This window comes from Enterobacter sp. S-33 (assembly GCF_028735835.1).
GTDB lineage: Bacteria > Pseudomonadota > Gammaproteobacteria > Enterobacterales > Enterobacteriaceae > Enterobacter > Enterobacter vonholyi.
Genome location: NZ_CP117838.1, coordinates 2287223 through 2402565 on the forward strand (window position 1 = coordinate 2287223; position 115343 = coordinate 2402565).

The 115343-nt window shown below is 57.9% G+C and carries 98 protein-coding genes and 3 pseudogenes (2 of these 101 running past the window's edge); 53 read left to right on the plus strand and 48 right to left on the minus strand.

Annotated elements, in window-relative coordinates:
* A protein-coding gene (locus PUP35_RS10815) for a DUF969 domain-containing protein (protein WP_274243187.1) crosses the window boundary here: on the minus strand, positions 1–385 show its 5' portion. Its footprint begins 338 nt before the window's first position; 385 of the gene's 723 nt are visible here — the first part of the coding sequence; it begins with the start codon at positions 383–385; its stop codon lies off the left edge, out of view.
* Positions 386–585: 200 nt separating this feature from the next.
* On the opposite strand from PUP35_RS10815, the gene PUP35_RS10820 reads away from it, so the two are divergent.
* Positions 586–1131, plus strand: coding sequence for a winged helix DNA-binding protein (locus PUP35_RS10820; RefSeq protein ID WP_024908533.1), 546 nt, complete (start codon positions 586–588; stop codon positions 1129–1131).
* On the opposite strand, the gene glgX is transcribed toward PUP35_RS10820, so the two are convergent.
* Genes glgX through treZ form a run of 3 tightly spaced genes read right to left on the minus strand, consistent with a single transcriptional unit; the run spans position 1132 to position 7475 of the window.
* Positions 1132–3207 carry a glycogen debranching protein GlgX gene (gene glgX, locus PUP35_RS10825; protein WP_271367887.1) on the minus strand — a complete coding sequence of 692 codons (2076 nt, stop codon included), beginning with the start codon at positions 3205–3207 and terminating at the stop codon, positions 1132–1134. It abuts the gene before it with no gap.
* Between the two features lie 15 nt (positions 3208–3222).
* Positions 3223–5691, minus strand: a complete 2469-nt coding sequence (gene treY, locus PUP35_RS10830; protein WP_274243191.1) for a malto-oligosyltrehalose synthase — start codon at positions 5689–5691, stop codon at positions 3223–3225.
* Positions 5688–7475 carry a malto-oligosyltrehalose trehalohydrolase gene (gene treZ / locus PUP35_RS10835; RefSeq protein ID WP_271367889.1) on the minus strand — a complete coding sequence of 596 codons (1788 nt, stop codon included), beginning with the start codon at positions 7473–7475 and terminating at the stop codon, positions 5688–5690. The genes treY and treZ overlap by 4 nt, the downstream gene beginning before the upstream one ends.
* A 132-nt stretch (positions 7476–7607) precedes the next feature.
* Between treZ and PUP35_RS10840 the strand changes: the two genes are divergently transcribed.
* From PUP35_RS10840 to PUP35_RS10865, 6 genes are all read left to right on the plus strand, one after another.
* Positions 7608–8135 carry a GNAT family N-acetyltransferase gene (locus PUP35_RS10840; RefSeq protein ID WP_111963574.1) on the plus strand — a complete coding sequence of 176 codons (528 nt, stop codon included), beginning with the start codon at positions 7608–7610 and terminating at the stop codon, positions 8133–8135.
* A 184-nt stretch (positions 8136–8319) separates the two neighbouring features.
* Entirely contained in the window at positions 8320–10368 is a 2049-nt protein-coding gene (locus PUP35_RS10845) for a lipase family protein (RefSeq protein ID WP_274243194.1), read from the plus strand.
* The gene (locus PUP35_RS10850; RefSeq protein ID WP_274243195.1) at positions 10352–11134 is read left to right on the plus strand and encodes a hypothetical protein; all 783 of its coding nucleotides are present in this window, start codon (positions 10352–10354) and stop codon (positions 11132–11134) included. The genes PUP35_RS10845 and PUP35_RS10850 overlap by 17 nt, the downstream gene beginning before the upstream one ends.
* A gap of 214 nt (positions 11135–11348) precedes the next feature.
* Positions 11349–12107, plus strand: coding sequence for a 5'-nucleotidase, lipoprotein e(P4) family (locus tag PUP35_RS10855; RefSeq protein WP_274243198.1), 759 nt, complete (start codon positions 11349–11351; stop codon positions 12105–12107).
* A 141-nt stretch (positions 12108–12248) separates the two neighbouring features.
* Positions 12249–13235, plus strand: a complete 987-nt coding sequence (locus PUP35_RS10860; protein WP_274243200.1) for an MBL fold metallo-hydrolase — start codon at positions 12249–12251, stop codon at positions 13233–13235.
* A 1-nt stretch (position 13236) separates the two neighbouring features.
* Positions 13237–14148 carry a LysR family transcriptional regulator gene (locus PUP35_RS10865; RefSeq protein WP_274243202.1) on the plus strand — a complete coding sequence of 304 codons (912 nt, stop codon included), beginning with the start codon at positions 13237–13239 and terminating at the stop codon, positions 14146–14148.
* On the opposite strand, the gene PUP35_RS10870 is transcribed toward PUP35_RS10865, so the two are convergent.
* Positions 14139–15023 carry a LysR substrate-binding domain-containing protein gene (locus tag PUP35_RS10870; RefSeq protein WP_274243204.1) on the minus strand — a complete coding sequence of 295 codons (885 nt, stop codon included), beginning with the start codon at positions 15021–15023 and terminating at the stop codon, positions 14139–14141. The genes PUP35_RS10865 and PUP35_RS10870 overlap by 10 nt on opposite strands.
* 113 nt (positions 15024–15136) lie before the next feature.
* Here PUP35_RS10870 and PUP35_RS10875 point away from each other — a divergent pair, with 113 nt between their 5' ends.
* On the plus strand, positions 15137–16627 hold the full coding sequence (locus PUP35_RS10875) for a UbiD family decarboxylase (protein ID WP_271367894.1): 1491 nt from the start codon (positions 15137–15139) through the stop codon (positions 16625–16627).
* Positions 16628–16652: 25 nt separating this feature from the next.
* On the opposite strand, the gene PUP35_RS10880 is transcribed toward PUP35_RS10875, so the two are convergent.
* Genes PUP35_RS10880 through opgC form a run of 5 tightly spaced genes read right to left on the minus strand, consistent with a single transcriptional unit; the run spans position 16653 to position 20759 of the window.
* Positions 16653–17078, minus strand: coding sequence for an ATP-binding protein (locus PUP35_RS10880; protein ID WP_274243206.1), 426 nt, complete (start codon positions 17076–17078; stop codon positions 16653–16655).
* Entirely contained in the window at positions 17079–17417 is a 339-nt protein-coding gene (locus PUP35_RS10885; protein ID WP_023292380.1) for an STAS domain-containing protein, read from the minus strand.
* Positions 17407–18621, minus strand: coding sequence for a PP2C family protein-serine/threonine phosphatase (locus tag PUP35_RS10890; RefSeq protein WP_274243207.1), 1215 nt, complete (start codon positions 18619–18621; stop codon positions 17407–17409). Before PUP35_RS10890 ends, PUP35_RS10885 begins: the two co-directional genes overlap by 11 nt.
* Before the next feature lie 9 nt (positions 18622–18630).
* A complete protein-coding gene (locus PUP35_RS10895; protein ID WP_115876070.1) occupies positions 18631–19530 on the minus strand; it encodes a hypothetical protein in 900 nt (299 codons plus the stop codon).
* 11 nt (positions 19531–19541) lie between these two features.
* Entirely contained in the window at positions 19542–20759 is a 1218-nt protein-coding gene (gene opgC, locus PUP35_RS10900) for an OpgC domain-containing protein (RefSeq protein ID WP_136194891.1), read from the minus strand.
* Positions 20760–21039: 280 nt separating this feature from the next.
* On the opposite strand from opgC, the gene PUP35_RS10905 reads away from it, so the two are divergent.
* From PUP35_RS10905 to PUP35_RS10945, 9 genes are all read left to right on the plus strand, one after another.
* Complete coding sequence (locus PUP35_RS10905) at positions 21040–22857, plus strand: glycosyltransferase family 2 protein (protein WP_133294448.1); 1818 nt, start codon at positions 21040–21042, stop codon at positions 22855–22857.
* Entirely contained in the window at positions 22854–24173 is a 1320-nt protein-coding gene (locus PUP35_RS10910; RefSeq protein ID WP_274239400.1) for a DUF3131 domain-containing protein, read from the plus strand. Before PUP35_RS10905 ends, PUP35_RS10910 begins: the two co-directional genes overlap by 4 nt.
* Positions 24170–25717, plus strand: coding sequence for a DUF3131 domain-containing protein (locus PUP35_RS10915; protein ID WP_274239402.1), 1548 nt, complete (start codon positions 24170–24172; stop codon positions 25715–25717). The genes PUP35_RS10910 and PUP35_RS10915 overlap by 4 nt, the downstream gene beginning before the upstream one ends.
* Positions 25702–27096: a DUF3131 domain-containing protein gene (locus PUP35_RS10920; protein WP_274239404.1), complete on the plus strand. Its 1395-nt coding sequence runs from the start codon at positions 25702–25704 to the stop codon at positions 27094–27096. The genes PUP35_RS10915 and PUP35_RS10920 overlap by 16 nt, the downstream gene beginning before the upstream one ends.
* The gene (locus PUP35_RS10925) at positions 27093–27518 is read left to right on the plus strand and encodes a globin (protein ID WP_127730963.1); all 426 of its coding nucleotides are present in this window, start codon (positions 27093–27095) and stop codon (positions 27516–27518) included. Before PUP35_RS10920 ends, PUP35_RS10925 begins: the two co-directional genes overlap by 4 nt.
* Before the next feature lie 10 nt (positions 27519–27528).
* Positions 27529–30195 carry a hybrid sensor histidine kinase/response regulator gene (locus PUP35_RS10930; RefSeq protein ID WP_248174250.1) on the plus strand — a complete coding sequence of 889 codons (2667 nt, stop codon included), beginning with the start codon at positions 27529–27531 and terminating at the stop codon, positions 30193–30195.
* Entirely contained in the window at positions 30192–32366 is a 2175-nt protein-coding gene (locus PUP35_RS10935) for a glycoside hydrolase family 2 protein (RefSeq protein WP_274239410.1), read from the plus strand. The genes PUP35_RS10930 and PUP35_RS10935 overlap by 4 nt, the downstream gene beginning before the upstream one ends.
* Before the next feature lie 94 nt (positions 32367–32460).
* Positions 32461–32748, plus strand: coding sequence for a VF530 family DNA-binding protein (locus tag PUP35_RS10940; RefSeq protein ID WP_111963589.1), 288 nt, complete (start codon positions 32461–32463; stop codon positions 32746–32748).
* A gap of 7 nt (positions 32749–32755) precedes the next feature.
* The gene (locus PUP35_RS10945; protein ID WP_274239413.1) at positions 32756–34048 is read left to right on the plus strand and encodes a glycoside hydrolase family 10 protein; all 1293 of its coding nucleotides are present in this window, start codon (positions 32756–32758) and stop codon (positions 34046–34048) included.
* A 39-nt stretch (positions 34049–34087) separates the two neighbouring features.
* On the opposite strand, the gene dsbG is transcribed toward PUP35_RS10945, so the two are convergent.
* From dsbG to PUP35_RS11020, 15 genes are all read right to left on the minus strand, one after another.
* Positions 34088–34846, minus strand: coding sequence for a thiol:disulfide interchange protein DsbG (gene dsbG, locus PUP35_RS10950; RefSeq protein WP_274239414.1), 759 nt, complete (start codon positions 34844–34846; stop codon positions 34088–34090).
* Between the two features lie 41 nt (positions 34847–34887).
* Positions 34888–35499 carry a DsbA family protein gene (locus PUP35_RS10955; RefSeq protein WP_115875118.1) on the minus strand — a complete coding sequence of 204 codons (612 nt, stop codon included), beginning with the start codon at positions 35497–35499 and terminating at the stop codon, positions 34888–34890.
* A gap of 7 nt (positions 35500–35506) precedes the next feature.
* Positions 35507–37531 (minus strand): protein-disulfide reductase DsbD family protein, encoded by a 2025-nt coding sequence (locus PUP35_RS10960; RefSeq protein ID WP_274239415.1) that lies wholly within the window; start codon positions 37529–37531, stop codon positions 35507–35509.
* Positions 37532–37579: 48 nt separating this feature from the next.
* Positions 37580–37948 (minus strand): hypothetical protein, encoded by a 369-nt coding sequence (locus PUP35_RS10965; RefSeq protein WP_133294457.1) that lies wholly within the window; start codon positions 37946–37948, stop codon positions 37580–37582.
* An 87-nt stretch (positions 37949–38035) separates the two neighbouring features.
* On the minus strand, positions 38036–38596 hold the full coding sequence (locus PUP35_RS10970; protein WP_115875122.1) for an RNA polymerase sigma factor: 561 nt from the start codon (positions 38594–38596) through the stop codon (positions 38036–38038).
* A gap of 5 nt (positions 38597–38601) precedes the next feature.
* Positions 38602–39021 carry a hypothetical protein gene (locus PUP35_RS10975; RefSeq protein ID WP_274239419.1) on the minus strand — a complete coding sequence of 140 codons (420 nt, stop codon included), beginning with the start codon at positions 39019–39021 and terminating at the stop codon, positions 38602–38604.
* 149 nt (positions 39022–39170) lie between these two features.
* Positions 39171–39683, minus strand: a complete 513-nt coding sequence (locus PUP35_RS10980; RefSeq protein WP_274239421.1) for an AAA family ATPase — start codon at positions 39681–39683, stop codon at positions 39171–39173.
* Positions 39684–39801: 118 nt separating this feature from the next.
* Entirely contained in the window at positions 39802–41352 is a 1551-nt protein-coding gene (locus PUP35_RS10985) for a methyl-accepting chemotaxis protein (RefSeq protein ID WP_271367919.1), read from the minus strand.
* An 89-nt stretch (positions 41353–41441) separates the two neighbouring features.
* Positions 41442–42458 carry a LacI family DNA-binding transcriptional regulator gene (locus PUP35_RS10990; protein ID WP_136194898.1) on the minus strand — a complete coding sequence of 339 codons (1017 nt, stop codon included), beginning with the start codon at positions 42456–42458 and terminating at the stop codon, positions 41442–41444.
* Between the two features lie 28 nt (positions 42459–42486).
* Positions 42487–43893 (minus strand): sucrose-6-phosphate hydrolase, encoded by a 1407-nt coding sequence (locus PUP35_RS10995; RefSeq protein WP_274239427.1) that lies wholly within the window; start codon positions 43891–43893, stop codon positions 42487–42489.
* The gene (locus tag PUP35_RS11000) at positions 43893–45263 is read right to left on the minus strand and encodes a sucrose-specific PTS transporter subunit IIBC (RefSeq protein ID WP_023619263.1); all 1371 of its coding nucleotides are present in this window, start codon (positions 45261–45263) and stop codon (positions 43893–43895) included. Before PUP35_RS11000 ends, PUP35_RS10995 begins: the two co-directional genes overlap by 1 nt.
* Positions 45264–45329: 66 nt before the next feature.
* Positions 45330–46847 (minus strand): carbohydrate porin, encoded by a 1518-nt coding sequence (locus tag PUP35_RS11005; protein ID WP_274239431.1) that lies wholly within the window; start codon positions 46845–46847, stop codon positions 45330–45332.
* A gap of 173 nt (positions 46848–47020) precedes the next feature.
* Complete coding sequence (locus PUP35_RS11010) at positions 47021–47911, minus strand: aminoimidazole riboside kinase (RefSeq protein ID WP_111963601.1); 891 nt, start codon at positions 47909–47911, stop codon at positions 47021–47023.
* An 88-nt stretch (positions 47912–47999) separates the two neighbouring features.
* Positions 48000–49211 carry a diguanylate phosphodiesterase gene (locus PUP35_RS11015; protein ID WP_274239433.1) on the minus strand — a complete coding sequence of 404 codons (1212 nt, stop codon included), beginning with the start codon at positions 49209–49211 and terminating at the stop codon, positions 48000–48002.
* Positions 49212–49305: 94 nt separating this feature from the next.
* Positions 49306–50787, minus strand: a complete 1482-nt coding sequence (locus tag PUP35_RS11020) for an alpha/beta hydrolase (protein WP_274239434.1) — start codon at positions 50785–50787, stop codon at positions 49306–49308.
* Between the two features lie 266 nt (positions 50788–51053).
* On the opposite strand from PUP35_RS11020, the gene PUP35_RS11025 reads away from it, so the two are divergent.
* Genes PUP35_RS11025 through PUP35_RS11055 form a run of 7 tightly spaced genes read left to right on the plus strand, consistent with a single transcriptional unit; the run spans position 51054 to position 57887 of the window.
* Positions 51054–51908 (plus strand): MurR/RpiR family transcriptional regulator, encoded by an 855-nt coding sequence (locus PUP35_RS11025; RefSeq protein ID WP_115875140.1) that lies wholly within the window; start codon positions 51054–51056, stop codon positions 51906–51908.
* A 12-nt stretch (positions 51909–51920) separates the two neighbouring features.
* Positions 51921–52496: a D-alanyl-D-alanine dipeptidase gene (gene ddpX, locus PUP35_RS11030; RefSeq protein ID WP_274239435.1), complete on the plus strand. Its 576-nt coding sequence runs from the start codon at positions 51921–51923 to the stop codon at positions 52494–52496.
* A 15-nt stretch (positions 52497–52511) separates the two neighbouring features.
* On the plus strand, positions 52512–54044 hold the full coding sequence (locus tag PUP35_RS11035; RefSeq protein ID WP_274239436.1) for an ABC transporter substrate-binding protein: 1533 nt from the start codon (positions 52512–52514) through the stop codon (positions 54042–54044).
* A gap of 22 nt (positions 54045–54066) precedes the next feature.
* Complete coding sequence (locus tag PUP35_RS11040) at positions 54067–55089, plus strand: ABC transporter permease (RefSeq protein WP_111963607.1); 1023 nt, start codon at positions 54067–54069, stop codon at positions 55087–55089.
* Positions 55086–55979, plus strand: a complete 894-nt coding sequence (gene ddpC / locus PUP35_RS11045) for a D,D-dipeptide ABC transporter permease (RefSeq protein ID WP_274239439.1) — start codon at positions 55086–55088, stop codon at positions 55977–55979. Before PUP35_RS11040 ends, ddpC begins: the two co-directional genes overlap by 4 nt.
* Positions 55979–56965 (plus strand): ABC transporter ATP-binding protein, encoded by a 987-nt coding sequence (locus tag PUP35_RS11050; RefSeq protein ID WP_274239441.1) that lies wholly within the window; start codon positions 55979–55981, stop codon positions 56963–56965. The genes ddpC and PUP35_RS11050 overlap by 1 nt, the downstream gene beginning before the upstream one ends.
* Positions 56958–57887 (plus strand): oligopeptide/dipeptide ABC transporter ATP-binding protein, encoded by a 930-nt coding sequence (locus tag PUP35_RS11055; RefSeq protein WP_127730993.1) that lies wholly within the window; start codon positions 56958–56960, stop codon positions 57885–57887. Before PUP35_RS11050 ends, PUP35_RS11055 begins: the two co-directional genes overlap by 8 nt.
* Here PUP35_RS11055 and PUP35_RS11060 read toward each other — a convergent pair.
* Positions 57884–58632, minus strand: a pseudogene (locus PUP35_RS11060) (SDR family NAD(P)-dependent oxidoreductase). The gene PUP35_RS11055 and the pseudogene PUP35_RS11060 overlap by 4 nt on opposite strands.
* Positions 58633–58746: 114 nt before the next feature.
* On the opposite strand from PUP35_RS11060, the pseudogene PUP35_RS11065 reads away from it, so the two are divergent.
* Positions 58747–59652, plus strand: a pseudogene (locus tag PUP35_RS11065) (LysR substrate-binding domain-containing protein).
* A gap of 23 nt (positions 59653–59675) precedes the next feature.
* Here PUP35_RS11065 and PUP35_RS11070 read toward each other — a convergent pair.
* Complete coding sequence (locus tag PUP35_RS11070; RefSeq protein WP_023311893.1) at positions 59676–60104, minus strand: OsmC family protein; 429 nt, start codon at positions 60102–60104, stop codon at positions 59676–59678.
* 115 nt (positions 60105–60219) lie between these two features.
* Here PUP35_RS11070 and PUP35_RS11075 point away from each other — a divergent pair, with 115 nt between their 5' ends.
* A complete protein-coding gene (locus PUP35_RS11075; RefSeq protein WP_274239442.1) occupies positions 60220–61179 on the plus strand; it encodes a hypothetical protein in 960 nt (319 codons plus the stop codon).
* Between the two features lie 19 nt (positions 61180–61198).
* On the opposite strand, the gene PUP35_RS11080 is transcribed toward PUP35_RS11075, so the two are convergent.
* The gene (locus PUP35_RS11080; protein WP_274239443.1) at positions 61199–62074 is read right to left on the minus strand and encodes a LysR family transcriptional regulator; all 876 of its coding nucleotides are present in this window, start codon (positions 62072–62074) and stop codon (positions 61199–61201) included.
* 110 nt (positions 62075–62184) lie between these two features.
* On the opposite strand from PUP35_RS11080, the gene PUP35_RS11085 reads away from it, so the two are divergent.
* The 12 genes from PUP35_RS11085 (at position 62185) to PUP35_RS11140 (ending at position 76160) form a co-directional block, all read left to right on the plus strand.
* Positions 62185–63036 (plus strand): Vmh family MBL fold metallo-hydrolase, encoded by an 852-nt coding sequence (locus PUP35_RS11085; RefSeq protein WP_249576002.1) that lies wholly within the window; start codon positions 62185–62187, stop codon positions 63034–63036.
* Positions 63037–63268: 232 nt separating this feature from the next.
* Positions 63269–63484, plus strand: coding sequence for a biofilm-dependent modulation protein (gene bdm / locus PUP35_RS11090; protein WP_013096534.1), 216 nt, complete (start codon positions 63269–63271; stop codon positions 63482–63484).
* 95 nt (positions 63485–63579) lie between these two features.
* Positions 63580–63717, plus strand: a complete 138-nt coding sequence (gene sra, locus PUP35_RS11095; RefSeq protein ID WP_008501714.1) for a stationary-phase-induced ribosome-associated protein — start codon at positions 63580–63582, stop codon at positions 63715–63717.
* Positions 63718–63893: 176 nt separating this feature from the next.
* Positions 63894–65591 carry an NAD-dependent malic enzyme gene (locus PUP35_RS11100; protein ID WP_023335794.1) on the plus strand — a complete coding sequence of 566 codons (1698 nt, stop codon included), beginning with the start codon at positions 63894–63896 and terminating at the stop codon, positions 65589–65591.
* 382 nt (positions 65592–65973) lie between these two features.
* Positions 65974–67686 carry an ABC-F family ATP-binding cassette domain-containing protein gene (locus PUP35_RS11105; protein WP_274239444.1) on the plus strand — a complete coding sequence of 571 codons (1713 nt, stop codon included), beginning with the start codon at positions 65974–65976 and terminating at the stop codon, positions 67684–67686.
* A gap of 198 nt (positions 67687–67884) precedes the next feature.
* Complete coding sequence (adhP, locus tag PUP35_RS11110) at positions 67885–68895, plus strand: alcohol dehydrogenase AdhP (RefSeq protein WP_115875167.1); 1011 nt, start codon at positions 67885–67887, stop codon at positions 68893–68895.
* Positions 68896–69045: 150 nt separating this feature from the next.
* Positions 69046–70665: a TIGR04028 family ABC transporter substrate-binding protein gene (locus tag PUP35_RS11115; RefSeq protein WP_274239445.1), complete on the plus strand. Its 1620-nt coding sequence runs from the start codon at positions 69046–69048 to the stop codon at positions 70663–70665.
* Between the two features lie 10 nt (positions 70666–70675).
* Positions 70676–71620 carry an ABC transporter permease gene (locus PUP35_RS11120; RefSeq protein WP_274239446.1) on the plus strand — a complete coding sequence of 315 codons (945 nt, stop codon included), beginning with the start codon at positions 70676–70678 and terminating at the stop codon, positions 71618–71620.
* Positions 71617–72468 (plus strand): ABC transporter permease, encoded by an 852-nt coding sequence (locus tag PUP35_RS11125; RefSeq protein ID WP_115875177.1) that lies wholly within the window; start codon positions 71617–71619, stop codon positions 72466–72468. The genes PUP35_RS11120 and PUP35_RS11125 overlap by 4 nt, the downstream gene beginning before the upstream one ends.
* Complete coding sequence (locus PUP35_RS11130) at positions 72465–74072, plus strand: dipeptide ABC transporter ATP-binding protein (RefSeq protein WP_274239447.1); 1608 nt, start codon at positions 72465–72467, stop codon at positions 74070–74072. The genes PUP35_RS11125 and PUP35_RS11130 overlap by 4 nt, the downstream gene beginning before the upstream one ends.
* Positions 74069–75058: a putative FMN-dependent luciferase-like monooxygenase gene (locus PUP35_RS11135; RefSeq protein WP_274239448.1), complete on the plus strand. Its 990-nt coding sequence runs from the start codon at positions 74069–74071 to the stop codon at positions 75056–75058. Before PUP35_RS11130 ends, PUP35_RS11135 begins: the two co-directional genes overlap by 4 nt.
* Positions 75059–75068: 10 nt before the next feature.
* A complete protein-coding gene (locus PUP35_RS11140; protein ID WP_274239449.1) occupies positions 75069–76160 on the plus strand; it encodes an alkylhydroperoxidase domain protein in 1092 nt (363 codons plus the stop codon).
* Between the two features lie 6 nt (positions 76161–76166).
* On the opposite strand, the gene araJ is transcribed toward PUP35_RS11140, so the two are convergent.
* Together araJ and PUP35_RS11150 are read right to left on the minus strand one after the other, a co-directional pair.
* Positions 76167–77342, minus strand: coding sequence for an MFS transporter AraJ (gene araJ / locus PUP35_RS11145; protein ID WP_274239450.1), 1176 nt, complete (start codon positions 77340–77342; stop codon positions 76167–76169).
* 187 nt (positions 77343–77529) lie between these two features.
* Entirely contained in the window at positions 77530–78036 is a 507-nt protein-coding gene (locus tag PUP35_RS11150) for a YbjP/YqhG family protein (RefSeq protein ID WP_274239451.1), read from the minus strand.
* Positions 78037–78374: 338 nt separating this feature from the next.
* On the opposite strand from PUP35_RS11150, the gene ppk2 reads away from it, so the two are divergent.
* Positions 78375–79193 (plus strand): polyphosphate kinase 2, encoded by an 819-nt coding sequence (gene ppk2 / locus PUP35_RS11155; protein ID WP_111963626.1) that lies wholly within the window; start codon positions 78375–78377, stop codon positions 79191–79193.
* 59 nt (positions 79194–79252) lie between these two features.
* Here ppk2 and fdnI read toward each other — a convergent pair whose 3' ends face one another.
* From fdnI to fdnG, 3 genes are read right to left on the minus strand one after another with little or no spacing between them, the layout of a single operon-like run.
* The gene (gene fdnI / locus PUP35_RS11160) at positions 79253–79909 is read right to left on the minus strand and encodes a formate dehydrogenase-N subunit gamma (protein ID WP_032647378.1); all 657 of its coding nucleotides are present in this window, start codon (positions 79907–79909) and stop codon (positions 79253–79255) included.
* Complete coding sequence (gene fdxH / locus PUP35_RS11165) at positions 79902–80786, minus strand: formate dehydrogenase subunit beta (RefSeq protein ID WP_274239452.1); 885 nt, start codon at positions 80784–80786, stop codon at positions 79902–79904. The genes fdnI and fdxH overlap by 8 nt, the downstream gene beginning before the upstream one ends.
* Before the next feature lie 11 nt (positions 80787–80797).
* Positions 80798–83845, minus strand: a complete 3048-nt coding sequence (fdnG, locus tag PUP35_RS11170) for a formate dehydrogenase-N subunit alpha (protein ID WP_274239453.1) — start codon at positions 83843–83845, stop codon at positions 80798–80800.
* A gap of 221 nt (positions 83846–84066) precedes the next feature.
* Here fdnG and yddG point away from each other — a divergent pair, with 221 nt between their 5' ends.
* A complete protein-coding gene (gene yddG / locus PUP35_RS11175; protein WP_111963630.1) occupies positions 84067–84945 on the plus strand; it encodes an aromatic amino acid DMT transporter YddG in 879 nt (292 codons plus the stop codon).
* A gap of 631 nt (positions 84946–85576) precedes the next feature.
* Positions 85577–86686 carry a porin OmpC gene (locus tag PUP35_RS11180; RefSeq protein WP_115875197.1) on the plus strand — a complete coding sequence of 370 codons (1110 nt, stop codon included), beginning with the start codon at positions 85577–85579 and terminating at the stop codon, positions 86684–86686.
* A 54-nt stretch (positions 86687–86740) separates the two neighbouring features.
* Here PUP35_RS11180 and PUP35_RS11185 read toward each other — a convergent pair whose 3' ends face one another.
* Positions 86741–87685 carry a LysR substrate-binding domain-containing protein gene (locus PUP35_RS11185; protein WP_111963631.1) on the minus strand — a complete coding sequence of 315 codons (945 nt, stop codon included), beginning with the start codon at positions 87683–87685 and terminating at the stop codon, positions 86741–86743.
* Positions 87686–87855: 170 nt separating this feature from the next.
* Between PUP35_RS11185 and PUP35_RS11190 the strand changes: the two genes are divergently transcribed.
* From PUP35_RS11190 to PUP35_RS11220, 7 genes are read left to right on the plus strand one after another with little or no spacing between them, the layout of a single operon-like run.
* The gene (locus PUP35_RS11190) at positions 87856–88806 is read left to right on the plus strand and encodes a branched-chain amino acid ABC transporter permease (protein WP_274239454.1); all 951 of its coding nucleotides are present in this window, start codon (positions 87856–87858) and stop codon (positions 88804–88806) included.
* 8 nt (positions 88807–88814) lie between these two features.
* Positions 88815–89921 carry a branched-chain amino acid ABC transporter permease gene (locus PUP35_RS11195; protein ID WP_115875203.1) on the plus strand — a complete coding sequence of 369 codons (1107 nt, stop codon included), beginning with the start codon at positions 88815–88817 and terminating at the stop codon, positions 89919–89921.
* Positions 89918–90685 carry an ABC transporter ATP-binding protein gene (locus PUP35_RS11200; RefSeq protein ID WP_274239455.1) on the plus strand — a complete coding sequence of 256 codons (768 nt, stop codon included), beginning with the start codon at positions 89918–89920 and terminating at the stop codon, positions 90683–90685. Before PUP35_RS11195 ends, PUP35_RS11200 begins: the two co-directional genes overlap by 4 nt.
* Positions 90678–91397, plus strand: coding sequence for an ABC transporter ATP-binding protein (locus PUP35_RS11205; RefSeq protein ID WP_274239456.1), 720 nt, complete (start codon positions 90678–90680; stop codon positions 91395–91397). Before PUP35_RS11200 ends, PUP35_RS11205 begins: the two co-directional genes overlap by 8 nt.
* Positions 91398–91425: 28 nt before the next feature.
* The gene (locus tag PUP35_RS11210; protein ID WP_274239457.1) at positions 91426–92583 is read left to right on the plus strand and encodes a branched-chain amino acid ABC transporter substrate-binding protein; all 1158 of its coding nucleotides are present in this window, start codon (positions 91426–91428) and stop codon (positions 92581–92583) included.
* Positions 92584–92600: 17 nt separating this feature from the next.
* The gene (locus PUP35_RS11215) at positions 92601–93083 is read left to right on the plus strand and encodes an L-2-amino-thiazoline-4-carboxylic acid hydrolase (protein ID WP_133294496.1); all 483 of its coding nucleotides are present in this window, start codon (positions 92601–92603) and stop codon (positions 93081–93083) included.
* Complete coding sequence (locus PUP35_RS11220; protein ID WP_274239458.1) at positions 93080–94306, plus strand: Zn-dependent hydrolase; 1227 nt, start codon at positions 93080–93082, stop codon at positions 94304–94306. Before PUP35_RS11215 ends, PUP35_RS11220 begins: the two co-directional genes overlap by 4 nt.
* Positions 94307–94322: 16 nt before the next feature.
* Here the strand turns inward: PUP35_RS11220 and PUP35_RS11225 are convergent, their stop codons facing one another.
* Both PUP35_RS11225 and PUP35_RS11230 read right to left on the minus strand, forming a co-directional pair.
* Entirely contained in the window at positions 94323–96206 is a 1884-nt protein-coding gene (locus PUP35_RS11225) for a potassium transporter Kup (protein ID WP_274239459.1), read from the minus strand.
* Between the two features lie 89 nt (positions 96207–96295).
* Positions 96296–97783: an MFS transporter gene (locus PUP35_RS11230; protein WP_274239460.1), complete on the minus strand. Its 1488-nt coding sequence runs from the start codon at positions 97781–97783 to the stop codon at positions 96296–96298.
* A gap of 116 nt (positions 97784–97899) precedes the next feature.
* Between PUP35_RS11230 and PUP35_RS11235 the strand changes: the two genes are divergently transcribed.
* Positions 97900–98493 carry a TetR family transcriptional regulator gene (locus tag PUP35_RS11235; RefSeq protein ID WP_115875218.1) on the plus strand — a complete coding sequence of 198 codons (594 nt, stop codon included), beginning with the start codon at positions 97900–97902 and terminating at the stop codon, positions 98491–98493.
* A 34-nt stretch (positions 98494–98527) separates the two neighbouring features.
* On the opposite strand, the gene nhoA is transcribed toward PUP35_RS11235, so the two are convergent.
* The gene (nhoA, locus tag PUP35_RS11240) at positions 98528–99373 is read right to left on the minus strand and encodes an N-hydroxyarylamine O-acetyltransferase (RefSeq protein ID WP_274239461.1); all 846 of its coding nucleotides are present in this window, start codon (positions 99371–99373) and stop codon (positions 98528–98530) included.
* Between the two features lie 108 nt (positions 99374–99481).
* Between nhoA and PUP35_RS11245 the strand changes: the two genes are divergently transcribed.
* Positions 99482–100054: a flavin reductase family protein gene (locus tag PUP35_RS11245; protein WP_127731045.1), complete on the plus strand. Its 573-nt coding sequence runs from the start codon at positions 99482–99484 to the stop codon at positions 100052–100054.
* A gap of 35 nt (positions 100055–100089) precedes the next feature.
* On the opposite strand, the gene fusA is transcribed toward PUP35_RS11245, so the two are convergent.
* Positions 100090–102189, minus strand: a complete 2100-nt coding sequence (gene fusA, locus PUP35_RS11250; RefSeq protein WP_127731047.1) for an elongation factor G — start codon at positions 102187–102189, stop codon at positions 100090–100092.
* 160 nt (positions 102190–102349) lie between these two features.
* Between fusA and PUP35_RS11255 the strand changes: the two genes are divergently transcribed.
* Positions 102350–102649, plus strand: coding sequence for an ArsR/SmtB family transcription factor (locus PUP35_RS11255; RefSeq protein WP_149366980.1), 300 nt, complete (start codon positions 102350–102352; stop codon positions 102647–102649).
* Here PUP35_RS11255 and PUP35_RS11260 read toward each other — a convergent pair.
* Together PUP35_RS11260 and PUP35_RS11265 are read right to left on the minus strand one after the other, a co-directional pair.
* The gene (locus tag PUP35_RS11260; RefSeq protein ID WP_274239462.1) at positions 102642–103283 is read right to left on the minus strand and encodes a helix-turn-helix domain-containing protein; all 642 of its coding nucleotides are present in this window, start codon (positions 103281–103283) and stop codon (positions 102642–102644) included. The two genes, PUP35_RS11255 and PUP35_RS11260, sit on opposite strands and share 8 nt — an antisense overlap.
* A 121-nt stretch (positions 103284–103404) precedes the next feature.
* On the minus strand, positions 103405–104736 hold the full coding sequence (locus PUP35_RS11265; RefSeq protein WP_271367978.1) for a 2-hydroxycarboxylate transporter family protein: 1332 nt from the start codon (positions 104734–104736) through the stop codon (positions 103405–103407).
* Between the two features lie 406 nt (positions 104737–105142).
* On the opposite strand from PUP35_RS11265, the gene PUP35_RS11270 reads away from it, so the two are divergent.
* Together PUP35_RS11270 and PUP35_RS11275 are read left to right on the plus strand one after the other, a co-directional pair.
* Positions 105143–106090: an AEC family transporter gene (locus PUP35_RS11270; RefSeq protein WP_115875230.1), complete on the plus strand. Its 948-nt coding sequence runs from the start codon at positions 105143–105145 to the stop codon at positions 106088–106090.
* A gap of 32 nt (positions 106091–106122) precedes the next feature.
* Positions 106123–107808: an NAD-dependent malic enzyme gene (locus tag PUP35_RS11275; protein WP_274239463.1), complete on the plus strand. Its 1686-nt coding sequence runs from the start codon at positions 106123–106125 to the stop codon at positions 107806–107808.
* Between the two features lie 44 nt (positions 107809–107852).
* On the opposite strand, the gene PUP35_RS11280 is transcribed toward PUP35_RS11275, so the two are convergent.
* The 8 genes and pseudogenes from PUP35_RS11280 to PUP35_RS11315 form a co-directional block, all read right to left on the minus strand.
* Positions 107853–108854, minus strand: coding sequence for a Kdo(2)-lipid IV(A) acyltransferase (locus PUP35_RS11280; protein ID WP_274239464.1), 1002 nt, complete (start codon positions 108852–108854; stop codon positions 107853–107855).
* 191 nt (positions 108855–109045) lie between these two features.
* On the minus strand, positions 109046–109276 hold the full coding sequence (pptA, locus tag PUP35_RS11285; protein WP_023335848.1) for a tautomerase PptA: 231 nt from the start codon (positions 109274–109276) through the stop codon (positions 109046–109048).
* Between the two features lie 37 nt (positions 109277–109313).
* On the minus strand, positions 109314–109931 hold the full coding sequence (locus tag PUP35_RS11290) for a glutathione S-transferase family protein (RefSeq protein ID WP_274239465.1): 618 nt from the start codon (positions 109929–109931) through the stop codon (positions 109314–109316).
* A 42-nt stretch (positions 109932–109973) separates the two neighbouring features.
* Positions 109974–110861, minus strand: coding sequence for an ABC transporter substrate-binding protein (locus PUP35_RS11295; RefSeq protein WP_115875239.1), 888 nt, complete (start codon positions 110859–110861; stop codon positions 109974–109976).
* Between the two features lie 9 nt (positions 110862–110870).
* Positions 110871–111644, minus strand: a complete 774-nt coding sequence (locus PUP35_RS11300) for an amino acid ABC transporter ATP-binding protein (RefSeq protein WP_271367984.1) — start codon at positions 111642–111644, stop codon at positions 110871–110873.
* Entirely contained in the window at positions 111628–112554 is a 927-nt protein-coding gene (locus PUP35_RS11305) for an amino acid ABC transporter permease (protein WP_133294512.1), read from the minus strand. The genes PUP35_RS11300 and PUP35_RS11305 overlap by 17 nt, the downstream gene beginning before the upstream one ends.
* Before the next feature lie 9 nt (positions 112555–112563).
* Positions 112564–113073: a GNAT family N-acetyltransferase gene (locus PUP35_RS11310; RefSeq protein WP_032656866.1), complete on the minus strand. Its 510-nt coding sequence runs from the start codon at positions 113071–113073 to the stop codon at positions 112564–112566.
* Between the two features lie 9 nt (positions 113074–113082).
* Positions 113083–115343: pseudogene (locus tag PUP35_RS11315) on the minus strand (NtaA/DmoA family FMN-dependent monooxygenase); it runs 3 nt beyond the window's last position.

Here is a 115343-nt window from a genome sequence, read left to right on the forward strand (position 1 = left end):
CCAGCAGCGGGCGCACAGTCTGGGCATGACCTCCCAGCGACATCAGGCCCAGCGCGGCGGTGCCTTCCCGCGCGACAAAATAGAGCATCAGAATACGCGCCGAGGTGGCGCTGGCGATCTTCGCCACCCAGGCCTGGGCGCGCTCTTTTAGCCCGTAATATTCCAGCAGACCAATCACCGGCAGGATCAGGATGAAGGTGGCCAGCGATCGGCTATTGACGAACTTCTCGCCAAAGGTCTCCAGCAGCATGCCGAAATCCATGCCGACCAGCAGACCCGTCGCCAGCCCCGCCACCACGACCACCAGCAGCGGGTTGAAGCGCAGTGCAAAACCAATAACCACGATCGGTATCCCGATCAGCGGCAGCAGCGTAGTACCGTCCATAACGTTTACCCTATCGAAAGTGAGCGTTGCGCGCCGACGGCTATTTTTTTAATTTGCGGCGAGCGATGTTGTGTTTTGTTGGCAGGCTTCGCAAAACCTGCGCTAAAAAGCTATATCTGAACCTCAAAAACATGTAAACAAATTATCAATAAAATGTTCTTATTTTATCGATGAGTTTACATTTCTGGCTAAGGAACGTTATGACCTCAGAAAAGAGTGCTTCACCCGATCGCGACGATATCAACGATGGCCGGATCGTCTCTTCCCGCCATCTGGTATCCGAGCGCTGCGCGGAGTTATCAGAGCTGGAATATGCGCTGATCATGACCAGCAACGCGTTTAACAAATGGATGGTGCGCTGCATGACGGCTGCCGGCGAGCCCGATATGGGCGCCTTTGACGTTTCGCTGCTGCATCACGTGAACCACCGCGACCGCAAGAAAAAGCTGGCCGATATCTGCTTCGTCCTCAACGTGGAAGATACCCACGTGGTGACCTATGCCCTGAAAAAACTGGTCAAAGCAGGCTACGTGACGAGCGAGAAAGCGGGCAAAGAGCTCTTTTTCTCTACCACCGAGGAAGGGAAAGCGCTGTGCATGAAATACCGGGACGTGCGGGAAGCGTGCCTGATTGCGATCCACGCGGAGAGCGGCATTGCCGGGAAGTCGATTGGCGAGACCGCGCAGCTGTTACGCACGATCTCCTCCCTGTATGACACCGCCGCAAGGGCGGCGGCTTCACTGTAATTAAGGACGCCGGAACAGCGTAATGCTCCGTCCGGCCAGCGCGTACTCAACGGTTTCGGTGATCGCTGTCCCGTTGGCAGCGTCATCCGCCGTAGACAGCTCCAGCACCCATCCCCCTTCGCCAAACTGCGGGATCTGGAACGGCACGGTGCCTTCAAACGGATTGAACAGCATCAGCACGTCGTGCCAGATGCCGTCCTCCTGCTGAAGATCCGGCCTGCTGATGGAGACCCCGAGCGTCGAGCCTTCATCCCACTGCTCGGCCTGCTGTGGGCCACCCCCGGCATTGAACCAGCGGATCTCCAGCCCGTCGCGCCAGCTTTCACGGCGCAGCAGCGGCTGTTGCGCGCGAAGGGCAATGAGACGACGGGTAAACTCGCGCAGCGCAGCGTCGTTTTCGGAGAGCCCCTTCCAGTCGATCCACGAGATCTCACTGTCCTGACAGTAGCCGTTGTTGTTCCCCTTCTGCGTACGGCCAAACTCGTCCCCCGCCAGCAGCATCGGCGTGCCGTGGGAGAACAGCAGCGTGGTCAGGAAATTACGTTTCTGCCGCTCCCGGGTAGCAATGATATCCGGGTTCTCGGTTGGCCCTTCCTCGCCGTAGTTGTATGAGCGGTTATCGTTATGCCCGTCGTTATTGTTCTCACCGTTGTCGGCGTTGTGCTTTTCGTTGTAAGACACCAGGTCATTCAGCGTAAAGCCGTCATGGGCGGTGATAAAGTTGACGCTGGCCCACGGACGACGTCCGCGCAGATCGTACAGATCGCCGGAACCGAGCAGGCGCGCGGCAAAGTCCGTGGAGACGTTGTCCCCTTTCCAGTACTCGCGAACGGTGTCGCGGTATTTGTCGTTCCACTCCCCCCAGCCCGGCGGGAAACCGCCGACCTGATACCCGCCGGGGCCGATATCCCAGGGTTCACCAATCAGCTTCAGTCGGGATAACACCGGATCCTGAGTCACGGCGTCGAAGAAACCGCCGCGCGGGTCAAACCCTTCGGGCTCGCGGCCCAGGATCGTCCCGAGGTCGAAGCGAAAACCGTCGATGTGCATCGATTCCGCCCAGTAGCGCAGGGAATCCATCACCATCTGCAGCACGCGCGGGTGCGAGGTGTTGACCGTGTTTCCCGTCCCGGTGTCGTTGATGTAGTACCGGTGCTGGTCCGGGAGCGTGCGGTAATAGCTGTAGTTATCAATCCCCTTAAACGAGAGCGTCGGTCCAAGCTCGTTCCCTTCCGCCGTGTGGTTGTACACCACGTCCAGAATGACCTCGATGCCCGCGTCATGATAGGCGCGCACCATATCGCGAAAGCCCTGGATCCCCGCCGGGCCGTAGTAGCGTGACGCAGGGGCAAAAAAGCCCAGCGTGTTATAGCCCCAGAAGTTCTTCAGGCCGCGGTCGAGCAGGTGCTGATCGTCCGGAAACCAGTGAACCGGCAGCAGCTCCACCGAGGTAATGCCGAGGCTTTTGATATAGTCGACCGAGGCTTTGTGCCCCATCCCCTCAAACGTGCCCCGCAGCTCGGGCGGAATGGCCGGGTTCATCTGGGTAAACCCTTTCACGTGGCTCTCATAGACAACGGTATGCGGCCAGGGCACGTTCGGCCGGCTGTTGTCCTGCCAGTCAAAGGCGTTCGGGTCGATGACCCTGCATTTCGGCGTAAACGGCGCGCTGTCGCGCGTATCAAAACTGAGGTCCAGTTCATCATGCCCCAGCTCATAGCCGAAATGGGCGTCGTTCCAGTCGATATCGCCAACCATTTCGCGGGCGTAAGGGTCGATAAGCAGCTTATGCGGGTTGAAGCGATGACCATTTTCCGGGTCGTAGGGGCCGTAGACGCGATAGCCGTACAGCGCACCCGGCTTCAGATCGGGCACATAGCCGTGCCAGACCTCATGGGTATACTCCGGCAGCTCCAGCCGGGCGATTTCCGTTTTCCCGGACGGGTCAAACAGACAGAGCTCCACCCGTTCAGCGTGAGCGGAGAACAGCGCGAAGTTGACCCCTTTCCCGTCATAATTCGCACCCAACTGCTGGCCATGACCGGCCCGAATTTCAAACGTAGTATCCTTTGCCATTTTCGTTCTCCACGATTATTCGCAGGTAAGCAGAACCAGTACACATCCCTTTTCTGACGTTAAATCCAGCGTCTCTTGCAGAATGCGGCTCTCACCGCTGAACAGATCCCGATAGCGTTTCCCCGTCAGCTCCTCGGGTATCGCCACCGTGGTATTGACCCACAGCTGATGATTATCGGTGACATCAAAAACCAGACGCGGCACGGCAACAATCAGCGCCTCGTCGTCCTTAACGCGCGCGTAGACAATCAGGTTATCTTCGCGCTCGCCGCTGACCTTAAGCGGCAGCCAGTCGCCGTAGCGGAAAAGCGCGTCGTAGTGCGGTCGAAGCCGCAGCAGCGTGGCGGTAACAAACTGCTTCACCCTGCCGTCCCGCCAGCATGCCGGGTTGTCAAACACCCCGGCATCCGCCGCGCTGAGGCTCTGCACCAGGGCCGGAAAGTCCGGCTCCCGTCGGTTATCCGGGTCAACGAGGCTAAAGTTAAGCGCCTCGCTGCCCTGATAGATATCCGGCACGCCGGGCGCCGTCAGCTTGATCACCGTCTGGCTGAGGCTGTTCATTAACCCGGCGCGGATAAAGGGCTGCATCGCCTCGCTGAAATCATGCAGGAACGGGCTGTTGTCCGGCGAAAGCAGGTGCCGCGCGTAGCTCAACACCACGCTCTCATAGCTCTCGTTGCTGTCGATCCAGTCGGTGCGCTGTTTCGCCTCGCGCAGCGCTTTTTCGAGGAAGCCGAGGAAGCGTTCTTGCAGTGATTTCAGCCCGTCGGCGTCGTCCGGTGACAGCGTGGCGGGCCAGACGCCTGCCAGCGCCTGGTAGATCATCCACGTATCGGCGGCGTTCGGCGCGGTACCGTCATTGAGAAAACGCACCTGGGTCTGGTTCATCTGCCGCCAGCGGGCAAGGTTGTCGCCCCACCGCTCCGGGGCTTCCGTCAGGGGGTAAAGGCGTGCGCGGGCATCCTCCCCGCGCTTGGTATCGTGCGTGGAGGTGCCCAGCAGCGCGTCGGGCTGACGGGCCAGACGAATGCGCATTTCCTGGTGGAAGCGGGATAATGAAAACGCGCGCGGCGTCGGGTCGGCGCCCACTTCGTTGAGCGCAAGCTCGAGGTTGTGGCGAAAGAAGAGCGTGTCTTCAACGGACTTCGCCATCAGCGGCCCGGTAAGCTGCTGGAAGCGGGTCCTGAAAAGCGCGGCGCTCTCGCGGCAATCTTCCGGCAGATCGCCGGTAAGAATGCGCACGATCAGGCTGAGCGCCGCTTCCGACGTCTCCACGCTGGCGACCACGCGGTTAAGCAGCGCCACGTCCGGCGGGGTTAATCCTTCCCGGGTGCCGTAGGTGCGGTAGACCGGAAACGCAATAAGCAGTTCGCGCAGCGCGTGACGGATTTCCTCGCGCGGCAGCGCAACCTCATTGCGACGGGCCAGATCCTCAGCAATGTTTAGCAGCGTGGTGAATTCACCCTCAAAATTGCGATCGGCCATCAGGCCTTTGGCATCGCGCAGTTCCGCATGGCGATCGACCGTGATGCCCAGCGTCTCGTCGTGGATTTTCTCCAGACGCCCCAGGCTACTGTCGTCAACCAGCACTTCCGCCAGCGAGGCGATAAACTCGTAGCCGGTGGTGCCGGATACCGGCCAGTCAGCGGGGAGCTGTTCCCCTTTGGCGAGAATTTTTTCGACCGTGATGTAGCAGTCGGGCCCGGCCGCCTGCCGCAGGCGCTGCAGATAGCCCAGCGGATCCGCCAGACCGTCGACATGGTCAATGCGCAGACCATCCACCACGCCCGCGTGGACCAGCTCAAGGATCAGCCGGTGCGTATCGTCGAAGACTACGTCATCTTCAACCCGAACGCCGACCAGCCCGGTTATCTCAAAGAAGCGCCGCCATGAGAGCTGCTTCGGCGCCTCCCGCCAGGACATCAGCCGCCAGCTTTGCGCGTTGTGCAGTTCGGCAATGCTCTTCTCCTCGCTGTAGGTACCCGGGTTGAGCGGATACTCGGCGTCGTAGTAGACCAGCGCGGCCTTTTTCGTGACAGTGTCACGTTTTAGGGTGATAGCTCCCTTCTCCAGCTCCGCCTCAAAGGTATCGCCAAGAAACGGCAGCGTAAGCGGTCGTGACCCGTCGATATCAAAATAGCGAAAATAGCGGCTTTGCTGGCCGTATTCAATCACGTCCCGCCACCAGAGGTTTTCCAGCGAGGTGGACATATGGTTCGGGACAATGTCCAGAATCAGCCCCATGCCGGCCTGCTTAAGCGCCGCGGCCATGCGGTCAAAGCCTTCTCGTCCGCCAATCGCGGGGTCGATTTCATTCGGGTTGGTCACGTCATAGCCGTGGGTAGACCCCGTCGTGGCAGTGAATACGGGCGACGCGTAAAGGTGGCTGATGCCGAGGTCCTTCATATACGGCACCAGCGCCACAACGCGGTCGAAGGTCATGCCGTTACGGAACTGAATTCGGTACGTGGCGGAAGGGATCATAACGGTGCTTCTCCATCAGCAAAGCGAACGACAATACCGTTCGGCGGTAAAACGTCAGTGACTTCCGGCCAAGCAAAGCGCGTCTCACCCGCGAGATCGGGCAGCGCGACGGGCTTAAAGCCGATATTAAGCGCCAGCGAGAGCGTCCCCGACGGGAAGCGCCAGCACACCGCCACCATGCCGGGCGCGGTCTTGAGCACATGGCCCTCAACGGCGCCACCCGGATGCAGAAGCGGAACGATATAGCGATGGCGCAGCGTCAACAGATGGCGCGTATAGCGCAGCCACGTTTTGCCCTCGTCGGTGGCGATTTTGTGCCAGTCGAGCTTTGAGCGGATAAACGTATTCACGTCGTTCGGGTCCGGGACGGTTTCATCGTGCCCGGCATGGCCCGTAAACTCTTTCGCGCGCCCTTCCCGCACAGCTTTTGCCAGATCGCCGTGAAAGTCGGTGAAGAACAGGAACGGATGCGTTTCCCCAAACTCCTCGCCCATAAACAGCAGCGGGATATGAGGGGAAAGCAGCAGCGCGGCAAGCAGCACCCGCGTCTTGTCGGCACCCGCGAGGGAGATAAGCCGCTCGCCCTGGGCGCGATTGCCTGTCTGATCGTGGTTTTGAATAAAATCGACGAAGAACTGCGGCGGCTGCGTGCGGCACTCCACACCGCGAGATTCTCCGGTTTGCAGAGACACCTCGCCCTGGTAGACAAATCCTTCCGCCAGCGCCCGGGCGAACTTTTTCTCCGGCTCAAAGGCAAAATCCTGGTAATACGCGTGGGTCTCGCCGGTGGCAAACACGTGGGCAGCGTTGTGAAAATCATCGTTCCACTCGCCGGTAAACAGCGGCGCGTTGCCCTGTTCATCGCGCGGATGCAGGAAAATCACGTTGCGGCTGTCTTCCGTGGTCAGGTGAACGTGACGGTGCGGAATGGCCTCGCGGATCCGGGCGGCAATCTCCTCGAGAACATGGGTGTCCGAGCCGTCTTTAATCTGGTCGATGGCATCAAAGCGCAGGCCGTCCAGACGGTATTCCGTCAGCCAGTAGAGCGGCGCGTCGGTGATGTACTGCCTGACCGGCTCGCGCTCGTAGGCGATGCCGTTGCCCCACGGCGTCATCCGCTGTGCATCGAAAAACGCGGGCGACAGCAGAGGCAGATAGTTTCCTTCGGGCCCAAAGTGGTTGAGCACGATATCCAGCACCACGGAAAGCCCCAGCCCGTGCGCGGCGTCGATAAACGCGTGGAAATCCTCCGGCGTGCCGTACGCTGAGTGTGGGGCATACAGCAGCACGCCGTCATATCCCCAGCCGCGGGAACCGCCAAACTGGGAGACGGGCATCACTTCAAGCTGGGTAATCCCGAGTTCTGCCAGATACGGCAGCTTGTCGATGGCCGCCCGGAAGGTGCCCTCCGGGGTAAAGGTGCCGATGTGCAGTTCGTAAATGACCGTCTCTTCCCACGGACGCCCTGCCCAGTCGCGGTTGACCGGCTGGTAACGTCGGGGATCGATCACCACCGAGGGGCCGTTAACGTCGCCCTTTTGCGCCCGCGAGGCGGGATCGGGCACCGCCATGCCGTCCTGAAGAACAAACTGATATTCTGCACCGTGCGTGACGCCGGGGACGTCTGCCTGGAACCAGCCGCCGCCTGTTGCCGTCATCGGCACGTCGGTGGCGGCAAGACGTAGCGTAAGTTCTTTCTGTCCTTCTGCCCAGACGCGAAAACGTACAACGTCATCGGAAATAAACTCAGCACCCCACTGCTTTTGAAATGTCCTGAATTCCATTCATTGTCCTCGAATGACCCACATTTTACGCGGAACGAAGTACAAGCTTAGTTCAGGATTAAAAGTGCGTGAGCTCAGCGGATTTAACCGCTTCGTCTATTCTTTATGAAATAACTCACTAACGGGAATACTATGCAGATTCGAAAAGGATTAAATACGGACCTCGTCCGTCTTGAATGTTGTGACTTTTCTTTCACCATTAGCCACATTGCGCGAGAGCCCTTTATCCATTGTGATTTGCATATCGAAGCCGTCGCCGAGCCCTGGATAAAAACCTACGAACTCGACATTCAAACGCTTGAAAACCATTGCGTTAATCCGGACGCCATATTTCTTGTGGCGGAAACGGACGACGGTGAATTAGCCGGATTTATTACCGCGTCAATCGGCTGGAATAAGTTTATCTCGGTGGATTACATAGCCGTGGATCGCACGAAACGCAGAACCGGCGCCGCGCAAAAATTGATGGCCGCCGCGCACGTGTGGGCCCGCAGCGTAAACGCGCCGGGATTACGGCTTGAAACACAAAATGTGAACGTCTCTGCCTGTCTGTTTTACCGTAACTACGGATTTACCCTGGGCGGATACGACCGTTATCTCTACAACGCTTTACCAGAAAAGGACGAGGTTGCCCTGTTCTGGTATTACATGCTGGTCTAGCGGAAACGATGCTGAAAAATACGGTATCTGTTTATTTTGAGGGTAAACGCAGCCAATCAATACGTTAAATTGTCCCTCCTTACAAAATCTTACGTTTATGGGCTCAGTCAGGATGCGGCGTAGAATACCTTCTGGTGTATGATTGCCCGAAATTAAACCATGCAATAAAAAGGGATTTAAATGCATGATGGATGCGAAAGACAATACAACAGCGACCTGCCTGAGTCACAAAATGAAGTACAAAGAGGTTGCCTGCGGTAAGCAGCGGATGCACTGGCTGGAACTGCAATTTGTGGATGAGAACAACCACCCGGTTTCCGGTCTGAAGGTACGGCTGGAATACCATCCTCTGGCAACGGCGGCGGAACTGGCGCTGTGGGCGCGTGGAGGCCACACCCGGTTCGATCCAACACCGCCGCCGAATCCACCTGCCGGTGTCACCGACAGTCAGGGACTGGTGCGGTTTGATGACCTGTACTGGGTAGCAGTCGATGTGAAAACAGACGGCCAGCAGCTGGCCGACGAGATGGAACTGCGCACTCTGGGTATCAGCCGCAACCCAAACAGCCAGCCGGTGAGTTATAATATTTTCCGGCCTGAAACGCGCGATCCGAAATGGCGTTCAGACGTGCAGATTAGCGCGGAGCAGCACGGCTATGACCACCATTATGTGGTCATCGGTGAGTTGTGTGACAGGATGCCCGATATCCATGAATGGACGGATAAAGAGCCGCCCCGGTTTCACTTTCCGCATGGAACATTGCTGAAAGGCACGGAAATCCCCCGGGAGACGCTGGAGAAACGGCATGTGATTGAAATATGCCCGTTTCGGGCATGGTCACTGGTGCTGCATGACACAAAAGACTATTCGCTGGCAAATGGCTATAACCTCGGCGTGATGGCTGATATGGCCTATGCGAAAGGCGGTAATACGTTGATTAAGCCGTTTTTCCTGGAAAAGTGCCTGGATTTATCCACGACGCCGAGATATGAAGAGTTTCCGTCATTTCCTTGCACGCTGGTTGTTGATGTACCGTTCCGTGAGCGGTACATCACTGCTGAATTTCTGGACTCATCCCGTTTAAGTGACAAAGCTCCCACCCGCTTACTGCTCGACAGTACCCAGCTTTTTTACGTGGAAAATGCGGCCCATGTGATCGTGGCATGGCGGGGAACGCTGGAGGTACCGGACTGGCTCACCGACGGCTGGTTCTCACCGCAACCGTGCACGGCCGAGCTGACTAAGGCCGGTCGTATCCACGGCGGCTTTCTTGAGGCATACCAGCTGGCGAAGGAGCGGTTTAGAGATCAATTTAAAGAAATTAAAAGAATAACTGATGTCGGAAAAAAACTGTTTATCGCCGGACACAGTCTGGGAGGGGCACTGGGGCTGACCTATGCGGCGGAGATGAAGGGATTTTCGCCAATACTCTACACCTACGGGATGCCCCGGACCTTTACCGCTGATGCTGTGGGTAACCTGTATCAGATCATCCACTACCGTCATGTCAACGACAGCGACACCATCCCCAGCGTGCCATTTGATGCCAATCTGGATAACTGGCTGTACGGTAAGTTTGGCTCTCTCGGTGCCACGCTGGGCTTTTTCTGGACACTGACGGCCGAGCTGCCGGCGCAGATGGCAGGGGCCTATGTCGGTGAGCATTACTGGCATCACGGCAGTCCGGTGGTCTTCTTCCGCGCCACACAGACCCGCACCTGGCTGGAATGTAAAACGATGAACAACCATACTTGCCGCCGCCTCAGCTCCAGCGATATGCACAAAGTTAAGCTGTTCCTTGTCCCGTCTCTGTCTGAGGCTGAAAACTCGGAGGCAAAAGACGCACAGGAGGCGTTTGTACGCGAATTCCCGGCCGCAGATATTCAGAAAGTTTTTCCCCGTAACACCAATCCGAATTTTGACCATATGACCAGTCCGGGCCAGCACTCAATGGCGAGTGAGTATCTTCCATTCCTGAACAACCAGCTTCTGGAATCGGCATGGCCGGAACTGAAGCTGAGCCGGAAAGAGTACCGGGAGGATTTCCGGCAGCAAATGGTGGATTACGGGGCAAGCAGCCCACCGGAAGAGCTGAAGCGAAACCGGATGTTCCTGGCTCTTCAGGATATGGTGGGCAGTTCGCTGACGATTACCCGGAAACTACCGGGCGGTGAAAATGCCCTGACCCGTTTTAAATCAGTTGCGGAGGAAGAAGTTGAATCGACACGCTAAATCACTGGCAGGACTGTTGCCACTTCTGACACTGTTGCCCCTGAGCGGCTGCGCCAGTCACCCGGACTATACTCTTGACCCCCCAGCCAGTTCTGAATGGGTAACGGTAGCGGTGAAACTGCCGGCTGAGACGGAGTTATTGCCGCTGGATGCGCTTTATCGGTCTGAGACATGCCGACGGAAAATATACGATCCCACGACGGAATTACATGACAGTACGGAAAGGGGACTGTACCCCATACAGGTGGATCTCAATCCAGCCAATGGTGATGGTTTTCGCCAGATCCGTATTGCGCTTGATGGCGGTACAAAGTGTCGCTGGACGCTTAGCGGTATCAGGGTTGGAATACAGTTAGCCAAAAATTCTGCGTTAGCTGAAGGGAAAGATATTACACCTGCAAACTATGTATTTGATTTTGATGAGGAGGGGTACAGCAATGCGTTTGGGAAAGGAAAACCAACCCCTGTAAGTGGTGATCTATTTTTTAAAACTGAATTTTTCCCAATGGAATATGTATATCGCTCAATTAAAGAAATCGATATAGACCTTTTTGCTGGGGATGAAAAATACAATAAATGGAATAGATATTATAAAATTACAAATAGTAGAGTCATAAAGATTGAGCCCATTTTATATTTGAATAAGGTCGTAAAGCTTCAAGCATCAAGTTCATCTCGCGGAAAAATTCTTGCAACATATCCGGATGGTAGTTCTGAGAACATCAGTGGCAGAGTTCCCGATTATGAGAAGTTACTTCGAATGTAACGATAATGAATCTATCAAAAAAGATCTTATTAGAATCCTTTTTAAATTATTTCACTCCGAATCTGCTCATTATTTCAAATATTGCATTGTGCAACTTCGCTTACATTCAATTATGCTGGTCTAGCGGAAACACATTGCCACATCGCGGTCATATTTCTGTCACTGAATTTCATTACGCTTTCGGGATTTTAACCAGGGTGTTGAGGAAAAAAGCGTGAATTCAATGGCTAAGGCATTACTGCTGGCATTACCGGTTTTGAGTGCAGCGGCAACCGCGACGGCTGCCGGGCGCGACCTGTGCGAACCGAAAGCGTACGAAATGGCGCTGCGCTATCAGCAGAAATCGGCAGAGATTATGGCCCTTCAGCTGCAAACCTATCGGTTTGCCACCGAGCGTTTCAACGAAAAGTTAAAGGATCTGAAAACGCCCGAAAACTACGCCGTGGTGATGGACCTCGACGAAACGGTGCTGGATAACACCCCTCTGCTGGTGCGCGACGCGGAGCAGTGTCACGACTATACGAAATGGGACACCTGGAGCGACTGGGAGAAACAGGGAAAACCCGGCTTAATTCCGGGGGCGAAAGCGTTTCTTGACCACGTGAATCAAAGCAAAGTCCGCATCTACTACGTTTCGGATCGTATGCAGGAAAACAAAGCCGACACGCTGAAGACGTTAAATGCTCTCGGCCTGCCGCAGGTGTCTGACGAAAGCGTGCTGCTGGATACGGTCAGCAAGGAAGAGCGCCGCCAGAGCATCCTCAAAAAGCAGCAGATCGTGATGCTGTTCGGCGACAGCCTGCCGGACTTCGCCGTGCAGTTTAAAAACAAAAAGCCGAGCGAGCAGCAGCGTGAGCTGGTTGAAGCCAGCGCCGAACATTTCGGCAACGACTGGATTGTGCTGCCTAATGCCGCTTATGGCTCATGGTCCAAAGCCACGCCGGACAGCTGGAACGTACCGCTGAAAAAATAATGTCTACGGGCCGGGAAAGCTATCGCGCGCCTTCCCGGCCCTTCGGTTTCCTATCCATCCCGTTTATAGGTCCTATCATTTCTGGGCAGGTTCTTATAATTTTACGGAGCAGTAAGATGAGCACTTTCAAAGGAGACTCGTATGCTTACCGTGAAAAAACTTGCTCTTTCCACGCTGATTTCCAGTTCACTGCTTTTTTACCCTGCGCTCCAGGCCTCGGCAGAGACGCCGCAGCACGTCGTTAAACAACCTGCGGGCGGTTACAGCGTGCAGGTCGGCGACGTTCTGGTCACCTCGTTTACCGACGGGACCGTCGCGCAGGATCTGCACAAGCTGCTGCGCCGGACAACGCCGCAAAACATTGATGCGCTGCTCGCGAAAAACTTTCAGACCAACCCGGCTGAGGTCTCCATCAACGCGTTCCTGATTGCGATACCCGGACATAAAATCCTGGTGGATACCGGCTCGGGCCAGCTCTTTGGCCCTGATACCGGCGGACGTCTGGTTGAGAGCCTCGCCACCCAGGGGGTTAAACCCGAGGACATTACTGAAGTCCTGCTGACCCACGCCCACTCCGATCATGCCGGTGGTCTGGTGAAGGATGGCAAGGTGGTGTTCAACAACGCGCGCGTTTTCGTTGGCAAACCGGATATCGACTTTTTCTTTAACGACGACAATCAGAAGAAAACCGGCTACGGCAAGAACTACTTTGACGTCGCGCAGAAGACCTTAAAACCCTATCTGGATGCGGGAAAAGTGGTGCCGTTTAGCGGCACATCGGAGATTCTACCGGGGCTGACCGGCACGGTTCATCCCGGACACACGCCGGGCTCAGCCTTCTACACGCTGACGAGCAAAGGCGAGAAGATCACCTTTGTCGGTGACATCATTCATGCAGCGGCGGTTCAGTTCCCGCAGCCTGACGTGACCATCACCTACGATGAAGATGAGAACAAAGCGGCAAGCGTTCGTGAGCATGCGTTCGCTGACTTTGTGAAAAACAAGGACCTGGTTGCCGCCCCGCACCTGCCTTTCCCGGGCATCGGCTATGTGACGAAAGGCGAGAAAGGCGGCTATGCCTGGGTCCCTGTGACCTATACCAACCGTGACGCCAGCAGCGCGAAATAAGATGACGCCCATCTCTGATATGGACATAGACCTGATCCTGACCCTGGACGCCCTGCTTCAGGACAGGAATATCACCCATGCGGCCGCGCGGCTGGGCATCAGCCAGCCCGCGCTGTCCGCCCGTCTGGCGCGTCTGCGCACGCTGTTTGGCGAACCGCTGTTTATTCCCTCCCCGCATGGACGCGGGGTATTGCCCACGCCGCGAGCGGAAGCGCTCAGGCCGCAGGTGGCAAGCGTGCTGCGCGGCATCAGCGCGATGTTTGCGCCCACCGCGTTTGATGCGCAAACCAGCAGCCGGACCTTTGTAATCGCGCTGCATGAGAATCCGGCGCTGATGCTCGGCACCGGGCTGCTTAACCAGATTAGAACCGATGCCCCCGGTATCCGCCTGCGCTTCGCCCTGCCGGAGATAGCTGACCTGCCGCAGCAGCTGGAGAACGGCGATGTGGATCTCTACATCGGCGTAAGCGCGGGCGCCCATGACGGATGGGTGAGGCGCAAACTCCTTAACGACACGTTTGCCACCGCCCAGCGAAAAGGCCATCCGCGCGGAACGGGTGCGTTAGATCTGGAGATCTACTGCGCGCTTTCCCATCTGGTGGTGTCGTCGGCGGGCGATCCGTTTACCGGATTTGTCGACCAAACCCTCGCCGGGCTGGGCTATCAGCGACACGTTGCCATGTCCACCCAGAGCTACGCTATGGCGCCTGCGCTGGTTGCCGGTACCGACCTGGTGTGCACCCTGCCGGAACGGATGCTGAAGCAGTTCGCCAGCACGCTGGATCTCTTTGCACCACCTCTGCCGCTCCAGCCGATTACCATCAACATGTACTGGCATCCGAAAAACAGCCAGGATCCGGCGAATGCCTGGCTGCGCGAACAGCTGCTGCGGGCCGCCGGACGTCAGGTGTGATCGAGCGTTGCCAGAAACTTTTTAAGCACTTCTGAGCGAATAATCCGGTGGCAAACCAGGGTGAGTTCACTCTCCCGCAGCCGGTCGAGGATGTCCACGTAGACGACATTCTCGACGCTCACCGCCTTTGCCGACGCGGGGAGCAGCGCCAGCCCAAACCCCGCCGAAACCAGGCTTATCACCGTGGGCACGTCGGTCGCATTCTGCACTACGTCCGGCTGAAAGCCCGCTCCGCTGCAGGCATCATAGAAGTACTGCTCCAGCCCCATTCCCTCCGGATCGCGCAGGGAGATCCATTTTTCGCCTTTCACCGACGAAAGCGTCAGCGCGGCGGATCCGGCCAGCGGATGCTGACGATACAGCGCCAGCACCGTTTTCTCCGAGGCAAACGGGCGGCTTTGCAGATCGTCCGGCAGCGACGGCAGCGGCGCGCGGATGATGGCCACATCCAGCTGGTTGCTCTGCACGGCGGCGTAGAGCGTCTGCACGTTTCCCGTCATCAGGGACATGGTAACGGCCGGCCAGCGGCTGTGCATCTGGCGAAGCGCGGCGGGCAGCCTGCCGTCAAACATCGCGCTCGACACGCACCCGAGGTTTAACACGCCCTGCTCGCCCCGTGCCGTTTGTCTGGCGTCCAGCACCGCCTGTTCGGTCAGCGAGATGGCGAGCCTGGCCTTTACCAGAAACGCTTCGCCCGCGGGCGTCAGGGTTAAGCGGCGGTTCGCCCGGCTGAAAAGCGTGACGCCTAAACGTTCTTCCAGCGCCTTTATCTGCTGGCTCAGCGCCGGCTGCGCCATGTTCAGACGCTCGGCGGCCCGGTGCATGTGGAGCTCTTCGGCCACGACGATGAAGTGGCGCATCTGACGAAACTGCACGAGACGTCTCCCTGTATTGATATAGATTTACTTATCAATTTAACAGTAATGATGCAATTGATGCTATTGGTCATTGCCATAAAAATGGAGGGATTCAACCGAGGGAGGAAAATATGGAACACAAGATTAACGATCTCCGCAGCGCCATCGCCTTACTGCAGCGCCACGACGGGCAGTATATTGAAACCGATCGTCCGGTCGACCCCAACGCCGAACTGGCGGGCGTCTATCGCCATATCGGCGCAGGCGGCACGGTCAAACGCCCAACCCGCACGGGCCCGGCGATGATGTTCAACAGCATTAAGGGCTTTCCGCACTCCCGCATCCTGGTGGGCATGCATGCCAGCCGCGAGCGCGCGGCGCTGCTGTTAGGCTGCGAGCCTTCTGAACTGGCAAAGCACGTCGGCCAGGCGGTGAAAAAGCCGGTTGCGCCGGTTGTCGTTCCGGCCGCGCAGGCTCCCTGTCAGGAGCAGGTCTTCTATGCTGACGATCCTGACTTCGATCTGCGCAAGCTGCTTCCGGCCCCGACCAACACGCCGATTGATGCGGGTCCGTTCTTCTGTCTGGGACTGGTGCTGGCAAGCGATCCGGAAGACAGCTCGCTGACGGATGTCACCATTCACCGCCTCTGCGTGCAGGAGCGCGACGAGCTTTCCATGTTCCTTGCCGCCGGGCGCCACATCGAAGTGTTCCGCAAAAAGGCGGAAGATGCCGGAAAACCACTGCCGGTGACGATCAACATGGGTCTCGACCCCGCCATCTATATCGGCGCGTGCTTTGAGGCCCCTACCACGCCGTTTGGCTACAACGAGCTGGGCGTCGCCGGGGCGCTGCGCCAGCAGCCGGTCGAGCTGGTGCAGGGCGTGGCGGTCAAAGAGAAAGCCATCGCGCGGGCGGAAATCATCATCGAAGGTGAACTGCTGCCGGGCGTGCGCGTGAGAGAGGATCAGCACACCAACACCGGCCACGCGATGCCGGAGTTCCCGGGCTACTGCGGCGAGGCGAACCCCTCCCTGCCGGTGATTAAAGTGAAAGCCGTGACCATGCGAAACCACGCCATCCTGCAAACGCTGGTGGGACCGGGGGAAGAACATACCACGCTGGCCGGACTGCCGACGGAGGCCAGCATCCGTAATGCCGTTGAAGAGGCAATTCCCGGATTCCTGCAAAACGTCTATGCGCATACCGCGGGCGGCGGCAAGTTCCTCGGGATACTGCAGGTGAAAAAACGCCAGCCGTCAGACGAAGGACGTCAGGGCCAGGCGGCGCTTATCGCCCTGGCCACCTATTCGGAGCTGAAAAACATTATTCTGGTCGACGAAGACGTGGATATTTTCGACAGCGACGATATCCTGTGGGCGATGACGACGCGCATGCAGGGCGATGTAAGCATCACCAATATTCCGGGGATCCGCGGCCACCAGCTGGATCCGTCCCAGTCGCCGGATTACAGCACCTCGATTCGCGGAAACGGCATCTCCTGCAAGACGATCTTCGACTGCACGGTGCCGTGGGCGCTGAAGGATCGCTTCGAGCGCGCGCCGTTTATGGAGGTGGATCCGCGTCCGTGGGCGCCGGAGCTGTTTGCTGGCAACGCGAAATAAAAACACCACGCGTATGGCCCGCGGGTCATACGCTAATTTTCTTTTCAAGCGTGGCGATGTTTTCACCCGTCACGCGTTCCACAGTGAAACGATCGACGCTCAGCAAAATGAGCATCAGCCCCCTGCCGCTCTCCAGCAGCGGCGAGATTTCACAAAAACGGTCTCGCCTGGCGGCCTCAAGCCGCTCCAGCGGGAACGCGTCACCCGCGTCGGTAAAAACAATGTAGACATCGCTGTCGCGGATGTCGAACCGTACGCTGAATGCGCGCGAGGCATCCTCATGCAGCGCGTGGCGGATGATATTCGTCGCCACCTCACAGACGGCGAGATCGAGCGCGAAACGCCACTCATCATCTACGGGAAGCGCCCTCAGCCGCACTCCCAGCCAGCCGGCCAGCGGCGTCAGGGAACCGAGCACCGCCGGAAATTCTGCCTGCACCGGCGTCTGCATCTACTGCCCCAGCTGCGCAAGCGCGCTGCTTTTATCCGGATAGATACGGAATATGCGATCCATGCGGGTCAGGGTGAACATATTCATTATCCCGGGGTTCAGGGAGCACAGCGCCATGTCGCCTTTCCCGTTCATCAGCTTAAACAACGACACCAGCATTCCCAGCCCGCTGCTGTCGATGAAATCCACTTTGCTGAAGTCGACAATCAAGGCCTTGCGATCGTCGCCAATTTCTTCCGTGACGGACGCTTTAAACGTCGCGGCAACGGAGGCATCCAGCCGCCGGACCGCGGGCGTGAGAATGTTGGCGTGCGGTAGTCGTTCGGTGTTAATAATCATTCTGTTCTCCCTGACGCTCGATCACGAGCAGTGAAACGTCATCGGTTAAGGCGGTCGGTTCATCACGATTTGCGTTGCGCCAGCCGGTCAGGTGGTCACCGAACCGCGGCAGGAGCTGGTCAACCGGAAGTCGGGCATGGTCATGAAGCCAGCGTTCGAGACGCTGCGGGCCAAACTGCTCGCCGCTAACGTTCTCACACTCCGTAATACCGTCACTGAATAAGCATAAGCGATCCCCCGAATTGAGGGTAAACGCGACGTCCTCCCAGCTGAGGTCAGGCATCAGCCCCACCGGCGGGCCGCCGTTGCCCACGGACGTGACGGCGCTGTTTGCGTTCACAATGACGGGAGTTGGATGCCCGGCCTGACACAACAAACCCTTCCCACTATCTGGATCAATCACGCCGTAAATGATGGTGAAATAGCTGGTGATGTCGCTCTCTTCACTGCAAAAGCGGCTGTTCAGGATCCCGATCACCTCCGCAGGCGACTGAATGCCGCCCCGATCGGTAAACAAAAAACGGTCTACCACCCGGCCATGTAAGAACTGACGCGCCACCGCGAGGGACATCATCGCGGCCCCCACGCCGTGACCGGACACATCCACGCAATAGAACCCAATGTGAGAATCGAGTGGAAAAATATTGAACACATCGCCTGAGACCCACGCAGACGGCATGAAAAGCCAGTCGGAAAAGTAGTTCCCAAAACGTAAGCGGTGCGAAGGCAGCACCGAGTGCTGAACGCGCGCCGCGAGTTCAAGATCCTGTTCAATCTGATGCAACGCTTCACTCAGGCGCTTGTTGTGCGCCGCGAGGGTCGCCTCCAGGGTCAAAATACGGACCCCGGCGTGGAGCCGCGCCCGCAGTTCATCCTGCTCGACCGGCTTGCTTAAAAAGTCGTCCGCCCCGGCATCAAAGCCCTGCGTTAAATCCCCTGCATTCTCGCGGGCCGTCAAAAGAATGAGATATACATAGTGGCCAAACTGACGGTTGCGGATGGTCTGACACAGCGTGAGTCCGTCCATTTCCGGCATGTCCCAGTCGCTTATCACCATGCTGATCGGCTGGCTGGACAGTATTTCCAGCGCGGCGACGCCATTTTCCGCCTCGCTCACGATATACCCCCACTGGGTGAGCATTCGGGAGAGTAACCGACGATAAATCAGCGAATCTTCAACGATTAACACGTGCAGCGCCGACATACATCCCTCCTAAAGCGGTAAGAACCAGATGAGGCTCACGGTCCCTTCCCTGAATTTTGCATTCCCGTTACCGTGCCCCGGATAGCGCGTTCCCGCATAGTTCGCGTACTGGATGGAGAACGAACCCGGCGTATAGCCGGCATAACCGAAGCTGTAGCTGTAATCGCCGTTCCAGGGCTGCTGCTGGCTGCTGTCCGGGAACCAGAATGCCGTCGCGCGAACGAAGAAATGTTGTTTGAAGGTGTAGCCGCAGCCGCCGAGCATGACGTTTTTATTTTTGCGAATGTCATCGCTGCTGAGATCGTAGTAGCGCGGCACCCAGCTGTACCCGACCTGGCAAATGATGGAATCCCCTTTATTAATCAGGAGCGTGTTTTCGACCGGTTTCGGTAGCGAAAACTTGTAGGCCAGCGTAAAGGCGCCCTGTTCGAAATAGGTGTGTCGTCGGCTACCCGACGTCCAGAAGTGGTTATCGCCGTAGTTGCTGTAAACCAGACTGACGGTGTTGGCGTGCCAGTCATCGTAGCCGAAGCTGTAGCGAAAATCGGCGGTGTAGCGGCTGGTGTCTCTGACCGGCAGTCGGGACGTAATGTTGGCAAACCAGAAGCTGTAGGGGGAATACTGAAGGCTGAGATTTAGCGTCTGGTTAAACTTTTTCTTTTCCGTGGCGGTGTCTGAACTGTTCGGAATGCTCATCCACTGCTCTTTCAGTCCCGAGCTAAAGCTCAGCGCACCTGAGAATTTCTTGTCGTTACCCGAGAACAGGCGCCCCCAGCGGCTGGTAAAGACGCCTGCCTGAACGGGTTCGCCGTTCTTATCGCGCAGGGATTCATTTTCACTGCTTTGCGCCGCCTCCGCGGCGGGTATCGCGGCGAGCAGCACGCCCGCCAGAAGCCATTTTTCGCGCATAACCGCCATCCTTAGTTAGGTATCCAGCGTGCGCCGACGTCGTATTTTGCCATCAGCCACAAAATACCCAGTGCCGCCGCATGCACTAACGTGTTCTCTATCCAGGCATGACGCCATAAGTCGAAGGTGATGAACTGGCTCACCAGCAGCACCACGTACACATGCAAAATAAAGGTATAAAGCGAGTGCTGGCCGAGCGGGATCAGGAACCATCCCAGCAGGCGATTGAGCGGCGTCCAGCAATACGTCAGCACCAGGTAGACGGTGACCATCAGGGCGATATCGTTTAACACCCTTACCGGGCCCAGCCCGTTCTTCGCCGCCCAGGTGTGATAAAACGAATTGAAGCTGTCAGGCGGGATGACGTGCATCAGCAGCGCGGGCGGCATAAACGGGTTGGTATGGTTCTGGGCGACAAATCCCAGCACCAGCGACACCATGACCAGCGCCACTACCACCCCTTTCCCCGGCGGCGTCCGGGCGAAAGAGAGCAGTTCGGCTTTATACCAGCCGCTGGCCATGCCCAGCACAAAGATGAACTGCCAGGCGAGCAGCGGGAAGGCAAATTCGAATTCCGACGGCGTCAGCCGAAGCGGCCAGCGCTGCCACAGGCCGTACACCAGCAGCGACAGCCCCAGCAGCCACCAGACCTTTCCTTTCTGCAGCATCCCCAAAAATAGCGGGCTGAGTAGCAGCAAAAAGATATACAGCCCCAGAATTTGCGTCTGATGAGGGCCAATCTGCAAATAGAGGATAATGTTGAACCAGGTCTCTTTAATTTGCGGTGTAACAGGATAAAGCGACCAGCTTTCACCCGAAAAACGGTCGGTAAAATGGGTGACCTCGAAAACGTTAATATGCGGGATATAGGCCAGGAGAATAAAGGACACTATGATAATGATATTTACACGATATATTTTCCACGCCCTGAGATAAAGCCCCCAGGAAACCGTGAGCAAAACCACTTTTTGCAAACGCGCGCGGTTCAGCATGCCCAGCATAAACCCCGAGAGAATAACAAAACCTTCTGCACCGGTTGTTAACCCAAAACGCTCCCAGGAGAATATATTAAATACCGACATCACCTCCGTATGCGCCACGACCATCATGACGAGGGCAATGCCGCGCATAAAGTCGATTCTCAGGTCCCTGGCACCTGCAACGGCATACCTCCACGCTGTTGATTTAGCGTCATCTTCTTGCGCTACCGACGGCGCAACATGGCTCATAGGGTGTCCTTTGCCTGAAAACGAAAATTAAGGTCTAAATAAAGTAGATAGCCTAAAGGAATAGTAACCGCAATTTATCGTCAGCAGATGAAAGATATTAAGCAGAATTTAAGCTGAATTAACCACCGCTAAATATTAATAAAAACGTGGCTGGACACTTTTATTCGGCGTTCTACACTTATCTTAAATCTTGTTTAATCGCTATTTTCTTTCGCTTTTGGGCAACTGTCTGCGCAGCAGAATGGGTCTGCATTTTCACGGAATCAGGAACGCCGGAACTATGGATTTTTATTTTTCCCGTTTTGAACATCGTCGTCCTCCGGAACCGTTAACAACACCGCGCTGGGTAATGATGACCTGGCAGGTGTTGGCGGTCGCGGCGCTTATTCTGGGTGCCAATTATATTTACTGGCGCTGGACCGCCTCCCTGAATACTGACGCATTATGGTATGCCATTCCGCTGGTCCTCGCCGAAACCCTGGCGTGGATTGGCACCGTGCTGTTTACCATCAATTTGTGGAAAGAACAGGATCCTCCTCAAAGTCCGCCGCCCGGCGAAATTAACGAATGTCTGTCGCCTGAGGAGGCCGTTGAGCCCCGTCCCGTAAAGGTGGATCTGTTCATTGCCACCTACTCGGAAGACACCGAGCTGGTCAGGCTGTCCATTCGCGATGCCCTGAAGATGGCGTACCCGTTCCCGATTGACTACCGCATCCACGTGCTTGATGACGGCCGCCGCCCGGAGATGAAAGCCGTTTGTGAAGAGGAAGGCGTTAACTATATCACTCGCCAGACCAACATCGGCTTTAAGGCCGGCAACCTGCGCAACGGCCTTGAGCAAACCGACGGCGATTTCATTGTTATCTGCGACGCCGATACCCGGGTATTTCCCACCCTGCTCAGCCATACGCTGGGCTATTTTCGCGATCCGGACGTGGCCTGGGTACAGACGCCGCAGTGGTTCTTCGATCTTCCGGAAGGAGAAAACCTGTCGCGCTGGGGCCAGCGAAAAGCCGGAAAAGTGGGCTACGGTCTGGGCTGGCTGATTCAAAAGTGTGTTGGCCCGGTCACGATAGGCCGCGACCCGTTTTTTAACGATCCGCGCATGTTCTATGACGTGATCCTGCGGCGGCGCAACTGGGCGAACGCGGCTTTTTGCTGTGGCGCGGCGTCCATTCACCGTCGCGAGGCGGTCATGCAGGCCGCGCTGAGAAGCTACGTCTGGTCCGTCGAAGAGGAGATCCATCGTCACACGCGCGATATTCGCGATGAGGAGACCCGGGACGCGCTGCAGAATGCAATGCGTCCGCACGTGGCGTTTGACACCGAGCTTACCCCCTACAAATTCCACGTCTCGGAAGATATTTACACCTCGGTGCTGCTGCACGGTGACGCCGCACGACGCTGGCGCTCGGTTATGCATCCGCGGGTTGAGTCGAAGATGCTCTCTCCGCAGGATATGCTCACCTGGATGATCCAGCGCTTTAAGTACGCCGCCGGCTCGCTGGATATTTTGTTTCATGACAACATCTTCAGCCGTCGCCGCTTCAGGCTCTCTCTGCCCCAGACGCTGATGTATGCCACCACCTTCTGGTCATACATGGCCTGCGTATGGAACACGGTGTTTTTGATTTCACCCATTATCTATCTGTTCACCGGCATTCCGCCGGTGTCCGCCTGGTCGACGCCGTTCTATCTGCATTTTCTGCCGTTTTTTATTTTCTCCGAGCTGGCCTTTATGTTCGGCACCTGGGGGATCTCGGCCTGGGACGGCAGGGCCTCATACCTCTCCTTCTTTTCCATGAACCTGCGCGCGCTCAATACGGTGCTGCGGGGCGAACAGATCAAATTTCACGTCACGCCAAAAGAGCGGCAGACGGGCCGTTTTCTCTACCTGGTGAAGCCGCAAATTGCCATCGTGGTGCTGACCCTCGCAGGGCTTATCTGGGGCGGTATCCAGGTGGCGCGTGGACAGGTGGATGACCCCTCCGGCTATGTCATCAATATTTTCTGGGGAGGGGTGAACATCGCCGCTATGCTGCCGCTGATTTTCGCAGCCATGTGGACGCCCGCTGAAGAGGACGAGGTCACCCAATGAGGATACGTGATGCCCTGCTGCCCGCGCGCAGCTACCTCACCATTTTGCTCGGCTTCCTGATCGGCTTTGCCATTGTGGTCTGGGTGGAGAAACAGATGCCCACGCGCGTGGAAAGCAGCGGCGGCATCGCGCTCAGTAAAGACTTTCCGCCGCTGCCCACAAAACGGGCGCTGACCTATGACGAAGCCATCTGGGCTCGGGTCGCCTGGCAATACTACGTGAATAATACCCAGCCAAACGGGCTGGCGAACGCCAGCGACGGTGAACCCTGGCTGAGCCTCTGGAGCGTGGGAAGCTACCTGTTTGCGACCGCTGCCGCAGAGCAGCTCAATATTATTTCCGCCGATGAGTTTGACGAGAGAGTCAGCACCGCCGTGTTCACGCTGGGGCAACTGCCGCTCAATGACAAAGGTCTCCCCGCCGCCTATTACCATGCGGACACGCTCAAGATTCTGGGCAAGCCTGACGCCTCCGCAATCGGTCTGAGCCGGCTGCTGACGGCATTACAGACCCTGCTATGGCGCTATCCCCAGCACGCGGCGGCTATCCACGATCTGTTTAGCCTCTGGAACACCGGCGCTCTGATTGAAAATAGCGCTCAAAGTCAGGCAGCCGTGCCGCTCCACCACTGGACGCTCACCGATGACGAACAGCGGGACAGTTTTGGTTACCGTCTCTACGCCAGCCATACGCTGCGCCTGATTGACAGCGCGGCAGGACTCGCGGTGACCAACCCGCCTGAAGGGCAAAAGATGATCGATCTGGATGGCGTAATGGTGCCCGATGAAGGGCTACGCACGCCCTGGGGCAAGCAAACTTCGCTGATCAGTCTCCCCTACCTGTTAACCGGTCTTGAGCTGGGCTTTGATGCGCAGAGCGCTGAAATTGCGTGGAGGATTATGCAGATCCAGCTGCGGCGCCACGGCCTGCGCGCGCCAAAACCGCCGATCAGCACGGATTATGCCGAACCCGCGCCGGATTACGTTAACGATCTGCCGGACAGGCAGCCGGTACAGGCGCGTAACCTGCGCGACGAGGTGCCGGAGAAAGTGGCGATTACCTCCACCCGCACCGCGTTTGCCTGGTATGCCCTGTTCCGCAACAGCTGGAGCGAAGCGTTGCGCCAGCAGGTTCTGCCGCTTCAGGTGCCGGGTAAAGGCTGGCAGCGCGGGTTAAATCTCAACAACAGCGTCAATGGCGTCGTAGACGCCGATACCAACGCCATTGTGCTGGAAAGTCTGTCTTACATCGCGCATGGCCAGATGCTCTGTCTGGCCTGCCTCTACACTTCCCCCTCAGCAGGAGCAACGCCATGAAGCCACGATCCCCGATCCTTTTCCACCTGCTCACGGGAATAACGATCTGCTGGCTGGCGCTATCGACCGTGCGTGCGGACACCGAGCTCCCTGCATCAGGTTACTCCCCGCGCAGCGGCGAGCTGACCGCCCGAGAGATGACCATAGCCAAAAACGCCTGGCAGTATTTCGTCTCCAACTATCAGTCCACGACGGGCCTGGTGAATGCGGTCAACAAATATCCCTCCACCACCATGTGGGACAGCGCCTCCTATCTGGCCGCCCTGACGGCGGCGCGCGAGCTCGGGATCGTTGATAAAGCGGAATTTGACCGCCGGATGCTGAAATTCCTCGCCACGTTAAACACCCTGGTACTGTTCCGCAACGAACTCCCCAACAAGGCCTATAACACCATCAGCGGCCAGAAGGTGGACTACACCAACAAGCCCGGCGAAATTGGCTTCTCGGCGCTGGATATCGGGCGAATGCTGGTCTGGCTGAAAATCATCAAGGAGCGTTACCCGGAATACGGCAACAGCATTGATAACGTGGTGCTCGGCTGGGATTTCAGCCACGCGATCGACCCCTGCGGCACGCTGTACGGGGCCTATCTGGAGAACGGCCAGCCGAAGTACGTTCAGGAAGGTCGACTGGGCTATGAAGAGTACGGCGCGGCCGGTTTCCAGCTGTGGGGGTTTAATACCTGCAAAGCCAGCCGTCCGCAGCCTTACGAGCTGGCCGAAATCTACTGCGTGCTGGTCCCGTACGATACGCGCGACCCGCGCAACACGTCACAGCATAACTACGTGGTGACGGAATCCTACCTGCTCTACGGGCTGGAGTTCGGCTTTGATAAACCGACCGACCGGGATAACGCCCCGCGCGACTACTCCCTGACGTGGATGAAAAACTTTGCCGACCGCGTTTATCAGGCTCAGGAGAACCGCTATACCATTACCGGCGTCCTCACCGCGCGCTCCGAGCACCAGCTCGATAAGGCCCCTTACTTCGTCTATGACACCGTCTTCAGCGACGGGTACAACTGGAACACCATTACCGATAAGGGACAGTTCGTCCCTAACGCTGCCGCGATTTCGCTGAAGGCGGCGCTGGGCATGTGGGTGCTGTGGAACTCACCTTATACCGACCGCCTGCTGAATACCATTGAGAATGCCAACGAAGAGGGAAAAGGCTACTACGAAGGGCTGTATGAAAACGGTGACGGCCCGATCAAAGAGTTCACCGCGAACAACAACGGCATCATGCTGGAGGCCCTGTTGTTCAAAAAAGAGGGAAAACTGCTGGCCTTCAACACCGACAATCCGAAGAGCAAGGATTTTGCCCCGTCCCTGTGGGATCAAAAGCTGCTCGATCAGTTTGAAGAGAACAACGCGCTGCGCAGCCGTCCGTTCCTGACCAGCACACCAGCCGTAAAAAGCTGGTGCGACCGGACCGGCGTCACGCAACGCACCAAACCCGCCTGCCAGGCCTGTCAGTGCGCGTCATGCAGCGTGGACGAGCCCGTTAAACTGCCTCCGGTGACTGCGCAATGCTTAAAACCTTAGCCAGAGGGCTTGCGGGATTACTCCTTGCAGGCGCGATCGTCTTTGCGCTGTTTGCCCATCAGGGCGCAGGCTGGCGCTGGCTCATCAGTGGCGGCTGGCACTCGAGCGCGCGTATTGCCGCCCTGACGCCGGAAGAGCAGACGTGGGCGGCGATCGCCTGGCGCTATTTCGTCAATAATACCCAGCCGCAAACCGGGCTGGTCAACGGCAGCGACAAACAGCCCCGCGTCACGCTCTGGCAAATGGGCGACACGCTTATCGCCCTGCTGGCGGCAAAAGAGCTGGGGCTGATTGACGACGCCGAATATGACGCTCGCCTGACGCGGCTGATGGGCACCCTCAACCGCCTGATGCTGACCGAGGCCCGGACGCCGGGTCGACTCTATTCCAGCCAGACGGCGACGCCGATCGACTTTAGCGGCAAGCCCGTTAAAAATGGCTGGTCCGCGCGCGACATGGCGCGTCTGATGCTCGCCCTGCGCCTCACCGCAGAGCGGGAACCGCAGTACAGCGAATACCTGGATAAAATCATCCTGCGCTGGAATTTCTGTCCGGTCATCGATCGTGAAGGCGAACTGTGGTCATCTTCCCTGCAAAACGGCCAGCCGGTGGTGCGCGAGGAGCTGCGCCTGGGCGAGAGCGAATATGCCGCAACGGCGTTTCGGCTGTGGGGGTTTTCCCCGGAGAAAGCGTTTACGCCCCCGGCGCACCACGTCATCATCGCCCAGCGGCGTCTGGCCGTCGATGCCCGGGATCCGCGCACCACGTGGCAACCCTCCCTGATCGCCACCCTTCCCTATATGCTGCCGGGCCTGGAGTTTGGCTGGGAGCCCGAAGGCGTTGCGGCCGATCGGCAAAAGCACCTGCGCAAGCAGGCCGAAAACGTCTGGCTGAGCCAGAAGAGCCGCTGGGAGACCGATAAGATCCTGACGGCCAGAGCAGATTTCTCGCTTCCGCAGGCGCCCTGGCATATCCAGGATACGGTCTGGGGAAACGGCTATGCCTGGAACTCTGTCGGTGACGATGGCCGGGACTACACCCGTTTCGCGCAGGTATCGACCAAGGCGGTCTTTGCCCTGTGGGCCCTGTGGGACACCCCTTACACCGACGTGCTGATGGCGGTGACAAAGCATCTTAACGATCCGCAAAAAGGCTGGTACGAAGGCCGCCAGGAAGCCACGGGCGATACTAACGCTGCGCTCACCCTTTCCACCAATGCCACGGTGCTGGAAGCCCTGTTCTTTAAGCACAACGCGGGCCCCCTGTTTGACGCCCGCCGGGCCAAAAAAGAGAGCTACTTTACGCGCCGTGTGGCAGATGACTATACGCCCGTCGGGCACTGTCTACCGGGCGAAAACGCCGTAAGGAGGACGCCGTGAAATTTTACCGCGATCTGTTTGAATCCAGCCTGAACCGCGTCTTTCCGGATAATGACAAAACGGCGTTTTTCCAGACGTTCTATGACGCCTTCGTTCATATGTCGCCCGAGACGGAGCAGCATTTTTCTCGCCTGCCGGATAGCGAGGGTCAGCAGACCCTGTTTAAGAGTTTCTTCGCCATGCTTGCGGTGGACGGCGCGTTAATCGTGCCTGATTTTCTCGAGCGCCTGGCGCGGGAGCAAGGCGACGACGGTCTCCACCTCCCCCCGCGTTTTTTCGCCCTGTGGCGCGAAGCCATGTTGAACACGGTGAGCCTGCGCGATCCGCAGTGCGACGATGAAATCCTGACGGCCTGGGCCATGGCGATCGCGCCCGGGCTGGAATACCTGCGCCGACAGGCAGAACTTCACTACCGCGCGTAGGAGGATCACGATGAGCGCATTCACGTACGATCTTAACGCGCTGCCGGCGGCCGTCATGATTTATGACCGCGAGGAACGCCTGCAGGCCTGGAATCACAACGTGGCCCTGTTTTATCCGGTCATCACCCCGTGGCTGAAGGCGGGCACAACGCTGGAGTCGCTGGCGGAACGCTTTATCGACGCCGTTTACAACGTCGACCCTGGCCTGCGTCAGACGCTGCGCGAGTCGATCGTGCGCAACTGTCGGCAGGATAAACACTGCGAAGTGCGGCAGGCGGGCCAGCGGCGCATCTTCGTCCAGCACCAGCGCCTTGCGGACGGCGGCATTGTCAGCCTGCACAGCGATATTACCGAGCTGGATGAAGCGCAGCGGGCGCGGCACCAGCTGCATGACGATTTTCTGCTGACGGCGGAATCCATCCATATCGGGATCTGGGACTGGCAGGTTTCCGGCGACACGCTCCAGGTCAACGATACCCTGCTTGCCATGCTGGGCCAGTCGCGCACCCAGTGGCGATATCCGGTGCGTTTTTTACTTAACCAGGTTCACGAGGACGATCGCGCAGCGCTGCGCAAGGCTCTACAGGCTTCGAAGCAGGATCATCGCCCGGTCTTTGAATGTGAAATTCGCGTGCATCACCCTACCGAAGGACTGCGCTGGATGCTGCTCTCCGGCCAGGTGGTCACGCTCTCTATTGAGGGAAACGCCGAGCGCGTGATTGGCACGCTGCAGGATATTACGCGCCGCAAGGAGGCTGAAATTCAGGCGTTCGCCTCGGCCATTGAGGCACAAAAAGCCAACGAGGCAAAAAGCGCGTTCCTGGCGAATATGAGCCATGAAATTCGCACGCCAATGAACGGCATTATTGGCATGACCCAACTGTGCCTGGATACGGCGCTCAGCGCCGATCAGCGCGATTACCTGACGCTGGTGATGAGTTCTGCCCAGTCTTTGCTGCACATCATCAACGATATTCTCGACTTTTCCCGAATCGAAGCCGGCAAAGTGGAGCTGGAGGCGGAGCCCGTCCCGGTCCGCCCCTTTATTCAGTCGCTTATTCGCCCGCACATGCCGGGGGCCAGCGAAAAAGGCATCGAGCTGCTGGTCGATATTGCGCCCGACGTCCCCGACGTGCTGCTGGTCGACGGCGCGCGACTGCGCCAGGTCCTGACCAATCTGCTGGGCAACGCGCTGAAATTTACCCATAAGGGAGAAGTGATCCTCATTGTTGAACCCGGCGATAGCGCGGAACACTGGCGTTTTCGCGTGCGCGACAGCGGCATTGGCATACCTTCAGATAAGCAGAAAGCCATTTTTGAAGCCTTCAGCCAGGCGGATAACTCAACCACCCGACGCTATGGCGGTACGGGGCTCGGGCTAACCATCTCTGCGCGACTGGTCGCGGCGATGGGCGGCGAATTAACGGTGTCCAGCGAGCCGGGGAAAGGCAGCGAATTTTCCTTCGCGCTGCCGCTTGCAACCCAGGCGCCTGGCCCGGAGGAACGCCGGCATAGCCATAGCTTTAACGGGGAGCCCGTGCTGGTGGTTGATGATAACGCGACCAACCTGCGGCTATTGGCCGCCATGCTTAGCCAGATGGGGCTGAAACCCACCTGCGTCAACAACGCCAGCGAGGCCATCAACCGGGTTAAAGCGGGAACAGCATGGCCGCTGATCCTGCTGGACGCGCAGATGCCGGATATGGACGGCGTGTCGCTAGCCCTCGAACTTTCGGTGCTGCCGCAGGTTGCTGAGAGCCACATCATCATGCTGAGCTCCATGAGCCGACATTTTGATATCAATATGCTGAAGCGGATCGGTATCCAGAACTACCTGCATAAACCTATCGCCCAGAATGAATTGCATCAGGCGATTGCCGCGGCGTTTGAACGTGCGCCGAAGACGGTGAGTGAAAGCGCGCCCGCGCCCACCGTCGCGCCGGACACTGCGGGGCTCAGGGTCCTGCTTGCGGAAGATAATCTGGTCAACCAGAAGGTCGCCGCGCGCCTGCTCGAGCGGCTCGGCCACATCTGTCAGATCGTCGATAATGGCGTCGCGCTGCTGGAACGCTGGCGCGCGGGCGTGTGGGACGTTTTGCTGATCGATCTTCAGATGCCAGAGATGGACGGTGAGACCGCCATTCGCCTGCTGCGTGAAGAAGAACGCGCCCGGCCCGGACCGGCTCAGCCCACCGTCGCCATGACGGCACACGCCATGCAGGGGGATAAAGAGCGCTGTCTTCAGATGGGTTTCGACGGCTACATTGCCAAACCCATCAGCCAGGAGCGTCTCGCTGAAGAGATTGCTCGCGTGCTCCCGCGCCACGATGCCCCTTCCGACTTCCCGGATGAAGCACGCCTGCTGAAGCAGTGTGCTGACGACCCTGCTCTGGTTCAGGAGCTGCTGGCCCTGTTTGGCGAAGGGCTGGAGGAGGCCATGAAGACCATCACCCTGGCTATCGACAGCGACGATCGTGACGCGCTGCGCCGCGCGGCCCACAAGCTACGGGGAGAAGCCGTCACCCTGGACTTCAGCACGCTCGCACAGCAGCTACAGGTGCTGGAGAGCGAGGCGCACACGCTGGAGGGGCAACAGCTTACGACGCTAAACCAGCAGCTTCAGAAGGAATCGCTGCGCCTGATGGCGTGGCTCAACGCGCGCGGGGTAAACGCATGATTGCTCGCAACTGCGCGCTGCTCGTTGCCCTGTTGACCACCCACACGGTGGCGAACTCTGCGCCGGTCAGCTGGTCTCTTGCTGGAGAATGGCAGGTTCAGGACGCCAATAATAGCGCGCATCCTGCCGCATCAGGCTGGCGCCCGCTTCAGGTCCCCGCCAACTGGTACAGCGCCGGGTACGATCATCAGGGCGCGCTGTGGTACAAGCACGCCTTTTCCCTGCCCGTGCAGCCGCCCGACGTAATGAGCACCCTGGTTTTTGACGGCGTCGATTACCTGGCCGAGGTCACCCTGAACGGCCAGCCGCTCGGCCAGCATGAGGGCTATTTTCAGCGCTTTTCGCTGGATGCCAGCCAGGCGTTACAACGTCACAACCGACTGGTGGTCAGGGTGGACAGCCCTTACGAAGATCCCAATAAGGTCTGGCCGCTGCATAAAACGCTCATGAAAGGGATCCTTAACCAGCATGACACGCGTCCCGGCGGGGCCTGGTCGCCGCAAGGACAGGACGCCAACTCGGGCGGCATCTGGGCACCGGTGAGGCTGCATCTTAGCCGGGGCGCCACACTTGATGAGACCATCCTGCGACCAGACTGGTCACAGGGGCTGACGCACCCCGCGCTGAAAGCAGATATTCGCTATCGCGCGCTCGGTCAGGGCCCGGCGACCGTCCGTCTCACCGCCACGCCCGCCAATTTCAGCGGCAAGCGCTTCCAGGCTGATTTTCCGGTTACCCTCGAAAGCGGCGCCCATTCCGTGCAGCTGACGCTGCCCATGCCGAAGGCAAAGCTGTGGTGGCCCGTCGGTACCGGAAAACCGCACCTGTATACCATTCGCGTGGCATTACGCGATGAAAACGGCCTGATGGATACGGCGGTCACCCGCACCGGGCTGCGCAAGATCGTCGAGCAGCCCGACAATAAGGGCTGGCTCATTAACGACAAACGCCTTTTCATTAAGGGCAGCAATTACATCGGCTCCCCCTGGCTCAGCACCATGACGCGAGAAAAATACCGTCGCGATCTTCGTCTGGTGGAAGCCATGAACGCCAACGCCATACGCGTGCACGGACACGTTGCTGGGCGCGCGCTGTATGACGTGGCCGATGAGATGGGGATGATGATCTGGCAGGATGTTCCGCTGCAGTGGGGCTACAACAACAGTGCGGCTTTCACGGAAAATGCGGTTCGACAGACGCGGGAGATGATCGAACAGTTCGGTAACTCCCCCGCCATTATCGTCTGGGGCGGGCATAACGAACCGCCGTGGAACTCGCCCTGGATGGAAAAACGCTTCCCGGACTGGAATAAAAATCTCAACCGCGAACTCACGCAAAAGGTAGCGGATACGCTTGCCGAAGATACCTCCCGCATCGTGCACCGCTTCTCCGCCGTTGAGGAGCATTACTGGGCGGGCTGGTACTTTGGTACCGTACGCGACCTGCTTGCTCCGGCTAAAACGGGGATCATCACCGAGTTCGGCGCGCAGGCGCTTCCCCGCCTGTCAACGCTAAAAACCATCATCCCGGCGGCGTCGCTCTGGCCAAAAACGACCGCCGCTGACGATCCCGGCTGGACCGTCTGGAAATACCATAATTTTCAGCCCTTCCAGACCTTTAAGTTTGCCGGTATTCCGCGCGGGAAGAACATTCAGGCGATGATTCGCAATACTCAGGCGTACCAGTCTCAGCTGGTGGCCACGGCGGCAGAGAGCTACCGTCGACAACGCTACCAGCCGGTGACGGCCCTGTTCCACTTCATGTTTGTAGAAACCTGGCCCTCCATCAACTGGGGCGTGGTGGACTACCTGCGTAAGCCTAAAGCCGGGTTTTACGCCTTAAAACGCGCCTACCAGCCTGTTCTGCCGTCCATTGAACCGGTGACGGCGCAGTGGCAATCCGGGGCGGCGGGGAGCGTGCGTCTGTGGGCCATCAACGACACCTGGAAACCGTGCCGCGAATGCCGTCTGACCTGGCGCATCACCCAGCGCGACAAGGTGCTGGCAAAAGGCACGACGGCGATGACGATCGCAGCAGATTCGGGAACGATGGTTAAAACGCTTACGGCCACGCCCGTGGGCCAGGACGACGTGTCGATTCGGTTTACGATTGAAAACAGCTCGGGAAAAATTATCGGTGAAAATCAGCGCACGGAGTCCGTTATAAGGTGAGCGAGGGGAAAAGGAAAATTGCCGCTTCCCCTGCTTTCTTGTACCCTTTCAGCGTTTATCCCAATCACTTAAAAATCGAGACATCCGGACGCCTATGACTGCACATATTTCCAAAGATCCTTTGCATGGCGTAACGCTGGAGATGATGGTCAACGCCCTGGTGGCGAAATATGGCTGGAGCGAATTGGGCGACCGAATCAAAATTAACTGTTTCAGAAAAGACCCCAGCGTTAAATCGAGCCTGAAATTTCTGCGCCGTACCCCGTGGGCGCGCGCGGAGGTCGAAGCCCTGTATCTGGACTCTCTCGATGATGAGGGAAATACAGAGCAGGCGGCGCCCGCATTTAATCCCTGGGCCAACAGCAGGATTATCAAGAGCTAATACGCAAATGACGCGACACGTAAAACGGATTGGTGCGCTGGCTGCCTGCGCACTTTTACTTGTAAGCTGCTCCTCAAAACCACCCAAATCACTGGTTACCCCTCTCCCCACCGTCAGCAAACCGACGCCGCAGGCAAACCAGCCGATGCGCGGGATCTGGCTGGCGACCGTCTCGCGTCTCGACTGGCCGCCGGTGGCCTCGGTGAATGGCCGCAGCGCGGACCAGCGCATCGCGATGCAAAAGCAGGCGCTGATTGCAAAACTCGACAACCTTAAGCAGCTCGGCATCAACACGGTATTTTTCCAGGTGAAGCCGGACAGCACGGCGCTCTGGTCATCCAAAATTTTACCGTGGTCAGATATGCTGACCGGCAACATCGGTGAGTATCCGGGATACGATCCGCTGCAGTTTATGCTTGATGAAGCGCACAGGCGCGGCATGAAGGTCCATGCCTGGTTTAACCCCTATCGCGTATCGACCAACACCAAGCCGTCCACCATCGCCGCCCTTAACCGGACCGCCTATCAGACCCCGTCCAGCGTTTATGTCCAGCACCCGGAATGGGTCCGCATCTCGGGCGACCGCTTTGTGCTCGACCCGGGCATTCCGGAGGTGCGCGACTGGATAACCAAAGTGGTCACCGAAGTGGTGGCGAACTACCCGGTAGACGGCGTGCAGTTTGATGATTACTTCTATGCCGAATCGCCCGGCTCCGCGCTGAATGATTCGCAGACCTGGCGGCAGTACGGCCAGGGGTTTGCCTCGAAAGCCAACTGGCGAAGACACAATACGCAGCAGCTGATCGTCCAGGTCTCCCGCGCGATCAAGCAGACAAAGCCCAACGTGGAGTTTGGCGTCAGCCCGGCGGGCGTGTGGCGTAACCGCTCCTTTGACCCGGCAGGCTCCGACACCCGCGGCGCTGCGGCCTATGATGAATCCTACGCCGATACGCGTCAGTGGGTGCAGCAGGGCCTGCTGGACTATATTGCCCCGCAGATATACTGGCCCTTCGCCCGTGATGCGGCGCGCTATGACGTGCTGACCAGATGGTGGGCCGACGTCGTCAAGCCGACCCACACGCGCCTGTATATCGGCATTGCGTTCTACAAGGTTGGCGAGCCGTCGAGAAACGAGCCGGACTGGACGGTTCAGGGCGGCGTGCCGGAGCTGAAAAAGCAGCTCGATCTCAACGATTCGCTGCCCAACGTCAACGGCACCATCCTGTTCCGTGAAGATTACCTGAACCAGCCGCAGACCCAGCAGGCAGTAAATTACCTCCGTGGACGCTGGGGTAGCTAAGTAACGATCAGGCAGAAACGCCCGTTTCTGCCTGTTTTTTTACGGCTTCGGCCCGAACATCGCCTCGAGCTGCTGCGCATCCGGCATCCCCACCACCTGCTGCAGCTCTTTTTCCGCATTCAGATAGTAAATGGCCGGCGTGGCGTTTGCGCCCAGGCTGTCCATCAGCGCCTGATGTTTTTGCAGGATCGCTACCGTTTCGCGGGAAGCGTCCCCTTCAGGCTTGGGCAATTTTTTCCCACCGGAAAGCTCGTATTCGCGCCAGGCCGAAACCGGATCTTTCGCATTCAGAATCGCTGAGGCGTTACGTCCGCTGTTGGGGTTGAGAAACGCCACCAGCAGCGTGTTAAGCTGAACCTTGCCGGCCTTCACCCACGGCTGCGCTTCGGACCAGAACTGCTTGCAGTACGGACAGAACGGATCGGCAAAGACAAAGACCTTACGCGGGGCACTATCCGCCCCTTCCTTCAGGGGATGCGCCGCGCTGAGGTTCTTCCACATCTCGCGTCCCATTGGGGCGTAGATCTCTTTCTGGAAGTAGCCCTCGCTGAGGTTCTTCCCTTTGTCATCATAAAGATAACCTGAGATCACGTGCTTGCCGTCCGGCGTGAGAAAGAGCGTCACGCCCATATCCTGATACTGCCCGAGCCAGGCTGGCGCACCGCCGGGAGCATCCAGCTTCTTGATGATTTTGATCTGCTGCTGCTCGCTGAACTGCTTCACCACATCCGGTATGGCTTCAGCCGCCTGTACCAGCCCTGACGTCGCCAGCGCCGAAAGTAACAGTAATTTTTTCATTTCCCTCTCCGGTTTATCGGGGGCATTTTGCCCCCTTCAGGTTAGCGGTTTTTCAGTGCTTCACTGACCATTTCGTCGAATTGTTCGAACGGCACCCAGCCGGGAAGCAGCCCCTCGCCGATAAGCGTGGCGGGCGTGCCCTGGATCCCCATTTTTTCCGCCACAATGAGGCTGCGCCTGATCGTCAGAAAACTCTCCTCGTCCGGCGTCGTCACGCTCACGCCCGCCCGCTTTTGCGCCTCCTGAATGCTGGCGTCATCGTGGTACCCCTTTTTCGCCATCAGGGTGTGGTTCAGCTTCATAAACTGCTCAGGATGCGCACGCCAGACGGTTAGCGCGTCTCGTGCGGCGGTCAGCGAACTTTCCGAACGGAAAGGTAAAAACTTAAAGACCACCGCCACGTCCGGATGTTTTTCGACAATCTTCTCCAGGTACGGATCGAATTTTTTACAGTACGGGCAGTTGTAGTCGGTAAACACCACCAGGGTGAGCTTTGGGTTTTTCGCGCCGATGCGCGGGGAGTTTGGATCGTTAAACAGGAAATCAGCGATCGTCTTCTGCGCGCGCTGCTCCTGGTCCGGCGTCAGCGGCTGCGCGGCAAATACCTGAACCGGGGCCAGCAGGAGCAGCAGCGTAATAAGGAATTTTTTCATGACACAGTTAGCCTTTTGCGTTGTTCAGGGTGGTGACCAGGGTGCGCTTGTCCAGCAGCGGCGAGAGGATCTCGCCATCAGGCAGGCCGGGGCCATAGACCGCGTTAAACGGAATGGCGTAGCGGTTTCGCTTCGCCAGAAAATCCGCGATAAACGCGGACGGCTGGCTCCAGTCCCCGCGCAGGGCCACCACGTCCGGCTGGCGCAGCGCGGCAATCACGTCCGGCTGGCTGAGTACGCGGTGCTCGTTAACTTTGCACGTCACGCACCAGTCCGCGGAAATATCCACAAACACCCGTTTCCCCTGCGCCAGCGCGTTCTCGATACCCTCTTCGCTGAGCGGCTGCCACGGTATAGTCTGCGCAACGTTTTGTGCCGGAGCGTCAGGCGGCGCGTTAAGCAGACCGCGCACCTGATACCCGCCGAACGCCGACAGCGCGATGACCACCAGCCAGAACAGCGGCGAAGATTTTTGCCCCTTTAGCGCAAACAGCACCAGCGCGACGGCAGTCAGCCCCAGCATCACGATCTGGCTGACCTCCTCGCCCAGATGCACGCTCAACAGCGTCGCCAGCCAGAGGCTGGAGACCAGCATCATCAAGCCGAGGATGACCCTGAGCGTGTTCATCCAGCGGCCGGGTTTCGGCAGCAGCATGGCCGTTTTCGGCACCAGGGCAACGAACAGCCACGGCAGGCTCATGCCCACGCCCAGCATCAGGAAGATAAGCCACAGGGCGTGCAGCGGCGCGCCAAGGGCAAACGCGACCGCGGTACCGAGGAACGGCGCGGAGCACGGCGTCGCCAGCAGCGTGGCGAACATTCCTTCGCAGAAGCTGCCGCCGATCCCCGATCCTCCTGCCGTCGCCAGTCGTCCGGCGGCAGAAGAAGGGAGAAGCATCTCAAACGTCCCAAACAGGTTCAGCGCAAACAGGAAGGTCACGGCAACCATCAGGCCGATAAACCACGGGTTCTGGAACTGAATGCCCCACCCCAGCGACGCTCCGGCCAGCTTCAGCGCGGTGACCATCCCGGCCAGCAGCATAAAGGAGGTGAGGATCCCGGCGCTGGTGGCGAGGAAGCGCAGCCGGATGGCACGCCTGTCCGATCCCGCCTGCAGGATGCTGTTAAGCTTCATGCCCATCACCGGCAGCACGCATGGCATCAGGTTCAGGATCAGCCCGCCTAATAGCGCAAAGAGCACCATTTTTCCCGTCCCGTCCGGCACGGAGGTCTCTTCGGGCGTTGTCCCAACGGTCATGGTGGTTTGCTGCGCCCGATCGCCGTTGGTCAGCACAAACGACAGCCTTTTGCCTGCCAGCGAGGCGGGTTTATCACCCCATTCGTCGGTCACGGGTACCGTCACCCGAAGCGCAGTGCCGTCATGTTTAATGACCGGCTCGCCGGGCAGAATGTCACCCTCCAGCGGGTCAAAGTAGATCCCCGGATTGTCCCACTTCCCGTCCGTGGTGCCGGTAATCACCAGCTTGTCGCCAGAGAGCCAGGCGGAGAGATCCGTGGATACGCCAGACGTGCCCGGCACGGCGCGCATCGCTTGCTCGAAGGCGCTGCGGAAGCCCTCATCCACCGGCTGGGTAAAATCGAGGTGGAGCGGGTAGTCCGTCAGCAGGCAGACGTTGCTGCACGTAGAGAGCGTCAGCGTCCCGTCGAGCGTGTCGCCCTTCGCTCCGTCGAGCGTAATCGGGATCGTCACCATATCGTGATAGCCCTGCGTGGTCATGCCGGAGATTTCGAAGCGCGACGGCACCGGCCAGGACCAGCTGTCCGTTACGCCTTCCGGCCAGCTGATTCTCGGCGCCACGCCGCCCTCGCCCGGCGATCGCCAGTAGGTTTTCCAGCCGGGCTTTAGCTCAACGGTGAGCAGGCCCTTAATGTGCGTTTGTTCCCTCTCCGCCTGAAAGCGGATGCGGGCGTGATCGTTTTGTGGGGAGACCAGCCAGCCGGTGTCCGCCGCATGGGCAATGCCGATGCAGGACAGCCACAGGAAGACGAATCCCCTGAAGAGGTTAACCATGTTGTACTCCGTGAACAGTGAAAAATTATCGTGTGGTGACGATGTTTTTCATTCACGGAAAACGCAGTTTTTCAGGTGTATTCGGGGAGGCGGCGCCTGAACGGGCTGTTGCGCAGGAGCCATTGCCCGCCCTTGCGTAAACAGCTGCAGCAGCGCGAAGAAGATAATAATGGCCGGCAGCGCGCCGTCGAAGAACAGCGGCTGGGCGCAGAGAAGCGAGTGCGCGCCTAGCTGACAGGGCGATGGCCCGGACTGCTCGGTGCTGGTTTGCGTTGGGGCATCAGCACTCAGAGAAATCTGCGGATCCAGTCCCTGTAAAAAATGGTTGAGCATCACCGCACGCTGCACGAGGCAAAGCGCCATCGCGAGACAGGTGATAATCAAAAGCCATTTTCCGAGGAGCTGACGGTTGCGCATAACATTCCAGAGTGACGAGACGCCCCGATCATAAACGATAGTGATGAATCTACAAGTGCCGGAAGTGTAAGGTTTTGTCTGTCGCCGCTATTCGCCCGTCAGCGCGTCATAGACGTCCCGCAGCCGCGTGCGCAGAAACAGCACCGCCTTGTGCTTGCGGGATAACAGCGCCTGTTCGCTGGCGCCGGTCTCCTCTGCCAGCATTTTAATGCTGTAACCGTGGAGCTCGGTCTTTTCAAACGCCTCGCGCTGCGGCGGAGGAAGTTCAGACAGCGCCTGCCCCAGCTCTTGCCACAGCAGCGTCTTGAGGTACTCCTCTTCCGGCGTGTGCGGTACGCCGAACAGGGTTTCGGCCAGCTCGTCTTCCGGAAAACCGTCGTCGTCATCGCCCGTAAAATAGCCGGAGAGCGATACCTCACGCTTTTTACGCGCCCGGTCGGTCATCTCGTTACGCGCCGCGCGGAACAGCCAGGCGGCGACGTTTTCGACCGGCTGCTCCACTTTCATCAGCTGATACGTCACTTCCTGCAAAATGTCGTCGGCATCATCGCGCACGGAGGTCCGTCCGCGAATGAAGGCTTTCAGCCGGGCGCGGCAGGCATTGAGCGCCGACATCAGCATGGATCCGCCCGCCTCCCCGGCTTTCATCTCGCTCACTCCGCGTCCGGCGCTTTTGGCGTAGCGTCATCGCGCTTATCGTCACGATGACCGTGCCAGCCGCAGTGACCGCGTCCGTGGCGACCAAACCCTTCGCGACGCTGCTGAATAAACGCCTCGCGCTGTTCGGGCGTCATGTTCATCCAGCGCTCGTGCATCCGGCGGTGCGCGCCAAACATTCCGGGTCGGAAACCTAACCCGCCAAAAAGAATGCGGCTCAGCACCAGAATGCCCAGCGCCTGCCAGAATCCAATGGCTTTCACGCCGAGGATCGCCGGGAGCAAGGCGTTCCACAGGGACATCACCAGCAGGCCGAGCACGATGAAAATCACCGCGCCGATGACTAAGCCTTTACCCATGCGGTTGCGACCGAATCCGCGCCCGTGACCTCTGCCGTGCATTTCAAAATCTCTCATGGTGTTTACCTCGTTTACAGTAACTGATTATGGCGTGTGATGAGGTAGACGGATGAGGGAGGGAAATATTGCTGGGGGGAATGAATAATTTTGCGGGGAGCGTATTTTCACACGCCCCGTGAAAGCCATTGCTGGCGCTTGTTCACCGTTTAAGGCCGGTTTAGAGCGTTCTTAATTTCCAGGACTTTATCTGCACACTCTGCAGCTGATAACAGGGCGGTATCCAATATGAGATGTTCTCTTTCCCAGGTTTCGTACTCACGGTTTTTAACCTGTTCCCAGTCAGGAGGCGTGAGCCCTGGGATATCAGAGACTCTGTTCTCTACGCGAAAACGATGTTCTTTTTCGTCTGAGCAGACAATTTCAACTTCCAGGAAAGGCACCTTCAACAACAGAGCAATATTGCGGAAAGCATCTCGCACAAGGTTAATATCATTAACGGAATCGGTCACAACGGTGGAGCCCAGCTTAAGATTCTCACTTGCTAAACCATAGAGGGCAAAATAGCCCTCCGGACCCGTTTTCTGGCCGGGTTCAGAAACTGAACGAATGGCCTGCTCAACGGTATCAACCCGCAGATAAACAGCCCCCAGCCTTTGAGCAACAATTTTTGCAACGGTACTTTTACCGCTGCCGGGTAGCCCACTAAAAATGATTAACATAACTTTCCCTGGTGATAGTTAATATTAGATTTGTGCTGCCTGTAGAGATCTCCTGAATTATACAGTTACGGTTATGCCAGGTACAAAAAAGGCTCCTTGCGGAGCCTCCCTCATTCAATCAAGCCTGCACCGGCAACCTAAAACTCGAAATACTCCGTGAAAGCTGCTGCGCCTGCTCTTCCAGCGAGGCTGCTGCGGCGGCGGACTGCTGCACCAGCGCGGCGTTCTGCTGGGTCACGCCGTCCATTTCGGTCACCGCCTGCCCGACCTGGCCGATCCCGCGGCTCTGCTCTTCGGAGGCGACGGAGATCTGCTCCATCAGCGTATTCACTTTATTCACCGACGTAATGATCGAGTCAATCACCTCGCCCGAGCGGCTCACCAGCTCCGCACCGTTTTTCACGCTGGATACCGACTGCGCGATCAGGCTTTCGATATCTTTCGCCGCCACCGCGCTTTTCTGCGCCAGAGTGCGCACTTCGCTGGCCACGACCGCAAAGCCGCGACCCTGCGTACCGGCGCGCGCCGCTTCAACCGCCGCGTTCAGCGCCAGGATGTTGGTCTGGAAGGCGATGCTGTTAATCACGCTGGTAATGTCTTCGATACGCTTTGAGTTCGCCGCGATGGTATTCATCGTGTCGATGACTTCACGGGTCACCGCTTCACCGGTGTGGGCATTTTTCACCGCGTCCTGCACCAGTTTACCGGCCTGATAAACGTTGTCGGTATTGTTCGCCACCGTCGCGCTCAGCTCTTCCATGCTGGCCGCCGTCTGGGTTAACGCCGAAGCCTGCTGTTCGGTGCGTGACGCCAGGTCGATATTTCCGGAGGCAATCTCCTGCGCTGCGTGCGTTACGGTATGGCTCGCATCGCGCACCTGGGCGATTGTCGCCAGCAGTGCCTGACGCATCTGCTCCATCGAGCTCATAAGATGATCGATTTCGTTATGTGCGCTCCCCTTCACCGGCACCGGAATGTCCAGCTTGCCTGCCGCAATCTGGCTGCAGTGCTCGCGCGCCAGGTTGATCGGCGCAAAGACAAAGCGCTTCATCAGCAGGCTAACGGCGATAATCACCACCACAAACAGGCTGGCGATAGCGGCAACGATCGCCAGGCCAGAGACGAAGTTACTGCTCGCATCTTCGTTCAGGCTTTTGGCGTATTTCTGGTGGACGGAAAGCACCTGGTCGAGAACGATCTCGTACTGGCGGTCAAGGCGGGAGACTTCCGGGATCAGCGCGTTGAATTTAGCCACATCGTGCGCCTCGGCGGCGTCGATCAGCGGCGCCAGCCCCTGGTTGCGGTAGTTTTGCCAGCCGTCCTGATAGGCTGTCACCAGCGGCGCTTCATCCGGCAGACGCGGCGACGCCATAAAGGCCGCAAAGGCGTGGTCCGCTTTGGTCAGCGCCTCTTTCACGGCGGCAAGCTTGGCAGCCTCGTCGGCAGTATTACCCGCTTCCACCATCTTCACATACTCCATAACCCTCACGCGTAGCGTACGGCTGTGGTTGATGGGGTCAATAATGGACAACACAACCTGGATCTCTTTGTTGACGTTATCCAGCGAATTATTACTTTTAATGATGAGGCCAACGCTGGTGACGGTGCTGACAACAAAGAAGAAAAGCAGCGAGAACAGGACAATCAGGGACGACTTTTTCAACGACATAAACCAATACCTCAAGGAGAATTATTCCTTATGGTTATCGGCGCTTCCAAAACTTAAATTAATTAAAGTTATTGAAGTATCCAGTCGGGCTATTTCGATGACTTATAGCGCCGCTGCAGGGTGGCAGACAGCTTGCGTTGCAACGGTTCCGGGGTCTCCCCCTCGATCAGTTTGCTAATCAAATCAAAGCAGTGCCACGCCAGCTGTCGGTTATCCTGGCGGATGGTATCTACCGGGATCGTCAGCGAATCGTAGAGATAGTGATCGTCAAAACTGGCTAACCTGATATCGCTTTGCAGCAGGTTATGCTGGCCCATATAGCGCAGCACCCCTTCCAGCAGCCCGCAGGCGGCGGCGAAGAGCGCTTTTGGCGGACGCCCCAGGCGGGCGCAGAGTTCAGCAAACATCTCGTATCCGGAGCTCGGGTGATAGTTGCCGTGAATGATCCACTCGGGGCGCAGCTCCACGCCGGCCTCACGCAGCCCTTGCTTAAACCCTTCCAGACGGTCGCGCGTCGGGGATAAGCGGGGCTGGCCGCCGAGAAAGTAGAACTCATCAGGATGCTGGCGCGCAATGTCAGCCACCAGTTCGGTCGTCGGGGTAATGGAATCGGTGATCACCAGCGGCAGCGCGCTGTCGTTGATGTGACGGTCAAACAGGACCACCGGCAGCTGCTCGCTGAGCTTATGGTAGTCCGCATCGTTGAGCATGCTGGAAGCCACAATCAGCCCGTCCACCTGACGCGCCACCATGTTGTTCACCACCACCGTCTCCTGCCCCGGGTTTTCATCGCTGCAGGAGATCAGCAGCTGAACGCCCGCCTCGCGGCACAGCGTTTCCAGCTCGTGAGAAAAAACGGCAAAACCGTAGTTGGTGATCTCCGGGACCACCAGACCAACGGTGTGGCTGCGGTTATCGCGCAGCGACCGGGCGTGAATGCTGGGCTGATAGTGGTGCTCTTTTGCAATCGCCAGCACGCGCTCGCGCGTCTCTTCCGCCACGCGAAGCTCTTTGCTGCGCCCGTTCAGGACCAGGCTGGCGGTGGCTTTTGACACGCCCGCCAGCTCCGCGATGTCTTTAATGGTGACGCGTTTTGTTTTTCTCACAACGACTTAGATCCGGCTGCCAAAACCCTCATTCTATCATGCAGGCGCGCAGCGACCAGTAGCGTAATGTGATATCGGACGCACCTTCGAACCGCACCCGGGCCGGATGGTCAGGAAAATAGCGGCTGCTCATCACTCCTTCGCCGTGGTTAATGAAGATTTCGACGCTGGAGCGGTCGCAGAGAACGCGTAAATGAGTGACGTCGCCCTGCCAGTAGCGGGTCAGCGTTTCACCGGTTTTCAGGCTCGCGCGTTCCAGACGCACGCCCTGCTCATCGACCATAAGACGCAGCGCGCCGGCAAAATCGACGTTCACGCGCGCGGCGCTAAGCTCAAACTCCAGGCACGTCGCGTCCAGTTCAGGCGCCTCGAGAGCGCGCCCCTGCCAGCGCTGCTCATCTTCACGCAGCGCCGCCAGCTCGCGCACCGGGGTCTGCCAGAGCCTGCCGTCGCGGTACCGTAATTCGCGCGGGCAGGTCATCTGGTGCATCCAGCCGTGCGCCCGGGTGGGCTGAAGCATCTCTTCCCCGTCCGGTACGCCCATCCAGCCGATCAGAATGCGGCGACCGTCTTCCGCCAGCGTGGTTTGCGGGGCGTAAAACTCAAACCCCGCATCCAGCTCGTGAAGCTCGCCGTGATCGAATGCGGCGTTTGCATAGTCAAATGCCCCGCTCATCCAGGTAGCCGGATAGGTATTGAGGTAGCGATGCGGCTCGCGCGCCAGCCCCTGCGGGCAGCTGATCAGAACATGCGTTCCGTCGAGGGCAAACAGGTCCGGACACTCCCACATATACCCCGAGTTCGTCAGGCCGTTAACCCCGTGACCGGCGATCTCCCCGCAGGACGTCCAGGCGTGCAAATCGGCTGACTTAAAGAGCAGCACCTTGCCGCGCTTTTGCACATCCTGCGCGCCGAGCACCATGTACCACTCCCCTTCGTGCTGCCACACCTTCGGGTCGCGCACGTGTCCGGTGTAGCCTTCCGGCAGCGCCAGCACCGGCCCCAGCTTCGTAAAGGTCCCGTCCGGCTGCTCCACGGCCAGGCACTGCCAGGCGGTGCGGCTGCCGTCATCGAACTTGACGTTGCCGGTGTAGCAAAGCGTCAGGACGCCCTGGTTATCCACGGCGCTGCCGGAGTAGCAGCCGTTGCGGTCATACTCTTCGTCGGGCATCAGCGCCAGCGGCTCATGCCGCCAGTGCACGAGGTCCGCAGAGCTCCAGTGCCCCCAGCACTTGAAGCGATGCTCGCAGTCCAGCGGGTTCCACTGATAGAACAGGTGGTAGCGGCCGGCAAACCAGATAAACCCGTTCGGGTCGTTCATCAGCCCCGTCACCGGCGCGGGATGCCACTGCGGATAATGGCTGTCCGCCAGCGCCCGCGGCTGACCTTTCATAACGGCCTGCAGGATCGCAGGCCAGCGGGAAGGTAACGTCATTATTCAGAATCCGTTTTATATTTCAGCAGCAGCGAGACGGTAAACGCCACGCCAAAGGCAATCACCATGCCGATAATATAGTTCAGCAGCGAGCTGGCCTGCACGATGGCCATGCCCGGGATGGCGGTCAGCCCGACGGCAGTCATGTATACATGTACGGAGACCACCCAGGCCCCGCCCACCGCACCGCCAATCAGCGCGGCGATAAACGGCTTAACGAAGCGCAGGTTGATACCAAAAATGGCCGCTTCGGTGATGCCCAGCATCGCAGAGAACGCCGACGGTAAGGTAATGGCTTTGATTTTGGCATCTTTGGTTTTGAACCACACCGCCAGACAGGCGCCGCCCTGCGCCACGTTCGCCATGGCCCAGATCGGCAGCAGGAAGTTAACGCCAATCGACGGGTTACCCAGCAGCCCGGCTTCAATCGCGTGGAAGCTGTGGTGAATACCGGTGATCACAATTACCGAGTAAAGCCCGCCGAACAGCAGTCCGGCCAGCCAGCCCGCGTGGGCGATCAGCGTGCTCAGAATAAAGGAGATACCGTCCCCCAGAGCGCGCCCCGCCGGGCCGATAATCAGCAAGGCGATAAAGCCGGAGATAACGACGGTGAGGAACGGGGTCAGGATCAGGTCTAACGCATCCGGGATCGCGCGGCGCAGGTTTTTCTCGACGATGCTCATAAACCAGACGGCCAGCAGCACCGGGAATACCGTGCCCTGATAGCCAATCATCGCAATCTCAAGGCCGAAGAAGTTCATGGTGTGGAAACCCGACGCCACGCCCCAGGCGTTGGTCAGCGCCGGGTGGGTCAGAATGCCGCCCAGCGTCGCGCCGAGGTACGGGTTACCGCCAAATTCGCGCGCGGCGGTGAAGCCAATCAGAATAGGCAGGATGATGAACGCCGCGGAGCTGCACATGTCCAGCATGATGTAGATGGCGTTATCCGCATTGACCCAGCCGTAGGTTTTCACCATGCCGAGAAGGCCCATCAGCAGACCGGACGCCACAATCGCGGGGATGATTGGCACAAAGATGTTGGAGAGCAGACGGGCAATACGCTGGAACGGGTTCAGCTTGCGCGCCGCCAGATCTGCGGCTTCCGACTTGCTGGACTCACTTATCCCGGCCGCCTGAATAAACGCGGCATAAACCTTGTTGACCACGCCCGTACCAAAAATCACCTGCATCTGCCCGGCGTTACGGAAGCAGCCTTTTACGCCGTCGACCTTGCCGATGGCCTGCTGATCCGCCAGCGCGTCATCGACCAGCACCAGACGAAGACGCGTTGCGCAGTGCGCCGCGCTGGCGATATTTTCCTTGCCACCGAGCAGCGGAATAAGCTCGCGGGCGATTTGATTAAAATCCATAGATACCTCTGCCTGACTTCTTTTTATGATGTACGAAACGCTCCCGCCAGGCGGGAGCGTGATGGGTTAAAACCAGGTTTCCATCTGGACCCCAAAGTTCCATTCCCCGCCGGCGTTGAAGCCGCTGCTGCCAAAGGCATCATCGCTGGCGTAATGATCCAGTTTGCTGCTCCAGTCCATCCAGGTGGCAAACAGGCGCAGCTCAGGACGGCTGAAGAAATCGCCGATTTTGCTCGCTTTTAAGGTTGGCGCAAAGGTCAGCTTGTAGAAACTGCCGTTGACGGCGTTGCGGTCCTTATAGCCTTCCGGATTTAAATCCATGTACTGATAGCTTCCCTCAAACGCCAGCGCGAAATTCTGGGTGACCTCTTTAATCAGGCGGGTGTTGAGCGTTACCCACTCATAGCTATCGCCCTTGACGTAGCGATCTTTACTGCTTTGTGCCAGAACGGCGGGCGCAACGCTCCAGCCGCCGCCCACAGGCGTGACACCGTAACTTGCGAAGCGCCAGGTATCCGCCTCAGACAGCAGCGCGCCGTCGGAGCCGATGCTTTTGACTTCCGCCCCCAGACCGTGACCGTACAGAAGCGCCGTTTTGGCAGTCCCTTCGCGCAGGCCGTAGAAGCTGTCATTATGCAAGCCGACCAGGGCATGAACGCCAGTATTGGCGGCATCCGTTTTGATGAGATCGCCGTTAGTGTCTTTACGGTCGTCGTTATCTTTCGCCCGCAGGCCGCTCACCATCAGCTGGAACGGACCAGCGAAGTGGTTCATGCTGAGGATATAGTTCTGAACGTTGTTGTCGGTCTGCTCCACGCTGCCGAAGTTGCGGCCGTAAATGGAGAAGTTACTGCGCAGCGAATCGTTCCACTTCACGTCGTAAACGCCGCCGCCGGTACCGGCCAGGAACACCACGTCGGAGTCCAGCCAGTGGATATCAAAGTTGTCCCGGTCGAAGCGTTTACCCGCCCAGAAGGTGCTGCCCTTCAGCGCGCCGGTAAAATCAGGCAGGTTGCCCAGCTCCGTGAAAGCCTGGCGAATATTGAGATCGCTGGTATCGGCTGACCAGTCGTTATAGGTTCTCTGACCGTCGGCCAGCATCGCCTTAAAGCGCGTGGTCGCCCCGTTGTCCAGGGTTTGCTTGTGCTCCAGGTTCAGCTCAACGTAGGTGTCGGCTTCGTTCCCCAGACGCCCTACCGCGCCGCCGGTTTCTCCGGCCGGGGTCAGATAAGGGCCGCTTTTGCTGCTGGAGGCCGCATCGTTCATCAGCATGCCCGAGCGGGCGTAGCCGTGGAACTCAAACCCGCCGGTCTGATCCGCCTTCTTCTCCAGCGCGGTGGTGCGCTGCGCTACCGCCTGAGTTGTCGTTTGCGTCTGCTGCTGAGCGGCAACCAGCTGCTGCGTTTTTTGTTCCGCATCGGCGGCGCGTTTTTCAGCCACCTGCGCACGCGTTTCCGCCGCCTGGAGGCGCTGCTCCATCGCGGCAAGACGCGCTTCAATACTGGACATATCCGTTTGGGCAAAAACAGAGGTACTTCCGGCCAGCATGCCTATCATCACGGCAAGTCTGCGTTTTTTATACATTTTGTCGCATCCCTAAAAGAAGTCATTAAACGTGCTAAATTGCTAAACCGGTTTAGGTTGCTGATACTAAACCTGTGAATTTTGGATCGGCAATCTTTTTTGCTAAACCGTTTTAGTAAGTGTGATCGAGGCGACAATTCAGGCCGCCGGATGGCGGCCAGTGAAGGGAGGAATTACAGTTCGTGCTGCCAGGGCAACGCGGTCATCGCCCCTTTGGCGGTGGTGGCCAGCGCGCCGCAGCGCTGGGCGAGCGCGATAACCGGCGTCAGGTCCTGGCCGGCGGCCAGCCCGTAGAGCAGCCCCGCCACGAAGGCATCGCCCGCGCCGGTGGTATCGACACACTCAACAGGCGTTGCCGGATAGTGCTCCACGGCGCCGTCATGCCAGGCGATGACGCCCTCTTTACCCTGAGTGACCAGCACCAGACGCGCCGGGCAGCGCTGCATCAGCACCTCCAGACCAACGTTGACCTCCGCGCTGCCGGTGAAAAAGGCCAGCTCTTCTACCGAAAGTTTCACCACGTCGGCGCTTTGCAGGGCCTGCTCCAGGCAGCCATGCAGTGCGTTCTCATCCGGCCAGAGGTCCGGGCGAATATTGGGGTCGAAGCTGACGTAACCGCCCGCTTCACGGATGGCGGCCATCGCCTCAAATGTCGCCGTACGGCTCGGCTCTGCGCTTAGCGCGATGGAGCAGACGTGCAGCCACTCTCCGGCGCTAAACGGTGGCAGATCGGCGGGTTCCAGAAACAGATCGGCGCTCGGGCGCACCATGAACGTAAACGAGCGCTCGCCATGGTCGTCGAGATCGACCACTACCGTTGAGGTGCGGTGCGCCGGGTCAAGGCGCATCCACGTCACGTCAACCCGCTCGTCGGCGAGCGTTTTCGCCATAAAGCGCCCGAAAGGATCGTCGCCAACCCTGCCGATAAAGGCGCTCTGGCCGCCGAGCCGGGCAATTCCGACCGCAACGTTTGCCGGTGCGCCGCCGGGACACTGCAACAATCTGCCTTCTCCATCGGGCAGCAAATCCACTACCGCATCGCCAAGTACCCAGATTTTCTTCATGTGATCCTCTTAGCTAAACTATGTTAAACCGTTTTAGCTATTTAAGCACAGGCCGGGCAAAGGGGAAATAACGGGAGGGAAAATTGGCTTACCGCACCAGATGCGGCCAGTAGATATCGCCGACGCCATTCAGCTGCGGCCGGGCAAACAGGAAGCCCTGGAAACGACGGATACCGGCGGATTCAAGCCAGCACCACTCTTCTATTTTCTCAATGCCTTCAGCCACCAGGGTGATTTCCAGATCGGAGCAACAGCTGATGATGGAGCGCACGATCGCCTGCTTCGGGCCGCTCAGGTGGATGTTGCTGACAATTTCGCGGTCGATTTTAATTTTGTCAGGCTGGAAGCGGGTCAGCAGCGAAAGCCCGGCATAGCCCGAACCAAAATCATCGATCGCCAGGCCAATCCCCTCGCCGCGAAGCTGCTTGATGGCGCTGTTAAACTGGTTGAACCCGGAGATCATCTCGTTTTCAGTGACTTCAATGACCACCTGCTCCGGCTGAAGGCCATGCTTTTTAATCTGATTGACCAGAAATTCCACCGCGCCAGGGACATTAACCAGCGACATGGGAAGCAGGTTTACCGCGATTTTATGGCTGCCAATGCCCAGCTTTTCCGCCAGCGCAAAGGCATACGCTTTTGTCTGGAGATCGACTTCGTAGACGTTGTCCGGGTTAACGGTGCTGAAGAAATGCTCCGGGCTGCCGCCGTCGTTGCCGCGGATAAGCGCCTCAAGGGAGCTGATCTTCCCTTCCGAGGGCTCGACAATAGGCTGCAGCGCAAACTGGCAGGTTTGCCCGACAATCAGGCCCAGATGCTCACCAAAGGGTAACGTTTCGGTCGAGAGCGTCCATTTGTCCGGGGTGTAGCGTGCCCCCGACGGGGCCGGACGTTTACCGGTTATAAAGGTCTGAATAAATTTGAACACCCGATCGTCGGAGGTCAGATAGCTCTCCAGCTTGCTGTAGCGCAGCACCGACTGCAGCACCTCTTTCGGCGACTGCGTTTGCAGATCAAATAGCAGCATGCCGACGTTTTCGAAGCGTCTGCGCGGACCATAGTCCCGCAGCAGTTCTACCACCCCGCTGTGCCGCTTGTCCTCACGGATGGTATGGAACAGTTTGACCACACTCTCTTCGGACCCTTCGAGGATCTGCAGAACGTCGTTCCCTTTAGCAAGGAGGACGCCGGTGATATTCAGTTTTGCATTGCGGCCCCTGGCGCGCTCCACCAGCTCCCGCAGTTCAGTGGTCGGGCGTGATAAATTCAACTGGCTTCGGTAGATCAGAGTCGTCAGCACAAAATGGGTTCCGATGAGAAAGAGAGGTGCTTTGAAGCTACTATTTAACATACTTAATCAATGCGACCTAACTTATTCACACCACAAAGGAACGTTACTTTCCCCCGTCGCTAATCCGGCTGTCGATCCTCTCCTGCATATAGTCGTAGAACGGGTTCGAGGTGACCCGCATCAGCGCCTCTTTTCCGACGCTCAACACGGACGTTTCTCCCCAGAGCGCAATCGTCCCGAGGCTGATGCCGTAGCGGTTTTTCACTGCAGGTTCACGACCATAAAGATCGTCATCCGGCGGGAACGGCACCGCAACGTGCGACAGGGAATAGACATCCTGCGGCCAGGACTGCGCAAGCGGCACGACCGTCTCCTGCGTGCTGCCTGCTGGAGTGATTTTCGCCACCGTCGAGAAACTGTGCTCGCCGGCATTGGTGATAACAGTGACACTGTAACGCCTTTGCGCAACCGGCAGCAGCGCCGAGGTTGCCGTCCACGACGACGGTTTGAACAGCGGACGGAAGCTGGCTGCCTGATTGATGTCAAACACCACCAGTTCGCTGCCGTTTGCCGGAAGCTGGTCAAACAGGCCGGTCACCACCGCGCGGGTGCTGACCGTAGAATCCATGACCGACTGGAACGCCAGCACCGGCGGCAAATTCGCCAGCCTGTTTTCCCGCGCCTCACGGCCAATCTGCTCCTGCAGGGCCTTCGTCAGCAGCCAAGACTGGCGAGCGGCGTTAACCGGGAAAGAATTGTATTTATACGGATTATATTCCGGCGCAATATTCAGCCAGGCTGCTTTAGCAAACGCCGGCAGCAGCGCCGGTAACCCGGCGAAACCGGCAAAGCGCGCAAAGGCCGTCACGCCGATCATCGGTGAGAGCAGGATCACCTGCTGGGGTTTACGCAGCGCAGAGGTGTCAAGCGCATCAAGGGTATATTTCATCGCCAGCGCCCCGCCGTTTGAGTAGCCCACCAGATGCAAAGGCACAGCTTCACCCGCCAGGCGCGTGGCTTCCCGCACCGCAAGACGCGTCGCCGCCAGCCACATTTCCCAGTCAACGTCCGTCAACGCACCGGGCGCGGTGCCGTGTCCGGGTAGACGCGGGACGACGGCCACAAAGCCGTGCTGCTGATAGTTCACGGCAAGACGCCTGACGCTGTAAGGAGAATCCGTCAGTCCATGCAGCAACACCACCGCGCCGCGTGGCTTTCCGGCCGGCATCAGCACAAAGGAGCGGTTGGCATCGGGGGCAAACTGACCGGGCCATACCAGGCTCTGGCGGTAGTAGCGGTTTAACGGGGTTTGTTCCTCGCCCGCTGTTTTCGCCGTCACCGCGTTATCCAGATCGGTGAAAATCGCCTTTTCCCGGGCCTGATACCCGGCAAAGTCGGTGTTGTCCATCTCGCGCGCGGACATCTCATTGGCCCGCCAGGTGTGCCACAGGTGCAGTTCCGGTCCCTGCTGCGAGAGATAGACCCGCACCGCCAGCAGGACGACCAGTACGATCCCCACGACCATTCCTGTTTTCTTTGCAAGCGCGATCAGGCGCACGCTGACTCGCCAGGGCAGATTTGCCATGCCGGGATCCCTTTTATATTCACAGTACATCTATCTTATCAAAAATGTGAACGGACTGACGTATTCACCAAATTCATACCTGCCCGCTCAGCCAGTGCACCAAAAGTGAACTACGCTGCACAAATGTTGATCATTGGTTAACTAAATATTGCATGAAGTTTACTGCTCAGCGGGTTTTCGCCCGCCTGTGAATATGGCACGCGTCATGCATTGTTAACTGGGTAACACAAATTCGACCATTGACAGCCTGTTAACAGCGAGGCGGTATGACGACGAAACCTGAGATGCTGAGCCGTATCGAAGCGACGTTCAGCCAGCTCACGCCCAGCGAAAAGCGGGTCGGAAGCTGGCTGCTGGCGCACGCCGCGCAAATCCCGTTTGAAACGGCGGAAAGTGTGGGTCAGGCGAGCGGGACCAGCGGAATTACCGTCGGACGCTTCCTGCGCAAGCTGGGGTACCGCAACCTGGAAGATGCCAAAAAAAGCCTGCGCGATCCGTATCAGCCCTGGGGCATGAACGAGCGGCTCGACTCCTGGCAGCAGCAGCGCCCTCTTTCCAGCCGCCTTCAGCACGCCCTGTCGCTGGAAGTGGACGCCATCACGCAGGTGTACCAGCTGGCGCAAACGGACGCTTTTCGTCAGGTGGTGCACCATCTGGCCCACGCGGACGCGGTCTTTGTGCTGGGGATCCAGTCCACGCGCGGGATTGCCAACGCCTTCTTCAGCCACCTCGAGTACCTCCGCCCGCGGGTGAGCTATTCGGAGGGCGCTTCCGGCAGCTGGGTGGAATCCCTCAACTCGGGGTTTTCGCATCCGTACGTCGTGCTGACTGACACGCGCACCTACTCTGCGATGGCCCGTCAGTACTGCCGCGTCGCCAGCGAGAAAGGCATTCCGCTGGCCTTAATCACCGACATCTGGTGCCCGTGGGCGCGGGATTACCCGATGGATTTGCTGCAGGTGAAAACCGATACCGGTCATTTCTGGGATTCACTTGCCCCCGTGAGCTGCCTGTTCAACCTGCTGCTGTCGGGCGTGGTGGAAGCGCTGGGTGAAGCGCTCCCGGCGCGTCTGGCGGTAAACCGACAATTACAACAAGAGTTTGGTCAATTCGAACGCTAAAGGAGCGGAGCTATGCCCGTAGAGAGTGAACTGATTGATGTGGCGAAGACGTTCCCCACGCTGCATGTCGATCTGAAGTACGCCACCGCCGACAATATTACCGGCCGCCCAATTTACCAGGAGGCGCTGTGCCTGCTGCATACCGACGCGGCCACCGCGCTGGCAAAAGCCATCAGCATTGCCACGCTGGCCGGACTGAAGCTGGTGGTCTACGACGCCTATCGGCCGCAGCAGGCGCAGGCCCAGCTGTGGGAGGCCTGCCCGAACCCGGAATATGTTGTCGACGTGGCGATTGGCTCCAACCACAGTCGCGGCACGGCCATCGACGTGACCCTGATGGACGAGCATAACGCCGTGCTGGATATGGGCGCTGGTTTTGACGAAATGCATGACCGCTCGCATCCGTATCACCCTTCCGTGCCGCCCCACGCCCAGCGCAACCGTCTGCTGTTGAACGCCATCATGTTCGGCGGCGGTTTTGTCGGGATCGGCAGCGAATGGTGGCACTTCGAACTGCCGAACGCCGCCAGCTACCCGCTGCTTGATGACCGTTTTGCCTGTTTTCCCCTGACGCACACCCCTCTTTAAACCTGGAGCACTGCCATGAAAACATCGCTTCTCTCGACCGTCATTGCCGCCACGCTGGCCCTGAGTGCACCGCTGGCGCTGGCTGCCGTCCCGAAAGACATGCTGGCGATCGGTAAAGCCGCCGACCCGCAAACGCTCGATCCGGCCATCACCATTGATAACAACGACTGGACCGTCACCTATCCGTCCTACCAGCGTCTGGTCAAGTACAAGCCAGGCTCTACCGAGGTAGAAGGCGATCTGTCGACGGGCTGGAAAGCCTCCGACGACCAGAAAGTGTGGACCTTTACCCTGGCGGATAACGCCAAATTTTCCGACGGCACGCCGGTTACCGCCGAGGCGGTCAAACTCTCCTTTGAGCGCCTGCTGAAGCTCAGCCAGGGGCCGTCTGAAGCCTTCCCGAAAGACCTGAAAGTTGATGCCGTTGATGAGCACACGGTGAAATTCACCCTCAGCCAGCCGTTCGCGCCTTTCCTCTACACCCTGGCAAACGACGGGGCGTCCATCATTAACCCGGCGGTGCTGAAGGCCAATGCCGCAGACGACGCGCGCGGCTTTCTGGCGCAAAACACCGCCGGTTCCGGGCCGTTTATGTTGAAGAGCTGGCAGAAAGGCCAGCAGCTGGTGCTGGTCCCTAACCCCCACTGGTCGGGCGACAAGCCGCACTTCAAGCGCGTCTCGGTAAAAATTATCGGTGAGAGCGCGTCGCGTCGTCTGCAGCTTTCCCGCGGTGACCTGGACATTGCCGACTCCCTGCCGGTCGACCAGCTGGCAGCCCTGAAGCAGGAAGGCAAAGTCGCCGTCGCCGAATACCCGTCCCTGCGCGTGACCTATCTCTACCTCAATAACAGCAAAGCGCCGCTCAATCAGGTGGATTTACGCCGCGCGGTCTCCTGGGCGACGGACTATCAGGGGATGGTGAAGGGCATTCTGAGCGGCAACGGCAAGCAAATGCGCGGCCCGATCCCGGAAGGCATGTGGGGCTTTGACGCCGCGGCCATGCAGTACAGCCTCGACGAGGCCAAAGCTAAAGCAGCCCTGGAGAAGGTCAAAGACAAGCCCGCCAGCCTGACCTTCCTCTACTCGGACAACGATCCAAACTGGGAGCCTATCGCCCTCTCAACCCAGGCCAGCCTTGGCAAGATCGGCATTAACGTCAAGCTGGAGAAACTGGCCAATGCCACCATGCGCGACCGCGTCGGCAAAGGCGATTACGACATCGCCATCGGCAACTGGAGCCCGGACTTTGCCGACCCGTACATGTTCATGAACTACTGGTTCGAATCGGATAAAAAAGGGCTGCCGGGCAACCGCTCGTTCTATGAGAACAAAGAGGTCGATTCCCTGCTGCAGGCCGCGCTGAAAACCACGGACCAGGCGGAACGCACCAAAGATTATCAGCAGGCGCAAAAGGTGGTCATCGACGAAGCGGCGTACGTTTATCTGTTCCAGAAGAACTACCAGCTGGCGATGAACAAAGAGGTCAAAGGCTTCACCTTTAATCCGATGCTCGAGCAGGTGTTCAACATCGCCACCATGAGCAAGTAACCGTTTCGCCGGGGGAAAGCGTATGACGTTCTGGAGCATAGTGCGCCAGCGCTGCTGGGGGTTACTCCTGGTGGTGGCCGGTGTCTGTATTATCACCTTTATTATTTCGCACCTGATCCCCGGCGATCCTGCCCGTCTGCTGGCCGGCGATCGCGCCAGCGACGAAATCGTGCAGAACATCCGCCAGCAGTTAGGGCTGGACCAGCCCCTGTACGTTCAGTTTGGCCGCTACGTGGACGCCCTGGCCCACGGTGATTTAGGCACGTCCATCCGTACCGGTCGTCCGGTTGCGGAAGACCTGAAGGCCTTTTTCCCCGCCACGCTGGAGCTGGCCTTTTGTTCTCTGCTGCTGGCGCTGGTCATCGGCGTGCCGCTGGGGATTTTGTCGGCGGTGTACCGCAACCGCTGGCTGGATCACCTGGTACGTTTAATGGCAATGACTGGCATCTCCACCCCGGCCTTCTGGCTTGGGCTGGGCGTCATCGTGCTGTTCTACGGGCACCTGCAGATCCTGCCGGGCGGCGGCAGGCTGGACGACTGGCTCGATCCGCCGACGCACATCACCGGCTTTTATCTGCTGGACGCGCTGCTGGAGGGCAACGGCGAGGTCTTTTTCAACGCGCTGCAGCACCTGATTTTACCCTCGCTGACGCTGGCGTTTGTCCACCTGGGCATCGTCGCACGCCAGGTTCGCTCGGCGATGCTGGAGCAGCTTAGCGAGGACTACATTCGCACGGCCCGCGCCAGCGGCCTGCCCGGCTGGTATATCGTCCTGCGCTACGCCCTGCCGAATGCGATGATCCCGTCGATTACCGTGCTCGGGCTGGCGCTGGGGGATCTGCTTTACGGCGCCGTACTGACCGAAACCGTCTTTGCCTGGCCGGGCATGGGCGCCTGGGTGGTGACGTCCATTCAGGCGCTCGATTTCCCCGCCGTGATGGGCTTTGCCGTCGTTGTTTCGCTGGCCTACGTGCTGGTTAATCTGGTGGTCGATCTGCTTTACCTGTGGATTGACCCGCGAATCGGGCGCGGAGGTGCCGAATGATGTTAACGCAGGAAACGCCCGTCCCGGTTAAAACCGCCAGACAACGCATCAGCTGGGCAAAGCTCTTCTGGATGCTGCGTCAAAGCCCGCTCACGATCGTTGGCGGCGTCATTATGCTTGTGATGCTTTTCATTATGGTGGCCGCGCCGTGGATCGTGCCGCACGACCCAAACGCGCTGGATCTGACCGCGCGCCTGCAGGCGCCGTCTGCGCAGCACTGGTTTGGTACCGACGAGGTGGGCCGCGATCTGTTCAGCCGCGTGCTGGCGGGCAGCCAGCAGTCCATTACCGCCGGGCTGGCGGTGGTGATGATTGCGGGCGGCATCGGCTCGCTGCTGGGCTGTCTGTCCGGCGTGTTGGGCGGACGCGGCGACGCCGTCATCATGCGGGTAATGGACATTATGCTCTCCATTCCTTCCCTGGTGCTGACCATGGCGCTGGCCGCCGCGCTGGGGCCGAGCCTGTTTAACGCCATGCTGGCAATTGCGATTGTCCGCATTCCGTTCTACGTCCGCCTGGCGCGCGGCCAAACTCTGGTGGTGCGCCAGTTTACCTACGTGCAGGCCGCCCGCACCTTTGGCGCCTCCCGCTGGCATTTGATCCGCTGGCATATCCTGCGCAACGCCCTGCCGCCGCTGATCGTGCAGGCGTCGCTGGACATCGGCAGCGCCATCCTGATGGCCGCCACGCTGGGGTTTATTGGCCTGGGCGCGCAGCAGCCGACCGCCGAATGGGGCGCGATGGTGGCCGTCGGCCGTAACTACGTTCTGGACCAGTGGTGGTACTGCACCTTTCCCGGTGCGGCGATTTTGATAACCGCCGTGGGCTTTAACCTGTTTGGCGACGGTATTCGCGATCTGCTGGATCCGAAGTCAGGAGGGAAACAGTGATGACCGACCCGGTACTCAAGATTGAAGACCTGCACCTGAGCTTCCCGATTTTTCGCGGCGAGGTCCACGCGCTTAACCACGTCTCGCTGGAGATCGGCAGGGGTGAAATTGTCGGCGTGGTGGGCGAATCCGGTTCGGGTAAATCCGTGACCGCCATGCTCGCCATGCGTCTGCTGCCGGAAGGCAGCTACCGCATTCATCATGGTCAGGTGAAATTACTCGGCGAAAACGTCCTGACGGCGTCCGAGAAGCAGCTTCGCCAGTGGCGCGGCGCAAAGGTCGCGATGATTTTTCAGGAGCCCATGACCGCCCTCAACCCGACGCGGCGGATTGGCAAACAGATGGTCGAGGTGATCCGCCAGCATCAGCCGATTTCCCGGCATGAGGCGCAGCAGAAGGCGATTACCCTGCTGGAAGAGATGCAAATCCCGGATGCGAAAGCGGTCATGGCGCGCTATCCGTTTGAGCTGTCCGGCGGGATGCGCCAGCGGGTGATGATCGCCCTTGCCTTCTCCTGCGAGCCGGAGCTGATTATCGCCGACGAACCGACCACCGCGCTGGACGTCACCGTCCAGCTGCAGGTGCTGCGCCTGCTGAAGCACAAGGCACGGGCCAGCGGCACCTCGGTGCTGTTTATCAGCCACGATATGGCCGTGGTGTCCCAGCTCTGCGACAGAATGTACGTGATGTATGCGGGCAGCGTGATCGAGAGCGGTGCCACGCAAACGCTGATTCACCAGCCTGTGCATCCCTATTCCATTGGACTGCTGCAGTGCGCGCCGGAAAACGGCCAGCCGCGCGCCCCGCTTCCCGCCATCCCCGGCACGGTCCCAAACCTCAGCCAGCTTCCGCAGGGATGCGCGTTCCGCGAGCGCTGCTTTGCCGCCGGGACGAAATGCAGCGAAACGCCGCGCCTGCAACCCCATGGCGCAGAAGGCCAACAGGCTGCCTGCTGGTATCCACAACGGGAGAAAGCCCATGTCTGATGTACTGCTGGAACTGGATAGCGTGCACGTGAATTTTGCGGCACGTAAAAACTGGCTGGGGCGTGTGACGGAAAAGGTCCATGCGCTTAACGGGCTCGACCTTGAGATCCGTCGGGGAGAAACGCTCGGTATCGTCGGGGAATCGGGCTGCGGGAAAAGCACGCTGGCCCAGCTGCTGATGGGCATGCTTAAGCCCAGCACCGGCGCCTGCCAGCGGGCGCACCATGCGGGCGGCATGCAGATGGTGTTTCAGGATCCGCTCTCCTCGCTCGACCCGCGCCTGCCGGTCTGGCGCATCATCACCGAGCCGGTTTGGGTACAAAAGCGCAGCAGCGAGCGCGACCGCCGCCAGCTGGCTGAAAACCTGGCGCTGCAGGTGGGCATTCGCCCGGAATATCTCGACCGGCTTCCGCACGCCTTCTCCGGCGGGCAGCGTCAGCGCATCGCCATCGCCCGGGCGCTCTCGTCCGATCCGGATATCATCGTGCTTGATGAACCCACCAGCGCGCTGGATATTTCCGTGCAGGCGCAGATCCTCAACCTGCTGGTGACGCTACAACAGCAGCGTAATCTGACCTACGTGTTGATATCACATAACGTCTCGGTGGTCAGGCACATGAGCGACCGCGTGGCGGTGATGTACCTTGGGCAGATTGTGGAGCTGGGCAGCGCCGCACAGGTGCTTGGGGAGCCGCGCCATCCTTACACCCGCCTGCTGCTCGATTCGGTTCCCCGCACCGGTGAACCGCTGGATGAGACGCTGGCCTTACGCAAAACGGAGCTTCCCGGCAACCGCCGTCTTCCCGAAGGCTGTTTTTTCCGTGACCGATGCCCGATGGCCGCGCAGGGGTGCGAGCGTCCCCAGCCGTTACAGCCCTCTCGCGAGGGCCGTGACGTCCGCTGCTGGCGAAGTCTGGGTTAAATTTGCGCCATCCCGCCGTCCACGAACAGCTCGGTGGCGTTAATAAAGCTGGCCGCGTCGGAGGCCAGAAACGCCACCGCTTTCCCCACCTCGCCCGGCGCGCCTAAACGGCCGAGCGGCACCTGCGCGGCCAGCGCGTCGTACAGCCCCTGACGGTGTTCTTCCGGCACCAGATCGCCGAGGCCAGGGGTTTTGATCGGGCCCGGGCTGACCACGTTGACGCGGATCCCACGGCCCTGCAAATCCAGCGCCCAGGAGCGGGCAAAGTTGCGCACGGCGGCCTTGCTGGCGCTGTAGACGCTAAAGTTTGCCGTCCCCTTAATGGAGACCGTCGAGCCGGTCAGAATAATCGACGATCCGGCGGAGAGCAGGGGCAGCGCCTTCTGCACCGTAAACAGCACCCCGCGGACGTTGGTGCCGAAAATCCGGTCAAACTGCTCTTCGGTTATCGCGCCCAGCGGCAGCATATCGCCGCCACCCGCATTGGCGAACAGAATATCGAGGCGGCCCTCTTCTTTGGCTATCCGGGCATAGACCTCGTCCAGATCCGCCAGTTTGACACGTCCGCGCGAATGCCCACTGCCGTTGAAGCAATTTCTGCGACCGCCGCGTCAAGCTCGGCCTGACGGCGTCCGGTGATATACACCTTCGCGCCCTGCGCCGCCAGCTCCTGCGCCGTGGCAAGACCAATGCCGGTGCTGCCGCCGGTGACCAGTGCGATTTTTCCTGAGAGAGTCGTTTTCATGTCATTTACCTTTTGTTGGGTTTGCGTTGGACAAACTTTAGCCCTTGCAGGATTAGTGAAAAACCGGCAAAAATGAAAATGACTATTCACATACAGAAATAATAAGAGGTCATCATGGACCAGCTCATGGCGATGCGCGCCTTTACGCGGGTGGTGGAATCCGGAAGCTTTACCCGCGCGGCGGACTCGCTGAATATGCCGATCGCCACCCTGAGCAAGCTGGTCAAATCGCTTGAGGCGCACCTGGATATACGCCTTCTGCACCGCACCACTCGACGGGTGGTCGCGACGCCTGAAGGGATGGAATACTATGAAAAAGCGCTGAGGGTCTTGATAGATATCGAAGACATCGACACCGCGTTTCGCATTTCCCGCGCGACGCCAAAAGGGCATCTGCGGGTTGATATAGGCGGATCCACCGCCCGCGACGTGCTTATCCCCCTGCTGCCGGATTTTATGCAGCGTTATCCGGAAATCCGCATCGACCTTGGAGTAGCCGATCGTCCGGTGGATCTCATCAGCGGTAACGTAGACTGCGTCATCCGCGGCGGCCCGCTGAACGACTCGACCCTCATCGCCCGCCATATTGGCAACGCCGAAATGGTCACCTGCGCGACGCCGGGTTACCTGAAAAATCACGGCGTTCCGGCCTATCCGCAGGAGCTGTGCAACGGCCACAAGCTCATTAGCTACCTCTCGCCCGTCACCGGGCGGGCATTTCCGTTTCGCTTCAGAGAGAACGGCGAGGCGCTGGAAATCAACATTCCGCATTATCTCGGAGTAAATGAAAGTAATGCCCATCTGGCGGCTGCCGCGGCGGGGCTGGGGATCGTTCAGACCTTTGAGTATTCGGCAAACGCGTATTTACGGGCGGGAACGCTGACGGCGATTCTGAGCGACTGGCGCCCTGCCGCCTATCCGTTTCATGTGGTTTACCCTTAGAACCGGCATCTGACGCACCGTCTTAAGGTGTTTATTGCGTGGCTGGCGGAGGTGTTTCCCGCCGCACTGAAGGGATAGCCGGGCGCAAACCCGGCTGCGGTTTAATTAAGCTTATAGTCCAGCGTAATCTCAGCTTTCAGGAGCTGCGATACCGGACAGCCCGCTTTGGCTTTCTGAATAATACCGTCGAACTGCTGGGGGGCGATGCCCGGAACGGTCACCTTGCTTTTAAGGGCAACCTTAGTGATGGCAAAGCCGCCGTCGGTTTTATCCAGAGAGACGTCCGCCGTGGTATCAATAGAGTCAGCGGTATAGCCCGCTTCACCGAGCATCAGCGACAGCGCCATTGAGAAGCAGGCCGCATGTGCCGCGCCAATCAATTCTTCGGGGTTGGTCCCCTTTTCGCCCTCAAAGCGGGTATTGAAACCGTAAGGCTGCTGATTGAGAACGCCGCTCTCGGTGGAAACCGTTCCTTTACCGCGCTTAATGTCGCCAGACCAGTGTGCCGAACCGTGCTTATGAATAGTCATTCTTGCTCTCCTTTTGGCTTACAAAGGGTTAAGTATAGACTACGCATCTGACCCACCCTGGAACACAGACAATTCCAGGACTTTCACCTGCTGTACCAACAAAAAGGATAATGATATGGCGCTAAAAATCAGGATGGCCGTTGCCGTCACCACACTGGCGGTATCGCTGTCATCACTGGCGAAAACGCCGGAGAATTTTATCTATACCAGCTCCGGCGAGCTCGACGCGGTGTTTCCGCTCGTTGCGCGAAGCGATATCGGCGGCGTGCAGATCGTTTACAACTGGCGCTTGCTGGAGCCCGGAAAAGACAACTATGACTTCTCGCGGATAGAACAGGATCTGGCGCGCGTTAAGGCCGCCGGAAAAAAACTCTTTATTCAAATCCAGGATCGTTTCTTTGAGGCGGACGCCCGCTACGTGCCGGACTATCTGATGCACGATAAGCAATACGGTGGGGGGATTGCACCGCAGTTCGATAACCCCGGCGAAGGGAAGCCAGTCGGTTCAGGATGGGTGGCGCGTCAGTGGGATCCCGCCGTGCGTCAGCGCTACCAGGCTTTGCTGGCCGCCCTCGCGAAACGCTTTGATGGCGAGGTGTATGGCGTAAACCTGCCCGAAACCGCCATCGATCTCGACGAAAAAACCCCGCCCGCCGGGTTTACCTGCGACAGCTATTTCGCTGGAGAAATGGAAAATCTGGCCTTTGCGCGAAAGGCTTTTAAGAAATCACACGTGGTGCAATACGTGAACTTCTGGCCGTGCGAGTGGGATAATGACCACAACTACATGGGGCGTCTGTTTACGTATGCCAGCGCCAACAATGTCGGTCTGGGTGGGCCGGATATTGTTCCCAACCGCAAGGCACACATGAAGAATGCCTATCCCTTCTTCCATAAAAATAAACAGACGCTGCCGCTCATCGCCATGGCGGTTCAGGAACCGACCCTGACCTATAAAAATCCTGAGACCGGCAAGCCCTTCACCAAAGCAGAATTTGATCGGTTCGCGGAAAATTATCTCGGGGCGGATATTATTTTCTGGAGCACGTCCTCTCCCTGGCTAATGGCAAAATAATCGACCGCAAGGCCTGCTCTTAAGCCAGGTAGCGGGCCAGTTCGTCGAGGAACACGCGCAGCGCGGCAGGCTGGTATTCCCGTGATTGATAAATGCCATGGATGGCAAGCGGTTTCGGCTCCAGCGTTTCCAGTATCGGTACCAGCAATCCCTGATCCAGCGCGGCACGCGCCTCGCGCTCCGGCAACATGGCAATACCACAGTGCTTAATCGCCGCGTCCATCAACAGCGAAGAGATGCTGGCGCTCAGGTTGCCGCTGACTGCCACGCTCAGGCCTTCTCCTTCCGGCGTCAGGAAGTGCCAGGACTGCCCGGCAAAAAAGCTGTAGTGCAGGCAGTTATGCCGGGCTAACTCTTCGGGGCTGACGGGGATACCGTGTTGTGCCAGATACTCCGGCGAGGCGCAAAGCACCGAGCGACACTCCCCCAGCCGGCGGGCAATCATGCCGGGTTCAGGGTTATCGGTAATACGTACGGCGACATCAATGCGCTCTCCCACCAGGCTAACCGGGTGGTTATTCACGTCCAGCTCGATGCGCAGCTGCGGGTAGCGCGCGAGCAGACCGGGCAGCACCGGCGCAATCAGATGCATGGCGGTAAAGTGCGCGCAGGCCACCCGCAGGGTGCCGGACGGCAGATCTTTTTCAGACTGGCTTTCAATTTCCTGAGAGATCTGCGAGAGGGTCCGCGTTTTTTGCAGCACCTTTTCGCCTGCTGCGGTCAGCGTCAGCTTGCGCGTGGAGCGGTTTACCAGCCGCGTGCCCGCCCACTTCTCCATTTGTTCAAGGTACCGGCTGACCATCGGTCGGGAAATACCCAGCGCGCGGGCTGCAGCGCTCAAACTCCCCAGCTCGCATATCCGGTTGTAAACCTGAGCGGCAATAACGCGATCCATATCAACTCCATCTGCTCGATTTATGAAACTAAGCATGTCTTGTTTCAGGAATTCTGGCAAATGCAAATATCCGTACAATAAAGACATTCCTGAACAACCGAGACAATTGCATGAAATTCACTCACCTTGCCCTGCTTTCCACCCTTTTCACACCCGCTGTTTTTGCCGCGCCGTTGACCATTGACACCTATAACCCGCAGGAGAAAGGCATTTTCGCTGTCTCCTCCACCCTGGTTTCCGGCCCGAAAGAAGCCGTACTGTTTGACGCGCAGTTCAGCGTGAAGGATGGCGAAGCGCTGGTAGAGAAAATTCGCCGCAGCGGTAAAACCCTGAATAAGATTGTGATCACCTCCGGCGATCCGGATTTCTATTTTGGCCTGCAGCCGCTGGTTAAAGCCTTCCCGAACGCCAAAGTGGTGGCCACGCAGCACGTGGTTGACCACATCAAGGCCACCAAAGACGCCAAGCTCGCCTTCTGGGGTCCACAAATGAAAGACGGTGCACCGACCGAGCTGGTCGTCCCGCAGGTGCTCGCCTCCACCACGTTTATGGTTGACGGGGAGAAGATCGACATCGAACAGCCTGACAGCTACGCGGCCTATGTGTGGATCCCGTCAGCGAAAACCATCCTCGGCGGCACCGGGGTAGCCTGGGGGATTCACGTCTGGACGGCAGACACCCAGACGGCGGAAAGCCGTAAGCAGTGGCAGGAAACGCTGGTGAACATGGCGGCGCATAAACCCGAGCGCGTGATTCCGGGTCACTATCTGGGTACCCCGCCAGCCGGGACAGGGGCGATTGATTTTACCCGCGACTATCTGCAGCATTTTGAACAGGCGTTATCGGCACATAAAGATTCTGCGGGCGTCATCAGCACCCTGAAAAAACAGTATCCAAACCTGGCCGAAGAGAGCTCACTGGAATTAAGCGCTAAGGTGAATACCGGCGAAATGAAGTGGTAATTTAAATTCTGCTCCTGCTATATTTTCGTGATAGCAGGAGCACCGTTATAATATCCCCTCAACAGCACTTCGATTAACCCCCACATTTCAAAAGCGCATAAAAGCATGCACTTATGTCATTTTTATTTCTAAGATGAATCTGAACCACAACCGGGAAAATATTTGCCATTCTGTTTATGAATTAAATTTTTTGCGAGCCGTACCATTAAACAGAAAACGACACGGAGGCAGCATGTTTACTTATTACCCGGCTAATACCGCAGCAGCACAACCTGAACTCGTTAACGCGATTGCGCAGGGTCTTCACGCCGAGCACGGTGCTGTGACTGAAGATGACATTTTGATGGAACTGACCAAGTGGGTGGAATCCACAGATAATGACATCCTCAGTGACATCTACCAGCAGACCATTAACTACGTCGTCAGCGGGCAAAACGCACCCTTGTAAAAACCTGCTAAGCTGGATCTGCAACCTAAGGGGTTACATTTCGTTTGCGTAAGCAAACTGGTCCTTAAAACTATCAACAGGATTGAGGAGTTAACATGAAATCGAACCGTCAGGCACGCCATATTCTGGGACTGAACTACAAGCTTTCGAATCAGCGTAAAGTGGTGATTGAAGGCGACCACGAAACGCAAGTCACGCACGCCACCGGCAGAAAACGCCACGCCGGCAAGTAAGTTCCAGACTGAGATCCAGAACACCATCGGTAATCCCGGTGGTGTTTTTGTTTATGTGTTGCGGTAATTAATATTTAGCTCCTTTATAATACCGTCGGACCGCACCCCATCGCACAGGCCAGAAAGATGACAAACAGCAGTGTCAGGGACGGATCTTCATAAAAAGAGTGAGTGACATGGACAACAAACTGAAAAAACATCGTTCCTTATACATCCCATACGCCGGACCGGTTTTACTCGAATTCCCCCTGCTCAACAAAGGCAGCGCCTTCAGTATGGAAGAGCGCAGCAGCTTTAACCTGCTGGGTTTACTGCCGGAAGTGGTTGAAACCATTGAAGAACAGGCAGAGCGCGCGTGGATCCAGTATCAGGGTTTCAAAACTGAAATCGACAAACACATTTACCTGCGCAACATTCAGGATACCAACGAAACCCTCTTCTATCGCCTGGTGCAGAACCATCTCGAAGAGATGATGCCGGTGATCTACACCCCTACGGTGGGTGCGGCCTGCGAGCGCTTCTCAGAGATCTACCGTCGCTCCCGCGGGGTATTCATCTCCTATCAGAACCGTCACAACATGGACGATATTCTGCAGAACGTGCCGAACCACAATATCAAAGTCATTGTGGTGACCGACGGCGAACGTATTCTCGGCCTCGGCGACCAGGGCATTGGCGGGATGGGGATCCCTATCGGTAAACTCTCTCTTTATACCGCCTGCGGCGGCATCAGCCCGGCGTATACCCTGCCGGTCGTGCTGGACGTCGGCACCAACAACCAGCAGTTGCTAAACGACCCGCTCTATATGGGCTGGCGCCATCCGCGTATTACCGACGACGAGTACTATCAGTTTGTCGACGACTTCATCCAGGCAGTGAAGCACCGCTGGCCGGACGTTCTGCTGCAGTTTGAAGACTTCGCGCAGAAAAACGCGATGCCGCTGCTGAACCGCTATCGCGATGAGATCTGCTCCTTTAACGACGATATCCAGGGCACCGCGGCCGTGACGGTGGGGACGCTTATCGCCGCCAGCCGCGCAGCCGGCAGCCAGCTGAGCTACCAGAAAATCGTCTTCCTGGGCGCAGGCTCTGCGGGGTGCGGTATTGCCGAGCAGATTATCGCCCAGACGCAGCGCGAAGGCTTAAGCGAAGAGCTGGCCCGCTCCCGCGTCTTTATGGTTGACCGTTTCGGCCTGCTGACCGACGGCATGCCGAACCTGCTGCCGTTCCAGACGAAGCTGGTGCAGAAACGCGAAAACCTGAAAAACTGGGATACCGACAACGAAGTCCTTTCCCTGCTGGACGTGGTGCGCAACGTGAAGCCGGATATTCTGATCGGCGTTTCCGGGCAAACAGGTCTCTTCACCGAAGAGATTATTCGCGAGATGCACAAGCACTGCGAGCGCCCTATCGTGATGCCGCTGTCCAACCCGACCTCGCGCGTGGAGGCAACGCCGCAGGATATCATTGCCTGGACCGAAGGTAACGCGCTGGTTGCGACCGGCAGCCCGTTCGATCCGGTGGTGTGGAAGGATAAAACCTATCCGATTGCCCAGTGCAACAACTCCTATATCTTCCCGGGCATTGGACTGGGCGTGATCGCCTCCGGCGCGTCCCGCATTACCGATGAGATGCTGATGTCGGCGAGTGAAACCCTCGCGGGCTACTCTCCGCTGGTCAACAACGGTGAAGGGCTGGTGCTGCCGGAGCTGAAGGACATTCACAAGGTGTCGCGCGCGATCGCGTTTGCGGTAGGTAAAATGGCGCAGCAGCAGGGCGTGGCGGTGAAAACCTCTGCCGACGCGCTGCAGCAGGCCATCGACGACAACTTCTGGAAGCCTGAATACCGCAGCTATCGCCGTACGTCGATTTAATCCGCTCCGCCCGGTGGCGCTTCGCTTACCGGGCCTACGGGCCGGGTGTTTTCCCTCTCCCTGTGGGAGAGGGTCAGGGTGAGGGCAACAGACCGCACCATCGAATACCCACTAGCCAAACCCCTTTTCCCCCGCTACACTCCATTCATCCATTAACCCACTGAATATATAAGGAGGCCAATTATGCTGTATCGTGAAATTTTCAATGTTTCACATACATTTGGCGATCGCACCAGCTCAAGCGTTATCGGTATCGTGCTGCGATAACTTCTGCTTGAGCGAAGACACCAACCCCTGAAATCCCTTCTCTCGGGCTTACTGAGTTATCGTCAGCGATGTTTGACGAGGCATAAACATGCCTGTAACTCTTGGGTAAGCAACAATGAGCACTTTACTTACTGCACAATCTTTACGCGTTGATACGGCGTTTGGCACGCTCTTCGACTCACTCTCCTTTACGCTGAAAAAAGGCGACCGCATTGGCCTGCTGGGCGACAACGGCTGCGGCAAAAGTACGCTGCTGAAGGTGCTGGACGGCACGGACTCCCCTGCGGCCGGAACGGTAGCGTTGGCCGGGCACTGCCTTATGGCGCGCGTGGAGCAACATCTCCCGGACGCTATTTTACCGCTGACCATGCTGGATGCCGTCCTGGCCCAGTTGCCCTCAACTGAACGGGACAGCCTGCGCTGGAAAGCCGAAACGCTGCTGGCAGGCATGGGCTTTACGCCGCAGGATATGATGCTGCACTCCGCCACGCTGAGCGGCGGGCAGCACACCCGCCTGCTGCTGGCGCGGGCGCTGATTCACGAGCCGGACCTGCTTCTGCTCGATGAACCCAGCAACCACCTTGATTTGCCGACCATGCTCTGGCTGGAACACTTCCTACAGAACTGGTCGGGTAGCTTTGTGCTGGTCTCGCATGACAGACAGCTGCTGGATGCCGTCACCAACGGCAGCTGGATCCTGCGCGATAAAACGCTGCACTACTTTGCCCTTCCCTGCACGGCGGCACGTCAGGCGCTTGACGCCAAAGATGAAAGCGACGCGCAGCGCCACAAGGCGGAGCAAAAGGAGATCGACCGCGTAACCGCCAGCGCCAAACGTCTGGCGACCTGGGGCAAGGTTTACGACAACGAAGACCTGGCCCGCAAAGCCAAACAGATGGAAAAACAGGTCGAACGGCTCAAAGAGAGCCAGACCGCGCTCACGGCGGGCAGCCCGTGGACGCTAACCCTGCGCGGCGACGCGCTGCGGGCGGATCGTCTACTGGAGATGGAAAACCTCGGCGTCCCGCCCGCGCCTGGGCTACCGCCGCTGTTTAACATCGAAACGGCGCGCCTGAAAAGCGGCGATCGCGTGGCGATTGTTGGTCGTAACGGCTGCGGCAAATCGTCACTGATGAAGCTTATCTGGCGACATTTTACGGATGAACCGGCGGAAAGCGGGCTGAAAATCCATCCGCGCGTGTCGCCTGGCTACTACGACCAGACGCTTCATCAGCTTGCAGACAACGCCACGCTTCTCGACGCGCTGGAGCCTTTCGCACCTGATCCGCAGAATCGCAAAATGGCCCTGATAAGCGCCGGGTTCCCGTGGTCCCGCCACGGGCAAAGAGTCAGCACACTCAGCGGCGGCGAGCGTTCGCGCCTGCTGTTCGTGGGCCTGACGCTTGCCTGCTACAGCCTGCTGATGCTGGATGAGCCAACTAACCACCTCGACATGGAAGGCAAAGAGGCGCTGGCGCAAACCCTTCAGCAGTTTGAAGGCGGCGTTCTGCTGGTCAGCCATGACCGACAGTTAATTAGCCAAAGCTGCAACCGTTTCTGGCTGATTGAAGAGGAAAAGCTGAGCGAGTGGCACGATGCAGAAGCGGTCTTTGAGCGTCTGCGTGAAAGCGCGGGGCTGGTGACATCCACCGCGCCTGCTATCACCGCTTCGGCGGTTCAATCCTCGCCGTATGACGATCTGCTCGAACGGCTGGTCGCACTGGAAACGCTGCTGGAAGACGATCTGGCGCGTAAGCCTAAGCATCAAAAGCCGCAGCTGCAGGCTCAATGGCGTAAAGAGATTAAGGAGATAGAAGCACTGCTGTAAGTCTGCGCCCGGCGAGTCTCTCTCGCCGGGCCAGTATTTTCCCCCTAAATTATTAGAGGAACGCCGTATTCTTATTCTGAAAATGGATTAAATAATGACATTATGTTGCCGTTGCCTTGCATTACAGCGCCAAACCACTAATCCTTGAGGAGTATTACACCTGCTATGCAGATACTCATCATGAACAAGGAGATACACATGAAGGCTGCTGTTGTCACTCAGGATCATCAGGTTAATGTCACCGAAAAAACCTTGCGCCCGCTAAAGCACGGGGAAGCTCTGCTGAAGATGGAGTGCTGTGGCGTATGCCATACCGACCTCCACGTGAAGAACGGTGATTTTGGCGATAAAACCGGGGTTATCCTGGGCCATGAAGGGATTGGTATCGTAAAAGAAGTCGGCCCAGGCGTGAAATCGCTGAAAGTCGGCGACCGCGCAAGCGTGGCCTGGTTCTTTGAAGGCTGCGGGCACTGCGAATATTGTAATACCGGCAACGAAACCCTGTGCCGTGACGTGAAAAACGCCGGTTACTCCGTTGACGGCGGCATGGCGGAAGAGTGCATCGTCACCGCGGATTATGCGGTAAAAGTGCCGGACGGTCTGGATTCGGCGGCGGCCAGCAGCATTACCTGCGCCGGTGTCACCACCTACAAAGCGGTGAAGGTATCCGAAATCAAACCAGGCCAGTGGATTGCGATTTACGGTCTGGGCGGTCTGGGCAACCTCGCGCTGCAGTACGCCAAAAACGTCTTTAACGCCAAAGTCATCGCCCTTGACGTTAACGACGAACAGCTGAAGCTGGCGGCCAGCATGGGTGCGGATCTCACCATCAACTCCCGCAGCGAAGATGCCGCTAAAATTGTGCAGGAGAAAACCGGCGGCGCGCATGCTGCAGTCGTCACTGCCGTCGCAAAAGCCGCCTTCAACTCGGCGGTAGATGCCGTACGTGCCGGTGGCCGCGTGGTCGCGGTTGGCCTGCCGCCGGAAGCGATGAGCCTGGATATTCCGCGTCTGGTGCTGGACGGTATTCAGGTGGTGGGTTCGCTGGTTGGCACCCGTCAGGATCTGCAGGAGGCCTTCCAGTTCGCCGCTGAAGGCAAGGTCGTGCCGAAAGTCACGATGCGTCCTATCGAGGACATCAACGCCATCTTTAAAGAGATGGAACAGGGCCAGATCCGTGGCCGTATGGTGATTGACCTGCGTTCATAATCACCCACCGTTCAATTACCGCTCCTGACAGGGGCGGTTTTTTTATAGCCATTTTCCGGCAATCCTTATCTTAATTCCTTTGTTCCCTTGTTTTCCCCCGCGCCCGATGATGAATCCGACGCTAACAAGAAGATAACAAAGGAATTCACCATGCAAACCCCATTTCGTCTGCCGCTGCTGACGGCGCTGATTCTGACGACCACCGCAGCGTGGGCAGCAGATGCGCCCGTCAAAGGCGGCACGCTGATTTATCTGGAGCAACAGGCGCATACCAACCTTTACCCGCCTGCCGGCGGCTTCTACCCGAACGGCGGCATTCTGAACCAGATCACCGACAAACTGACGTGGCAGAACCCGAAAACGTTACAGGTGGAGCCCTGGGTAGCCGAAAGCTGGACCACCAACGCCGATAAAACCGAATACACATTTAAGCTGCGTCCCGGCATCACCTTCTCCGACGGCACGCCGCTGGACGCCAACGCCGTAGCGAAGAACTTTGATACCTACGGCTTAGGCAACAAGGCGCAGCGCCTGCCGGTGTCAGAAGTGATCAATAACTACGATCGCAGCGAAGTGGTCGACCCGCTGACCGTGAAGTTCTACTTCAAAAAACCGTCGCCGGGGTTCCTGCAGGGCACCGCCACGATTGGCTCGGGCCTGGTCTCGCTCAGCACGCTGAAGCGCAACTTTGAAGAGCTGGGTGACGCCCGGCATATCATTGGCTCTGGCCCGTTTGTGGTGAAGGACGAGAAGCTGGGTCGCGAAGTGACGCTGGAAGCGCGTAAGGACTACCAGTGGGGACCGAAAAACCTGGCGCAGCAGGGGCCGGCCAATCTGGACGGCATCAAGTTTATCGTGACCCAGGAAGACAGCGTGCGCGTCGGCGCCCTGCTGGCCGGTCAGGCCGACTTTATTCGCCAGGTACAGGCGTATGACGAAAAGCAGGCGACAGACCAGGGCTATAAAATCTACGCCGCCCCAACGCGCGGGGTGAACGACAGCATCAGCTTCCGCCCGGATAACCCGCTGGTCTCCGATATTCGCGTGCGCCAGGCGCTGCTGCATGCCACCAACGCAAAACAGGTGGTCGAGACCCTCTTCTCGGCCAACTATCCGCAGGCGAAGTCGGTGATTGCCGATTCCGCCGCCGGTTTTGTCGATCTCAGCGACAAATTGACCTTTGACCCGGCAAAAGCCAACCAGCTGCTGGACGAGGCGGGCTGGAAAGCGGGCAGCGACGGGATCCGCTCCAAAGACGGCCAGCGGCTGGCGCTGACGGTATATGAATCCCTGCCGCAGCCGCAAAACAAAGAGGTGCTGCAGCTGGTTGCCCAGCAGTGGCGTCAGGTGGGCGTGGCGCTGAGCGTGAAGGCCGGCGACGCAGGCAGCCGCACGCTGGATAACCTTGATCCGCTGAAAACTCCGTTAACCGTCTCCGAAGTGGGACGCGCCGATCCGGACGTGGTGAAAAGCATGTTCTACCCCGCTAACCGCGACGCGCTGCTGCAAAAAGGCGGCTCCAGCGACAAGGTCAAAAGCTTCCGTGACGACAAGCTGAATGCGCTGCTGGTAAATATCTCCTCAGAGGTCGATCCGCAAAAACGCCTGCAGCTGACCGGCGACGCCCAGCGCTACCTGCTGGATAACGCCTACGTCATTCCAATTTTCGAGGAGCCGCAGGTCTTTGCCGGTGCGCCTTGGCTAAAAGGCGTCAATTTTGAAGCGGTCGGCCGCCCGTCGTTCTACGGCGCGTGGATTGAGAAACACTGAGGAGCTGACGATGCGCCACGCACTTCTTCAACGCTTTGGGCACGGGCTGCTGGTACTGTGGGCCGCCTTTACCCTCTCGTTCGTGTTGCTCCAGGTGCTGCCGGGCGACGCGGTGCTGATTAAATTTCAGAACCCGGACCTGGGCTTAAGCCCGGCGCAAATTGAGGAGATGCGCGTGGCCTACGGCGCGGACAGCCCGCTGTGGCAGCAATACGGCCATACGCTGCTGGCGATGCTGCACGGGGATTTCGGCTATTCGTTACAGGCCGGGGTGCCGGTCAGCGAGCTGATTGCCAGCAATCTGCCGGATACCCTGAGCCTCGCCCTGCCTGCGTTTGTACTGGCGGTCCTGCTGGCGTTTGCGCTGGCCTTTGCGTCGCGCCTGCCGGGTCTGCGCTGGCTGAGCAATACCCTACAGTCTCTGCCGGTCCTGTTTATCTCCTTACCCACGTTCTGGCTGGGGATTGCCCTCATCCAGCTCTTTTCTTTTCAGCTGCGGCTGATCCCGGTGATTAACCCGACGCCGCTGCAGGGGCTGATCCTGCCGATCGTGACCGTCGCGATCCCGATCTCCGCCCCGCTGGCACAAATCCTGATGCGCAGCCTCGACCAGGTGGCGACGCAGCCGTTTGTTGCCGTAGCCCGGGCCAAAGGGCTGAGTGAAACCGCCGTGCTGTGGCGTCACGTGATCCGCAACGCCCTGCTGCCTGTCCTGAACATTGCCGGGCTACTGCTGGGCGAGCTGATTGCCGGGGCGCTGATCACCGAAACCGTTTTTGGCCGCAGCGGGCTCGGGCAGCTGACCCAGCAGGCGGTGAATAACCAGGATATTGCCGTACTTCAGGCGGTAGTGATGATTTCCGCCCTCGGCTTTGTCCTGATCAACCTGCTGGTGGACCTGCTTATGCCGCTGCTGGATCCCCGTCTGCAAACCGTTACCGGAGGTGCATCATGAGCCTGGTCGATTACGCTGCCGCCGCGCGAAAACGCGTTCCCGGCTGGCAGGGCGTCGCGTGGCAGCCCGGACTGTGGCTGGCATGGGCGGTAATTATCATTGCGATTTTCGCCGCCGTGGCGCCCGGCCTGTTAACCCACTACAGCCCGATTGAGGGCATCGCCGGAGCGCAACGTCTTGCGCCGCAGGCGGGACACTGGCTCGGCACCGATCAGCTTGGCCGCGATGTTTACACCCGTATTGTGTACGGTGCGTCCCACTCCCTGAGCGCGGCGCTCGCTGCCGTCACGATGGGGCTGGTGGTCGGCACAGGTCTGGGGGTCATCGCCGGAGCGTTCGCCGGACGCGTCGAGTCTTTCCTGATGCGTTTTGTCGACGTGCTGTTGTCCATTCCGTCTCTGCTGCTCTCGCTGACGGTTATTATTCTGCTCGGGTTTGGCACCGTTAACGCCGCCATTGCCGTCGGCGTGGCCTCTATTGCCAGCTTCGCCCGCCTCGCGCGCGGTGAAGTGGTGCGCATCCGCCATACGGATTACGTCGAGGCGGCGTTCGGCAGCGGCGGGACGTTCCTGGCGGTGCTGTGGCGACACATCCTGCCCAACGCGTTAACCGCCGTCCTTGCCTTTGCCACGCTCCAGTTTGGTCAGGCTATCCTGGCCCTTTCAACGCTGAGCTTTCTCGGCTACGGCACCCCGCCGCCCGTGCCGGAATGGGGCTTATTGATCGCCGAAGGCCGTAACTATCTCTCTACCGCCTGGTGGTTAACCACCTTCCCCGGCGTGGTCGTCATCGCCGTCGTGCTTGCCACCAACCGTATCAGCCAGCAGTTCAGCGGAGGCCTGAAATGACCGTACTCTCGGTAGAAAACCTGACCATCAGCTACCGTACCGCGCGCCAGTGGCGCGAGGTGGTGCATAACGTCAGCTTTACCCTCAGGCGAGGGGAAATGCTGGCGTTTGTCGGCGAATCCGGATCCGGCAAAACGACCACGGCACAGGCGATCATTGGCCTGCTGGCGGATAACGCCCGTCGCGATGCGGGGAAAATCGTGCTCAACGGCGAGGAGATTAGCCGGTGGTCAGCGAAGCGTCTCGATACCCTGCGCGGGGCGCGAATCAGCCTGGTTCCGCAGGATCCGGGTAATTCACTCAACCCGGTGAAGACGATCGGTGGTCAGGTCGGGGAAATTATTCAGCTGCACCAGAAGGTAACTCGCGCCGAGCGCGACGAGCTGGTGCTTGCCCTGCTGACAAAGGTCGGCCTGAGACACCCCGAACAGCGCATGAAGCAGTATCCGCACCAGCTCTCAGGCGGAATGAAACAGCGCGTGTTGATTGCCATCGCGATAGCGCTGCGTCCGGACGTCATCATTGCCGATGAGCCCACCAGCGCGCTGGACGTGACGGTGCAAAAACGCATTCTTGATCTGCTGGATATCCTGCGCCGGGAATCGGGTACTGCCGTTCTGTTTGTCACCCACGATCTGGCGCTGGCCGCCCAGCGCGCAGACAGGCTGCTGGTTTTTCGCAATGGTGAGGTTCAGGAGCACGGCGACACCGCCGACATCGTTCGCACGCCGCAGCACGCCTACACCCGCCAGCTGCTGAGCGATCTCCAGGGCCAGCGCCTGACCATAGCCCCAGTAGCTGGCCTGCCGCTCGCGTCACCGGCCATTCGCGCCCGCGCCATCAGCAAACGGTTCTCGCTGGGTAAAGGTCATCAGCTTCAGGCGCTGGATCGGGTGACGTTTGACGTCAGACGCGGCAGCACCCATGCGCTGGTCGGTGAATCCGGCTCCGGGAAGACCACCCTCGCCCGTATTTTGCTGGGTTTTGAACAGGCCGACAGCGGACAGGTCATTATTGATGACATTGATGCCACCGCGCTCAGCCGCGAGGCCCGTCGGCAGCTGCGCCAGAAGATCCAGTTTGTTTACCAGAACCCGTTCGCCTCTCTCGACCCGCGTCAGACGCTGTTTGACATCATCGAAGAGCCCCTGAAGAACTTTTCCCGCCTCGCGAAGGCTGAGCGAAAGGTGCTAGTGGAAACCGTGGCGCAGCGGGTTGCCCTGCCTACCGAACTCCTGACCCGCACCGCCAGGGAGCTATCAGGCGGTCAGCGCCAGCGCGTGGCCATCGCCCGGGCGCTGATTCTGGAGCCGACTATTCTGGTGCTGGACGAAGCCACCTCCGCTCTGGACGTCACCGTGCAGGCGCAGATTCTGGCTCTGCTTCAGCAACTGCAGCAGCAGCTGGGATTAACCTACCTGTTCATCACGCACGATCTCTCCACCGTTCGCCGGATCGCCCACAGCGTCACGGTGCTGCGCAGCGGTCAGGTGGTCGAACAGGGCGACGTCGAAACCTTATTCACGTCGCCACAGAACGACTATACCCGCGAGCTGATTGCTGCCATTCCCCATTTTTCACCCGCTACGGAGGAGTTCGCATGACGCGAAAACGCCTGGGATTTTTCACCCGCCTGCTAGACGACGCCACGCCGAAGGAGCGCTATCGTCTGGCAACCGAACAGATCCGCCACGCCGAGCGCCACGGTTTTGACAGCGCCTGGATTGCTCAGCACCACTTCCATGAAAGTGAAGGCGGCCTGCCGTCGCCGCTGCTGTTTCTGGCACACGTTGCGGCGCATACCGAAACCATTCGACTCGGCACGGCCATCATTACCCTGCCGATGGAAAACCCGCTGCGCGTCGCAGAAGATGCCGCGGTGCTGGATTTACTCGCCGATGGACGTCTCGAAGCAGGTTTTGGTTCGGGCGGCACGCCGACCTCTTTCCTGCCGTTCGGACTGACGTTCGAACAGCGCGGCGCAGCCTTTGCTGACCATCTACATGTGATCCAGAGCGCCTGGCGCGGGGATTCGCTCACCCATCCGGATAACCACCTGTACCCGCCAGCGCCACAGCTGGCTGACCGGATCTGGATTGCCACCTTTTCCGTCGACGGTGCCGTTCGCGCCGCGCGGGCCGGACACGGTTTGATGCTCTCCCGCACGCAGCCGCGCCCGGCAGACCAGTTGGATTTAACGCTCGACGCGATCCAGAACCCGATTGTGGATGCCTACCTTGAGGCGCTGCCTGCGGGCATCGCACCGCGCATTCTTGCCTCACGTACCGCGTTCGTCGCCGACAGCGATGACTATGCGCTGAAAGTTGCGACGCCGGGCCTCACGAAACAGGCAAAGCAGCATCGCGCTGCCGGACACGCGGTTAAAGGTGACACCGTCACAGATTTTCGTCGCCAGTTCGACGCCCACATCGGTTCGCCCGAGACGGTGCTGCGTTCGCTGCAGGCCGATTCCGTTCTCCGGCGCGCCACGGACATCTCATTCCAGGTCCATTCGGTCGAGCCCATCCATCGCGACACGCTGCGCTCTATCGAACTGATCGCCGAACATATTGCCCCCCACATCCTTTGAGGAGACACCTATGTCATTAAGTCACGACATTCTCGCCGAGCTGGCGGAAATTAAACCCGGTTCCCCTCTGGCAGAGGCGCGCGCCACGCGGGACGCCGCCACGAGACACGCGCAGGGCAGCTACGAAATCTTATTTACCCAGCAGGACAGCGATTTTGCGCTGGACGAACGCTTCGCCGTCGCGGCAAAAGTCGCCAGGTGGCACAACGCGGAGGCGCTGGCCGCGCACTATGCGGGGTTTGGCCTGGCGGACCCGACCTCCGACCGTCTGACCCCGGCGCTGAACTTCGCGCGCCTGCTGACCTTCTCCCCCGTCGAAGCCACGCCCGCATCGTTAAAGGCGCTGTCCCAGGCGGGATGGAGCAAAGAAGGTATCGTGACCCTGGCGCAGCTGATCGCCTTTGTCAGCTTCCAGAGCCGACTGATTGCCGGGCTGCGGCTGCTGAACGACAGGCCAGTCGCCACAAGCGATGCCCCGGTGGCGGCGGGCGTCTGGCACACGACCGCAACCACGGCCACCGGCAAGGCGGCTCCCGTCGCCTTCACCCAGCAGGAACTGGGCTGGGAACCGTGGATCGCCGCCAAACCGCTGGCGGATTTTCGTGATGACGAGGTTGCGATCCTGGCGAAGTTTGGCCACACCGATTCCGACTATTTCCGCCTGCTGGGCCGCAACCTGCCGGTGCTTGAACAGCGCACGCTAACGGATAAAGGGATTTTTTATACGCCGGGAGGATTGCCGCGCGCCGAGCGCGAGCTGGCCGCAACGGTCGCCAGTAAAATTAACGGCTGCATCTACTGCGCATCTGTCCATGCGCGGAAAGCCAGCCAGCTGTCAAAGGATGACGCTGCGGTAGAGGCCCTACTGGCCGTGCGTCCAGGACAATCCCTGAGCGAGGGACAATCTGCGCGCTGGCAGGCGGAGATCAATTTTGCGGCGGCGCTATCGGTTACTCCGCCTGCCGCCACGCCGCTGCACCTTGCCGCGCTTGAAAAAGAGGGGCTGGACACCTTAGCCCAGCTTGACCTGGTGCAGTCCGCCGCGTTCTTCGCCTGGGCGAACCGACTGATGCTGACCCTGGGTGAGCCCTGGCTTGCCTGAATTCGATCAGGCTAGCACGCGAGCGTTAGCCTGAGCCCGTCTGGCCCGCAGGTAACCGTAGATCAACAGCGCGCTCATGGCCGAGAACGAGAGTATCGCCGCAGGCAGCGTGACGTAGCGCCAGCTAAAGCCGAGGGTAATCATCATCCCGCCAAAATATGCCCCGATCGCGCTGCCGAGATTAAACGCCATCTGCCCGCCCGCAGCACCCAGCATCTCACCGCCCTTCGCATTTTGCAGAAGCAGAATTTGTAGCGGCGCAGAGAGCGCAAACAGCCCGGCACAGCAGATAAAACCCATGACCAGCGAGGCCGTTTTCAGTTCGCCACAGGCGAAAAGCAACAGCAGCGAGGCGACAATCACCATGTCGGTGGTCGCCGCAATGCGCAGCGGGCTAAAGCGTCCCGAGAGCTTGCCGCTCAACAGGTTGCCCAACACCATGCCAAGCCCCATTAGCATCATGATGGCCGTCATCACCCCTTCTGAAAAACCGGAGACGTTGACCATAAACGGCTTAACGAAGCTGAACCACGCGAACACACCGGCATTGCCAAACATGGTGGCGGCAAAAATCAGCCAGGGTTCTGGTTTTTTCAGAAAGTGGAACTGCTCGGTCAATTTGATTTCCGATGTGTCGCGGATGTCCGGCACCCAGAGCAGAACCGAAAGGATCACCAGCGCATCGAACACGGCAATCAGAAAAAAAGTATAGCGCCAGCTGAACTGATGCCCCAGCCAGGTGCCGAGCGGCACACCCACCAGGTTGGCGACGGTCATTCCGGCGATCATCCCGGCCACCGCGACCGTCACCTTACCCGGCGGCGCGATTTTAGAAAGAATAATCGCCCCGACGCCGAAAATGGCGCCGTGCGGGAAACCGGAAATCAAGCGCCCGGTCGCCAGCCAGAAATATGACGTAGAAAACGTAAACAGAGCGTTCCCAACCGCGCACATCGCAACCAGAAACAGCAGCGTAGTTTTTAACGAGAACCTGCCTGAGAAAAGCGCCACAATCGGGGCGCCAATCACCACGCCGAAGGCGTAAAACGAGATCATATTCCCGGCGGAGGGAATCGAAATACCGGTGTCATGCGCCAGCTCGGTTAACACGCCCATAATGCCAAATTCGGCCATGCCCAGGCCAAATGTGCCAAGCGCCAGCGAAAATATTGTCTTTTTCATGCCTCAACCACAGGTTAATCACTCGCAACGGGCATTATTGAATAATCTTGTATGGTGAGCCAGTTCAAATCAGATGGCTGACAGGTTAATCCATTAACTCAGGAGTTTTCTCCAACCGCGACACGGGGCAATGGAAAACAAAAAGCCCCGGCAGGCGTCAGGGCTTTAAAGGGTTTAAGGTCTAGTTTTACAGTGTGCTCTCCGCCGCTGCTTTAGCGCGTGTAATAGCACCAGCATTGAAAATAGGATGCTCATGATTGTTCGTTACGTCACGAACGCGGTAAATTTTCCATGCATCATCTTCACGACGAAGAAATACCTCAAGATGGATGCTTCTCCCGTTACCCACCCCTTCAATGACCTGGACTACTTCACCGTTTAAAAATGACCCGGCGTTTTCCACTCGTAACGCAGGTATCCATTCACGAGAATAATCTTGGGTATACGTAAAATAGTCAGACTCTATTAACTCCTGTTCAGAGATTTCCTGAATGGTATTAATGCGAGCAATCGTATCAGCAGAAACATATTTACGCAGTTCGTCGGCAGGATAAGGCCTGGCTTCATCGCTGCCGAATACGGAAAGATAGGATTTATAAAATGATTCGGTAGCGTCTTGCGCGCTATGATGTTGATTGGTAGCCGAACTGCATCCCACCAGCAACAAAACGAATGATAAAAATATTCTTTTCATCAGTGCATCCTCAGCACATTCACTATGAGAGCACCCCAGAGCGTGTGAAGGAGATAAGAAACCGCAGCGTCTTTATTCCAACTCATTCTTAGTTCCTTTAAGTAAATAAGAATGAAATTATCACATTAACCACATATAGAGCGTGGGATTAAATGTGCTGATTTTATTGCATCTGCATAGGGAAACAGGTGCTAAGCACCTTCGTTAATACCTCTGTATCTGCTTAAAAAAGTGTCGTGACATTAATTACCTAAAAACAATACGTTTAATATCAGGTGGATTACACTTCATAGTGCGGCCTCGCTTTTTCCACGCCGGACAACCTGAGGATGACAATTATGGGAAGCAAAAAGAAAGCCCCTGTCGCTGTTGATGTCGTATCGAATGCACCGCTTAAGACCAAAGAGTATGAAAAAGAGCTCCGCCGCCTGCACGTCGAACTGGTTAAGCTCCAGCAGTGGGTCGTCGCCAAAGGGTTAAAAGTGTGTATTGTTTTTGAAGGACGCGATGGCGCCGGCAAAGGCGGTACCATTAAAGCGATCACCGAGCGCGTCAGCCCGCGCGTGTTTCGCGTTGTTGCGCTCCCTGCCCCGACGGAAAAGGAAAAAAGCCAGCTCTACTTCCAGCGCTATGTGCCGCATCTGCCTTCGGCTGGCGAAATCGTGATCTTCGATCGCAGCTGGTATAACCGCGCGGGCGTAGAACGGGTGATGGGGTTCTGCACGGAGGAACAGGCGGAGAAATTTTTGGACGGCGCGCCGGTTATGGAAAAAGCGATGGTCGATGCCGGAATTATCCTGCTGAAGTACTGGCTGGAGGTGACGCCGAAAGAGCAGGAGCGGCGCCTGCGCGACCGTATTAACGATGGTCGTAAAATCTGGAAGCTATCACCGATGGATATTAAATCCTTTAACCTGTGGGATGAGTATACCCTTGCGCGCGACGCCATGTTTGAAGCCACCGATACCGCCTGGGCGCCGTGGTTTGTGGCACGCTCTGAAGATAAAAAACGCGTGCGCCTGAATATTATTTCGCATCTGCTTTCGCAGATACCGTATAAAGAAATTCACGTCGACAAGGTGGATTTACCGAAGCGCAAAATCGGCAAAGTGAAACCCACGAAATACCCGTTCCGATATGTGGAAGAGCGGTTCTGATATAAAAGAATAGTCCCGCGCAAGCGCAGCGCCGCCGGGCAGAGCCGACGGCGCAGGTCTTACTTCAATCCTTCCGTGCTTTCCTGTTTCGCTTCCAGCCGTTCCACATCACGATACCAGCGCGGATGGTGTTTCTGCGCCCAGCGGCGGCTCACCTTCCCTTCAATCATCCCTTTGATTGACCCTTTTACCCAGAACGCCATATACATATGGATCAGGATGGCATGAATCAGAATGATGGCAGACGTGGCGTGGATCAGCAGCGCGTAGCGCACCACCTGAATCGGGAAGTAGTGTGCAAAATACGGACGCCAGATAATCACCCCGGTCACCAGCAGCACAAAAATCATGCTCATGATGGTCCAGAACATCATCTTTTGCCCGGCATTGTATTTCCCCACCTTAGCCACTTTGTGCTCGTTGCCCTTCAGGACTTCGACGATCCCTTTCACCCACGGGATATCCTGCTTGTCCGGGATGTTATGATGGACGAAGCGCACGAACATAAACATCAGCACCACGAAAATCAGCACGCCGAAGAACGGGTGCAGAATGCGCCCCATTTGCGGGGTACCGAAAGTTTCGGTCAGCCACTGCAGGGTCGGGAAGAAAAATGAAATCCCCGACACCGCCACCAGGAAGAAGCAGATAACTACCGTCCAGTGACAGGCGCGGTCGACAAACTTTGTGCGCACTATCATTTTCGACTTACTCATGATGCTCCTCCTCGTCGTCATCCACCTCTTTGTTTGGCCCGATACCGATGTAGTGATAAATCAGCCCAGCGAAGGTGGCGATAAAGCCCGCCGCGGAGAGCGGCTTGAGAGCCCCTTTCCAGAGGTTAATGGAGGTATCGATCGCCGGATCCTTCGGCAGATTGTGGTACAGCTCGGGCTGGTCGCTATGGTGCAGCACATACATCACGTGCGTGCCGCCCACGCCCTGCGGGTTATAAATGCCCGCATTCTCGTAGCCGCGCGCTTTCAGCTTGTCCACTCGCGCCTGCGCCACGTCAAGCATCTCTTTTTTGGTGCCGAAGTGGATTGCCCCGGTCGGACAGGTCTTCACACAGGCAGGCTCCTGCCCGACGCTGACGCGGTCCACGCACAGGGTACATTTGTATACCCGGTTATCCTCTTTATTGAGGCGCGGAACATTAAACGGACACCCCGCAATGCAGTACCCGCAGCCGATGCAGTTGTCCTGCTGGAAATCGACTATCCCGTTGGCGTACTGAATAATCGCGCCAGCAGACGGGCACGCCTTCAGGCAGCCCGGATCCTCGCAGTGCATGCAGACGTCTTTGCGGATGAGCCACTCCAGCCTGCCGTTCTGGTCGGTTTCGCTAAAACGCATCACAGTCCAGGATTTAGCGCTCAGATCCGCCGGATTATCGTAGACCCCAACGCAGTGCCCCACCTCGTCGCGGATGTCGTTCCACTCAGAGCAGGCCACCTGGCAGGCCTTACAGCCCACGCAGGAGGAGACGTCGATAAGCTTGGCGACTTCTGCCTTGTAGTCCCGCGCGCGGGGCGCGGGAGTTATCGGGTTGGTCGCGGAGCGTTTGATAACGTCTTGTGTTTCCATCGCCATTGAATCGCTCCTTACGCTTTCTCGATGTTGACCAGAAACGCCTTGTACTCCGGCGTTTGCGAGTTGGAATCCCCGACGTTTGGCGTCAGGGTATTGGCGATGTAGCCTTTCTGCGCCACGCCTTCAAAGCCCCAGTGCAGCGGGATACCGACGGTTTCCACCTGCTGGCCGTGCACGTTCAGCGACTGCAGGCGGCGGGTGACCACCGCCACCGCGCGGATAAAGCCGCGCTTGCTGCTCACCTTCACGCGATCGCCGTTGGCAATGCCTTTCGCCTTCGCCAGCGTCTCGCTTATCTCCACAAACTGTTCCGGCTGCGCGATGGCGTTAAGCCGCGCGTGCTTGGTCCAGGTATGGAAATGCTCGGTCAGGCGGTAGGTCGTTCCCACATACGGGAATTTGTCCTTTTTGCCCAGGCGCAGGACGTCGTCTTCGTAGATACGCACCACCGGGCTGGAGACCACGTTCGGGTGCAGTGGGTTCGTGCCCAGCGGCGTTTCCATCGGCTCGTAATGCTCCGGGAACGGCCCTTCCGCCAGCTTGTTGAGGGCGAACAGGCGTCCCAGCCCTTCCGGCTGCATAATAAACGGCCCGGTGTTGCTGCCCGGCGCGGCGGTGCTGTAGTCAGGGATATCGTTCCCCGTCCATTTCGCCCCGTTCCACTGGATCAGCATGCGTTTCGGATCCCACGGCTTGCCGTTAATATCCGCCGATGCACGGTTGTACAGCACGCGACGGTTCAGCGGCCACGCCCATGCCCAGCCCAGGGTGTTGCCCAGCCCGGACGGGTCGGCGTTGTCGCGGTTGGCCATCTGGTTGCCCTGCTCCGTCCAGCTGCCGGTGTAGATCCAGCACGACGATGCCGTGGTGCCGTCATCGCGCAGCAGCGCAAAGCTGTTCAGCAGCTGGCCCTTTTTCGCCACCAGGTTGCCGCTCGGGTCATACAGATCCGCCAGCGCCACGCCGTTGTTCTCTTTGGCGACTTCCTCTGACTCAGGACGATCGGGCTGCTTGTAGCTCCAGCTCATCTTCAGCAGCGGCTCCGCGCCTTTACCGCCTTCGGTGCGGTACATCTCGCGCAGGCGGTGGTAAATCCCGGCGAGGATCTCGCCGTCGTTACGCGCTTCGCCAGGGGCGTCCTGGCCTTTCCAGTGCCACTGCAGCCAGCGGCCGGAGTTGGCAATGGAGCCGTCCTCTTCCGCAAAGCAGGTGGACGGCAGGCGGAATACTTCGGTCTGAATCGACGCCGGATCGACATCGTTTGATTCACCGTGGTTCTGCCAGAAGGTGGAGGTCTCGGTCACCAGCGGATCGATAACCACCATGTACTTCAGCTTGCTCAGGCTGCGAACGACTTTGTTTTTGTCCGGGAAAGAGGCTACCGGGTTAAAGCCCTGGCAGATATACCCCGTGACGTCGCCCTTATCCATCATGTTGAAATACTTGATGATGTCATAAGCCTGATCCCACTTCGGCAGCCACTCAAAGCCCCAGTCGTTCTCTTTCTGCGCCGCATCGCCGTAGAAGGATTTCATCAGGCTGACGTAGAACTTCGGATAGTTGCTCCAGTAGTTCACCTGGTCCGGCAGCGTCGCTTTTGGCGTGTTCGCCGCCAGATAGCTTTGCAAATCCGTCTGTTTTTCAGACGGCAGCGTCAGGTAGCCCGGCAGGCTGGTCGAGAGCAGGCCGAGGTCGGTTAAGCCCTGAATATTGGAGTGACCGCGAAGCGCGTTCACGCCGCCACCGGCCATCCCCATATTGCCGAGCAGCAGCTGGATCATCGCCATGGTGCGGATGTTCTGCGCGCCCACGGTGTGCTGCGTCCAGCCCAGCGCGTACAGGAACGTGGTAGTTCTGTCGGCGGCGCTGGTGGAGGCCAGCACTTCACACACCTTCAGGAAGTCCGCTTTCGGCGTGCCGCAGATGTTCTCCACGACGTCCGGCGTATAGCGGGAGACGTGCTGCTTCAGCAGGTTCCACACGCAGCGCGGATGTGTGAGCGTTTCATCGCGCATCGCATAGCCGTTTTCATCGAACTGATAGTTCCAGGACGTTTTATCGTACTGGCGCTTTTCGGCGTCATAGCCGCTAAACAGCCCGTCATCGAAGGCAAAATCATCCCGCACCAGCAGGTTCGCGTTGGTGTAGTGCTTAACGTATTCCGCGTTGATTTTGTTGTTTTCGATCAGGTACAGCAGCACGCCGGACAAGAACGTAATGTCCGTACCGGAGCGGATCGGCGCATAGATATCGGCCACCGATGCCGTACGCGTAAAGCGCGGATCGACGACGATAAGCGTCGCATCGTTGTTGTTTTTCGCTTCCATCGCCCAGCGGAACCCCACCGGATGGGCTTCAGCGGCGTTACCGCCCATCACCACCACGACGTTAGCGTTTTTGATATCAACCCAGTGGTTGGTCATCGCACCGCGACCAAATGTTGGAGCAAGACTTGCTACCGTTGGTCCGTGTCAGACGCGCGCCTGGTTGTCTACCGCCAGCATGCCGAGAGAGCGCACAAACTTTTGCGTCAGCATGCCGGTTTCATTACTGGCCGCAGAGGCACACAGCATCCCGGTGGAAAGCCAGCGGTTGACCGTTACGCCCTGGGCGTTCTTTTCAATAAAGTTGGCATCACGGTCGGCTTTCATTAACGCTGCTATACGGGAGAAGGCCTCATCCCAGGAGATACGCTGCCATTTATCAGAACCCGGCGCGCGGTATTCCGGGTAGCGCAGGCGGTTTTCGCTGTGAACGTAGTCCAGCAGCCCCGCCCCTTTCGGGCATAACGCCCCGCGGCTCACCGGATGATCCGGATCCCCTTCAATGTGGTAAATCGCTTCTCTGGCGTTCTTCGCGCCATCGCCCAGGCTATACATTAAAAGCCCACAACCCACGGAGCAGTATGTGCAGGTGTTACGGATCTCTTTCGCGCGCAGCAGCTTATAGTTGCGTGCCTGAGCCAGCGCCATTTTGGGGGCAAATCCCAGCATGGCTGCCGTTGTTCCGGCCATACCGCCCGCGCAGATTTTAAAAAATTGTCTGCGGCTGACGTCCATTGTTGTCCTCGTTATCTGAAAACATTTCGCGCCGCAAACTAACAGCAAAGCCCCTGATTTTTTTGCGTCAAATCAAGGTCATCTGCCTTCCCCCCCTTAATAGTCACCCCCGGAACATTTCATTACCCCTTTTTGATTAACGGTTTAAGAGAATAATTCACGACAGCGACAGGCGTAATACGATACATTTTTCCTTTGATTTTTATTGCGATGACCAAGTAATGGACAGAAAGAGAGCAACGCTTATTGGGCTGGCGGCGATATTGTTATGGAGCACCATGGTCGGCCTTATTCGCAGCGTGAGTGAGGGGCTTGGGCCGGTAGGCGGTGCGGCGATGATTTACACCCTCAGCGGATTACTGTGTCTGGTGACGGTAGGATTTCCTGATATCAGGCGGTTTTCACTCCGCTATCTTATTGCCGGCAGCGTTTTATTTGTCAGCTACGAAATATGTCTGGCGCTGTCGCTAGGCTATGCCGCGACGCGCGCTCAGGCGATTGAAGTGGGTATGGTGAATTACCTTTGGCCAAGCCTGACGATCGTATTTGCGATTTTGTTCAACGGGCAAAAGTCTACCCTGTGGGTGCTCCCCGGCCTGGTCATTTCGCTGCTGGGCGTCTGCTGGGTATTGGGCGGCGAAGAAGGATTACACCTTGAGGAAATAACCCGCAATGTCGTTTCCAGCCCTCTGAGCTACGCGCTGGCGTTCGCCGGGGCCTTTATCTGGGCTGCCTACTGCACGGTAACCAGCAAATTTGCGAAAGGACAAAACGGTATTACCCTGTTTGTTTTGCTGACCGCGCTGAGCCTGTGGGTGAAATATTTTCTGAGCGATCAGCCCGAGATGGTGTTCACGCTTCCGGTGGTGGTGAAGCTCGTCATGTGCGGGATCGCGCTTGGGTTTGGTTACGCCGCATGGAATATTGGCATTCTGCACGGGAACGTCACGGTTCTGGCTGCCGTATCCTATTTTACCCCCGTGCTCTCTGCCGCGCTTGCCGCCGCGGTGCTAAGCTCTCCCCTTTCATTCTCGTTCTGGCAAGGGGCGCTGATGGTCTGCGCCGGGTCGTTGCTCTGCTGGTACGCAACAAGACAATAGCGCCTCTCCAACGGCCGGGTTAATTTCAACCCGGCAACATAATTAACATAAATTTAAAATGTGATCGTACCTCAGAATATTTATCATAATAATAGAGCGTCTGTTTAAGTTCGGTTTATATTGAGCGCCTTCTGTAAAGCCACCTGAAGCGAGTTGACGTAAACTGACAACCCAGTGAAATTAGTCAGTAATAAACATTAACGCTCTGCATAGCATTACATGCAATAATTCAGCCCTGGCAGCTTTAATGGAATATACGAAATAGACGTTGAAAAATTAAATCAACCCATTGTTTTTAAGGAGAAACAGGCGATACCCCCCCGCCAAACCATCGGAAATTGCGAAATATAACGCAATAGACTAAAACCATCAGAAATTATCTTAAAAGCAATAATCCCACTGACTAAATAACCATTAATCGTATAAATTCCGGCCATATTGTTTGAATAATCGCCTTCTCGCACGATCGAGATCACACTAATTGAAATTATCTCTAATATTTTGAAACTTATTATTGAAATAAGACTACGAGATTCTTAAAAATAGCATGCCATTGACGAACAGCCTCGTTTAGAAATCGTTCACAGTGGTTCAGGAAATACTGAAAAAAAAATTATAAGGAATATTTAAGATGAAACTTAAATTAGTTGCAGTGGCAGTCACTTCCATGCTGGCAGCAGGCGTTGTTAACGCTGCCGAAATTTACAACAAAGACGGTAACAAGCTGGATCTGTACGGTAAAGTAACAGGTCTGCACTATTTCTCTGATGACGCTGGCGCAGATGGCGATAAAACCTACATGCGTATCGGCTTCAAGGGCGAAACCCAGGTTAACGATCGGCTGTCCGGCTACGGCCAGTGGGAATACCAGATTCAGGGTAACAAAGACGAAGGCGACAACCAGTCCTGGACCCGTGTGGCGTTTGCAGGTCTGAAGTTCGCGGAAGCAGGCTCCTTTGATTACGGTCGTAACTACGGCGTAATTTACGACGTGACCTCCTGGACCGACGTTCTGCCAGAATTCGGCGGTGACACCTACGGTGCCGACAACTTCCTGCAGTCTCGTGCTAACGGCGTTGCGACCTACCGTAACCAGGACTTCTTTGGTCTGGTTGACGGCCTGAACTTTGCTCTGCAGTACCAGGGCAAAAACGGCAGCGTAAGCGGTGAAAACACCAGCGGCCGCAGCCTGCTGAACCAGAACGGTGACGGCTACGGCGCGTCCCTGACTTACGATCTGGGCGAAGGCTTCAGCGTAGGTGGTGCAATGTCCTCTTCCCGTCGTACCGCTGACCAGAATGCGGCTGGCGTATACGGTGAAGGCGACCGCGCAGAAGTATACAGCGGTGGTGTGAAATACGACGCGAACAACATTTACCTCGCGGCACAGTACTCTCAGACCTATAACGCAACCCGCTTCGGTACATCTAACGGTAATCGCAGCGACATCTACGGCTTTGCAAACAAGGCGCAAAACTTCGAAGTTGTGGCTCAGTATCAGTTCGACTTTGGCCTGCGTCCATCCATCGCCTACCTGCAGTCTAAAGGTAAAGACATCGAAAACTTCGGCGACCAGGATCTGGTTAAATACATCGATGTTGGCACGACCTACTATTTTAACAAAAACATGTCCACCTACGTGGATTACAAAATCAACCTGCTCGACGACAACCAGTTCACTCGCCAGGCAGGCATCGGTACCGACAACATCGTTGCGCTGGGTCTGACCTACCAGTTCTAAATCTTGTATGTACAAAAGCCAGCTGCACAAGCTGGCTTTTTTTATCTCCCTCTTTTACCCGCCAGACGACTCCCCACCCGCCGCCCGACGCAGCCAGTTTTGCAGCAGCTTGCCGTCTTCAGTCATCTCTGAGTCAGTACGCACGCAGAGGTAATAGTCGCGCCCGTCATCAATCGGCAGGTCAAATATCTTCACCAGTTCGCCGCTCTCAAGATAAGGCGCAATCAGCGGCTCACGCATTAACGCACACCCCAGACCAGCCTGAACGCCCGCCAGCGTCAGCAGACCATCCTCAAACATCGGACCGCTGCGGCGCACGGGGCGCTTCACCCCCTGTTGTACAAACCACTGCGCCCATGTGCTGCGCTCCTCATCGTGCAGCAGCGGCATTTGCAGCAGTTGCTCGGGCGTGTCGATATGGCCGTGAATGCGCAAAAACGCGCGGCTGCACACCGGGACCATCTGACCGGAAATCAGCTTTTCGCTTTGATAGCCCGCCCACTGCCCGTTGCCAAAACGAATCGACATATCCGACGCGTCGCTCAGATAGTTACGATGGTTGGCATACACCACGTTGATCTCGGTTTGCGGATTGGCGCGCATAAACGCAGGCAAACGTGGGATAAACCACCCCATACCAAAAAGTGGGATCAGGCTGATGGTGACCTGACGCGTTTGCGCCTGCTCCGCCAGGTGCTCCGTCGCCTGGCGCAGCACGTTAAACGCCGCGCGGATAGAGCGGTAATATTCCCGCCCGTGCTGGCTCAGCACCAGCCTGCGCCCCTGACGCTCCGTGAGCGGCATTTGCAGATACCCTTCAAGCACCCTGAGCTGATGGCTTACGGCCGACGGAGAGATGTCCAGCTCCTGCGCGGCCAGCGTGACGCTGCCCAGCCGGGCGATGGCCTCGAACGCACGTACGGCCCGAAGCGGCGGATCGTTTGCCAGTCGGCTTTCTGCATACGCCGTCAGGCTCGCCAATTGTTCTGTTTTATTCATATGTTGATTTCTTTAGGCTTTTCACCCCAAAACAGGCATTAACTATCTTCATATAAATCATAAAGATAAAACAATATTTATTTATCATAAGAAATAATGGATGCGTATTTTACAATTTAATTCATTTATTGGATGGTAGCCGCAGAACGAGCACTTTGCGGGTACAGACGTTGGATACACTCATACAACAACTGATCAACGGTGTGATGCTGGGCAGCATCTACGCGCTGATCGCGCTGGGCTATACCATGGTGTATGGCATCTTGCGCATTATTAACTTTGCTCACGGCGATATTCTGATGGTCGGTGCGCTCACCACGCTCTCCGCCATAAACGCCCTGAATACCACCTTTCCACAAATGCCGCTGCTGTTGCAGCTTGGCGTTGCCCTGGTGATTGCCATGGCCGTTTGCGCCGTGCTGGCAATGGCCGTTGAACGCTTTGCCTACCGTCGACTGCGCAACGCACCGCGCCTGGCGCCACTGATCTCGGGTATCGGCGTCTCCGTCCTGCTGCAAACCGTGGCGATGATTATCTGGACGCGCAACCCGCTGATGTTCCCGCAGATCCTGCCGATGGACCCTATCGCCGTCACGTCCGGCAGCGAAGCGCACCCGCCCGCCATCGTGACCGTTACCGGAATTGTCACCGTGGCGCTGGCACTGGCTGTGATGACCGGGCTGTGGCTGCTGGTGGAATACACCCGTCTGGGGCGCGGCATGCGCGCCGTGGCGGAAAACCCGCGCGTGGCCACGCTGATGGGGGTTAACCCAAACGCCATTATCACCCTGACGTTTGCCATTGGCGGCGTGTTCGCCGCGCTGGCAGGCGTAATGATGGCGAGCAACTACGGCAACGCCAGCTTCTCGATGGGCTTTTTGCCCGGGATCAAGGCCTTTACCGCCGCCGTGCTGGGGGGCATTGGCAACATTCGTGGCGCCATGATCGGCGGGATACTGCTCGGCATTATCGAAGCGCTGGGCGCGGGCTACCTGGGTGAACTGACCCACGGCGTATTTGGCAGCAACTATCAGGATGTCTTTGCCTTTATGGTGCTGATTCTGGTGCTGGTCTTCCGTCCGGCTGGCCTGCTGGGCGAGCGCGTGGCGCAAAGGGCGTAAGGAATACCATGACAACACTTCAACTCCAGACTCCGGCGACGACGCGCAAATTCTGGTCAGGCATGAGCCTGTTCTGCCTCGCGCTGCTGGTTGCTCCCGTGGTGGCCACGCAGCTTGGCGGCAACTACTGGGTGCGCGTTATCGACTTCGCCCTGCTCTACATCATGCTGGCTCTGGGGCTCAATATTGTGGTGGGCTATACCGGCCTGCTGGACATGGGCTTTATCGCCTTTTACGCGGTTGGCGCTTATCTCGCTGCGCTGATGGCCTCCCCACATCTGCTGGAGGTGTTTCCTGTTCTCGGCGTCTGGTTCCCGGACGGGCTGCACACCTCGTATCTGCTCATTATTCCGCTGGCTGCGCTCGTCGCTGCAGTCTGCGGCATTTTACTGGGAGCGCCCACGCTGAAGCTACGCGGAGACTACCTGGCGATAGTGACCCTTGGCTTCGGCGAAATTATCCGCATCCTGATGCGCAACCTAGACCGTCCTGTGAACATCACCAACGGCGCAAAGGGCATAACCGGAGTGGATACGCTGAACCTGTTCGGCCTGAAGTTTAGCGGCGTCTACCACTGGTTTGGTTTCAAAGTACCCGCCCTGTGGCTGTGGTACTACCTGCTGATGCTGGTGATTGTGGCGATTATTTTTGTCTGCCTGCGCCTGCAGCATTCCCGTATTGGTCGCGCCTGGCACGCTATCCGCGAGGATGAAGATGTGGCCCGCGCGATGGGCATCAACGTGCGTAACTATAAGCTGCTCGCCTTTGCGATGGGGGCCTCCTTTGGCGGCGTGGCGGGTGCGCTTTTCGGCGCGTTTCAGGGCTTTGTCTCCCCGGAATCCTTCACGTTACAGGAATCGATTGCCGTACTGGCGATGGTGGTGCTGGGCGGCATGGGGCACATTCCGGGCGTGATCCTCGGCGCGGTACTGCTTACCGCCCTGCCGGAACTGCTGCGCAGCCAGGCAGCGCCGGTTCAGCAGGCGCTGTTCGGTACGGTGCTGATTGACCCGGAAGTGCTGCGTCAGCTGTTTTACGGTCTGGCACTGGTGCTGGTGATGCTGGTGCGTCCGTCCGGGATCTGGCCGGTACGCCACAAGGAGGCGAAAGCATGAGCCTGTTAACCGTACGCAACATGACAAAACGCTTCGGCGGCCTTACCGCCGTGGATGACGTTTCCATTACCGTGAACAAGGGCGAGATCTACGGCCTGATTGGTCCTAACGGGGCGGGAAAAACCACCTGTTTTAACCTGATCACCGGGCTTTATCCGGCGGACAGCGGCGAATTCTCCATTGCCGATAAGCCCTATTTTCCAAAGCACATTGAGAAAGTCACCGCCGCAGGAATTGCGCGCACCTTCCAGAACGTTCGCCTCTTCAACGAGATGTCGGTGCTGGAAAACGTGATGGTGGGCCGCCACGTGCGCACCCGTAACGGTCTGTGGGCCGCGCTGAGCCGCCACAAACGCGCTCGCGAGGAAGAAAAGCAGACCCGCGAACTGGCCTGGCACTGGCTGGAGTACACCGGCATTGCGCAGTTCGCCCACTATCGCGCCTGCGATCTGGCCTATGGTCATCAGCGTCGCCTTGAAATCGCCCGCGCGCTGGCAACGGATCCGCTGCTGCTGGCGCTGGACGAGCCCGCCGCCGGGATGAACGCGGCGGAAAAAGTGGCGCTCGGCGAACTGCTCATCCGCATCCGCGATGACGGCAAAACCCTGCTGATGATTGAACATGACGTCAAGCTGGTGATGGGCATCTGCGATCGCCTGACGGTGCTTGATTACGGCAAAACGCTCGCCAGCGGCACGCCGGAAAGCGTGCGGCGCGACCCGGCAGTGATCGCCGCCTGGCTTGGAGGTCACGCTCATGTCTGAATTGCTGAAGGTGGAACGTCTGGACGTGCATTACGGCGGAATTCAGGCCGTACGCGATGTCTCCTTTACCCTGCGCGAGGGCGAACAGGCTACGCTGATCGGCGCGAACGGCGCGGGGAAAAGCTCCACCGTGCGCGCCATTACCGGGCTGGAAAGCTTTAGCGGCAGTATTGAATTCAGCGGTAAAGCGGTGCGTAAACAGAGCCCGGAGGCCCTGCTTCGCGACGGACTGGTGATGGTCCCGGAGGGCCGCGGGATCTTCTCCCGCATGACGGTACTGGAAAATCTGCAGATGGGTGCCTGGCTCAGGCGTGACACTGTCACCGTTAAGCGTGAGATGAACGAGGTGTTCGAGCGCTTCCCGCGCCTGGGCGAACGCCAGCATCAGCTTGCCGGTCTGCTGTCCGGCGGTGAGCAACAGCTGCTGGCCCTTAACCGCGCCCTGCTCAGCCGCCCGCGCCTGCTGATCCTCGACGAACCGTCGATGGGCCTTGCCCCGAAGATGGTCGAGAACATTTTTGCCGTCATCGCCGGGCTGCGCGAGCGCGGAGTCGCCCTGCTTCTCATCGAACAAAACGCCCGTCTCGCGCTGGAAGTCACCGACAGCGCGTGGGTGATGGACAGCGGCAGCATTGTTCATCATGGCGAATCGAAAGCGCTGCTCGATGACGACCAGATTGCACAGATTTATTTGGGTGAAATACCCGTTTAACAACACCAGCCAACATCAGGGAAATACCATGAAAACAGTAAAAATCAGTGCGCTCAGCGCCGCTATTCTGCTCGGTAGTTTTGCCTCCACGTCCGCGTGGGCCGCCGACGGTGAAACCGTGGTCATCGGTCTGGCAGGGCCGCTGACCGGCCCGTCTGCCCGTATCGGTAAAGATCTGGAGAACGGCGCGCAGCTGGCAATTGACGACATTAACAAGCAGCACCCGACCATCGGCGGCAAAGCGGTGACCTTCAAGCTGCAGTCCGAAGACGATCAGTCTGACCCGCGCACCGCCGTAGCCGTCGCACAGCGTCTGGTGGACAGCGGCGTGGCGGGCGTGGTCGGTCACTGGAACACCGGCACCAGCATTCCAGCGGCCCGCGTTTATCACGATGCGGGCATCGCACAGGTGGCACCGGTCGCGACCGGTCACGCCTATACCAAACAGGGTTTTGACACCAGCTTCCGCGTTATGGGCCACGACGATGACGGCGGCCAGCTCGCCGGCCAGTACGCGGTAAATACCCTGAAAGCCAAACGCATTGCGGTGATCGACGACCGTACCGCATTCGGTCAGGGTCTGGCAGACCAGTTTATAAAATCGCTTGAAGCGCAGGGCGTGAAAATTGTCGATCGTCAGTACGTGGATGACAAAACGGTCGATTTCAGCGCCGTGCTGACCGCCATCCGCAGTAAAAACGCCGATCTGATCTTCTTCGGCGGCGTCGACAGCCAGGCCGCACCGCTGGCCCGTCGCATCAAACAGCTGGGCATGAACGCCACGCTGATGGGCGCAGGCGGATTCGTCAGCCAGACGTTCCTGCAGCTGGCACAGAAAGAAGGCGAAGGCGTGGTGGCGCTGGAGCCGGGTCTGCCCGTTGACCAGATGCCGGGTGGAAAGGCATTCGAACAGGCCTATCAGGCGCGCTACCACACCCATATCGAACTGCACGCCCCGTTCGCCTATGACGCTACCCGCGTGCTGGTTGCGGCAATGGAAAAAGCAAACTCCGTTGAGCCCTCAGACTATCTGCCAGCCCTGCGCGCCATCAGCTATTCCGGCGTCACCGGGCAGATTGCGTTTGATAAAGAAGGTAACCTGAAATCGCCGTCGTTCACGGTCTATAAGGTTGTCGACGGCAAATGGCAGCCGCAGACCGTGCTGGGCGGCGCAAAAGCGAAGTAACGCAGCGAGGCAATGTGATGAGTGATAATAACGAGCTGGGCATCCTCGCCCGCCGCAAAATTGAAGCCGAAATTATTAAGCCAATTTATGAAATCCTGGTGCGCGAGATAGGGAAAGCCCGCGCCCAGGCGGTGATTGGCGAGGCTATCGAGCAGGCCGCAATTGACGCAGGCAAAGCGTTTGCCAGCAAAGAACCCAACGGCGCGGACGTAAAAAGCTTTATCGCCCTGCAGTATCTGTGGGAGAAAGATAATGCCCTGGAGGTCAAGGTGATCGACGCCGACGACCAGCAGTACAACTACAACGTCACCCGCTGTCGCTACGCGGAGATGTATCACGAGATGGGGCTGGGCGAGATTGGTCACCTGCTCTCCTGCGCGCGCGATGAAAAATTTATCGTTGGCTATGCGCCCGACGTAGAGCTAACCCGCACCACCACCATTATGCAGGGCGGTTCGTGCTGTGATTTCCGCTACCGCAGCACTAAGGACAAGACATGATCCGCGTCAACGCCGAAAGGCTGTGGTCAACGCTTGAGATGATGGCGCAGATCGGCGGCACGCCCGCCGGTGGCGTCACCCGTCTGGCATTGAGCGAGGAAGATCGTATTGCGCGCAACCTGCTGCGCGACTGGGCGCTGGATGCCGGTTTTACCTGTGACGTCGACAGCATGGGCAATATGTATATCCGTCGCGCCGGGAAAAACCCGCAGCTTGCCCCGGTCATGACCGGTTCGCACGTGGATACCCAGCCGCTGGGGGGGAACTACGACGGGGTTTACGGCGTGCTGGCCGGGCTGGAGCTGCTGCGAACCCTTAACGATAATAACGTTGAGACCGAGCGTGACGTTGTGCTGGTGAACTGGACTAACGAAGAAGGCGCGCGCTTTGCGCCAGCCATGCTCTCATCAGGGGTCTGGACGGGACAGTTTAGCGAAGCCTACGCCCATGCCCGCGCGGATATCGACGGTATCACCGTAGGTGAAGCGCTGGAGAGCATCGGCTACCGGGGTGAAGCCCCTGCCCGCGCGTTTCCGGTTCACGCCTGCTACGAGCTGCACATCGAACAGGGACCGATTCTGGAGGACGAAGCCCTGGATATCGGGCTCGTCCGCGCGGCCATGGGCCAGCGCTGGTTTACCCTGACGCTGGACGGATTCGCCGCTCACGCGGGCACGACGCCGATGCACAGCCGCCGTGACGCACTGACCGCCTTCGCTGAGCTTGCATTGAAAGTGGAAGAGATTGGCTATCGGCATGCGCCGGACGGACGCGCGACGATCGGTATGGCGCAGGTTACGCCAAACTCGCGCAACGTCGTGCCGTCTCGCGTGGTATGCAGCGTGGAGTTTCGCCATCCGGTGCAGACGGCGCTGGAAGCCATGGAGGCAGCGCTGCATAAGGTAGCTGAAAGCCTGAGCCTGCGCGGCGTGTCGGCACTCGTTGAGCGCATTTTTGACTACGCGCCCATCGCGTTTGATGCCGAATGCCTGGCGCGTTCGGAGAAGGCCGTGGCGGAACTGGGCTATTCGTCGAAACCGATGGTCTCGGGTGCGGGACACGACACCTGCTATGTCAGCAAAATTGCGCCCGCCAGCATGATCTTTATCCCCTGCGTGAAAGGCGTCAGCCATAACGAAGCGGAGAGGATCCTGCCAGAGTGGTCGGAAAAAGGGGCGAACGTGCTGCTGCATAGCGTCCTGTCCGCGGCCCAGGAGAGCTAGAACGGCGCGAGCGACGCTAGACGGCAACGCGCCGGCTAATTTCAACCACCCGATCGCTGGGAAGATGGTAGTGGTTGATGACGTGCGTGCAGTTGCGCTTCATGAAGGCAAAAATGTGCCGTTGCCAGGCCGCCATACCGGACCCGCCTTCGCCTGCCACAATGGTTTCATGCCCGACATACCAGGTGGCGTCATCGGTGGCGAAAAGCGCGTTAATCTCGCTGACGCCCTGCAACAAACGCGGGATGTCCGGGTGTTCCATAAAACCATATTGCGCTACGCCGTGCCAGTAGCCCGGCGCGCGCTGTTCCACCCTGATACGCTGCTCTTCTCCGACGTAGGGCACGTTGAGAATATCAATGGTCAGCGACAACACGTCCTGCTGTAGCGCCCGGTTTCGCGCGACGTGCCAGCGCATTACCGGCGGGATATTGTTCTGCGTGCGGGTCAAAAAGACGGCAGATCCCGCCACTCTGGGCACCGTCTTTTGCTGTAGCTGGGCAAAGAACGCATCCACGCTGACGCCCTTCTCGCCCACCGATGCGGATACCGCCTTAACGCCGCGGTGCCAAATCAGCATCACCGTACAAATCGCTGCGGCCATCAGCAGCGGAATATAGCCGCCCTCCAGGACCTTAATCAGATTGGCAAACAAGAAGGTGGCATCAATCACCAGGAAGCAGAGGGCAATAACCGCGCTGCTGGCCAGGCTCCAGCGCCACACTTCCCGCATCGCCACAAACAACAGCCCCGTAGTCGTCAGCATAGTTAATGACACGGCAATCCCGTACGCCGCTGCAAGCTTATCTGAGGATTTAAAGAACACCACCAGCCCGATGGTTACTACCATCAGCAGCCAGTTGATTATCCCGATATAAATCTGACCGTAGCTTTCTGCCGCCGTCTGCTTGATGCGTAATCGAGGTAGCCAGCCGAGCTGAATCGCCTGACGCGTCATGGAAAAAGCGCCGGTAATAATCGCCTGACTGGCGATGATCGTCGCCAGCGCGGCAAGAATGATGAGCGGTACCTGCAGGGCTGGCGGACAGAGCGTATAGAATAGATTTTGTTTGCTGTCGGCACCGGCCAGAATCAGCGCTGACTGACCAGCATAGTTGAGCAGCAGCGAAGGAAAGACGATGCCGTACCAGGCAAGCCAGATGGGCTTTTTACCAAAATGCCCCATGTCGGCATACAGCGCCTCGGCCCCCGTCACGCAGAGAAATACGCCGCCCAGGACCAGGAAACTGGTGTGCCCGTTCGAAAACAAAAACGCGATGCCGTACGCAGGATTGAGGGCCAGCAATACCGAGGGGTGCTGAACAATCCCCCGCACGCCCAGGACCGCAATCGCCAGAAACCACAGCGCCATTACCGGGCCAAATATCTTCCCTATGCGGGCGGTACCAAAAGGCTGGATCAGGAACAGCGCAAGCAACACCGCCACCGTCAGGGGTAATATGTACGGCTGGGACTCCGGAATGACCATCTCCAGCCCTTCCAGAGCGGAAAGCACGGAGATGGCAGGGGTTATCGCGCCATCTCCGTAAATTAACGCGGCGCCTATGAGGGCAGCAAAAATGACCCAGCGACCGCCTTTGCCTTTTTCCACCAGAAGCGACATCAGGGCCATAATGCCTCCCTCACCATGATTATCAATTCGCATGGCGAAGGCGGCATACTTGATGGAGGTCACCAGGATAAGCGTCCAGGTAATAAGAGAGAGCAGGCCCAGGATGACGCCTGGCGTAGGGTCATGCTCTGAGAGCGAAAGCACCGTCCGGAAGGTATAAAGCGGGCTGGTGCCGATATCACCAAAAACGACGCCCAGCGCGCCCCCCGCAAGCAGGGTTAACCGGGAAAGCGGTTGGGACGCATCACTGCTGTGGCGAGAGCTCATATTTTCCAGCAAGAGTCAGATAATCCTGTAAAAAACATAGCCCATCAGCCCCGCCCGCGCCAACCGCTCGCCCTGTTTTACTGCGCTGTTTACTGCGGATTGACCTTCGCCAGGCTAAACCAGATCCCCACTGCCAGCAACAGCAGCATTCCGCCCGCGCTGCCCAGCGCCACGCTGTGGGACGTAATAAACGCGCTTTTCGCCGCCTCAATCACCGGCTCAGCCAGATGCGGCGTCAGGTTCTGCGCCACCTTCATCGCTTCACCAATCGATGACGAGGCTTTGTCGACGAGCGAGGCGTTCAGCCCCTGCGGCAGCTCAATCGACGCCGAGAAGCTGCGGGTCAACAGCAGACCAAAAATGGCGATCCCCAGCCCGGCCCCCAGCTCATAGGACATGGTTTCAATCGCCCCCGCTGCGGCGGCTTTCTCCTTCGGCGCGGCAGCCATAATTGCCGAGGTCGAGGCCAGCAGCGCGCTGGCGGCACTGAAGCCGAGCAGCACCATCAGCCCCCACGCCTGCCACTGCTGCGTGCTGAAGTCGAGCGTCGACAGGCCGATAAAACTGACGGCGCTGAGCCCCATGCCGCCGGCCGCGACGATGCGTAGCCCCAAACGCCCAACCAGCACGCCCGCGATCGGCCCGCTGAACCCGCTGGCGACCATCACCGGCAGCATAAACATGCCCGCTTCAAACGGCGTAAAGGCGTGAACAAACTGCAGCTCCTGGGCCATCAGCAGCTCAAACCCGACCAGGGCAATCATGGCGGTCATCGCCATCACCACGCCGCTCAGAATGATGCGGTGACAGAACAGGCGCATGTCGATCATCGGTACGCGGGCGCGAAGCTGAATACGCACAAAGATAAACAACAGCACCGAGCCGCTCACCAGCGCGGAAGCCACCAGCCACGGCGACAGCGCGCCTTTTAGCGCGGTTTTGGCGCTGTAGACCAGTAGCAAAATCGCCACGATCAGCATGATGGCATGGCTGATATTCAGCGGCTGCTCCGGGCGTCCCTGCTGAGGAGGGACAAAACGCGCGGCCAGCGAAACCACCACCAGCACAATCGGCACGTTGATTAAAAACACCGATCCCCAGTAAAAATGCTCCAGCAGCATACCGCCGATCAGCGGGCCAAACGCCGCCCCGCCGGAACCGACCGCCGCCCAGACGCCGAGCGCGATGTTGCGATCTTTCGCGTCGGTAAACAGCGTGCGGATCCCCGCCAGGGTGGCAGGAATGATCATTGCAGCACCGATCGCCAGCGAGGCGCGCGCCGCGATCAGCCATCCTGCTGAAGGGGCAAACGCTGCCGCCAGCGACGACAGGCCAAACAGCGTGCTGCCAATCATTAGCAGTCGTTTAAAACCAATCCGATCCCCCAGGGCGCCCATCGGCAGCACCATACCCGCCATCACCAGCGAGTAGATATCGATGATCCACAATAATTCGTTACCGCTGGCGCCCAGCGTCATGCTCAATGTTGGCGCCGCCACGTGCAGCACCGTCGCGTCAATCGCGACCGGGATATACACCAGCACGATAATCACTAACGCTAACCACTGACGAAACATAAATTTCCTTTTCAGTTTAAACCTGGACACATGTCCAGATTGCGATCCTACGTAAAGTTGAACGCGTGTCCAGCTTTTTGTTACACTCGTTTCGTTCCCATTGAGAGTGAGTAACGATGCGATATCTGAGCAAGGATGAACGGCGCGAAGCCATCTTACAGGCCGCCATGCGCGTGGCGCTGGCCGAAGGACTGGCGGCAATGACGGTACGCCGCGTTGCGGCTGAAGCCGGGGTTGCGACCGGACAGGTTCACCATCATTTTACCTCTGGCGGAGAGCTAAAATCGCTGGCCTTCGTACGGTTAATTCGCGAGCTGTTAGATGCGGATGTCGCGGGTAAACAGGCGGGATGGCGGGAGCAGCTTCATGCCATGCTCGGCAGCGATGACGGCAGGTTCGAGCCCTATATTCGCCTGTGGCGCGAAGCGCAGATCCTGGCCAGCCGCGATGCCGATATCAAAGGCGCCTATGTGATGACCATGGAAATGTGGCATCAGGAAACGGTGGCGCTGATCGGCGCGGGAACGGAGGCCGGGGTATTTCGTCCTGGCGATCGGGCAGAAAATATCGCCTGGCGCTTGATTGGCCTGGTATGCGGTCTTGACGGGATGTATATCTTAAACATGCCCGAAATGGATGAAACCGCGTTTAACAATCATCTGGATAAATTAATCACCCTCGAGTTATTTACTCCCCCGTCTCAGAAGTGAAGTTGTCGGGGGCCAACAGCCCCCTCTTTGCGCATTATTTCCCGGCCTGAGGATGTGTATCAAAGCCCGCCATTACCGCCGTTAGCTCCGCCAGGGAAAATCCGTGTTTTGCATCGTCAACGCCCAGTCCAAAGCGTTCCTGCATCAACTGGTAAAGCGCCTCGGCATCCGGCAAATGGATCTGCTCCTCCACATGGCCATTCTGCCAGTGGGTAAAGTTGAAGTTGGTCAGCGTCAGCTTGCCGCCGTCCGGCAGATGGCGACACATCAACAGATGATGACGGAAATGCGACTGCGGCCAGTGCGCCGACCAGAAATTCCCCATCACGTAATCGCTGAAATACTGCGTCGTCAGGTCAAACTGGTACATCGACTGCCAGTGCTCGTGGTGACGGAACTGCAGCACCCAGTCGTTGCCCTCGCTCAGCAGACGGTACAGCCCGTGCGGCGTCTCCTGTTCTTCATTAGCGAGCAGGCGAATCGGCGCCGTCAGCGTCTGGCCGCCAAACCCGACATCGGCTATCCAGCGCTCACCGTTAAGCTCAACCAGCAGCAGGCGATGCGTGCGCGGCGGCATTTGCGGCGGACTCGCTAATACCACGCGTCCCAGCACGCTGCGCACCGTAAATCCGACCTCACGCAATACGCGCTCGAACAGGCCGTTTTGCTCAAAGCAGTAGCCTCCGCGACGTGCGGTGACCAGCTTGTCAACGAGGCACCGATCGTCAAGCTGGATTTCGCGCGGCAGAACGACATCGATATTCTCAAAAGGGATCGCACAGTTGTGATGTAAATGCAGCGCGCGCAGGGTATCGATATCCACCCGTGTCGGCTGCGTCCAGCCGATGCGGGCGAAAAAGGCGGTCAGGAATGGGGACATGCATCAGTTTCCTTTGATTGTGATGTTCTGTTTATAAACTAATTTTACCCACTCACTTTGATTTACGTGCTTTTTCGCCATAATCATCGGTGTAGATGAGGAGATCCTATGAGCCACTTTCGCCCTGTTGAATTACGTCATGCCAGCCGTCTGCTGAACCACGGCCCTACTGTGCTTATCACCAGTCGGGATGAAAGCCTCGACAGACGTAACGTGATGGCCGCCGCATGGTCAATGCCCGTTGAGTTTGAACCGCCGCGCATCGCGATCGTCGTGGATAAAAGTACCTGGTCACGCGAGCTGATCGAGCGCAGCGGGAAGTTTGGCATCGTCATCCCCGGCGTGGCGGCGGCCAACTGGACATACGCGGTCGGTAGCGTCAGCGGGCGCGATGAAGACAAATTCAACTGCTACGGGATCCCGGTGGTGAACGGTCCTGAGCTTGGCCTGCCGATGATTGAAGAAAAATGTCTGGCGTGGATGGAGTGTCGGTTACTACCCGTCACCTCCGCGGCAGAAAAATACGATACGCTGTTTGGTGAAGTGGTTTCAGCGGCAGCTGATGAACGCGCGTTTGTCGCCGGACGCTGGCAGTTTGACGGGGATAAGCTGAATACCCTGCATCATCTTGGGGCCGGGACGTTTGTGGCGAGCGGGAAGATGGTGAAGGCGCTTGATTGAGAAAACCCTCCCCCTGTTGGGAGAGGGTGACCGTATTACTTCGCACGACGCGCAATAATCTCATCCGCAACATTCCGCGGGGCTTCCGCAAAATGATGGAACTCCATCGTATACGTCGCGCGTCCCTGGGACATCGAGCGCAATGTCGTGGCATAGCCAAACATCTCGGCCAGCGGCACGTCAGCGCGAATAATCTGGCTGCCGTACTGCTCCGCCATCCCCTGCACCATACCGCGACGGGAAGAGAGATCGCCCATGATGTTACCGGCGTACTCTTCCGGCGTTTCCACCTCCACATGCATGATCGGCTCAAGGATCACCGGGTCCGCCCTGCGGGCGCCCTCTTTAAAGCCGAGGATCGCCGCCATGCGGAACGCCATCTCCGAGGAGTCAACGTCATGATACGAGCCAAACGTCAGCGTCGCTTTGACGTCTACAACCGGATAGCCGGCCAGCACGCCGCTGTTCATCGCTTCCCGCAGCCCTTTCTCAACGGACGGAATATACTCGCGCGGAACCACGCCGCCCTTAGTGGCATCTTCAAATTTAAAACCACTTCCAGGCTCCAGCGGCTCCAGGCTCAGCACCACATGGCCGTACTGCCCTTTGCCGCCGGACTGACGGACAAATTTGCCTTCGATATCCTTCACCGTTTTACGCAGGGTTTCGCGGTAGGTTACCTGCGGACGACCAATGTTCGCCTCGACGCCAAACTCACGCTTCATGCGGTCGACGATGATCTCAAGATGTAGCTCACCCATCCCGGAGATAATGGTCTGGCCGGACTCTTCGTCAGTATGCAGGCGGAAAGACGGATCTTCCGCCGCCAGACGCTGCAGCGCGATCCCCATTTTCTCCTGATCGCCTTTGGTTTTCGGCTCAATCGCCAGCGAAATCACCGGATCCGGGAACTCCATGCGCTCAAGCGTAATGACGGCGTTCGGATCGGTGAGCGTGTCACCGGTGGTCACGTCTTTCAGCCCCACGCAGGCCGCGATATCCCCGGCGCGCAGTTCGTCCACCTCGTGGCGATCGTTGGCATGCATCAGTACGATTCGCCCGATGCGCTCTTTCTTCCCTTTCACCGGGTTATACACCGCGTCGCCTTTACGCAGCACGCCAGAGTAGACGCGGATAAAGGTTAGCTGCCCGACGTACGGATCGCTCATCAGCTTGAACGCCAGCGCCGAGAACGGCTCATCATCGCTCGGGTGACGCTCCGCGTGCTGCCCTTTTTCATCCACGCCATCAATAGCAGGCACGTCCAGCGGCGACGGCATAAGCTCAATCACCGCATCGAGCATGCGCTGCACGCCTTTGTTTTTGAACGCGCTGCCGCACAGCATCGGCTGGATTTCGCCCGAGATAGTGCGAATACGCAACCCTTTGATGATTTCCGCTTCCGACAGATCGCCCGTTTCCAGGTATTTGTCCATCAGTTCATCGCTGGCTTCCGCAGCCGCAGAGACCATTTTTTCACGCCACTCCTGGGCGGTGCTGACTAAATCATCCGGCACGGGCGCATAGGTAAACACCATGCCCTGAGTCGCATCGTCCCACAGAATAGTGCGCATCTTGATGAGATCCACCACGCCGGTGAAACGATCTTCTGCACCTACCGGGATGACAATCGGCACCGGATTGGCCTTCAGGCGTTCCTGCATCATCCGCACGACGCGGAAGAAATCGGCACCCGGACGGTCCATTTTGTTAACGAAGGCCAGACGCGGGACGTGATATTTATTGGCCTGACGCCAGACGGTTTCCGACTGCGGCTGCACGCCGCCCACAGAGTCATACACCATCACGGCGCCGTCGAGCACGCGCATGGAACGTTCCACCTCAATGGTGAAATCCACGTGCCCCGGTGTGTCGATGATGTTGATCCGGTGCGGTTCATATCCTCTGTCCATACCCGGCCAGAAGCAGCTGACGGCCGCCGAGGTAATCGTGATCCCGCGCTCTTGCTCCTGCGCCATCCAGTCTGTGGTTGCCGCGCCATCGTGTACTTCACCCAGCTTGTGGCTCATCCCGGTATAAAAGAGGATGCGCTCGGTGGTGGTGGTTTTACCGGCATCGATATGCGCGGAGATACCGATGTTGCGATAACGTTCGAGAGGGATGGGTCGGGGCATGATATTTCCTTAAGTCTTATGACTTGTCTGTGACGACCAGGATGGTCGTGCATTCGTTCGTTTGCTATAATAGTCCTATTGTACGAGTATTATCGAACTATTTTTTAAGGGTTGACCTATTGTTGATATAGCTCAATCTGACGCCATACGCAGGAAAACGATGATCCCTAACCACCCTGAAACTGAACAAATACTGCTGGAAAATGTGCTGTTTGCCCTCGGCAACCCGCTCCGGCTTGCGATAATTCGCCGGCTGGCCGACGGCAGCGAACTGAGCTGTAACGCGCTGCGCCCGGAAGATGTGGTGAAGTCCACGATGACCCATCACTGGCGCGTACTGCGCGACAGCGGGGTCATCTGGCAGCGTCCGCAGGGACGCGAAAACATGATTTCATTGCGACGAGACGATCTGGATACCCGCTTTCCGGGACTGATGGCGATCCTGCTGCAGGTTAAGTAATTTGAGTCCCTTCCAGGCGATAGACCGGGACCTGCCGGGTTGTTTTGGTCAGCGTATCGAACACCTCGGCGTTGGACGTCACTATCCGCATCCCTGTTTTGCGTAGCCGTTGTACATCGGCCGCGATGCGCTGAATGCCAAACCAGAAAAGCCCGTCAAGCGCGGTTACAGACAGCCCGTTGTCCAGCGCCAGCTTGAGGCGTTCCTTTGGCGCTTTCACCTGCTGGGCAATTTGTCGGTAAGACGCTTCCGTCGCACCCGTGGCGTCACTGCGCTGGATCCGCGTCTTCAGGTGATAGGTAAACTCGTCAGGTATGCCGTCCAGATCCCGTTTAAGGCTGTAGACGCAGCCAAAGCGCTTGCCGTTAAACAGAACATTTTTCTGACTGAGCTGAAGCTCTTTTCTGACAGCGTCAATCAGCTGGGGCGCGCGGGTGAGGAGCAGCCTGAACGGCAGCTCGAAGCTGGTGACGTAATCCACATTAAGCAGCGCGAGACGCAGACGATCCTCCGCACCGGACTGTTGCTCACGGCACTCCTCCAGCACCTCCGCCCACTGGCGCGTCAGGCGCTCCGGTTCGGCGGCTTCGGTCAGGAGATATTTTTCAATCTGATAATCAACTCTTCCGGTCATCGTGTGGTATCCCGTCGCTGTGGCTGCGGTAATTCTATACAGCGCGGGGATATTTATAAAGGACTGAACCGCAGCGACACTCTGTAAATGTCGTTGCGATTCAGTATCCTGACGTTTCGGATCAGTGCGCCATAATCCAGCCCATCAGAAGCGTGGCGAAAATCACCGTCGACGCGCCGCCGATGCGGGTGGCGATCTGCGCGAACGGCATGAGCGACATCCGGTTAGACGCGGACAAAATGGCCACGTCCCCCGTTCCGCCCAGCCCGCTGTGGCAGCAGGTCACAATGGCCGCTTCCACAGGATACATATTCAGACGCGACGCAATAACGTAGCCGCTCAGCGCCATCGCAATCACAACCGAACCGCATACCACCACGTATCCCACCGAGAAGACCGACACCACGCTCTCAAGCGGCACGTATAACATCCCGAGGCCGATCATCAGCGGCCAGACCAGCGCAGCCGAGACGAATTTATAGCAGCTATGCGCGCCCTGCTCCATTGAGGCCGGGATCACCCTGAAGTATTTACACAGAACGGCAATCAGGATCATCAGCACCGGGCCGGGAATGTGCACCAGTTTTTCAAACAGTCCGCCGACGATGAAAAACGCGCACACCATCAGTAACCCGCCGCCCATCAGATGAAAATCCGTCTGCTGCGTGCTTTGCGCCCCGGCAAACAGGCTGGCGTCGTCTTTACTCCGCGTGAGCATGCCATTTCCCGAAAGCGCAGGACGTTTCGCGCCGAGTCGCGCCAGCGAGCCCGCACAAATAATGGCGAAGATATTCCCAACGACCGCAGCGGGTGCAAGCTGCGCAACGTAGACGTCCGGCGTCTGCCCCAGTATTGCCGAATAGGCCAGGGACAGCGGCAAAATCCCCTCGCCGATCCCGCCGCCAATGATGGGCACAATGATGAAGAAGAAGGTGTGGTAAGGCGTATAACCAAACAGTGAACCCACAATGAGGCCGCTCAGCACGGCCATGCATGTTCCCGCCACCAGCGGAACAAACATGCGCATCATCCCCTGGATCAGCAGCACCCGATTCATCCCCAGAATGCTGCCGACTACCAGGCAGGCGATGACGAAATAGAGCAGATTCGCCTCTTTCATCAGCAGATGCACGGTATCAAGGGTATGTTTCCCGAATACGCCAAAATAGACCAGCACGGAGGGGACCATCAGGCACAGGATCGCCGGGCCGCCGATATCTTTGAGTACCGGGATTTGACGCCCCACTTTGGCAAACGCGAAACCGAGGGTCATGATGACCGCGAGACCACCTATCATATTTTTCGGCAGCAGCCCTGCCCAGGCGGACGTCGCCACAATGGCGGCAATCCCGACGAACAGCATCAACGGGACCGTGCCCACCTCGGTATTGCTGAGCCCAAAGGCGAAACGCGAGGTAGACAGCTCAGAAGTCGGTACAGGATTATCTTTCATATAATCACCTGAAAATTGTGTTCGGATATACAGAGAAAGGAATAAACTGGAGCTATTCCTGATACGAATAAATGTTTTTAAATATAAATAATGACTTAGATGGCCTTTTCTTAAACCAGGCTCAATATGAAATTATCACGAGCCTGCCGGGAGAAATGTGAACAATACGGCCCTTTATCTTTAAATAACTTAATTCATCATTAAGTAACTAAAGTTATTTATGATGACCAGCATCGCTTTCTTGCGCCTTATCAATATTTGACGAAAGCATTAGTTATTCAACTAATGCAATCTTTTTGAAATTAATTAAACCAGAGAGAGTGTGACCCTTGTCACTCCTGCCCTGCTTTCTAAGCGCTAGATTAGCGCTGCAATAAAACACATAAAATACCCTACAGGAAATACTATGCCTTCATTACTATTACAGTCACTGTTTCCACTCGTCTTTATTATGTTACTTGGATGGCTAAGTGGAAAGTTGGGATATTCCCGGCGTGAAGATGCAAACGTCATGGCAACCGTGGTGATTCGTTTCGCCCTTCCTTTTCATCTTTTTATTGGTGCATTGCATACCGATCCAAATAAAATTAAGAACCTGACCTTTATGGCCGTTTTGGTGGTCGGTTTAATGGGATCGTATTTGCTGACCTTATTTATTTCACGCTACGTTTTTCGCCACGATATCAAAACCAGCGCCATTCAGTCTCTGGTTTGCGCCTTTCCTGATATGGCCTACTTTGGCGCACCGGTTCTGGCGGTATTGATTGGGCCGGAAGGATTTATCGGCGTGCTGATCGGCAATATTATTACCAGCGTTATCATGATCCCCCTGACTATCGTCCTGATTCGTATGGGTGATAAAAGCGGTCATGATGGCCTGGAGGCGCTGCATCCGGGCGCGATGATCGTGCAAAACCTCATCAAAGCGGCACGCAACCCTATCGTCTGGATCCCGGTCTCCGGCGTATTGCTCAGCCTGGCCGGCGTGCAAATCCCTGCTATTCTCAGCATGCCTATTGAGATGGTTGGCAAAGTTTCAGGCGGACTGTCCCTGTTTGCCCTCGGCCTGCTGTTTTACGGCGAACGTCCAAAACTGAACGTGCAGACATTTACCAATATCAGTATTAAAAACTTAATTCAGCCAGCAATGATGGCCGCCGCCGGGCTCGCCTTTGGCCTGAGCCATACCTTACTACAGCAGGTCGTAATTATTGGCGCAACACCTTCCGCGATTGCGGCGGGGATGTTTGCGTTGCGCAGCGATACCTATATTGATACCGCATCCTCTTCCATATTAATTGGCACGGCCATCGGGGTCGTGACCGAAGGCATCATGATTTATTTAATCTCTTAATCTGTTTTGTTAAAAAAATTCAGGAGTTAACCATGTCCCGGAAAGAAGTTCTGTACACCCCCTATAACGGTGCCGTATTGCTGGAAAACCCGCTACTAAATAAAGGCCTCGCATTTATTAAAGAAGAGCGTGATAATTTTAATCTGCATGGATTATTGCCGCATAACGTTGAAACCATTGAAGAGCAAACCGAGCGCGCCTGGGTGCAGTTCTGCCATTTTAAAAGCGATATTTCGCGTCATGTTTACCTGCGAAATATTCAGGACACCAATGAAACTCTCTTTTATAACCTCTTGCGTTCGCATCTGAAAGAGACGTTACCGATTATCTATACCCCGACGGTCGGTGAAGCCTGCGAGCATTTCTCCACGATTTATCGACGCGCGCGCGGCCTGTTTATTTCATGGCCTAACCGCCATCGTATTGATGAGATGCTGCAAAGCTTTTCGCGTAACGACGTTCGCGTGATAGTGGTAACGGACGGGGAACGTATTTTAGGGCTTGGCGATCAGGGTATCGGCGGGATGGGCATTCCAATTGGCAAGCTGTCGCTTTATACCGCCTGCGGAGGGATCCACCCGGCCTCTACCCTTCCGATTATGCTGGATGTCGGCACCAATAATCAGCAACACCTCGACGACCCGATGTACATGGGCTGGCGCCACCCGCGCATCAGCGACGACCAGTACGCTGAGTTTATGGATATGTTTGTCAGCACCGTTAAAGCGCGCTGGCCCGACGTTCTCCTGCAGTTTGAAGACTTTGCGCAGAAAAACGCCACGCGACTTCTCCAGCGCTACCGCAACCAGCTGTGCTGTTTCAATGATGACATCCAGGGCACGGCAGCCGTCACCGCCGGTACGCTGATGGCTGCGGCCCATGCCGCGGGTACGCGCATTCGCGATCAGCGCGTGGTCTTTTTGGGCAGCGGCTCTGCCGGGTGCGGGATCGCTGAAAAAATTGTGGCGCTGATGGTGGACGACGGCCTGGCCGAGTCCGAAGCCCGCAGCCGGATCTTTATGGTCGATCGCTTCGGCCTGCTGACCGACGACATGACAAACCTGCTCGATTTCCAGAAAAACCTGCTTACCGCGCGCGATGCCGTTTGCAGCTGGCAGGTGGACGCGAAGAATATTTCCCTTCTGGACGTGGTGAAGAACGCGCATCCCACGGTGATGATCGGCGTTTCAGGCCAGCCTGGGCTGTTCAGCGAAGAGATCGTCAAAGAGATGCATCGCCATTGTCCGCGCCCCATCATCATGCCGCTCTCGAACCCGACCTCGCGGGCGGAAGCCCAGCCGCAGGATCTTATCGCCTGGACACAGGGTGCCGCGCTGGTGGCCACCGGCAGCCCGTTCGCTCCGGTATTCTGGGAGAATACGCACTACGAGATCGCCCAGTGTAACAACGCCTATATTTTCCCTGGTCTGGGGCTTGGCGTGCTGGCCTGCAACGCGTGCCGGGTGACGGAAGAGATGCTGATGGCAGCAAGCCGCAGCCTGGCCGCACAGTCTCCACTGGTGACCACGGAAAGAGGCGGACTGCTGCCGCCGGTAGATCAGATTGAAACGGTTTCACGCCAGATTGCCGTCGCCGTCGCCCGGGCCGCCATTGAACAAGGCGTGGCGCCGTCTTTAGATGATGAAACCCTGATGGCGCGCATTGAGAAGACCTGGTGGCAGGCAGACTATGCGCCGTACCGCCGTTCTGCGCTGTAGCGCTGGTCATGCCCTCACCGCAGGGTGAGGGCATCGCTGAGGGTTTAGTGCTGTACGCCTGAGCGGTCAGAAAATTCGCTGGCGGAGAGAATATCACCCCGTGTAGCCGCCAGTTTCTGGCGAGCATAACGGTCAGGTACACCTTCAGGTCGCGTTTTGAAGCGACGGTGCAGCCACATATATTGTTCAGGCGCCATGCGTACGGCCTGCTCAATTGCCTTGTTCATCTGCGTCGCCACGGCTTCTTTATCGCCGCCCTGCAACGCCTCACTGATATCTTCCAGAATAATCAGCTCGTAGCCGGTGCCATTCGCCCTGCGCCGCGGCACAAAGGGTATGACGGCAGGGTTAGCGCTTTTGACCAGCATATAGCTGCCCGCCGTCGTCGCGGCATCCGGCACCGCGAAGAACGGCACAAACACGCTGTTGGTTTTGCCATAGTCGTGGTCCGGGGCGTACCACAAAATTTCATTCTGCTTCAGCGAACGGATCATGCCCTTTAAATCATGGCGATCGAGCATGGTTTTGTTGGAGCGCAGGCGCCCGCGCGTCTGAAGCCAGTCCAGCAGGGCATTATTATTAGGACGATAAACCCCGATACCGGGGTTAAGCATGCCAAATATCCGCGCGCCCAGCTCAAGCGTCAGAAAATGCATTCCCACCAGCACCACGCCCTTTCCTTGCGCTCTGGCTTTCTCCATGTGCTCATAACCCGTTACGGTAAAGCATTTCCGCACTCGCCATGCAGGCCAGAACCACGCCATCCCGGTTTCGATTACCCCCATTCCTACCGATTCAAAATTACGCTGCAGCAATGACTCTCTCTCCGCCTTTTTCATCTCCGGGAAACAGAGCTCCAGGTTGCGGCGTGCAATCTCGACGCGGCGCGGAAGCAGGCGCATCGCCAGTCGACCCAGGCCATGACCGATTCTGAACAGAAGCGGATAAGGGAGCAGCATGATGAGCCACAGAGCCGCAATGCCGGCCCAGCTTAGCCAGTAACGGGGATGAAGAAAGGCGAATGAAAAACGGGGTAATTTTGTCATCAGAAAATTATCCTTTAACGTGTCTGTCCTTAATTGATTCTGTTGAAGATCTTTCCTAAGGATGAATAATATGCCAGTCAGAAACGTTAATTGTAGCGGATAAGACAAAACGCATTTTTATCGATTTTTGCGAAAAAGCAGGAAGAGGAGACGGGAAAAACCGGGGAGAGAGCTCCCCCCGGCAGTTGCGCTTACATCGAATAGCCTGGCTTTTTGATTAGTTCGTCCAGCTTCGGTCCTATTTCGGTATCCCAGACCTGCGCCTTCCAGTCCTCTTGGTTCACCTGATTCAACGCAACGGACACGGAACTGTCTTTGCTGTTGAAATGGCGAATGATGACCTCAGCAATATCCTCGGCCAGTGCGGTTTTTTGTTCGTCGTTCAAATCACGGGGAAAACATTTGATATCTACGTGTGGCATGTGCAGGCTTCCGGTTGTGAATGTGGGTTCCACGTTATCAGATAATATTATTTGCCTTTAACACCTTGTGCAGTTCCGGCAGCTGACATACGGTGTCCGCAATCGCCGTGAATTTAGGGGTGTTCTCGGCAAACCATGCGTGACGAGGCCCCCAGGTGCGCGCCACCGTAATATACACATCCAGCAGCGTCAGCCTTTCCCCCAGCGCGAACGGGGCAGCCTTGAGCTGGCTTTCGAACCACAAATAGAGGGATTTCCGGTATTCGATGCAGCTTTTTTGCAGCTGTTCCGGCTCATCCGGCACCCAGCGTTCGGGATAGTCTGCATAGGTAAACGTGGGATAGACGTTGGCCACAAACCAGATGAGCAAACGCTGAAACTGCTGACGCTCTGCCTGCCCCACGGGTGGAGCAAGATCGGGACACCGGTCGAGCACCATCAGGGCAATCGCCGCCGTTTCGGTCATGATCGCGCCGTTTTCGAGTTCCAGCGTGGGTACCTGACACAGCGGGTTGAGCTTTTGCAGCAATTCACGCTGCGGGCCGGGCTGGTCAAACCCGTCAACGTTGATAAATTGATAAGGGATATCAGCCAGGGTCAGCATCACTTCACCGATCGCCGAGCCCCAGCCGGGTACGCCATAGAGTTTAATCATGTTGCCCCCCTCGGGAATGAAAACCCTAAGTGTAGAGCACCCTTAGTAGGTTATCCCAGGCGGGTTGACCTCCGATTGCGTCACCGCTTCGCCCTGCTCGCCCCAGCGCGCCAGCACCTTCTGGTACTCTCCGCGCTCAATCGCACCGTTCAGCGCGGCCTGCAGCGCGTAAACCAGTTGATTGCCTTTTTTGGTCGTGGTGGCGACATAAGCTTTCTTCGGCCCTAAACCGACCACGCGGGTTTTGCCGGTGAGCGCCGCTTTGTAAGCTGAAACCGACTGAGGGCCAAAGAACACATCTGCCCTGCCGGACTGGATATAGAGATTGCCCGAGGCATCGTCGTGGAGATAGACCGGGAGCGCGGGCGCCCGCCCCGCCTTTTTGTTCTCTTCATTCCAGCCCAGCAGGATGCGCTCCTGATTGGTGCCAGAGCCAACAATCACCCTTTTCCCGGCCAGATCTGCCGCGCTTTTGATTGACTTAATCTCGCTGGTCGATTTCACCGAAAACGCCAGCGAATCGACGCGGTAGGTCGCAAAATCAAACTTCTCTTTACGCTGTTCGGTCACAGCAATGTTCACCAGCGCCACGTCGTAGCGCCCGGAAGCGATCCCCAGCGGCCAGTCTTCCCACGCCGTCGGCACCAGCTTTAGCTTCAGCCCCAGGCTGCCCGCCAGCAGGCGAGCAATATCCGGGTCGCTGCCAATCCGCGTGCGGTTATCGCTGGCCAGCAGCGCCAGCGGCGGGGAGTTCAGCATCGAGACGGCGACCGTCAGCGTACCCGGCTCAACGAATTTATAACCGGCGGGGATCTTCGCCACGGCCTGCCGATCCACCGTCACCGGCAGCGGCTGTTCGTTGGCTTTCAGATCGATGCTGGCGTGGCTCGCCGTCGTAAAAAGTAGCCCCGCCAGAAGTCCGTATTTCATCTGCGCTCCTTACAGCACTTTTGACAAGAACTGGCGCGTTCGCGCGTGTGACGGACGGTTTAACACCTCGTCACTGCTGCCCTGCTCGACAATTTTTCCGTCGACCATAAACACCACCTGATCCGCCACTTCCCGGGCAAAGCCGATCTCGTGAGTGACCACCACCAGCGTAGTGCCGGAGCGGGCCAGTTTTTTGATAACATCCAGCACTTCCCCCACCAGCTCCGGATCCAGCGCCGAGGTGGGTTCATCAAACAGCATCACGCGTGGACGTAACGCCAGCGCGCGGGCAATGGCAATACGCTGCTGTTGCCCGCCGGAAAGATGCCGGGACCAGGCATCGGCTTTATCCCGCAGTCCGACCACATCCAGCAGGCTGTACGCTCTTTCCACCGCCTCTTTTTTGCTGAGCTTTTTATGCGCGATGGGCGCCTCAATCAGGTTTTCCAGCACCGTGAGGTGCGGAAAGAGGTTGAAGTTCTGAAAAACGTAGCCCACGTTGACGCGCTGCTTGAGGATCTCTTTCTCCTTCAGCTCGTAGAGCTTGTCGCCCTGACGACGGTAGCCAATGTAGTCACCGTCAATCTGAATAAAGCCTTCGTCGACGCGCTCCAGGTGGTTAATGGTGCGCAGCAGCGTCGATTTGCCCGACCCGGACGGCCCGAGAATGACCGTCACGGAACCGGGCGGGATCTCAAGCGAAACGTTGTCGAGCGCCTTATGGCGTCCAAAATACTTGCTGACGCCGGTAATCAAGATATGTCCTTCAGGAGAGGCTTGCATGGATAGGCTCCTGTGCTGTCGTGGTGGTGACGGAACGGATACGACGAGCGGCACGGTTCTGATTAACCGCAGAGCGACGTTCGCTGCGGGCAAGCGCGCGTTCAACACCGTACTGGATAGCGGACAGGACGGTGGTGATCGCCAGGTACCACGCGGCACCGACCATCAGCAGCGGGATCACCTCCTGCGTGCGGTTGTAGATCATCTGGATGGTATAAAACAGCTCCGGCATCGCCAGGACGTACACCATCGCCGTGCCCTTGGCGAGGCTGATGATTTCATTGAAGCCCGACGGCAGAATAGTGCGCAGCGCCTGAGGCAAAATAATGCGGACCGTGCGGCGCCAGGCCGGCAGGCCGAGCGCGGCGGCGGCCTCATACTGCCCGTGATCGACCCCGAGGAATCCGCCGCGAACGATCTCGGCAGTATAGGCGCTCTGCACCAGGGTTAACCCCACCACGGCGGTAGAGAACTGCCCCAGCACGTTGATAGTTTCAAAGCTGCCCCAGGTGATGCCGGTGAACGGCACGCCGAGAGAGAGCGTGTCGTAGAGATAGGAAAAGTTGTACAGGATAATCAGTACGACGATCAGCGGCAGCGAGCGAAACAGCCAGATGTAGGCCCACGCCAGGCTGCTCAGCAGCCAGGAAGAAGAGAGTCTCGCCAGGGCCAGCATGCCGCCAAACACCACGCTCAGCGCGGTACCGATCAGCGTCAGCAGCAGGGTCTGCCCGACGCCTTCGAGGATCACCGGGTCGAAGAACCAGCGGGCGAACACCGCCCACTCCCAGCGCGGGTTAAAGGCGACTGACTGAATCACGACCGCCAGGACAAACAGCGCCACCGCGGCGCCGACGGCCCGCAGCGGATAACGCGCCGGGACCACCTTAATGGTTTCAACGTTGCTCATCGTCGTTCCTCATGCGGTTTTACTGAACGCTTCGCGTACCAGCGTTTTAGTGAATCGCAGCCGACCGTCAAACGGCGGCTGGCTGTACTCTTCCGGATCGCGGTTCAGATCGAACTGCGCCTGATAGCCCTGGCTGAGATAGAGCCTGACCGCTTCCGGCTGGCGAAAGCCGGTTGTCAGGTAGATCTGACTGTACCCTGCCAGCACCGCCCTGCGCTCAAGCTCCTGCACCACGCGCCCGGCAAGCCCCTGCTGACGCAGGGTTTTATCCGTCCAGATGCGTTTGATTTCTGCGGTGCGTTCGTCGAACGGTTTGTACGCGCCGGTGGCGATAATCTTCCCGTCGCGCTCCAGGACGATAAACAGCCCCTGCGGCGCTAAATACCACTCGGTGAGCTCCACTTCCGCGTCTTTAGAGAAGTAGTCCCCGTAGCGGGCCGCATATTCCCCGAACAGCCCCTCGATAATGGGCTGAAGCTCGGCATCTTCCGGTGAAACATCACGAAATCGTTCGCTCATCACGCCTCCTTAATCGCCCAGGCCTGCCGGGTTCACTTCTGACTGAGGAATGCGCTCAACCCCTTCACCCCAGCGGTTCAGCACTTTGTCGTAATCGCCGTTTTTGATGACGCCGTTCAGCGCGGTTTGCACCGGCTCAACCAGCCCGCTGCCTTTCTTCAGCGTGACCGCGATGTGCGCAGCCTTCGGCCAGCCGCCGTCGACGCTGCCCACCAGTTTGGTTTTTCCGTTCAGCGCCGCTTTCCATGCGCCAATCACGTTCGGACCAAAGTAGGCATCCGCGCGCCCGGACTGCAGCGCCAGGGTTTGGGCCGCATCGTCTTTGGTGTAGATCGGGGTAAAGGGCTTCAATCCTTTCTTCAGATTTTCAGCATTCCATGCCAGCAGGATGGCCTCCTGATTGGTGCCGGAGCCGACGATAATCCGCAGCCCGGCGATGTCTTCCGCCTTCTGCAGCGACGTAATCGGGCTGGTGGATTTCACATAAAAGCCGAGGGAGTCCTTCCGGTAGGTGGCGAAATCAAACTTCTCTTTACGCTCTTTGGTAACGGTGATGTTGCTGATGGCCGCATCGTATTTCCCGGACGCCACGCCCAGGGGCCAGTCTTCCCAGGAGGTTGGCACCACGTTCAGCTCCAGCCCCAGGCTGTCGGCGACCAGACGGGCGACGTCAACCTCGCTTCCCAGCAGCGTTTTGTTGTCGTCGGAGAAAACCGTCAGCGGCGGTTGATTGAGGCCCGCCACCGCCACGGTAAATTTCCCCGGCACGGCAAAGCGATAGTCTTTCGGCAGCTGTGCCACCGCATCATTGTTTTTGGCGGTATTAATCGGCGTTTTATTGGCCTCAATGCTCACGCCGGTGCCGTTAATATTGACGTTCTCTGCCCAGACGGCAGGGGTAAAAGCCAGCGCGAGCGCCAGAACAAGCGATGATTTCTGCATAGCGGGGTTCTCTTTTATTGTTGTGTGTACTGGTTTTTCGGTTGGTCTAAGCCAAGGCTTTCGCGCAGCGTGGTGCCCGGGTAGTCGGAACGGAACAGGCCGCGGGCCTGCAGAACAGGTACCACCTGGTCAACAAAGCGCGGGAAGGTGTCCGGCGTGCCGCCCTGAATGATGAAGCCGTCTGCGGCATAGCCTTCGAACCAGGCCTGCAGACCATCGGCTACCTCTTCCGGCGTACCGGAAAAACGCGGACGCGGCGAAGCGGCTTCAAGGGCCACCTGACGCAGGGTTAAGTTGCGCTCTCGGGCATTACGCTTAATTTCATCGGTGGTGCTGCGGAAGCTGTTTTTGCCTAAGTCGCCGATATCCGGGAACGGCTCGTCGAGCGGATACTGGCTGAAATCGTGATGTTCAAAATAGCGTCCGAGGTAATTGAGGGCGTCGTTAATCGACACCAGCGCCGCCGTGGTCTGGTACTGATTTTCCACGTCATCGGCGTCTTTACCCACAATCACGCTGACGCCCTGGAAAATATGGAGATCCGAGGCGCGGCGACCGTTTGTTTCCAGCTGCTGTTTTACGTCCTGATAAAAGGCTTTTGCCTCGTCGAAGGTCTCGTGGTGGGTGAAAATGGCGTCGGCATGTTTCGCCGCCAGTTTTTTCCCGTCGTCCGACGCCCCGGCCTGAAAGACAATCGGGCGACCCTGCGGCGTGCGGCCAATATTCAGCGGACCGGCGACCTGGAAGAAGTCACCGTGGTGATCGAGCGTATGCAGTTTGGCCGGGTCAAAAAATTGACCGCTCTCTTTGTTGCGGATAAACGCGTCGCCTTCCCAGGAATCCCACAGCCCTTTCACCACGTCGAGATACTCATCCGCAATCCGGTAGCGCAGCGCGTGTTCGGGGTGTTTTTCTCGGGAAAAGTTCTTCGCCGACCCTTCCAGCGGCGAGGTCACCACGTTCCAGCCCGCACGACCGTTACTGAGGTGATCGAGGCTGGCAAACTGGCGCGCCGTGGTGAAGGGCTCGCTGTAGGAGGTGGATAAGGTTCCCACCAGTCCCAGGCGCGAGGTGATGCTGGCCAGTGCGGAAAGCACGGTTAACGGTTCAAAACGATTCAGAAAATGAGGGATCGATTTCTCGTTAATATAGAGACCGTCGGCCACAAAGAGAAAATCGAGCTTACCTTCCTCGGCCTTTAACGCCGTCGCTTTCACGAAGTCGAAATTAATACTGGCGTCGGCGATCGCCGCAGGATGGCGCCACGCGGACATATTTCCGGATGCACCATGCAGAATGGTGCCCAGCCGCAGTTGTCGGGTTGCAGA

Excerpts from the sequence above, each read along its gene's own strand:
- PUP35_RS10820 (WP_024908533.1), top strand. The coding sequence starts at position 586 with ATGACCTCAGAAAAGAGTGCTTCACCCGATCGCGACGATATCAACGAT.
- glgX (WP_271367887.1), bottom strand. The coding sequence starts at position 3,207 with ATGGCAAAGGATACTACGTTTGAAATTCGGGCCGGTCATGGCCAGCAG.
- treY (WP_274243191.1), bottom strand. The coding sequence starts at position 5,691 with ATGATCCCTTCCGCCACGTACCGAATTCAGTTCCGTAACGGCATGACC.
- treZ (WP_271367889.1), bottom strand. The coding sequence starts at position 7,475 with ATGGAATTCAGGACATTTCAAAAGCAGTGGGGTGCTGAGTTTATTTCC.
- PUP35_RS10840 (WP_111963574.1), top strand. The coding sequence starts at position 7,608 with ATGCAGATTCGAAAAGGATTAAATACGGACCTCGTCCGTCTTGAATGT.
- PUP35_RS10845 (WP_274243194.1), top strand. The coding sequence starts at position 8,320 with ATGATGGATGCGAAAGACAATACAACAGCGACCTGCCTGAGTCACAAA.
- PUP35_RS10860 (WP_274243200.1), top strand. The coding sequence starts at position 12,249 with ATGCTTACCGTGAAAAAACTTGCTCTTTCCACGCTGATTTCCAGTTCA.
- PUP35_RS10865 (WP_274243202.1), top strand. The coding sequence starts at position 13,237 with ATGACGCCCATCTCTGATATGGACATAGACCTGATCCTGACCCTGGAC.
- PUP35_RS10875 (WP_271367894.1), top strand. The coding sequence starts at position 15,137 with ATGGAACACAAGATTAACGATCTCCGCAGCGCCATCGCCTTACTGCAG.
- PUP35_RS10880 (WP_274243206.1), bottom strand. The coding sequence starts at position 17,078 with ATGCAGACGCCGGTGCAGGCAGAATTTCCGGCGGTGCTCGGTTCCCTG.
- PUP35_RS10885 (WP_023292380.1), bottom strand. The coding sequence starts at position 17,417 with ATGATTATTAACACCGAACGACTACCGCACGCCAACATTCTCACGCCC.
- PUP35_RS10890 (WP_274243207.1), bottom strand. The coding sequence starts at position 18,621 with ATGTCGGCGCTGCACGTGTTAATCGTTGAAGATTCGCTGATTTATCGT.
- PUP35_RS10895 (WP_115876070.1), bottom strand. The coding sequence starts at position 19,530 with ATGCGCGAAAAATGGCTTCTGGCGGGCGTGCTGCTCGCCGCGATACCC.
- opgC (WP_136194891.1), bottom strand. The coding sequence starts at position 20,759 with ATGAGCCATGTTGCGCCGTCGGTAGCGCAAGAAGATGACGCTAAATCA.
- PUP35_RS10905 (WP_133294448.1), top strand. The coding sequence starts at position 21,040 with ATGGATTTTTATTTTTCCCGTTTTGAACATCGTCGTCCTCCGGAACCG.
- PUP35_RS10910 (WP_274239400.1), top strand. The coding sequence starts at position 22,854 with ATGAGGATACGTGATGCCCTGCTGCCCGCGCGCAGCTACCTCACCATT.
- PUP35_RS10915 (WP_274239402.1), top strand. The coding sequence starts at position 24,170 with ATGAAGCCACGATCCCCGATCCTTTTCCACCTGCTCACGGGAATAACG.
- PUP35_RS10920 (WP_274239404.1), top strand. The coding sequence starts at position 25,702 with ATGCTTAAAACCTTAGCCAGAGGGCTTGCGGGATTACTCCTTGCAGGC.
- PUP35_RS10930 (WP_248174250.1), top strand. The coding sequence starts at position 27,529 with ATGAGCGCATTCACGTACGATCTTAACGCGCTGCCGGCGGCCGTCATG.
- PUP35_RS10935 (WP_274239410.1), top strand. The coding sequence starts at position 30,192 with ATGATTGCTCGCAACTGCGCGCTGCTCGTTGCCCTGTTGACCACCCAC.
- PUP35_RS10940 (WP_111963589.1), top strand. The coding sequence starts at position 32,461 with ATGACTGCACATATTTCCAAAGATCCTTTGCATGGCGTAACGCTGGAG.
- PUP35_RS10945 (WP_274239413.1), top strand. The coding sequence starts at position 32,756 with ATGACGCGACACGTAAAACGGATTGGTGCGCTGGCTGCCTGCGCACTT.
- dsbG (WP_274239414.1), bottom strand. The coding sequence starts at position 34,846 with ATGAAAAAATTACTGTTACTTTCGGCGCTGGCGACGTCAGGGCTGGTA.
- PUP35_RS10955 (WP_115875118.1), bottom strand. The coding sequence starts at position 35,499 with ATGAAAAAATTCCTTATTACGCTGCTGCTCCTGCTGGCCCCGGTTCAG.
- PUP35_RS10960 (WP_274239415.1), bottom strand. The coding sequence starts at position 37,531 with ATGGTTAACCTCTTCAGGGGATTCGTCTTCCTGTGGCTGTCCTGCATC.
- PUP35_RS10965 (WP_133294457.1), bottom strand. The coding sequence starts at position 37,948 with ATGCGCAACCGTCAGCTCCTCGGAAAATGGCTTTTGATTATCACCTGT.
- PUP35_RS10970 (WP_115875122.1), bottom strand. The coding sequence starts at position 38,596 with ATGAAAGCCGGGGAGGCGGGCGGATCCATGCTGATGTCGGCGCTCAAT.
- PUP35_RS10975 (WP_274239419.1), bottom strand. The coding sequence starts at position 39,021 with ATGAGAGATTTTGAAATGCACGGCAGAGGTCACGGGCGCGGATTCGGT.
- PUP35_RS10980 (WP_274239421.1), bottom strand. The coding sequence starts at position 39,683 with ATGTTAATCATTTTTAGTGGGCTACCCGGCAGCGGTAAAAGTACCGTT.
- PUP35_RS10985 (WP_271367919.1), bottom strand. The coding sequence starts at position 41,352 with ATGTCGTTGAAAAAGTCGTCCCTGATTGTCCTGTTCTCGCTGCTTTTC.
- PUP35_RS10995 (WP_274239427.1), bottom strand. The coding sequence starts at position 43,893 with ATGACGTTACCTTCCCGCTGGCCTGCGATCCTGCAGGCCGTTATGAAA.
- PUP35_RS11000 (WP_023619263.1), bottom strand. The coding sequence starts at position 45,263 with ATGGATTTTAATCAAATCGCCCGCGAGCTTATTCCGCTGCTCGGTGGC.
- PUP35_RS11005 (WP_274239431.1), bottom strand. The coding sequence starts at position 46,847 with ATGTATAAAAAACGCAGACTTGCCGTGATGATAGGCATGCTGGCCGGA.
- PUP35_RS11010 (WP_111963601.1), bottom strand. The coding sequence starts at position 47,911 with ATGAAGAAAATCTGGGTACTTGGCGATGCGGTAGTGGATTTGCTGCCC.
- PUP35_RS11020 (WP_274239434.1), bottom strand. The coding sequence starts at position 50,787 with ATGGCAAATCTGCCCTGGCGAGTCAGCGTGCGCCTGATCGCGCTTGCA.
- PUP35_RS11025 (WP_115875140.1), top strand. The coding sequence starts at position 51,054 with ATGACGACGAAACCTGAGATGCTGAGCCGTATCGAAGCGACGTTCAGC.
- ddpX (WP_274239435.1), top strand. The coding sequence starts at position 51,921 with ATGCCCGTAGAGAGTGAACTGATTGATGTGGCGAAGACGTTCCCCACG.
- PUP35_RS11035 (WP_274239436.1), top strand. The coding sequence starts at position 52,512 with ATGAAAACATCGCTTCTCTCGACCGTCATTGCCGCCACGCTGGCCCTG.
- PUP35_RS11040 (WP_111963607.1), top strand. The coding sequence starts at position 54,067 with ATGACGTTCTGGAGCATAGTGCGCCAGCGCTGCTGGGGGTTACTCCTG.
- ddpC (WP_274239439.1), top strand. The coding sequence starts at position 55,086 with ATGATGTTAACGCAGGAAACGCCCGTCCCGGTTAAAACCGCCAGACAA.
- PUP35_RS11050 (WP_274239441.1), top strand. The coding sequence starts at position 55,979 with ATGACCGACCCGGTACTCAAGATTGAAGACCTGCACCTGAGCTTCCCG.
- PUP35_RS11055 (WP_127730993.1), top strand. The coding sequence starts at position 56,958 with ATGTCTGATGTACTGCTGGAACTGGATAGCGTGCACGTGAATTTTGCG.
- PUP35_RS11070 (WP_023311893.1), bottom strand. The coding sequence starts at position 60,104 with ATGACTATTCATAAGCACGGTTCGGCACACTGGTCTGGCGACATTAAG.
- PUP35_RS11075 (WP_274239442.1), top strand. The coding sequence starts at position 60,220 with ATGGCGCTAAAAATCAGGATGGCCGTTGCCGTCACCACACTGGCGGTA.
- PUP35_RS11080 (WP_274239443.1), bottom strand. The coding sequence starts at position 62,074 with ATGGATCGCGTTATTGCCGCTCAGGTTTACAACCGGATATGCGAGCTG.
- PUP35_RS11085 (WP_249576002.1), top strand. The coding sequence starts at position 62,185 with ATGAAATTCACTCACCTTGCCCTGCTTTCCACCCTTTTCACACCCGCT.
- bdm (WP_013096534.1), top strand. The coding sequence starts at position 63,269 with ATGTTTACTTATTACCCGGCTAATACCGCAGCAGCACAACCTGAACTC.
- sra (WP_008501714.1), top strand. The coding sequence starts at position 63,580 with ATGAAATCGAACCGTCAGGCACGCCATATTCTGGGACTGAACTACAAG.
- PUP35_RS11100 (WP_023335794.1), top strand. The coding sequence starts at position 63,894 with ATGGACAACAAACTGAAAAAACATCGTTCCTTATACATCCCATACGCC.
- PUP35_RS11105 (WP_274239444.1), top strand. The coding sequence starts at position 65,974 with ATGAGCACTTTACTTACTGCACAATCTTTACGCGTTGATACGGCGTTT.
- adhP (WP_115875167.1), top strand. The coding sequence starts at position 67,885 with ATGAAGGCTGCTGTTGTCACTCAGGATCATCAGGTTAATGTCACCGAA.
- PUP35_RS11115 (WP_274239445.1), top strand. The coding sequence starts at position 69,046 with ATGCAAACCCCATTTCGTCTGCCGCTGCTGACGGCGCTGATTCTGACG.
- PUP35_RS11120 (WP_274239446.1), top strand. The coding sequence starts at position 70,676 with ATGCGCCACGCACTTCTTCAACGCTTTGGGCACGGGCTGCTGGTACTG.
- PUP35_RS11125 (WP_115875177.1), top strand. The coding sequence starts at position 71,617 with ATGAGCCTGGTCGATTACGCTGCCGCCGCGCGAAAACGCGTTCCCGGC.
- PUP35_RS11130 (WP_274239447.1), top strand. The coding sequence starts at position 72,465 with ATGACCGTACTCTCGGTAGAAAACCTGACCATCAGCTACCGTACCGCG.
- PUP35_RS11135 (WP_274239448.1), top strand. The coding sequence starts at position 74,069 with ATGACGCGAAAACGCCTGGGATTTTTCACCCGCCTGCTAGACGACGCC.
- PUP35_RS11140 (WP_274239449.1), top strand. The coding sequence starts at position 75,069 with ATGTCATTAAGTCACGACATTCTCGCCGAGCTGGCGGAAATTAAACCC.
- araJ (WP_274239450.1), bottom strand. The coding sequence starts at position 77,342 with ATGAAAAAGACAATATTTTCGCTGGCGCTTGGCACATTTGGCCTGGGC.
- PUP35_RS11150 (WP_274239451.1), bottom strand. The coding sequence starts at position 78,036 with ATGAAAAGAATATTTTTATCATTCGTTTTGTTGCTGGTGGGATGCAGT.
- ppk2 (WP_111963626.1), top strand. The coding sequence starts at position 78,375 with ATGGGAAGCAAAAAGAAAGCCCCTGTCGCTGTTGATGTCGTATCGAAT.
- fdnI (WP_032647378.1), bottom strand. The coding sequence starts at position 79,909 with ATGAGTAAGTCGAAAATGATAGTGCGCACAAAGTTTGTCGACCGCGCC.
- fdxH (WP_274239452.1), bottom strand. The coding sequence starts at position 80,786 with ATGGCGATGGAAACACAAGACGTTATCAAACGCTCCGCGACCAACCCG.
- yddG (WP_111963630.1), top strand. The coding sequence starts at position 84,067 with ATGGACAGAAAGAGAGCAACGCTTATTGGGCTGGCGGCGATATTGTTA.
- PUP35_RS11180 (WP_115875197.1), top strand. The coding sequence starts at position 85,577 with ATGAAACTTAAATTAGTTGCAGTGGCAGTCACTTCCATGCTGGCAGCA.
- PUP35_RS11185 (WP_111963631.1), bottom strand. The coding sequence starts at position 87,685 with ATGAATAAAACAGAACAATTGGCGAGCCTGACGGCGTATGCAGAAAGC.
- PUP35_RS11195 (WP_115875203.1), top strand. The coding sequence starts at position 88,815 with ATGACAACACTTCAACTCCAGACTCCGGCGACGACGCGCAAATTCTGG.
- PUP35_RS11200 (WP_274239455.1), top strand. The coding sequence starts at position 89,918 with ATGAGCCTGTTAACCGTACGCAACATGACAAAACGCTTCGGCGGCCTT.
- PUP35_RS11205 (WP_274239456.1), top strand. The coding sequence starts at position 90,678 with ATGTCTGAATTGCTGAAGGTGGAACGTCTGGACGTGCATTACGGCGGA.
- PUP35_RS11210 (WP_274239457.1), top strand. The coding sequence starts at position 91,426 with ATGAAAACAGTAAAAATCAGTGCGCTCAGCGCCGCTATTCTGCTCGGT.
- PUP35_RS11215 (WP_133294496.1), top strand. The coding sequence starts at position 92,601 with ATGAGTGATAATAACGAGCTGGGCATCCTCGCCCGCCGCAAAATTGAA.
- PUP35_RS11220 (WP_274239458.1), top strand. The coding sequence starts at position 93,080 with ATGATCCGCGTCAACGCCGAAAGGCTGTGGTCAACGCTTGAGATGATG.
- PUP35_RS11225 (WP_274239459.1), bottom strand. The coding sequence starts at position 96,206 with ATGAGCTCTCGCCACAGCAGTGATGCGTCCCAACCGCTTTCCCGGTTA.
- PUP35_RS11230 (WP_274239460.1), bottom strand. The coding sequence starts at position 97,783 with ATGTTTCGTCAGTGGTTAGCGTTAGTGATTATCGTGCTGGTGTATATC.
- PUP35_RS11235 (WP_115875218.1), top strand. The coding sequence starts at position 97,900 with ATGCGATATCTGAGCAAGGATGAACGGCGCGAAGCCATCTTACAGGCC.
- nhoA (WP_274239461.1), bottom strand. The coding sequence starts at position 99,373 with ATGTCCCCATTCCTGACCGCCTTTTTCGCCCGCATCGGCTGGACGCAG.
- PUP35_RS11245 (WP_127731045.1), top strand. The coding sequence starts at position 99,482 with ATGAGCCACTTTCGCCCTGTTGAATTACGTCATGCCAGCCGTCTGCTG.
- fusA (WP_127731047.1), bottom strand. The coding sequence starts at position 102,189 with ATGCCCCGACCCATCCCTCTCGAACGTTATCGCAACATCGGTATCTCC.
- PUP35_RS11255 (WP_149366980.1), top strand. The coding sequence starts at position 102,350 with ATGATCCCTAACCACCCTGAAACTGAACAAATACTGCTGGAAAATGTG.
- PUP35_RS11260 (WP_274239462.1), bottom strand. The coding sequence starts at position 103,283 with ATGACCGGAAGAGTTGATTATCAGATTGAAAAATATCTCCTGACCGAA.
- PUP35_RS11265 (WP_271367978.1), bottom strand. The coding sequence starts at position 104,736 with ATGAAAGATAATCCTGTACCGACTTCTGAGCTGTCTACCTCGCGTTTC.
- PUP35_RS11270 (WP_115875230.1), top strand. The coding sequence starts at position 105,143 with ATGCCTTCATTACTATTACAGTCACTGTTTCCACTCGTCTTTATTATG.
- PUP35_RS11275 (WP_274239463.1), top strand. The coding sequence starts at position 106,123 with ATGTCCCGGAAAGAAGTTCTGTACACCCCCTATAACGGTGCCGTATTG.
- PUP35_RS11280 (WP_274239464.1), bottom strand. The coding sequence starts at position 108,854 with ATGACAAAATTACCCCGTTTTTCATTCGCCTTTCTTCATCCCCGTTAC.
- pptA (WP_023335848.1), bottom strand. The coding sequence starts at position 109,276 with ATGCCACACGTAGATATCAAATGTTTTCCCCGTGATTTGAACGACGAA.
- PUP35_RS11290 (WP_274239465.1), bottom strand. The coding sequence starts at position 109,931 with ATGATTAAACTCTATGGCGTACCCGGCTGGGGCTCGGCGATCGGTGAA.
- PUP35_RS11295 (WP_115875239.1), bottom strand. The coding sequence starts at position 110,861 with ATGAAATACGGACTTCTGGCGGGGCTACTTTTTACGACGGCGAGCCAC.
- PUP35_RS11300 (WP_271367984.1), bottom strand. The coding sequence starts at position 111,644 with ATGCAAGCCTCTCCTGAAGGACATATCTTGATTACCGGCGTCAGCAAG.
- PUP35_RS11305 (WP_133294512.1), bottom strand. The coding sequence starts at position 112,554 with ATGAGCAACGTTGAAACCATTAAGGTGGTCCCGGCGCGTTATCCGCTG.
- PUP35_RS11310 (WP_032656866.1), bottom strand. The coding sequence starts at position 113,073 with ATGAGCGAACGATTTCGTGATGTTTCACCGGAAGATGCCGAGCTTCAG.